Here is a 115,343-nt window from a genome sequence, read left to right on the forward strand (position 1 = left end):
AGAGAATGCGGCAGTATTAGTAAATTAAAGCTCTATGGATTTTTTCTTGATTGGCTTCGCTTAATGCATGCAATGATTTTGGTTGCCGGCTTTGTGAGTCGTATTGATTTCAGGTTTATATATCTTATTTTATATTTACAACGGTCACGAAGAATTCATTAGACCTCTCTTACTTCTTAATATTAATTTTTCTTACATCTTTAGTTAATATATTACGTGGTAAGGTAATAGTTAGTACGCCATTCTTAAAAGTTGCTTCTATGCCATCTGCTTCTGCATCATCTGGTAAAGATAATACACGTTGGAATGAACCATAAGAACGCTCTATGCAATGAAAATTCTTATTTTGTTCAGTTGTTTCTTTTTTCTTATCACCATGAATTGTAAGAGTTCTATTAGCTAATTCCAGATTCACATTTTCTTCCTCTACTCCAGGTACTTCTATGGTAATTGTATATTCTTTATCACTTTCTGTAATATCTATGCTAGGTTTAAAAAATCCACTCATAATATTATGATCACTAGTAGGTTTTAATGAAGGAAAGCCAAAATTATTTAATGTGCTATCGAATAGTCGATCTATTTCTCGATGTAGTTGCAGCATAGGATGTTTAGAAAAATTAGAGAAAGCGGTTGTTTTATGCGTCTCTGAACCAGTGTGATCATGATTTTCTTCGTTGCTTAACCAGTTCCAAGGATTCCATTTTTTTATATCCATGATCATACTCCTTTTATTTAACAATTAATTTGTTTTATCTACGAAAACTCTATAACTATAATAGTATATAATGATTTTTTAAATTTCAAGTAATGAACTTAAAAAACATTATAAATTTTGTACGCAATGCCTATAGTCAATTGAAAATGAACGCCAGATTAGGGACTTAAGAGATGAAACCAATTATTGATGATATTAATAAAATAATCTTAAATATTGTTGGTAAAAAAGACCCATTGCTTGCAGAAATTATGATGAACTGGACAAAAATTGTTGGAGGTGATTTTAGCCAAAAATCTAGCCCTTTTAAGATATCTACTTATCGTGAAAAAGGGATGAAGATAAATGTCTTATATATAAAAACCGATAATGCCGCATTATCGTTAGAAATATCATTTCAACAAGAGCTAATAATTGAGCGTATAGCCGTATATTTAGGATTTAAGGCGATACATAAGTTACGTTTAGTAATATAGGTACTTTAATGCCAAATCACTTTCTACAGATTAATTATAAAAAATTTTAGATGGGAGTGCTCAAGTAGTTTCTACGAACCAAAAGCCTCAGCTCATTTTATTACTCCTTTGAAATTGAATTGGTATAAGTATCGAGTGGTGGCGCTATGTAGTTTTTGTAAGAGTAAGGCGTGTAATATTGAGCTGTTTTTCTAGCAAAAGCAATGTCTTTTAAACGTTCACAAACTTTACCAAATATTACTCTAGGTAAAATTTCTGCTGTTGAAATTTCAATATATTTATCTTTTAAATGTAATGAAAATGACGGAATATGAAATTCCGGCCCATCAACTTCTTTGGTAATTTTAATAAAATTACCAATTATTTGACTATTACAATAATCTTGCTTACTAATCATCCTTTTGGCCAATCTATTAATATAAAGGTCAGATTTTGAATTATATGCACATGCCAGGCTTAAACTCAGCATTATACGCTGGCGGTGACTAAAAGGAATATCAGAAGCTAAAATAAATTCTACTGCAAAATTAGCTCGCAGCGTTTTATCAATATTTTTATTGAAATGTGCAAGCATAATAGCAAGCTTTACTATATCAGATGTAGTGGCATCAGGTTTTATTAAAAGGTCAGCGATAACTGCACTATATTGATCAAGTTTGCAGATATTGTCATCAAGCTTTACTAAAGCTTTCACTCTTTCATAGACTATATCTTTTTCTTGTTCGCCTCTAGGTAATGAAATAAATCTTACTCCTTCTTTAAGGCCATAATTTGAGATTATTACCTTTTCTGAAGAAAAGACATCTAACATAGCCTTGGCTACTAGAATTGCATTAGAATCAATTTTCCGTTGTTCATAAACCGGTTTGATTCTTCGAATATGATCTAATTTTTCTAGATATATTTCAAAATCTGCGCGAGGAATTTCAAGATTATGCAGATTCTTTAATGGATAATGGACAAAATCCATATATAATCTACCGATTAAGCGAAAAGCACCACCAATTAAATATAAATTTGGATAATGAAAAGTGCCAAATTCTGTTCGTATTATATTGGTAATTATCTCCAAATTATCAAGATTGTTGGCACTTATGACTTTGGTACCTAATGGTAAAGATTTTAGGCTGCCTACTTCTTTATTAGCGATTGACGCTAACTCTAAGCTACCACCACCAAGGTCAGCAGCAATACCATGTGCGTCATTTATACCAGATAATAAACCAGCTGCAGTAAGATATGCTTCACGATCACCGGAAATGACATCAATTTCTATATTAAATTTTTGTTTAATGAGTTGTTTAAACTCCGCAGTTCTTGGATGACCTCTTAAGGCTGCAGTAGCAACGCATTTAATCGTTGTCACTGATAATTGGTTGAAGATATGTATTAGATATTTTAATGATAAGTAGGTTTGATGTTTTACATCAATGTCTTCCATCTCAAGTAAGCTCGGAATATCACTTTTAAATTTATCATTAAAAATTTCTGGAGCCCCTAAACTATCTCGTTCATAAACTACAGCTCTTATAGCATTATAGCCAATATCAATAATCGCTGAGCGCATTTATATTCCCTATTGTTACTATAATAAATTAATTACTAAAATGGATTGATAGAGTCTGATAAGACGAACAGAACATTTTATACGGTTAGACTAGTTTTTGCTACAATTTTATCTATTAAATTATAGCTATACCTAGGCTATATAGCTTTTAAATGGGCATTATTACATTAAATCACCAATATTCTCCAGAAATAACCGTGCTCGATGTGATTTTGGTTTAGCAAAGAAATCTACCTTATTTTGATCCGCCAGTACTTGTCCATGATCCATAAAAATGATACGATCAGCTATTGCTGCGGCAAATTTAAGGTGATGAGTAACAACCACCATAGTAATTTGTGATTTTAGTAGCAATATTGCGTCTATTATTTCTTTAATTACTTCTGGATCCAGTGCTGAAGTTGGTTCATCAAATAATATTATTTCTGGCTCCATCATTAGTGCTCGGCAGATAGCAACTCTCTGTTTTTGTCCACCTGATAAATCTATTGGTTTGGATAATAGCTTGGTTGCTAAGCCAAACTTGTTTAATAACTCTATTGCTTTTATAATACTTGCTTCTTTGGTTAAGCCTAAAACATTTATCGGGCCATATATTAAGTTATCACGAACATTCATGTGTGGAAAAAGATTAAAAGCCTGAAACACCATGCCAATTTTTAAGCATAATTTCCTTCTGTTGCTATTGGTCAATTTTTGTCTGCCAATTAGTACATGACCACTAGTAGGTTCTTCTAAATGGTTGATACATCTAAGTAATGTTGATTTACCGCTGCCAGATGGTCCAATAATAGCAACTGTTTCACCATTGCCAAAATTTAAAGTAATATTCTTTATGGCATAATTATCACCATATTTCTTAGAAATTTTTTCAAGGGCAATCATGCTAGTTTTTTCTCTAATATCCTTGATAAATAACTAATCACTAATACCAGAAAATAATAGGTCGTTGCAGCTATACACATAGGTACAAAAAAATTGTATGTTTCTGCGGATACCATTTGTGCACGGCGCATGATATCCATTTCACCGATCATCGAAATAATAGCTGATTCTTTAATTAAATTAATTAATTCATTTATTAATGAAGGTAAAATAGTACGGATAGCCTGAGGCAGGATAATATCCTTCATCATTAAGCTTTGAGGTATACCTAGGGCTCTTGCAGCATCAAATTGCCCCTTATCAACAGCTTCTATTCCGGCTCTGATTATTTCAGATACATAAGCTCCAGAATTTAACGAAAATGTTAATACACCAGCGGTGAATATATTAAGCTTTATATCTATAAAACTCGGCATACCAAAATAAATAATGCTTAACTGAATTAATACCGGCGTACCACGGAATATCGAAGTATAGACATGGGCAAATGTTCGTAAAGCAAAATGTCTGCTCATTTTGAATAAAGCTAAAAATATACCAATAATCAAACCAAAAAAAACTGCTAGTATACTATACTTTAAAGTAACAACCGCTCCTTTGATGATAAAGCTAGCTGATGGCCATGAGGTTATAAATTCAGTGAGCATCAAAAACCTAATTATTTGAGTGAGGTTAAGCTTGGTATAGGGATACTTCAACATTTTTTGAAATTATGGTGGAGCCAGGCGGAATTGAACCGCCGACCTTTTGAATGCCATTCAAACGCTCTACCAACTGAGCTATGACCCCTTGACGAATTTAGATATTTTGATCTTGATAATTACAAAGACTGGAATTATAACGTAATTCTTTTATATTGCAAGATTATGGTTATATGTATATTAAAAATCTTTTATCTATATATATATTAAGAATTAACTTATATGTTACCTAATCGTTCATTTTCACGAAGAGTAGGCAAAGGCCTATCTAAATCACAAAAAAATCTTCTGGGAGATACTTTAGCTCAATATTTATGGAGTAATAATTCGTTAGATACTCACCATGTAGACAGATCTATAATTCTTGAGATCGGCTTTGGTATGGGAGAGCATTTTATTCATCAAGCATGCTGTAGGCCTGATCAACTACTTATCGGGGTTGAAGCATATCTCAATGGTATTGCCCATGTTCTTAAACTTGCTTTGGATGCAAACATTCATAATATTTTGTTGTGGCCTGATGATCTGGATTTGATGATCGAAGATATTCCTCTTGGTTGCTTAAGTGGTATTTATTTATTATTTCCTGACCCATGGCCAAAGCGTAAACATCATAAAAAACGTTTTCTAAATAGCGAACGACTTGATGTATTACAAAGCAAATTAAAACAAGGAGGGTTCTTTGTCTTTGCTTCAGATGTTGATGATTATTTTTTTGCTACTAAAGAGCTAGTGGTTAAGAATAATAGCTTTAAGCCATTAGACGGTGATTTTTTAAATCAACCTAATGATTATATAGTAACAAAATACCATAATAAGGCACAAATCGAAGGGAGAACGGTTAGGTTTTTACATGCTATCAAAGCTTAAATAACGCGAGTTGCCAATTAAAACTGCTAGAAACGAGAGTTTCTAGCAGTTTTAATTGGCAACTCGCGTTAAATAGCAGAATCTGCATCCATCAGTAAGCTTAATATGATTGAATCTGGCAGTACAGCGTCGATAAGATGTACACAGTATATATTATCATTAAGAGCGTTAATTGCTGTTTGTAGTAAATTTCTTATCTCTAACTCATGTGTATCATCCAGTAAAATATTTTGTAATACCTGAGTATCTTTAACTTTTAAGTTTTTATCGCCTAATATTGTTGTGGTTAAAGGTAAAATCAAATGATCTGCGTTTAGGGTAGCAGCAATAGCAGCAGCAGTAAGGTTAACATCAAGTAAAGTAGTGCAACCATTTTGGTCATTAGCTATTGGTGAAATTACCGGAATAATATCACGATCTTCAAAACTAAGGAGCAATTCAGGGTTAATCGTTACTGGTTCGCCAATAAATTCTATATTAATTATATCATTATTGCTTGCGGGTTGTTTGTAAATAAATCTTGATTTTCTAGCTTGAATAAAATTGCAATCTTTGCCGGAAATACCAATAGCGTGACATCCTACTTTACATAATTTAGATACTATTAACTTGTTAATATAACCTGATAAGACCATTTCAATTATTTGAGCACTTTTGTGATCTATTATTTTGAGACTATTAATAAACTTTTCATCAAATTCACAGTTTTTAAGTGTATTCCCGATGAGATCAGCGTGATCATGAACAATGCAAATTCTTGCATTACATAAGTTTATTAATCGTATATTTTCAACAAAGTTGGTTAATAGAAGATCGTTAGTTATGATTATAGAGGGTAGTTTAATGACTATTACCTGATCTTTAATCTCACTACTACGTAAGATAATATCTTTTATCATGTCGCTAGTAGTAAAATTAGCAATGTTCTTAGCTTTTTTTTGTTTATGATCTGATGCGTTCCAAACTAAACTGCAATTCTTTTGCACCTTCTCTACTCCTGCTACTTGTCGTAATTAGATTACATGAGTAACCTAAACTTGCAAGTAGATTTTTACTGGAATTCAATAACTCTGCTTTATCTGAAATTTTATCTATCTTAGTAAATACTATTTGAAAATGTTTATTATATGAGCTTAGTAAGCTCAATATTTCTAAATCATGAGACTTAATGTTACGTCGTGCATCGATTAGTACATTAACTAATTTTAAATTATAACGATTCTTTAAGTAATAAAGAATAAGTTTTTCCCATTCTTGATGCTTATAATTTGGAACATCAGCAAAACCATATCCTGGCAGATCAACTAAAATAATTTTGTTAGCAATAGTAAAAAAATTAATTTGTTGAGTTCGCCCAGGAGTTTTAGATACTTTTGCTAAATTATGATGATTACATACAGTATTAATTAAACTTGATTTACCAACATTAGATTTACCAATAAAAGCTACTTCTGGTAAAAAATATGGAGGAATCCTGTCAATTTCAGCAGCGCCTGCGGTAAACACAGCCTGCCCGTTGAATATAGTCATTAGCCTCTCTCACAAACTCAGCAATGCAGATGATTTTTTTAATCCAAAACAAACCTAAAGTGCGTTCTGTGTCTCCTTCAAATCCTCTCTCATGCTTTAGTTTGTAAGAGAGGCTTATTGAACACCTTCAAATATTCCACTAGTTACTTTTATCCAATTTATTAATATAGTATTGTTGGATAATAGATAAAATATTATTCCATGACCAATAAATTAATAAACCAGCGGGAAAGCTACTAAACATCACTAAAAAAATCAGCGGCATAAACCTCATTACCTGGGCTTGAGTAGGGTCTGCAGGTTCTGGGCTCATTCTTTGTTGTAAGAACATGGTTAACGCCATAAAGATTGGCCAGGCGCCAATTAATAAAAAACTTGGTGGTGTAAAAGATAACAGGCCAAATAAATTAAAAATAGAAGTGGGGTCTGGAGCAGACAAGTCTTTAATCCAGCCAAAGAACGGTGCATGACGCATTTCAATGGTTACATATAATACCTTGTAAATAGAGAAGAATACTGGAATTTGCACAAATAATGGTAAGCACCCTGATAGTGGGCTTGCTTTTTCTCTTTTATATAACTCCATAATTTCTTTATTTAATCGCATCTTATCATCATTATATAAGGCTCTAATGCGTTCAATCTCAGGTTGTAATTTTTTGATCTTTTTCATTGAACGATAAGATTTATTGGCTAAAGAAAACATCAGCAATTTAATAATTACTGTTACTATTAAGATGCTTACTCCAAAATTACCGACATAATTGTAAAAAAAGCTCATAGCATTAAATACTGGCTTGGTTAAGATGTAAAACCAACCAAAATCAATGGCTCGATCAAAAAGCTTGATGTTGTATTGTTGTTCATATTTATCTAGTAAATCAACTTTCTTGGCTCCAGCAAATAATCGATGAGTGACTGTCGATATATTTCCTGGTTCAATAGGCTGTGATGGTGCCATAAAATCTACTTGAAATTTTTCAAATCCAGTTTTTATAGCGTAATTTAAGTTTGAGTTATATTGGTGACCAGCATCTGGAATGAATGCGGTTAGCCAATATTTATCGGTAATACCAAGCCAATTAATTGATGCTGCAGCAAATTTATGGTTTTTCTTATCTTTAATGTCTTCGTAGGAATATTCTTGCAACTCGCTATTGATACTGCCAATGAATCCCTGATGTAAGATGTTTATCGCTTTTTCTTTATTGCTGTAATTACGATTAATTAACCCATAATATTGGATTGCAATTTTTTGCTTGCTGTTATTGGTTGTAGTTTGTTTAATGGTAAATAAGTAATCATTATCCATACTAATATTAACAAGAAATTCAACTCCTTCAGGGTTGGTCCAGGTCAAATTTACAGCTTGTGTTGGTGTTAGTTCCTTGTTATCTGTTTGCCACTGCGTATTACTATTCGGTAAATTAGTAGCATCAGTATTGCTAAACCAGCCTACTTCCACAAAAAAAGCATCTTCTGACCCAGAGGGAGATAATAATTCCACTGGTTTGCTGTTTGGAGTAAGATCATGCTTGTATTTCGACAATGTCAAATCATCAAATCTAAGTCCTTTTAAATTAATAGAACCAGACAATGAAGGGGATGTAATCTGCACCCGAAGATTCTCGGTAGTTGTAATAGCTTCAGCTCTGGTATTAGTTGTTGCAATAGCAGTAGTTTCTTTTTGCAGTTCTAATTGTTGGTTGTAGGCTTTATGCGAAGCGGTCAATTTTTCAAGTTTGGGTTTTTCATAAAAATGTTGCCACCCAAAGATAATCCCCACTGAAAGGACTATGGCAGCAATTAAATTAGTAATATTATGATTCATTTTATGATTATATTTTTTAAGATTCAGTTGAGGTTTTATAGGATTTGGATAAAATAATCAAGAATTACAAATGCTAATTTGGGATATATAATCTGAGAATCTTCAAATCACTATATGGTTCAATCGACATACAATGACGGCTCATCTTAAATTCACCTGCTGTCTGGAGTTTAGCGGTTATCCCCAAATTCAGCCGCTTGTCATTAAATTCAGATGACAAGCGGCTAAAAACTTCAGATAAAGTTGACTTGCCATTATCATTTACTGCTATGTAACATAATCGTTATTTTATAAATTGCATACATAAATAACATAAATAATTTTAATGAACATATACATATGTCTCCAAAAATCAAAATCTGCAGCGGCTCTTCCGTATTTTCTGTGGTTTATGCAGAATGAGGTGGCTTTGCTTATCTATTAGGCATTTTTATTCCTATTCCTTTGACCTTATGTTTAACATATTGTCCGGAATAATATAGCCATATCAAAATGCGATAGAGCCTATGAATACTGGGATTTTGAGGGGTGTTATAAGATTTTAAATGATAACCAAAAAGTTCAAGCCATGCAAACTGGCGGAGAGAGGGGGATTCGAACCCCCGATACGAGTTTCCTCGTATAACGGTTTAGCAAACCGCCGCCTTAAGCCTCTCGGCCATCTCTCCAATTAATTATAATCTGGCTGTGTGATAATTTGTACATAACTTAACCTGGCTTCACTAGGATACGCTCAAAATTACCACATAAGCTTAAAATTAAATATATCTAAGCTGGTGCTATAATTTTGCTATGTATAGCACTGAAATATAATAATTTCTAGTCCTAATTTACAATCTAATAATACGATATTATTATTTATGTTATCTTAGATGGCGTATGTAAACAAAACATTAATTGAATTTTTGCCTATTTTAAATGAAGGACGTTCTGTTTAGAAGCATAATATCTACTAAAATTAAATTTAGTATGAAAAACAACGTACGACAGCAAAATAATATTTTTTTGTACTATCATTTGGATATAAGTTGATATTTATTTTACAAATCAGCAAATTCCCATAGAATTAACCATGATAAAAATTATTACGATAGCACAACAGAAGGGGGGAGTTGGTAAAACTACCATTGCAGCACATTTAGCTGTAGCTTTGAAGCAGAGTGGTGGACGTGTGTTATTGCTGGACATTGATCCACAGGGTAGTTTAACACGTTGGCATAGTTTGAGAGAAAAACGCTTTGGAGCTGGGTATACAGGGATAACATTTAATAATAGCGTTGGCTGGAAGTTAAATATAACAATTGATCAATCCAAGAATAAGTATGATTATCTGGTGATAGATTCCCCTCCGCATACAGAGATCGATTCCAAGGCAGCTATTAGAGTAGCTGATTTAGTATTAGTGCCGATGCAAGCTAGCCCTACCGACGTATGGGCTACTTCTACAACGCTAGATTTTATTGCTAGCGAAAAAAAATTAGCTAAAATTATCTTGAATCGGTATAATCCATCTTCAAAAACGGCTAAGGAAGTTATTGCGAATGTTCCTAATTTATTATCGGCTTATCTTGGTAATAGAGTTGCATTTAGTTCATGTTTTATGCATGGCATTACTGTTGTTGAAGCTGAGCCCAATTCTCAGGCAGCATTTGAAGTTAGACAATTGACTGACGAAGTGTTATTAGTGCTAGGAGATGGCCATTTAAAATAAAGATGTGCCAATCATAGAACATAGAGTTTGTAACAAACTTAAGTGCAGAATCTAAATATTAATTTACATTTAATGAAAGATCTTAGGTGGGTTTAACCCACAAAAATGCTAGGGAGAGATATACACTTTGGAATATAAATATATGCCACAGATACTACAAATTTTAAAACGAATTAGCCAATATAGTGATGTTGCCTTAGCTTGTTGTATAGTGGGCATCTTAATGGTGCTGTTATTTCCTATACCAACTGGTTTTCTTGATTTTCTATTAGCATTTTCTATTGCTTCATCAATCATCATTTTAATGACCACTCTTTTTATATCCAAACCTTTGGAACTAAGCGTTTTTCCGACCATTCTCCTAGTAACTACTTTACTTAGGTTATCGTTAAACATCGCTTCAACCAGGTTGATACTTGCTAATGGTCATCTTGGAGCTGATGCGGCTGGTCATGTTATAGAAGCATTCGGTCATCTTGTGATGCAAGGTAATGTTGTTATTGGGTTAATAGTATTCTTAATTCTAACAATCATCAACTTCATAGTAATTACCAAGGGCTCAGGAAGGATAGCCGAAGTTGCAGCAAGATTTAGTTTAGATGCTATGCCTGGTAAGCAAATGGCTGTTGATGCCGATCTGGCGGCAGGAGTTATTGATGAAGCAGGAGCTAAGGCTAGAAGGCAGAGCCTAGAAGATGAGAGTACTTTTTATGGAGCGATGGATGGGGCTAATAAATTTGTTAGAGGAGATGCAATTGCTGGATTGGTAATTACTTTTATTAATTTAGTTGGCGGAATGATAATTGGTATTTTGCAGCGTGATTTAAACTTTGATACTGCTATGCAAACGTACACTATATTAACTATCGGTGATGGTTTAGTGACTCAAATTCCTTCTTTGATTATTTCTTTGGCTTCTGGTTTATTAGTCACCAAAGCTGGAGTTATAGGTTCAGCTGATAAAGCCATATTTGGCCAGCTAGGTCAATATCCACAACCGCTGCTAATGACAGCCGGCGTTACTACGATGATGGCGTTTGCTCCTGGATTACCATTTTTTCCTTTTTTTATTTTAACGGTAACGGCAGCAGTCACCGGATATTTAATTTATAAAACAAAACAAATATCTAAGGATAATACAACTTCAGGATCATTAGTTGGGCAGAAAAAAGATGGTACTACTAGTATGGGAGTAAGTGATAGTAGTGGTCAGGAAACGATCAGTGATACCTTGCAGCTTGATGCGATAAGGCTTGAAATTGGTTATGGATTATTGTCAATGGTTAACAATGGTAAGGGACAACGTTTAACAGAACAGATAAAAGCTTTGCGTAAGCAAATCGCAAAAGATTATGGCTTTGTCATGCAATCAGTTCGTATCCAAGATAATATTCAATTAGATAGTGAAACTTATGTAATTAAAATTAAAGAATTGGAAGCAGGGCGTGGGATAGTGAGAGTCGGTAAATTGTTAGTTATGGATCCAAAAGCACAATCTATAGAAATGCCTGGCGAACACACTAAAGAGCCGGCTTTCGGGTTAGCGGCTAAATGGATTGATGAAAGTTATAAAGAAGAAGCATTGTTTAATAATTATACGGTGGTTGATGCTTCTACAGTTATTACTACGCATCTTACCGAATTAGTAAAAGAAAATATTACGGAGTTACTATCTTATAGTGAAACCCAAAAGCTTTTAGATGAAATAGGTGAAGAGCATAAAAAATTGGTGAAAGATACGGTGCCAGATTTAGTTTCAATAGCAACTTTACAAAAAATATTACAGAATTTATTGGCTGAAATGATTTCAATTAGAGATTTGCCTAGTATTTTAGAAGCGATAGCTGAAGCTGTGCGTGCTAATAAAAATATGACCGGAATCACAGAGTTTGTACGAGGACGCTTATCAAGGCAAATATGCCATATCAACACTAATAATGAAGGATTTATACCAATAGTTACCGTATCTCCTGAGTGGGAAAGGTTGTTTACACAGAACCTGGTTAATGATGGTGATGATAAACAGTTGGCCATGCCACCGTCCAAATTGCAGGAATTTGTTGCGGCAGTAAAAAAGATATATGATGAGCAAGCGATGAAGGGATATATACCGATTTTACTAACCAGTAGTACTATTCGGCCGTATGTACGTTCTATTATTGAAAGGTTTAGGCCATCAATTGTGGTGATGTCGCAGAATGAAATACATCATAAAGCCAAAATTAGAACATTATCAATGTTATAATAGCAATATCGAGAGTTGTTTCAATGCATTCGTTAGAGTTGCTATTACAGTTCGTACTTTATGAACGCTCTCTTAAATTTATTGTCTTCCCTTGAGTGGTCGTTGCTATACACATAACCTATTCATAAATTATAGATATCTCTTGACCATCAGGAGTTTGAAAATTATCATTACGCTGCAAATAACTTATTAGAGAGAAATAATGAAACAATATAGCGATTTTTCAAAAATTATTCATAAGGAAGGCTATATTTTTATAATTAGTTTTGCAGCAGTAACATTCTTGTTAGCTTCGTTTAGCGCTATACTAGGATGGTTGAGTTTTGTTGCTACTGTATGGTGTATGTATTTTTTTCGTAACCCTGATCGAATAACGCCAGTTGCTCATGAATTGGTAATTAGTCCAGCAGATGGGATTGTTCAAAATATTACTGAAGCAGTGCCACCAGTTGAGTTAGGGCTCAGTGATGAAGAAATGATTAGGGTCAGTATTTTCTTAAACATATTTAATGTACATGTTAACCGTATCCCTGCAAGTGGCAAAATTTTGGCTCTACATTATAACCCTGGTAAATTTTTTAATGCCTCATTGGATAAAGCTAGTATCTATAATGAGCGTCAGTCGGTATTAATGGAAACTAATGATGGACATAAAATAGCTTTTGTACAAATTGCTGGTTTAATTGCTCGTAGAATTGTTTGTGAGTTAGAAGAAGATAGTCAGGTTCAAGCTGGAGAGCGATATGGGATTATTCGTTTTGGTAGTAGAGTAGATTTATATTTACCATTAAAAACAGCTATTCTTGTTAGTAAAGGGCAAACTTGCATAGGAGGAGAAACTGTAATCGCAGATTTCAACCTCAAAAAAACCTCTGAACCAAAATTTGAAAAAAGATAAGATTACTATAGCACTATTAGTGATGCTAAATTGACGATACAGTCTTTATGAACAAAGAGCAGTCATCCTGAAACAAGTTCAGGATGACTGCTCTTTGCTTGAGATGAACGGTTCTTTGTTCGAAATGACTGTGTCGTTAATTCAGAACCTTAATTCTAATTCAATTTAAATAATTACAGCATATTATTATTTGATGTAATGCACAATATTGAAAGAAGTTTAATGAAAAGAGTTAGAATAAACAAACCAATATTATTCACTAAACTAATTCCTAATGTCATTACCTTATTAGGACTGATTGTTGGCGTTAGCTCCATCAGGTTTGCTTTGGATAGTAGATGGGAAATAGCAGTATATTGTATTTTAATTGCTGGAGTTTTAGATGGTATTGATGGTCGAGTTGCTAGGTTACTAAACGCCACCAGTCCTTTTGGTGCAGAGTTAGATTCTTTATGTGATTTCGCTAATTTTGGTGTAGCACCAGCTATTATGATCTATCTGTGGTCTTTCCAGCAATATGAATTTAAGCTATTATCCTGGTTTGCCATGCTGTTATTTGTAGTATGTATGGCAATAAGACTAGCACGATTTAATACTATGATATTTCTTGCTCACGATAAACAAGATAAAAAATCAAAATATTTTTCTGTAGGTGTACCCGCTCCTTCAGGAGCATTACTTGCATTAATACCAATGATACTGGATTTTGAAATTAGCACAGTACTACAGATTAATATTCGTTCTCATACGATACTGATAGATATTTATATTGCAATAGTAGCAGTGCTACTGGCGAGTAGAATACCAACATTTTTACTAAAAAATGTACATATTAAACCGGAATATTTGTCATTATCAATGATTCTATCTGCGATTATCATTATTAATATTATTATATATCCTTGGTATACATTGCCAATAGTAGCAGTAGGTTATCTGTTGTCGATTCCCATTGCTGCGCTTATTGCTAGGAGAATGTAGATAATAATGTCAATTATTCATAAAGCTATAGCAAAATACCAAAATCTCAAATATTGGAAATATTTTACATGCCTTGGGGCAATAATATTATTATATTTATCATACCAATTTTATATTTGGTGTAATACCCAAGCTTCTGATAATGCTTATATTGATGCAGATATATCTAACGTTAGTGCCGAGATCAGTGGTAAAATTAATCAAATACTGGTTTTAGAAAACTCACAAGTTGCTTGCGGCGATCTAATCGCTACCATCGATGATAGAGAATATACAGCTAACTTGGCTAAAGCTGTTGCTGATGTTGAGGCTAGCACTAGGGATGTTAGTATCATAAAACAAAAAATTGTTATAGAACAAATTAATTTAGAAAAAAGTAAAGAAATAGCAAAACATGCCAAAACTAACATGGATATTATAGAAGTTGATTATCAAAGAACTATAGGACTGAATAAAGATAATTTTACCAGTAGAAAATTACTTGATATTGCCAGGATTGCCTTTGAGAAAGCAAAATCTGAATGTATACAAACAACTTTCAACTTACAAACCAGTGAACAAAATCTTATATTATTAAATACTCAGCAAGCAGTTGCGGAAGCTAAGCTTGAGTCGTTAATACAAGAACGTAATATAGCGGCGCTCCACTTAAATAATACCAAAATTATAACTCCCATTGATGGCATAGTTTCAAATAGCGGATTACGGGTAGGTAATTTTATCCAACCTGGCGTACCTTTATTCTCTATTGTGCCAAATAATAAATTGTATATCCGAGTAAATTTTAAGGAAACACAGCTAGCTAAATTGAGAGCTGGAATGCAGGCAGTGATTATTTTTGATGCGTTGCCAAATAAAAAATTTTTTGGGAAGATACGTAGTATTTCACCTGCCACTGGTGCTAAATTTAGTTTATTTCCACCTGATAATGCGACTGGTAATTTTACTAAAATAGTGCAACGAGTTCCAGTGCTAGTGGATTTTACAGAGCCTAAGGTAAAGCAGTTTAATTTAGTTCCAGGGATGTCTGCTGTAGTTAGTATACGCACAGATTAATTGAGCCTGATTAACTCCAATAATTGTAACGTGGCTTAGCCAAACGTCATCAATATGGAGGTAAATTAAGTACAAAAGGGAATTTATGCTCTGTAGTGCGCTTGTCCTGTTTTTGTAATTTAATCAGTTCTCTGTTGATCCAAGATCTCTTGTATAACATAGAATAAGGAGGTAGTTGCGATAGCAATTTAACACATTATTATATTATCATTCTCAATTTTATAAATCTAATTATTAAAGATATGCCACTATTATGAAAACAAAATTAATTATCGATGATATTACAGATACGGAGCTGGTTACACGGATAGAAAAAACAAATATTAATGCAGTAGACGAAAATAATAATGAAGAAGCAATGGATAAAAAAATAATAACAATCGATAATGATTGTACTACTCATACTAATAAAAAATTACCATTTTTCAAATGACATCGACCTCTCTCACAAACTAAAGCATGAGAGAGGTGGTGCACCTCGAACCTACAGCGCATTTAGGTTTGTTTCAAAACCCCGTGCAAAAGTACAAATCTATCCGCTAATAGAGAAGTGGAAAATCGAAGCTTCCATCAAATCTTGACTTCTACCAGTTGTATTGAATCTTATTTTAAACTTACAACAATGCTTATATTGATTAATACGATAAACTAAACTTGAACCTTGCTCCCTTCGTACCATTACTTTCAGCTTGAATAGTGCCACCATGAGCTTTGATAGCTTTTTCGCATAAAGCAAGTCCTATTCCTCGACCGCCAGCCGGAGTGCGAGTTTTAGAGCTAACGGTAAAAGCACTAAATATATGTATAAGTTCATTTTGTGGTATTCCTATACCTTCGTCTTGAATGCTGAATTCTACGTTGGCAGCTATTTTGTACAATTTTACAGTTATTTTACCCGTCATCCCACTATACTGAATTGCATTGATAATTAAATTATCAATAGTAGAGGTGATATAGCGCTGATCACAATTTATTTCGATGTTAGGCTCTATTTCAGTAAAGAATTGCAGTTCTTTGTTATTTAGATATAATTTTTTGCAATGATCCAGACGATCACGTACAAGTTTGCTAAAATTCACATTAGTTTTATGCAGCTCATAGGTTAAAGATGATAATTTTGATAAATCTAATAAGTTATTAGTTAAACTATTTAATCTCTGAGAGCTTTTTGCTATCTCTTCTGCTGCTTGACGTCGTTGTTTATCGTTTAGGTTATCATAACTTTCCCATAAAACTTGCCCCATACTTATTATCCCGGTAATTGGAGTATGAAGCTCATGCTCTAAATTACGCAGAAATTCATTTTTCAAAGCTAATGATTTTGCTAATTCTTCTTCTCGATCAATAATACGATCATCTAGATGATTAACTTTCTCGTCAGTAAGTGCTTGTTGTTCTTGTTTAGGTTTAAGAAAAATAATTATAGCAGTAGCAATTAATAGAAAAGCATATAGAACAAATGAACTAGATTTTATGCCAATATCTACATTTTTTATACTAACTCCTGTGTAATATTGATAAAATTGAGTGCCTAGAGATAATCCTACTATAATCATTCCCACAGCAATCTTCCATCTAATCAAAATTGCTACTACTATCAGATTGACTGTAAATACCACTGTTACTAAAGCAGCAAAATTACTTAACATTACAAAAAAGCTACTACAAACTATCAGTAAATAAAATACACCTATATTCCAGATAACTTGTATAATAATATCTTTCTTTAAAATATTGGGCCAAAGAGGATAAGTTACTATACATACTGAGAGCATAAGCATGCTTTCATAAATATATATCAATGTTTTCTGTTCTTGAAGCCCAGAAACACCAGATATGTAGTACATAGTGCAAATAGTGGATATGATACCAAAGATACCGAGCCCAGTATAAACCAACTCTTCTTGCGGTGAATTGTTTTTACAAAAAGTTAAAAAGCTAAAGCTCTTAATAAATTTAATAACAAAAAGTTTATACTTTTTTAGCAACAAATCCTCCTTGTTGTTTTAACAAGTAGTGGCTTCCAATGCAAAATACAGCATTAGTAATCCATCCTGGTACAAGACTATCAATTCCAGTAGTATCCATAAAAAATTGACGCCAAATTGGTACACAAATAAAATGGGCTACAATCCCTATCAATATCGCTTTTTCTGTGGTGCGAAATCCTAAAATAGCCAGCATTAATGGCATGGCTACCAAATTATAGCTTTGTGTCATAAAAACTAGAGAAAGCAAGTCATAATCCAATGATGCTAAGAATAGCGCAACCATGCCAATTGTTAATGCAATAAGTTTAGATAAAATTAATTCATTTTTAAACTTAAACCCCAAAAGAGTAAGAAAATCATGAGTTAATACCACTGAGGCAGAATTTAAATTAGCATCTGCATTAGACATACACATTGCACCGAGTCCTACTAATATAAATCCTTTAAGTCCGACGTGAGCATAATTATTTATTATATAATGAACCAAGTTATCTGGTTCCAGAGTAGGATCGACATTAAAGAGTAAAAATCCAATCCATGACATTCCAGATAGAATTAATAGCAGCAATATAGAAGAAATAGTAAAGGCCTTGGTAACTTGTGTTGTAGAGCGACCTATACTTACTCTTTGAAAAAGAGTGGCATCAAAACTAGGAAGTGCAAATAGAATAAATAAGAATGTCAATGACCAAAATTTGGGGTTTGAGAAACCTAAGAATTCTTGAGGATTAAATATAGGATTATTCATTGCTTGCTCAAAATCAAAACCGTTAATATTGGTATATTCATGCCAAATAATAATACTAAGCACTGGTATTAAAACGCCAAAAGTAAAGAACTGGATTACATCGGTAAATGCAATCGATCTAATACCACCAAAAGCTGAGTAAGATACTACTATAAAACCAGCCAGATAAATTGCATAGTCACTTGATATCCCTAAGTAAGATTTAAAAATAGTAGCAAAAACCTTAAATTGTAATGCGATAAAGCCTGATGCAACTACTGAACCACAAATTGCTGCAATTAATCTTACACGTTTCCCATATAAATCCCCCAAAGCTTCAGCTATAGAAACTTTTCCTAAAAATTCTCCCATTTTTGGAACAAAAATATGAGCCACCAACAATAAGCCAAATGACATTCCTAAACAGCCAATAGCATAATGTAGGCCTGTAGTATAAACTTGGGCTAAAGTAATAAAGAGATAATCACCACCTAAGTAACCGGCCATTATTGTAGACACAAGCGTTCCAGTGCTAAAATTTCTGCCGCCCAAAGCGTAATCTTGGATAGTTTTATTTTTTCTTCCCCAATATAAACCAAAACCAACGTTTGCAATTAAATAAATAATAAAAATGGTAGTATCAATATCAGTATTCATAAATTAAACCATATTTTAAATTAATGAATTTGTTTAGTCCCATTCAAGTAATTATATGAGTTTGTATAGAAGTCAAGATACAAGATTTTATTAGTTTTTTCAACAGCCAGTTTTTACTATCAACTGATTATAAATTTTAAAATTTACAAAATTCTTAATAAAATCTTGAGTCTTAAGCTTTTGGATGTATGGTGCGTATTAATTATAAATGGTATCAAATAAATGAGAGGAAAAAGGCAGTGCAATAAGATTCCTACGGCTTTAAAAAAAACGAGTTCAATCAACTTTTATCCCCTTCGCTTAATCAAAATGAAATATAGCTTATAGAGTTTTAGTTTTTAATTTTAGCATAGTCAAAAGTTAATTACTCTATCTCTTAAATCTTGGCTGTAGCTGATCATTGATATTTACTAAATTAAAATAATCCTTTCATATTATCAATAATTTAATCTAAATGTAATACGAGTTAGTTATAATGTTAATAGCTGCATAACGTCTAGAATTTCAATTCTTTACTCTCTGCTGAACAGTAATTACAGATGCGACAAAGCTTGCAGAGGTACACTTACACCGCTAATTCGGTGCAACAGAACCAAAGCATCACCTGCGTACAAGCTTGTCTTTTAATAATAAAAATTCTTTTACAAATGACTTGACGTTAAATCACAGTACTATATATATTCAATTAATAAATTGACTTAATTGTTTTGATAATTAATTGTGATTACACTAATAGATATTAATTCATAGTATAGGAATTTCAAAAATTTTACCAAAAATATTTTTTTGAAAATTTTAAAATTTTCTTTAAAAATTTGGTTGTTAAATTGTGATATTAGAAATTATTGACACTTGTATAAAAATCTTCTCTTAAAATCTATCTCAAAATAGGCCAATTTTTTAAAATTATATTAACGTGGCGTGAAGCAACGGTTCACCATATGAATATCACCGAGGCGTTCACAATAATTCATTGATCTTCACTAATAACAAGGGTGGAGATAAACCGTAATAAACCTGTCTCAGGCTCATAAATTGATTACAGTTTGGACAAGATAACGGATCTTTTTTAAAGTTTAACCAAATCATTAATCTCCAGTTCAATGACTTGATTTTCTTAGGTATAATTTGGTTTATCGCCTTATATACAATAGGTAGTTGTATTCCTCTAGTTCTGTTAGATAAAAAGCCGTAGTACCTTATTATTCGAAAATAACGATCGGGTATGTGCATAATCAGGCTAGATATAAACTGCAGTACAGGCATTGTGACGTGATCAATCGTGTTATTGTAGTGGTCAAGAAATCTAAACGTTACTTGCAGTCCATCATATTCCTCTATTCTTGCCTCAGAAATAGGAGGTCGTTTTATATATCGCCCTAAATAGTTTATGTTGCGTTTATGATCGTCTGATGGTTTTTGCAAATAAACATACCAACTGATTTCATATAGGCCGATCATCCAGTTGTTAAAATCGCCATCATTTTGATATTTCGACGGTAATTTCAAATTACTTGAGGCGTATTCTGAGCGAAATAACTCAAGAATTCTATGTCTCCACATTTTTTTAATAGGCTCGGCAGGGAAAAATAATTTACGCCAATTACCCTTGCTATCTATACCGCCGCAAGTAACCGATAAATGGATATGAACATTACGTTTTAAATCTCTACCGAAGGTGTGCAGGGCAGTAAATATAGCGACTACAATCTTTTTCTTTGTTGCTATTTCCTTAATAATTCCGGCGGCAACAGCAGAAATTAATCCAAACAGATTGCGATTAAGCCAAAATATTGGCCATAATGAGTCGGGCATTGTAAATGTAATGTGCTGCCAACGTGTCTTTGGTAGAACATTGGTAGCTTTACTTATCCATTGATCTGTTTGCTTCTTACCGCAACGAGAACAAAATCTACCTTTACAACTAAATACTACTGATTTACCGTGATCACATGTAGGGCAGCTATAACTCTTAAATCCTAAATATTTCGTTCCGCACAATATAACTTTAGTAACGTTAAAGATAATACCATACCTCAGCTCGCTATATTTTTCAGTGAAATCGACGCCAATTACCCCGATCAAGAAAAATATGTTTTATAGAGATTCCTTTACCGATTATTTCCATCTTTTACTCTGATTATTTGTAATGACTTGCATATTACCTTTGATAACAGAAGTTGGCAAGAGATGTAAAAAGCTAAGCTGCCACCGATAGGTGGCTTATCTTGATTACCAGTTTTATCTATTATAATAACAACTTCATTCAAGAAGCCAATGAATACGCTAATCAGCAGCTCGTACTCCATACAATCCATTATAACAATAATTTACCAAAAGTAAGTAGCTTATTAAGATTTATGGGAGAAGATGCAGAGCAAATAGACCATACAAATTTTTGGAAATCTGCGTACAATATTCTTCCTAAAACTCAGTATCTACCAACAGCTGACTATATTGCGGGACAATCCTTTGACTTTGAGTCTGCTAAATGGGAATTCTATGTTAATAAGGCTAAGCGTATCAAGGGCAACCTCCGTATGCTATTCAGATCGATAGAGTTTTGTAGCATTAAAAAGGATGATGATTTAATGCAAGCCATATCATTCTTGAAGGATGTGTTTGATAAAGACTTGCCCTTGAGCAAAGTAGCTACAGATAAATTTCCTGATAAATTTATCCCAAAAAATATCAGAAAGTATCTACATATTGCAAAAAATGATAGTACTGCTAAATCTGAAAGTACAAAGCAAGCAAGAACAAACTCAGACAAAGCTACCAAGATCAATGCTTATCATCCTGATAAATATGAGTTTTATCTATATCAATCTATTGCGAAAGAAATTGATAAAGGAAATATTTTTTGTAACGAAAGTATCAAATACAAAAGCCTGAGTGCAGATCTTGTCTCTGATAAGGTATGGCAAAATAAAGACGAACTCCTACAAAAACTGAACTATCCTAATATCGCAGTCAACATAGAACAAAGACTTAATGAGTTAGAGGTAAAACTTCATACAAAAATTCTAGAAGTGAATAGAAAAATTGCCAGTAAAGAAAACAGTCACATTAAAATAAAAGAGAGCAAGACTAAAGATGACAAAGTTGATAAGGATGGGAAAACACAGCACAAATGGCATTTAATCAACCCTACTATAGAGGAGAAAGATGACAATTTCTTTGCTGGAGTGCCAAATATCAATATCAGCGAATTACTATATTTTATCAACGAACAAACCAACTTCTGTGAAGCTTTTGATCATATTAAACCACGTTATTCTAAGCAAAAAGCTGATTACGAAGGAATCATTGCATGCATTGTAGCAAACGGGTTTAGCTTTGGTACTTATCGCATGTCGCGAAGTTGTGATATAAGCTATAGCACTCTGAGTAATATAGAAAAAAACTTTTTGAGCCTAGAGAATTTACGAGAAGCTAACGATATTATCAGTAACAAAATAGCAAGTCTGAAGGTTTTTAATTCGTGGAACATTTTACCAGATAAGTTACTGGCTGCAGTAGATGGTCAAAAGTTTGAAACAAGGCTAGATACTATGCAAGCTAGATACTCTCCAAAATATTTTGGCTTAAAAAAAGGTATTGTCCCATTTAGTATGGTACTCAACCATGTACCGATCAATTGCAAGATTATTGGCGCCAATGAACATGAGAGCCATTATACCTACGACATTATATATAATAATACTTCTGACGTTGATCCAGACGCTGTATCGGGAGACATGCATTCAATCAACAGAGTCAATTTTGCTGCGCTTGATTCCATAAGCAAATTATTTATGCCAAATTTTTCTGATCCGGAAGAACAAGTCAAAAGTCTCAGGAGCATGAAACCTTTGGTCCTTTATAAAGACTGCTTTATCAAACCTACTAAACTCGCCAATAGAAAACTTATCACAGAGGAATGGGAAAATATTCAAAGAATTTTTGTATCACTCGCTACCCAAGAGTCAACACAAGCTACAATCATAAGTAAGTTGTCATCTCATAAAAGATATAGCAGAATTAAAACAGCTCTTTGGGAATATGATTCAATACTGAAAAGCATCTATTTACTGGATTTCATAGATGATGATATTTTACGTAGTCAAATTCGTAAAGCTTTAAACAGGGTTGAGTCTTACCACCAGCTACGTAGAGCTATAGCAAAAGTGCATAGTGGAAAGTTCAGAGGACAGACCATTTTAGAGAACGAGGTCTGGAATCAATGCTCTAGATTACTAGCAAACTCTATAATATTATACAATGCAATTATACTAGATAAACTACTTGCAGAGTGCATTGCACAAGGAAATATAGAAGGAATAAACTATTTAAACAGCATATCACCAGTAAGGTGGGAACACATAAACTTTATTGGCAAATATGTATTCCTACAAGGAAAAAGTACAATAAATATTGAGGATATAATTGCACAGTTACAAAAGAACCTAAAAACAACCTTATACACCTAGAGATATAAAGTATACAGGGCATTTTGGTTTATTGGCGGGGATTTGTGCTTCGGACGCCATTATTGGATTCATATTATGCAGCATATCTCTTAATTTTTGGATTCATATGAAAATTATAAATTCCAATCCTAGACTCTGTAAACAAATTTTATGGGATTATTTAATTTATCAGATCTACAGGTCTAAATGATTCGCCACTCGATCCACAACACACATTAGCATGTAAGAGGGTGTATGTAAATAAAACGTTAAGATGGTTTTTAGGATATTTTTTAATATTTCAAGCAAAATTTTATGATAATAGTGGTGCTATTATCATAAAATTTGAAGTAGAAAGATAAGAAAATAGACAAAAATTTCAATTAATGTTTTGTTTACATACACCCTCTAAGAATTCAAGGGCAAAAAGGACGCAAGAATCAGTCATTAGAGAGAAATTTTTTACAGAACCTAATAACTATGATCAATCATTTGCTTATGATACTCTTTATTTAAAGCTCTTATGCCATACAACCACAATATAACTATAATCAAGAAAATTCCTGCAAAATAAGGAGTCGCCTCAGCAAAACCCCATGCTGGCAACAATGCAAAGAATGTAGATTGAATAATCCCACCACCAGACTTACCAAACCGTCCTCCCACTACATCGACTGCTGCCTTACCTTTAGTTTTTAATTCATCATCAAGAGGAATATATGCCATTTCTTTAGTAGAATCAAATAATGAGTATTTTGTTGCTTTACTCAGTACATTTTGAATCATACCAATTACCACCGCAACTACTAACGGTCCAGAGGATAGTAGTCCAGTTAGATGCATAGCAATTACATTATCAAAAAATATAAAAGCAAAGAATGCGACTCCGGTGATTAAAATCATTAGAGGAGTTAATATCGCCGCTGTTCCCCATGAAACTCGTCTGAGTATATTACTACCAACAACCATAAAGATAATTGCCGCAAATCCTTGCCAAGCCTGAAATTCTCCCATAAACATAGTATAAGCCTCTTTCGTAGGGTATAATTGTTTAACTTTTGCTTTCCATACTCCTTCCACAAGATTAATTGATACACCATAGGATAAAACTAGTATTGCAATAAGCCCCAAATATTTTGAAGAAAAAATCATTTTTAAACTTTCACCTATAGAAAGCTTTACTTTAGCTTTTTTTACTTTGCCACTAGCTGGAGTATATAAGGTAGGATCCGTCAAAACATTAGCATTAATCCATGCATACAGAAACATTACAGTAGCAGCACTAACTATTACAATCATAAGCACCGGAATAAACCTAAATTTCTCAGCTACTATATGTACATTCTCACTTAAAAAGTAACCAATGACTAGTGAGGCTAACGGTAAAGCAGCATTACCAAGTAAACCAAACATTGAGTAAAAGCGTTTTGCTTCCTCAGTTTTAGTAATCTGATTTGCAAATTGCCAAAATAATAAACTTAACATCAAGCTTCCCCATAGCTCGGAGATAGCATAAAAACTCGCAAAACTCCAATATCCTATAATTCTAATGAACCATTTAAAATTAGGATATTGTTCACTCAAGCGAACAATTGTTTCAGGGTCAAGATTGAATTTGTCAGGTTCAGGGTATAAAATAAAAGCAAAGATTGCGATATATACAATAAAAAATGAAGTAATCACGTAAAAGACTTTTTGCTGACTCATAGCATTACAAAGTTTTGTATAAATTATCATGGCTAGTATTGCTGCTGGCAAAACAATATAAGTTTTGAGGAAACCTATTGCTTCCGGACCTATCGCTGTAACGACAAAACCATCTTTTACTGATCTTAAGATCGCATAATTGAATAAAATGCAAAACATCATCGCTGCCATCGGTAAGAATTTTTTACTCTCATGCCATTCAATAGGCCAGATGATTTTTCTTAGTTCTAAGAGATAATGAGGTGTTTGATTCATAAAATATGCCATAATAATTAACTAAAAATAAAAATAAAGATTTAATAAAAATTTATATTTTTATAAGTAAAATGTATAACTTTTAATGACAAAAGTCAAGCTAGATCAGATTTTTTTTGAAACTCATGCGTAAAAAGCCTTTAGATATCGCTCACAAGCAGTCTTTTATTAGCTGTAGAACGGACGAATTTTGACGACAAAATTACTTCTTAGACGCTTATCTGTTCATGCTCTAAAAAGTATATTGCATCACCAAGATTACCCATGAGTTTTTATAAATAGTAGCGACTGATTTAAAATTCAATTTTTCATAAGTATCAACTATTTCAGATAATTGATGATCAAGAAATCCTGACAATATTAGATAAGCAGCAGGAGCAGATATTTGTTGTATTTGCTCAGATAACATTACTAATGGAGTTGCCAAAATATTAGCAATCATTAAATCATATTTAGGTAATGAAGCTGGCGGAGGGAATAATTCTGTAGGATAATTTTGAAAAAACTGAACATTAAAATCATTAAATTTGGCATTATCTTTAGCAATCTCAATTGCTACCTCATCGGAATCACAGCCATAAATTTCAGCATCTCGCCAAAGATGGCTTGCAACAAAACTCAAAATACCAGTACCAGTACCAATATCTAAAATCTTATGAAATTTTAAGTGCGCCAACTCCTCCATTGCTTCAATACATCCAGCAGTGGTGTTATGCTCTCCTGTACCAAACGCTCTTGCGGCATCAATAAATATGCCGATTTTATCTTGAGGACATAACTCCTTATGTGCTCTGGCACTGATAAAAAAACGATTTATTATTATGGGCTTTAACTGACTGTGATATACCGCAATCCAATCCTGATCATGGATTTTTTGCAGTTTTATTTCATCTAGCACCGCTAAATCATGAAGTTCAGCAAATGCTGTAATTTGCTCTTGAATAATTAATAAATTTGGTTCTTCACTAAGATAAATTTCAAAACACCAGATATCATCTGGCATCGCTTCTACAGTTTTTGAATCAACTTCGTAATAGCTTATATTAATTATGTTTGATATTGGCAATGTATCAAAAGTATCAAGATACCGATATTTTGTTTTAAAAGAAATTTTATAAGTATCTTTTGATTGACTGAAAGGAGTGTTCATGTTTTAATTTTATAATGGGTGAGGCGCCATAATTGGCGTACTTTACAATGAATTAATAAATCAACATTAGGCATTGCGTATAAAAATTCAACATATTTTTTTATATTGACAGGAATATATTTTATGGTAAAAAATTTTATAACTACCTGCTTATTGGTGCTCGGTATAAATACCGTTGCACTAGCAGCCGATACTCAGCAAGAAACTAATCCAAGTTTGACAACTCAACAAGTGCAACAACAAGTCATTGATGAATATAAAGTTATTGTAGCTAAAATTCCTCCAGAAGTACGTGATGAAATCATTGCTTTTAGAAAAAATATAGTTGCCATTAATAAGCAAAAGCGTGATGCCTATCAAAAATTATCCCAAGAAGCACAAAGCTATTTAGCTAAAGAACAAGAATATAAGAAAAAATTACCGATTAAACAAAAACCATTGATTAATATACAAAATCCTGGAGAAAAGCCCAACAAAGATAGTAGCACTGCAAAATAGCTTTTTATTGAGAGTGTTTCAATGCACTTGTATCAATAAAGTAAGACTCGTCTGAGCTAAGACCACGTTAGTGGTCGAAGCAATCGAGTGGGGGTTTTGACGCCGAGTTTTTTCTAGATTGCTTTGCCTTCGGCTCAGCTCAGACGATTTGACACAGTTCATTGAACACTCTCGTATATTCACCACCTTGGTCATTTTTCCCAGGCGCTCATTATGCTAAATTATTGTTTAATATTTTTATCATTAATAGTTTTATTACTCATTATCGGTCTAATAAAAAACAGAAATATTTTTATTAAAATACTGTTCCTTAACACTATTACTAATATTATCGCATTATTTATTTGTTTTTTAGGTACATTTATATTTAATGATACCTATGTGGATATAGCTATTATTTATTTATTATTAAGTTTCATTGCAACGTTAGCTTACCTGAAATATTTTTCACAAAGCATAGCGCCGACCAGTTAAAATTGCCTACTATAGGCACTCCATTCACCAGAGAGTTGACGCTTGCAAGAGGTATGAATGTCTATTACAGCCTATGATTTCGAATTTGAAAATATTTCTGGTGTAGAAAAAATCAGGTTAGATAATTACAGAAACCACCCAATGTTGATTGTCAATACTGCTAGTTTATGTGGGTTCACACCGCAATATACAAATCTTGAAATATTATGGCAAAAATATAAAAAATCAGGACTAATAGTAATAGCCATTCCTAGCAATGATTTTGGTAATCAAGAACCTGGAACGAATAAAGCAATAGCAGAATTTTGTCAAATAAATTTTGATATTTCTTTTTTGATTACAGCAAAGACTAAGGTCATTGGTCATAATGCTCATCCATTTTTTCATTGGAGTAGACAACGGCTCGGATGGCTCTCTGGCCCCAAATGGAATTTTTATAAATATTTAGTCAATAAAAATGGCGAATTAGTAAATTGGTTTGCGCCTTTTACCTCCCCTACTTCTCCAAAATTACAAAATATAATAGAAGTTCAGTTATCATGAGTGTATACTGCATATATTTCAAGAATTGGATTCTAAAATGAGGAGCAAGCACCGGAATGTAGATTACTACTTGAAGAACTCCGCTCGCGAAATTTCAGAAAACCAATTGTTGAAAGATGAGCAGTATAAAAGCTTTTCGGATGCAAAGATAGTAATTCTAGGTAGTGGATTTAGTGGAATGTTGACTTCACTATCATTGGCCAGTGCTGGTTTTTCTACTATTATCCTTGAGAGCATGGCTTGTGATGACAGTAAATTTTTACATGATGTGCGAACTACAGCTTTAACTGCTGAATCTAAACATTTCTTAATAAAATTAGGCTTATGGCCATTGGTAGATAAGATCGCAAGCCCAATCTTAGATGTTTATGTAGTAGACAATAAATCACCAAAAATGCTGCATTTTGCACAAAATTTAATCAATACAGAAGCTCTAGGATATATCGTTAAAAACTCCGAGTTTAAAAAAATATTACTAGAAACAGTACAAAATAATCCTTTAATAACTTTAATTGATAAATGCAGTGATTATAATATTCACAGCCAAGAATCTGGCAATAATATATATTTAGCTGATGGTACTTTTATAAGCTGCCAGCTATTAATATTATGTAATGGCAGAGGATCAACAATACATACTTCTTATTTTTCAGCAGAAATTTCCAAGCATTATTTACAAAATGCTCTTACTTTTAACGTATGGCATCAACAGTCACATGAAGGTACTGCAGTTGAACATTTTTTGCCCTCAGGATCTTTTGCCATACTACCATTGAAAGGAGAAAATCATTCTTCGATAGTATGGACCTTACCTAAAAACTATGCTGATTTATTACAAAATCTTCCTACTGACGAATTTGAATATATGGTACAAAGAAATTTTGGTGATTTTTTGGGAGCATTAAAAATAGATAGTGAAATAGCTAATTTTCCTTTGCGTGCTTATTTGACAAGAAAATATTATCATAATCGTATAGTGCTTATAGCTGATAGTGCTCATATTATTCATCCGTTAGCAGGACAAGGATTGAACCAGGGAATTAAAGATATTCAAGCGTTAACTGATTTAATTAACTCCAGAAATATTGATCAAGAAATGCTGGCTGAATACCAAGAACTAAGACAAACTGATAATAGATTAATGTATTTTATTACTGATAATATTAATCGTATTTTTTCTAATAATTTATCATCTCTTAAATTTTTAAGACGTGCTGCGCTACTGGCAGCAGAACATATATCGTTTGTTAAAGTAGAATTATTAAAATACGCGATGGGTAGAAGATAATGAATTTTTTTAATGCAAAAATAAGGTTTTATATGAGAATATGGTCATTATTATTGTTATTTTCTGGTTATATAATCGGCTCCAGCACTGCTTTAGCTGAGCTCACATTAGATAAAGCACAGTATGATATTCGCATGGCGCTTGATGAAATTTTTACCGATAATGCTAGATATGTTAAAACTAATCCAGATACAGAAATTAAAGCAATATTCAAACAACAAACTCCCCGAGTTACAGTACTAGCTTGCTCAGATTCTCGTTTTCAATCGTCAAAAATTGATGATAATCCTATTAATGACTTGTTTTTTGTCCGCAATATAGGAAATCAAATAAATACTTTGGCAGGATCAATTGAATATGGCATTAAAAAACTACACACCCCTGTGCTGTTGATTATTGGACATACGGATTGTGGAGCCATAAAGGCAGTGCTTGGGGATTACAGCAAAGAGTCAGAAAAAATACGACAAGAGCTTGATAATCTGGTAATAGCAAAAAACCTATCTCCATCTCAAGCGGTTGTTATTAATGTCCATAATCAGGTTGATATTGCTATAAAAAAATTTACAAAAGAATTAGAAAATAAGGAATTGGTTATTGTAGGCACCGTCTATGATTTTCAAAATGAATATAAGCAAGGATATAATCGTCTGATTTTAATTAATCTTAATGGCGAAAGAAACCCAGAAAAAATAAAAAATGCTCCATATCTATATGGTCTAGAGAATAACGTCGCTATAGGTGTTAAAAATTGATTTTTTGAAATGCACTTCTAAAATTATAAAATACTATAATAATATATTAGTTTTTCTTGACTAATTCACTAAAAATATTATAAAGTATTCGAGTAATATTTAGAGCCTCTCTTGTATCTAACTTTCAAGACCGGCTCTTAGAGAACCTAAATTATTGATATGACTCAACTATACTGCTCAGCATTCGGATTTTATCGATTTAGATACCATCGATACGTAAGATTTTTTATTTTTGGGCGCACTACGCTCAAAACTTTACTAAATATATTATCACCGAATAGGAGCATTTTATGGAACAGAATATTAATAATAAAGCAGCAGGTGTCATCGCCCAAATAATTGATCACAAATTACAGTTATTCTCCATTAATATCAATCTACTGTATCTATTACTCACCTCAATAATTTTAGCCTATATCAATCCAGTGTTTGCCAAGCCTCATAAGCCTCAGACGGTAATTGCAATTACTGAAATTGTTCAGCATCCTGCTCTTGAAGAAGCTAAAGTTGGAATCCTAGATATTTTAAAAGAATCTGGATATATTGAGGGAGAAAATTTAAAAATAATTCAGCAAAATGCTCAAGGTAACATTGCTAATGCAAGCTTAATTGCCAAAAATTTTATCCATCTTAATCCAGATGCAATTATTGCTATTTCTACTCCTTCAGCACAGTCTGTACTAAATGTAGCCAAAAATACAAAAATTCCGATTATATTTTCTACAGTTACAGACCCGGTAGCTGCAGGGTTGGTTCATGATCTATCAATAGCAGAAGATCGTATCACCGGATCAATGGATTATCCACCAATCCCAGAAGTCATAGCGCTTATCAAAACGCTAATGCCTAATATCAAAACTCTTGGTATTTTATACAATACTGGAGAAGCTAATTCGGTCAAAACGGTAGGATTAGTAAAAGCTGCTGTAAATAATCAATGGCAAATTATTGAATCGACCACCCCTAATTCTGCTCAAGTAAGTCAGGCCTTATATCGACTTATAGGTAAAGTTGATGCAGTATATCTTCCTTCAGATAATACCGTATTTGCCAGTATGCCCACAATAGTACAAATTGCTCGCAAGCATAAACTGCCGCTTTTTTCCAATGAACCTACTGGAGTTAAGCAAGGAGTATTAGCGTGTATTGGTTATACTCAATATGCTGTCGGCAGAACAGCAGGGAAACTTCTATTAAAAATGCTAAACGGAGAAACTAAGCTTAAGGTCGAAAAGCCTGAGCAAACTGAAATTTTTATTAATAAAACCTCTGCAGAGATTTTAGGTATTGCCATACCTAAAGAGATGTTGGGGCATACGGTACAAATATTCGGTGAAAATTGAGAATTGCATTGTCTCCTTAAAGATCTGCGGTGCGCAACAAACTATAAGTACGATGCGCTCCGCAGACGGAGGTACTCCTAGCACTTCTCAATTTTGACCTTCGTCTATCCAATTTTATACTTTAGAAATATTAATGAGTATTATTATGTTAACTATACTATTTTCGCTTGAGCAGCTAAGGAAGAGCTTTACGCTTTTCCTAACTTGCACAATATTTATAACTTCATTATTTATTCAAACTGCTGTTGCTAGTAAGACTTTGATAAGTATCAACCAATTTGTGAATCATCCTGCGCTCGATGATGCAAGGCATGGTATCGAAGCAGCATTAAAAGATAGATTATTATTACCAGCATACATAGAAATTAAATTCAGTAGCGCTCAAGGAAGTATAGCTAATGCTGTTCAGATTGCTCAATACCATGCCTCGCTGGATCCAGCCTTTATGATCGCCATTGCCACTCCGTCAGCTCAGGCTAATCTTAGGGCACGCAATAATTCTACCTTAGCTTTTTTAGCAGTGACTGACCCGATAGCTGCGGGGTTTGAACATATTAATAATATAATTGGTGTCAGTGATGCTCCTGACATCTCTCGACTTTTAGATATTGCGCAAAAATTATTAAAATTTAAAACTATCGGCATTATTTTTAATCCTGGCGAATCTAATTCTGTTCAAACTGTTGAAATGCTAAAAAAACTTGCAGCCACTCACCGCATTAAAGTACAACAGGTAGCAATCAATTCTTCTGCTGATGTTAAGGTAGCAACGCAAAAACTTATTGGCCAGGTAGAATTGATTTATTTATCAAAAGATAATCTAGTGGTTTCAGCTTTAGATAGTTTGATTCAAGTTACCAGTAAAGCAAAAATTCCAGTGATTGCTAATGATCCAAGTTTAGTAGCCAAAGGCTTATTACTGGCATGGGGTTGTGATTATTTCGAAAGTGGTAAACAGCTAGGTAATATGATTGCTGATCTCATTGAAGGCAAAGAACTTGCTACTAAAATTCAATCAGCAAAAATTAATAAATTACTAATTAATTATAAAGTAGCTGAAACATTAAATATTCATGTTCCCAAAGAATTAGAGTTACAGGAGACACAGTGAATCAACTACAATTTCTGGGAGCATTAGAAATAGGTCTGATCTATGCACTAGTAGCAGTTGCGGTATTTATTACCTTTAGAATCATTGATTTTCCGGATTTAACGGTTGACGGCACTTTTGCTCTAGGCGCTGCTGTATCAGCCGCAATGATTACCGTTGGTTATAACCCTTGGATTGCTACAATAGCTGCTATTCTGGCTGGAGCTATTGCTGGAATTATTACTGGTTACTTACACGTTAAATGGGATATTTTAGGATTACTGGCTGGAATCCTGACAATGACTGCTTTGTATTCAATCAATTTAAGAATAATGCAAAAGCCTAATATTGCTATAATTGATGATCTAACAGTTTTTAGTATAGGTTCGGTAATCGCTACAACTTTTATAATGGTGGTAATCTTAATTTTATTGCTAACAAGATTTTTTGCTACTGAATTTGGTCTTGCAATCAGAGCAGTAGGAATTAATCCTAAAGTAAGTACAGCTTACGGCATTAATGTTGGATTAATGAAAATTATTGCGCTTAGCCTTAGCAATGGTATCGTGGCTCTTGCTGGCAGCCTATTTACTCAATCCCAAGGGTTCGCAGATATATCAATGGGTACAGGAGTAGTAATTGGAGGGCTGGCTTCAGTAATTATTGGCGAAGCGATATTGCATCCTAAAAAAATATGGATAGGATTAATTACATGTGTATTTGGTTCAATAGCATACCGCATTGCCATAGCATTAGCTTTAAATGCCAACGATATTGGTCTTGAGGCCTCAGATTTAAATTTAATTACTGCAGCATTAGTTGCGATTACTATGCGATTACATAAGTTAAAACCTTAAGTTAAACAAATGATAGAATTACAGAACATTAATGTTTGTTTTAATAAAAACACCAAATTAGAAAATCACGTTCTAAAAGCTATTAATCTAAGTGTATTAGACGGTCAATTTGTTACAATTATTGGTGGTAATGGTGCTGGCAAATCTACTATAATGAATATACTATCTGGAGATATAACACCTGATAGTGGCAAGGTTTTAATTGATAAACAGGATGTAACTAAACTATCAACTGAACAACGTTCATGTTTTGTAGCTCGTGTATTTCAAGACCCAATGATCGGAACTTTTACTAATCTGACTATAGAAGAGAATATGAGTATAGCTTCCAGACGTGGTAGCCGCAGAGGATTGGCATTAGGGTTGAATCATAATCTTCGAGAATGGTTTAAAGAATCTCTAGCTGAGCTTGGTATGGATCTGGAAAAAAGATTAAATGATAAAGTCGCTAGCTTGTCTGGAGGACAGCGGCAGGCTTTAAGTTTAATTATGGCAACATTATTAGGTTCAAAGGTTTTATTATTAGATGAACATACAGCAGCATTAGATCCTAAAATTGGTAAAATAATAATGGAACTTACCAATAAAATCATCAAAAAATATAACCTTACAGCACTGATGATCACTCATAGCATGGCTCAGGCTTTGGATTATGGTGATAGAACAATTATGCTCTACCATGGAGAGATAATACGTGATATGCAGGGAGAAAATCGTACAGCTCTTTCTCCAGATGATCTGATCAAATATTTTGACTTATAGGTTAATTGTTTTATTCACATATAGTACATATGAACTGGCTACAAAATAAAATCAGACCTCTTGCATAAGCCATTTCAAGATATTCACCTCCAGCTGTTCTTAGGATTCCGATAGAAATCATTCCGAACTTGTTTCGGAACCTCATCAGGACTTCATAAGATCCCGAAACAAGTTCGAGATGACTGTCGTGTTGTCCGGAAAGACATCAGTTCGGAATGACAGAGACTTTCGTCTATTAGCATAGCGTCTTTATAACTTACAACGCACACATAATTAAACTAAAGAAGCTACATAGTCAGTCAATTCAGGGAAATATTGTTTAAATATATCGCTTTCTTGTAATATTCTAGCCTCTTCTATACACCAAGGAGTAAATATTTCTGGTTTAGTTGTAGTAGAATATAAAAATTCAGTCCATTCTATCCATTTAGTTTCTGAGATTTCCTTAAAATTTGGCAACATTAATTGATCTGAAATTGTAAAGTAGATAGGACATATTTCATTCTCCACAATATTATTATGCATAAATTTATAACGATAATCAGAAATAAACGATAGTTCGCCTAATTTTAGACCTAACTCAAATTGAGCATGACGAAATGCTGCCTGCTCATATGTTTCATCAAACTGCGGATGACCGCAAAAACTATTTGACCAAAAATTAGGCCATGTTTTCTTAGATGGATGTCTTCTTTGCAGCAATAATTGCCGTTTAGTATTAAAAATAAATACTGATACTCCTCTATGTAACGGAGTATCAAGGTCGTGTACTGCGAGTTTGTCTGCAGTACCTAATATTTCGTCTTGGTCATTTACTAATACTACATGTTTAGAATTTAGCATAAGATCTGGTTCTTTAAGAATTTAGACTTTTAAAAATATGACTAATATAAAGCACACAATAGATAGTTGCAATAGGCTTTATTCATGTTAAATCTATTATTTAAGCAGTTGAGGAGCACAAAGTTGGCCGGCAGTATGATATTGAAATACTTTCAATTTAAATTCTGGTAAAATTGAAATTAAATGATCAATAATTTCAGCTTTTATATTTTCATATTTAGACCATTCTACTTCCTTAGTAAAAATATAAATTTCTATAGGTAATCCGGTAGGAGCGGGATCTAATTCACGAACGATAAAATTAAACTCTTTTTGATGTATTTGCTGATGATTTGCCAGGTATTTATATGCATACAAACGGAAAAGAGTAATATTTGTTATCTTACCGTCAGCACCATTCGCTCTAGAGCCATCATCAGAAACAAGACATACTTGCTGCAAGTGAGCTAAAAGCTCTTGTGAACAAAACATTATAGTGTTTATATCAATGTAAATTGAAGTTTGCAGCCTCCTACCGCCTACTTCATATACGTTTCGCCAGTTAATTACATTTGTTGCAAGTAAAGTTGATGTAGGAATAGTTGAAGTTGTTTGATCTGGATTTTTTATTTTGACTACCGTGATAGTAATTTCCAAAACTTCTCCCAAAACATTATATTGTGGCACAGATATCCAATCCCCTACCTGAACTATATCCTGGAATGTTAATTGTAAACTAGCTAATAAACCTAACACCGTATCTTTAAATACAAAGGTCAATAATGCAGTTGTTGCGCCTAAGCTTGTTGCTAGAGAAATTAACGAAATATTGAAAGCGTATGAGATAATAATTACTACTGCACAAATTGAGATAAATATTTTTAATATTTGTGCGTGTAAACGAATAGGAATGCGCTTTACTACTGCATTAGTTGCATATATTCGGCTTGCAATATTGTTTATTGCCATTAATAGCAATGCAATGGCAATGGTCGAATATATGGCAAGGACAATTTTTTGTATATTATAAAAAAATGGAGAGAAAATACCGCTAAGACGAAATAAATTACTCCAGAATAATAAATATAAAGCAAAACAACTGTGTAACAAATAACGGAAAAAATTATATTGCTCTAATATATTGACATAAGTTGGATTAAATTTATGAACAAAATGTTTAATTGTAGAAATCATAAATTTTTGTAGAAACATTACAAAAATTATAGCAAATAGCATCATCAAGCTAAATATGATAATTTCCTGATTCCAATTACTATAATTGTCTAGTATTTTCATACTGTTTACATCACCCTATCTAAGATAAGAAATTTAATTTTAAATTGGCTAAAGTCAAATAATCTATTGGCGTGAGGTTCTCAGCTCTACTCTCCGGGTTTATATTAATACTATATAATATATCTTCAATATTTTTATCTAGAGACTGTAGGGAAGATCTAAGCATTTTACGTCGTTGCGAGAAAGCTGTTCTTGTGATCAATTCTACCCGCTCTATTATAGATATTTCCGGAATTACTGCTAATGGAGATAATCGTACCACGCTTGAGTATACTTTTGGTGGTGGATAAAATGCTTTAGGCGCAACATCAAAACATTTTTGCACATCACAAATTAGTTGGCAGAGTACTGATAATCTACCATAAGTTTTTGTTCCTGGTTTTGCACAGATACGATCAACTACTTCACGTTGTAACATTACCGTGATGCTATTAAGATAATCAGTATTTTTTAGCCATTGAATTAATAGAGTAGTACCTATTTGATAAGGTAGGTTAGAAATTATATCGATCTTATTGTCGTTAGTAGTTAGGTCAGATAATTTCCAGTTCAAAGCATCACCTTGAATGATACATAAATTTGGATATAAATGTTTAATTTCCTCCAGTAAAGCTACACATCGATAATCTGCTTCAATAACAGTCAGCGACTTAGGTGTACTAGCTAAAATAGCTCTAGTTAATCCTGCAGTTCCTGGCCCTACCTCTATTACATTAGCACCAATTTTGAGTTGGCTAACTCGTACTATTTTCTCACATAAAGAAAAATCAAAAAGAAAATTTTGTCCATACCGTTTTAATGGATGAATACCATGTTGATTCGCATGTTGTGCAATGGATGGCAACATTTAATTTATAGACTTTTTAAGATATTTTTAGTAGATAGAATTATTCAGACATTGTATACAAATTTTATGGAATATTTATAGTGATTTTTGAGCAAAAATAATAGAGATTTTGTGAAAATATATCTATTTCAAAAAATTTTTATTCTTTTGTAGCAAAGAACTACCCAAATACTTCATAAAATTCCGCACAATATTAAGCCAATAATAATGTCAATTGGCTTAATATATTATCGAATTACTTTTGCTAAAACTATAGAACTCACTCTACAAATTCTCCTAACAACTCCGGTTGAGTATATGATAACACATCAAGTAAATGTGAATAATGTTTAAAAAACATACCATAAATATTTTTATCAGCTGCATTTAAGTACTCTGATGCATGTGCTTGGATTATACTAAACTCTTTCTTACTACAGCAAACATTATTAGTTAAATCTGCTATCATCTCAATACATTTATTAGAGTCATTATATGCAGCATATGCCTTTTGATATAATTCTTCTGCCGTTGCACATATTGAACTTTTTTTAGGAAATTTTTTAGTTATGACTGCTAATTGATCAATATTTAATTCATTGTCTAGTAAATGACAAGTTGTTGGATTTAATAATAGACCTCTTTCGAAACTGGACTAAATATGTTATAAAGTCGAATTTACTTAATTTAGAACTATATGAGATATAAAAATTTAAGCATTTTATCGGAAGAGCATTTTAGAAGATTAACAGGGGTAAGAAATAGTACATTTGAAAAGATGGTAGGGATTTTAAAGACAGAGAAACAAATAAATAGGAGGTACCAAGGTGGCAGAAGAGCTAGTCTTAGTATGGAAGACAGCCTATTAATGACACTTGAATATTTAAGGGAATACCGTACCTATTTTCATATAGCTAAGAATTATGGAGTTAGCGAAAGCAGTGCATTTAAAACAATTCGTTTTGTTGAAGACACTCTAATAAAACATCCGGATTTTGCTCTTCCAGGTAAGAAGGCTCTAGTTAAAAGCGGTATGGAGTATGAATTAGTTTTAATAGATGCTACAGAAAGCCCTATAGAGCGACCCCAAAAAAACAGAAATACTATTACTCAGGTAAAAAGAAAAGACATACGTTAAAGACTCAAATAGTAGTAGATAAGAAAAGCAAACGAGTCATATGCACTTCTTTTTCCAATGGTAAGCGTCATGATTTTAAATTATTTAAAGAATCAAGAACCCATATACTGCCTGAGGTTAAAGTGATTACTGATACTGGTTATCAAGGCTTACAGAAGATTCATACAAATTCTGAGCTACCAAAGAAAAAGAGTAAAAAGAATGCTTTAACTAAAGAAGATAAGAAAAATAATAGAAGTTTAGCAAGTGACAGAGTATTAAATGAAAATGTTATCGGTATGTTAAAGCGTTTTAAAATAATTGCTGATAAATATCGAAATAGACGCAAAAGATTTGGTCTTAGGTTCAATTTAATTGCTGGTTTATATAATTGGGAGCTTGGTAAATGAGTTTCGAAAGAGGTCTAATGAAATTTGATGATCATAATGAAAAATGTGGCCAATCTTCATCCTTACTACACCAATAAAATTCAACCATTGTTCGCATAAATCGTCAATTTCATTAATATCAATATTTTTGGCTTCACAATAATATTTAAAATATTTTGCAGTAATTTTTTCATGCAGTAGATAATAATTTTCTTTGCCTGTATACCTTGTCGAGATTAACTGAACGATAGTTTCATCTAAAAGAGGAGCAAATTTATCGTAAGTGTTTACTGCTCCTTGTTTAGAAATTATTTGCCGAATTTCTTCTTTTCCAGGACCATGATAAATATAATTTGTAAGCTGATAGTTAATTATGTTAGGAGTGACTATTTCATTCTCGTGATGAGTATTATACAAAGGATCAATAGTTTTAAGTTGGCAAATATTATTTTGAATTTCTTCATCTGTATAACAGTTATTATATGGATATCCAGTAGTGAAAAATTTAAAGAAAGCTCCCTGACCCTTACCTAATAAATATAATAATTGTTGAGCTGCATAATGCTCAAAATCATTAGGATCTTCAAGAATTATAGGCGCAAATCCATGCGATACTAATTCTTTATTTAGCCATAAAGTAATAACACTACGACAATTACCGTCAGAAGCGATATGTATATCTTCCAAAGTTTGTGCCATTGTCACTATATGAAATAGTAAAGCCTCTTGATCATTAGCTAATTTTGTTTTGGTTGAGTTATATTGTGCACTTAGTATTTCGAGATATTTTTGCTTTTCTTCTAACGTCCAAATTGTTTCAATAACTCCTTCGTCATTTGACATAGGAACGTACCGCCATGGAGCATTATCAGCACCAACCTGATTCTTAATTTGTTGAGCACGTGCTGTAAGATATTGTTCAGATGATGCCGGAACGCCAAATGTTTTTTTTGCGCTAGTAATAGTAGACTCCCAACTAAATAATAAATGATCTTCAAAAGGAAAAGCTGATTTATGAATTTTTGTAAACAGTTCATAACTTAATGGTTCATCAATATGTTCTTTACTAAATAACCAAATAGCCGTGTCTTGCATTTTTTTCAGACCATGCGCTTCTCTCATTACCCAATCTAAATGACCAAATGCAGCTTCGTTTATTCCATCTTGTTGTGCTTGTTGTTGTGGCGGCTTTTGTTGCTTCTTGCCATCAACAAATAATCTCCAAAAATTATCCTGGGTTAAGACTTTTTGTAATTGTTGTATATATTCTTCTTTTTTGCCTTTCATTAGTTTAACCATTATTTAAATAACTAACGGTATGTATTAGCATAATTAATATTAAAGGTCAAGTTCCTTAAAAAATACTAAATATGTAAACTAATAATACTTTTAAATTAACTTTAAAATATTGATTTTAAGAAAGAATAAAAATATTACCAAATATACCTAGATGACCGACGCTATAATGAACTTAATAACTGCTTTAAATAAACACAGATTTCTAATTTTTAATTGACTAATACTATAAAAACAGTTAACTCTTGCCTTTGAATTTTTGGTATTGTTATTCAGCATTCAATGCCATTCTCGCTGTCGTTTGGGATGACATTTGACACAGTTGATGGACGTCTATAATTATTACATATTGGGGTCGTAGCTCAGCAGGATAGAGCGAGTGATTCCTAATCACTAGGTCGGAGGTTCGAATCCTCTCGATCCCACCATCTTGACTTTTAAATCTTATATTTCCTGTTATGGCTCATGGTTTATTGAAATTTTTGGGGCTTGCTAATGTGCTTTCCGATGATAGATAGTAAGAAACTATGAAAAGAGAAATTAAAGATCTATGGATCTCACTAATTTATAATCTTTAGTTGTATAAAATTATATTTTTCTGGTATATTTTCTATAAACTATTAAACTTATAGTATATTAAATAAATATAAATTGATTAATACCAATGCCATTTAATATAGATGTAGTAATTATTATTGCGTTTTTAATCATTAATCTAGTAGTAGGTTTATACTCTGGGAGAGGCATAACCACGATTAAGGAATACGCCATTGGTAATAGCAATTTTTCTACCACTACCCTGGTAGCTACTATTGTTGCCACTTGGATCGGTGGTGGTTTTTTTGAAAGCTGCATTTCAGAAACTTATAAACATGGCTTATTACATATCATTATTCGTTTTGGTGATGGGCTTATAGGTTTATTAGTCATTGGCTATATCTTGGTACCAAAGATGCAGATTTTTATGAATAAAAACTCTGTGATTGAAGTAATTGGCGAATTATATACCACTAGAATAAGAATTATTTGCGCTGTATTCTCTATGTTACTTACAATAGCGTTTACTGCCGCGCAAATAAAATTACTTTCTATATTATTTTATAATTTTCTTGATTTACCAAACTTGTATGCGACCTTAATTAGTAGCCTTATAATTATTACATATTCATGCTTTGGCGGGGTCAAATCCGTTACCTTTACTGATATAGTGCAATTTTTTGCTTTTGGCGTCTTTATACCAACTTTTGCTTTACTTATTTTCAGTACAATTGGTGGCTATGAATCAGTGATCAATGTATTAACAACTCATCAGATTTTTGACTACAACAAAGCATTTAATTTAGGAAATCATAACTTTTACAATTCTTTGCTTATGTTATTTCTTTTTACAATAGCCGCTTTTGATCCAGTGATGTTACAAAGAGTAGCTCTGGCATCAAGCATTAACCAAGCACAACAATCCTTTATAAAAGCAGGGATTGTCTGCGCTTTTATAACAATTATCTCAATCTCCATTGGAATTATGGCCTTAGCTTATAATCCTAATTTAAACCCAGATAATATCATGATTGACTTAATCAATCATTTTTCTTATCCAGGGCTTAAAGTGCTGACTTTAATGGGTATAGCTGCTCTGGCCATGTCTACCGCTGATTCATATATAGTGTCTGGTGCCGTTATATTTTCTAATGATTTCTGTAAGCCACTGGGTTTAACTAATATTGTAAAAAATGATTTGTTGCTTGCTAGGTTGTTTGTAGTTTTTGGTGGTGCTTTTGCAATAATCATTGCTTTGTTAATGAATAATTTATTTAGCATGATATTATTAATGGTTGTTATATTTATACCAACAGTTACCCCTCTTTTATTGCTAACTATTTTTGGATTTCGTACCTCAGAAAGAGTTATCTTAATAGGTATGTTATCAGGCATTTCCTCTTTAATTATCTGGAAAATCTATATCCAATCTCAGCTGGATGTAGACGGCACAATAATTGCTGCCATAATTAATATGATCAGTATATTATCTGCTCATTATTTACTTAATGAACCTGGTGGCTGGATTGTTAACAAAAATAGTACTACTACGCAAAAAATTAAAATTAAAAACAGGTCTTTAAATTTTTTAAGAAGAATTAAAAATCTTAGTTCCTTAAGATATTATAAAAATAATCTGCCAAAATACGAAATGGCTTATATTTATTTTGCTTTTGGCGTTTTAATAACGTTAATTATGTCTTTTTCCATAGATAAATCTATGAGTGAAAAACATATTTATTTAATTAATCTTTTACAGGGTACATTATTATTTATATCTACAAGCTTTATTTGTCATGGGTTGTGGGCAAAAAATCTTAAAGAAAAATATATCGGAATTATATGGTATATAGCCATATTTATTGGGTTAGCTTTCATAAATTGCCTTCTAGTATTATTAAGTAAATTTTCACAGATATCCTTAGTAATTTTTATATTAAATTTAGCCACAATAGGAATATTAATAAATTGGCAGATCGCACTAGTAATGATTATTCTTGCACTAACATCATCATTATTTGTATATCAGCAATTTATAGATACTCTTATTTCACACGAAACCTATGATTTAAAATCCAAAATTATCTTTCTTATACTTATATTCATTAGTTTTTTAATAGCTTTTTTAAAACCCAAGCAAGAACAGGTGAAGCTTACAGAGGAAAAAGTTGAACATCTTGGTATTCAAATAAATGACCGAGAAGAAGAGCTAGAAAAATTATTAGAATTAAAAGACGAATTTTTGTGTAACATTCAACACGAAGTTAATACCCCAATCACCGGGATAATAAGTCTTGCTCAAGCTCTTGATCAGAGTTATGACAAATTTAATGCAAAACAACGTCGTATGGCAATAAAATCGATTGCTGCAAGTTCTGAAAGATTCAATAGTTTAATTAGTAATCTCCTAGATTTATCAAAACTATCCTCTTTGACCTATGAATTGCATAAAACAGAGGTAAATTTAAGCGAGCTAGTATATCAACGCTTGGACTACTGCAAAAAGTTATATCTAAACAATGAAGAGCGAGAATTTTTAACTAATGTAGAACCTGATCTTATAGTCAATTGTGATGCACATTATATCACTTCAACTATTGATAATTTGATCATTAATGCCATTAAGTACAGCAGTAAGGGTAGTATTATTATTGCATTGAAGCAAAGTAACTCAACTGTTGAATTCAGTATTACTGATGAAGGAGTGGGGATTCCTCAACATGAGCTACATAATATTTTTGGTGCTTTTGTCGTTGGCTCCAGAACGCGTACTAAATCCGGTGGCATTCCCAATGGTCAACGAGGTGTAGGTCTTGCATTATGTGAGAAGGTCATAAAAGCTCACGGTGGTACTATCCGAGCTGAAAGTAGCGATAAGAAGGGAACGAGTTTTAAATTTACACTTTCTCTTCATACTACAAATTAATCATAGCTAATAACAAACTTACAGCTAGAGTCAGTTAGTAACCGACACACTAGACCCTCTTCGGAAACTGTATCTAAGGGGTAATTTTGTTGCCAAAACTTGTCTCCGCTCCGAAACAAACAAGAGTACGCTGCGGTGCTCGCCTTCGTTCTTCCTAAAAATTCCTCTCTTACATGCAGTTTCCGAAGAGGTCTATTATACCGCTAATTTTTTAGGACGAGACTTAAGAATACGTGGTCTTACTGTAGGCTCAGCCTTTCCCTCGATTACCTCTTTTGAGATATAAACCTGCATCTTTTTTAGATCAGTCACATTATACATGCTTTCTAATAATAGGCTCTCAATAATTGATCGTAAACCACGAGCGCCAGTTTTTCTCTCTAAAGCCTTCTCAGCTATTGCTCCTAGAGCATCATCATCAATCACAAGCTCTATATCATCAAGTTCAAATAATTTTTGATACTGCTTAATTATTGCATTCTTTGGTGAGGTAAGGATAGTAATTAAAGCTGATTTATCTAAATCATCTAAAGTTGCAACTACTGGCAATCTACCAATAAATTCTGGAATCATTCCAAATTTAATTAGATCCTCAATTTCAAGCAATTTTAATACGTCACCATGTCTCAGCTCTTGCTTAGATTTTACATCTGCAGCAAACCCTATGGCACTTTGTGCTGTACGGTTAGCTATTATGGTCTCTATACCCATAAAAGCACCACCACAAATAAACAATATGTTAGTGGTATCTATTTGCAGAAATTCTTGCTGAGGATGTTTTCGTCCACCTTGAGGTGGCACAGACGCAACCGTTCCTTCCATAATCTTAAGTAATGCCTGCTGCACCCCTTCACCAGAAACATCTCTGGTGATTGAAGGATTTTCAGACTTACGTGCAATCTTATCTACTTCATCAATATATACTATTCCACGCTGTGCTTTAGTAACATTAAAATCAGCAGCCTGAAGTAACCGCAATAATATATTTTCAACATCTTCACCAACGTAACCCGCTTCAGTAAGCGAGGTGGCATCAGCCATAGTAAAAGGCACATCTAAAATCTTTGCCAAAGTTTGTGCCAGCAAAGTCTTGCCAGATCCAGTAGAACCAATAAGCATAATGTTTGATTTATTAAGCTCTACGTCAATATTACCTTTTTCAAGATATTCTAACCTCTTATAATGGTTATATACCGCAACAGCCAATACTTTCTTGGCACGATCCTGTCCCACTACATAATCGTCAAGAATCTGACGAATTTTCTTTGGCACTGGTATAGAAGAAGTAGTTTTTTTAAGACCTATCTTATTCTCTTCTTTGATAATATCCACACATAACGCTATACATTCATCACAAATAAATACCGTAGGACCTGCTATTAGTTTCTTTACCTCATATTGATTCTTTCCACAAAAAGAACAATGTAAAGTTTTTTTCTCGATTTCGCTTACCATATTTGTTTAAACTAATTTATTTATTGAAACTTGTAGCCACTTATTTTGTAGATGTAAATCAATTTTTTAATGCACTTGTACTATTTCTTTCCAGAAATCAACTCTCTATTAGTAATAATCTGGTCAATAAGCCCAAACTCCTTTGCTGACTCAGGATCCATAAAATTATCACGTTCCATATTTTTCTCAATATGCGCCAATTTTTGGCCAGAATGTTTTACATATAAATTATTAAGCAAAGCTTTAATCTTAAGAGTCTCTCTAGCATGTATTTCTATATCCGTAGCTTGTCCCTGATAGCCACCAGATGGCTGATGGATCATGATCCGACTATGTGGTAATGCGTACCTCATCCCTGAAGTCCCAGCACTTAATAATAATGAACCCATTGAACAAGCTTGTCCAATACATAAAGTTGCGATCTTGGGTTTTATATATTGCATAGTATCATAAACGGCTAAACCAGCAGTTACTACCCCTCCAGGGGAGTTAATATACATATAGATATCTTTTTCTGGATTATCAGCCTCTAAAAACAATAATTGTGCAACTATCAAATTTGCCATATAATCTTCTACCTGACCACAAACAAATACTATACGCTCCTTTAATAATCTTGAATAAATATCATACGATCTTTCGCCTTTAGCTGTTTGTTCTACTACTATTGGTACATAACTCATGTTTTTTCCTTATTAAGTTTATCTTAAAATTCATTAGAATGTTCGCCGAACCATACGCGTCAAGTTAAGGAAAAAGAGACGATATAACTCGTCATTGCGAGCCGAAGGCGAAGCAATCCAGAAAGTGAAACGAACTATTTAACTGGATTGCCACGACCACTATCGTGGTCTCGCAATGACCAATGACGGCTCGTGTTGTCTCTTTTTCCTTAACTTGACGTGTATGATCTCATTGAACACTCCTTAGAAGATGAAATAGACGAAGGTCAAAATTGAAAAATGCTAGGAATTGTCAAAGTCGAGCACCGCAAGCAGTTACTTAAATACGCGAGGAGCGCAGATCTTTAGACATGACGACGCAATTCTCAATTTTCACCGAGTATATTATTAATGTTTGGTTGCTATATTACCATCATCACCCAAGTAAGTAGCAAAAGACCATTCATAGCCATCTATATCAAGTAATGTACAAAAACGATCGCCCCAAAATCCTATACTAGGAATCATTTTGGAAATAGCTCCTACTTTGATTGCTTGTTGGTATAATTTATCAACATCTACACAATAAATATATATACTTAATGGCATAATAATATTTTGTGTTATTGGGGCTTTATTGATATTACCAAAAGCTCCTTCAGGACAAAACATTATTATTACTTCTGCCTTACGCATTTCTACATGAGTGATTTCATTACCCTCACCATGCCCTAGTTGGATTACTTCAAAGCCAAAAGCTTCTTTATAAAATTTTATCGATTGTTCTGCATTTTGTACCGTAAGATATGGAATTAAATCTGGTACTCCTTGTGGCTTATAGCTATTTACCATATATTCAATATTCTTAAGAATTAATGTTGCGTGTTAAATTTTTATAATCATTGTATTTTAATAAGTCAATCTGAGAGGAAAATTTTTTACAAGAACTATATTTATTTAACAAATGTTGTAAACCTATACCATGCTCTTCCAGTTCTAGAGAGGTTAGCTGTATTTCTGTAGTTTTAATATATGGTTTAGAACTGGCAATTTTTACATATATGATACGTGGTGCATTGAGTTTCGCAAAAGGTCTATTAGCTATATTAAAACCACCATCTAACGCTATTAAAGATTCTACTATCAATTGTGAAGATAATCCGGATAACACATCTCTCCTGGTTGGTACTACACCAGTTTTATAATCTATAATAGTCAGTTGACCTTGAGTATCAACTTCAATTCTATCAGCAATTGTGGTTATCTTTATTTTTTGCTTGCTAGTTTGTATAAACATCTCTCCAGCAATTTCAGCATAGATTTCTTTGAGGTCACTACGACGATTTAGATCAAATTCAATAAATTCTTCAGCAAATGCTGCAAATTTATTTCGCCAAATTAATTTGGTAGCCCTTGGTAAAATACTATCTGCTAATATATTAGCACTAATATCTAATATATAGGATAACGCATCCTGAGTTCTCAAACTATGATTATAAGTTTTTGTATATTGTTCGATAATCTTATGTATAAAACTACCAAATTCTGCCAGATTTGGACCATTAGCCAGGCTCTCCTGTTTCCTTAATCTTAGTATCTTTTTAGCATAAAAGCTATAAGGGCTACGAATTAATATTTCAATATCCGTAGCTGATAGCCTATCTGGAAAAAAATCGCTTGTAGCTAGAAGCGCATTTGACGGGTTATCAACGTCACTTACCGGCGTCCTCTCAACCACTTGTGCAAGAGTAACCCCATTCACAGTATTATCTACAGAAGTAGAATTTTGGAAGAGGTCTAATAGAATCTGTAGTCTTTTTATATAGCTGGAAGGTAAAAGTTCGCTTTTACCTTCCTGTTTCTTAAATCTAGTGATTACTACATGCGAATTATGTAACAACAAATAAAAATTATATAAAGATAATCCCCATCGTATTTGTTGTGAATATAATTTTAACTCATCCTGCATCTGCTTATTAAACCACGGATTACTGGTAGGTGAAGTCGGCCATTCTCCTTCACTAAAATTGGTTAGAATTACTAAATCAAATTTTAATAATGCAGCATCCTCAGGCCTACAAATTATCAAATTAGCATTATTATTATTCTCTGCAAAAGATCTTGCCCCCATTATTAAAGATCTCAAAATCTCTGGAAACTCTACCAAACTAGGCAAGACAAAATGCCAGTTCAAATTTATCAATTCAGAGAAGAATTCATAAATATCAAGTTTAGACCAAAGTTGTGGGTAAAGTTTTTCAGCAATAATAATAATTGATTGTAAAATATTACTAAAATTATAACTCTGTATATGCAGATCACTTTCCAACAAATGCTGTAAATTTTCATACCATTCTATTAATTTCTGATTTTTTGTAGCAGCAACCAATTCTTCCAGCTGTTGCCAATTTGAAATAAAACGATTTTTACTGGCTAATAATTGTTCAAATTGTACAACTGAGTGAGAATATATAAGAGGATTTTTTAAGAAAATAAGTAATTTTTTTAAATCAAAAATATTACATACTAATTCACTTAAGGAAAATATTAAATGAACCTCCTGAGTTTTACTCAAAGAAGAGCCAAATAAATCATCAAAAGTTAAAGCAGCTGCAAACAATCCATGACAATATAATTCTTTGGTTTTCTCATTATTAACAATGATAGCTATCTTTTTATTACTGACATGTTTTAAACAAATTAGACTTATTGCTTCAGCCTCATCAAAAATACTATCATACTCAAAATATTTTATATTATTTATATTATTTATATTAGCTTTATTAGCTTTATTAGCTTTATTAGATACTGATTCTATTAGACCTTGCTTACAAATCGCGTCAAAGAGAGGATTTGAAGGAGACACGGAACCTCGACCCGGAGCACACTTTAGGTTTGTTTCGAATTCGAGTACCGCACCAAAGTCCAAATCATCCGCAGAAGTAGGTTTGTGAGCAAGGTCTATTGTTGGCATTATTAATTTATCCAGCGTGCTTGCTACTGTAATATCACCTAAATGTTGAAAATCTGATAAATTCTTATTTAAGATAGTAAGTAATCTTTGTAAACAATATAATACATCTTCTCTAGGTTGCACAGAGAAGTTAATTTTTTGGTCATCAAAATTAACAATTGGCGGTAAAATTATATATCCTGTCGGCAATTCAGCTATTTGTTTTAAAAAATCCCATACTAAATTAGTATGACCAAATATACCGGCTACTATTATTACTGCTTGATCATTTCGTAAACGTTCCATTTCAACTTTGATGTTACTAATCTGATAATGTGCTTTATCAAGCTTTTTTAAATTAGCTATTTTTTGTTGCCATTGTTCATATGCATATTCTAAAAATTTATATATTGTTTGCCAATGTTCTGCTTGTTCAATAGTTGGTAAATTTTTTATACTTTCAATAGGAATATCATTGATGATCAATTCATAAAATAGCTGAGCTAATTTTGAACTAAAACTTAATGATGAGCTGATGTTAAGTTGTAATTCCTTATAATTAAAAATAATTTCTGCCAATATTATTTTTTCTTCTAGGTAAGTGGAAACACTAATGCTTTCCGTAGGAATAGTAAATATTTCTGCGCCTTCGGCGATGAGGTTATCTAAAGGGATAATATTCGGTAAGATACTGATTTTTTGTTTTTCTATTAGAATTTTTTGTAGATTTAAGCATGCACTGCCATTTGGCAAAACAACTTTTAACTGATTAATATTATTTGATGATTTAGCAATTATAAAATCAGCAATAACATGTAAAAATGAGTTATGCGGCGCAATTGTATATAGATTCATTAATACTATTCTTAAATGTTTGAGATAAAGATATAAAAATACTAATTAATTCTTAAAAAAATCTTAGCTTTAAATAAATTAATTCAAAAATTAAACTATACAACAAATATCCTTCTCATAACACAAAGCACTTATTCACTATCTACGTATACCAGGTCAACTTCAAAAATTGCTGTTGTCGTCATCAAATATCTGCGCTCCCTGAATCTGTGACTCCTCTAGTTCTTTTTGAAATTGACCTTCGCCTACCAACTCTTCAAATGCATGCAGTATATATTAGCAATAATCACGAGGGTGGTGTATAATGTTTACCTACCCATATTTCTCTTCTTACTTCTTTTTTAGAATTTATATCCTCTAAATTCAACCTACTAATTGCTAATAATTTTCTGGATTGTATCAATTTTGATATAGTGGCCACAGATAATATTTGAGGATCATTATCACTAAATTCTTTGATATTATTGAATTTATTTTCAAACTGTAAATCATTTTTTTTAAATATAGAATCTTGTTGTTGTAAATGATTTACATTCATCATATTCATGATAACCTCCAATTATTGCAAGGTACAAAGTATAACAAATTATTTTATTATACATTATATCATAGTAAAACAACCAACGATTATGTCAAATAAAATTTTGACGTTTTTACAATAAATTTATTCAATCTCTAACTTGTTTATATATTTTTTATGATCATAAAAGTTTTTCATGATAATTGCTGCTGTTTCTTCAATTGATCTTCGTGAAACATCGATAACTGGCCATCCTTTTTGCTGGCACATACGTTTTACCTGAGTACATTCTTCCTGAACTATTTTTAAATCAGTATAATCGGTTACTTCAGTAATTTGCAATAAATTCATTCTCGCTTCCCTAATTTCAATAAGTCTTGCTGGATTAATAACTAAACCAACTATTAATCTTTGATTCAATTGATATAAATATTCTGGGAATGGAGAATTATAGATATATGGTACGTTAGCAGTTTTAAAACCATTATAGGCTAAATAGACTGCCGTTGGCGTTTTCGATGTTCTTGAAGGACCTATTAATATTATGTCAGCTTCATTTAACCCAATAATATTTTGACCATCATCATGTCTAAGGGTGTAATCTATCGCATTAACTTTATCAAAATAACTTGCATCAAGCTTAGTACGATTTTGCATTGAAATATCTTCTGCTCCTATTCCTAACAGAGTTGATATTTCTTTTACGATCTTGCCAACAATCGAAATACATGGGATTCTTAGTTTATGACAAAATTTTTTTAAAATATCTCTTAATTCCGGATTAGAAATAGTATACAACACTATCCCTGGTTTTTGTTGAATTTTTCTTAATACTTCATTAAGCAATTCCTTATTCCTGACTAATGGCCAATTATACTCTTTTGCTTTTATGTCTGAAAATTGTGATATTGCTGATTTGGCTGCATATTTCACGGTTTGACCGGAAGATTCTGATATTAAATGAATTATTATTTTCTTCATTAATTTTCACATTTCTTTGTGGATAATTTTATTAAAAATAAATTATATTAAAGTTTGTTTTATTCAAAAAACCACTACATATAGTGGTAATTTACAGTATAAATACTATAAAATTAGTCTATTTTCTTATGTGAATAAAATTGTGTATAACTGTTAGCTTAGTAAAGCAGACAAGGCTTATCTACATATATTCAAGCCTTATACACTAATTTATCCACTGTATAAATTAATAATTAAATAATGTGAAAAATGCTTGAAATTACCGACAGCTACAACAATTCCTGATGTAAAAATATGTTGATAAAGCTGTTGATAAGTTTTAACCTCCCTTTTCCACTACCTATACTACAACAAAATTTTAACTATATAAATATTATATAATTGAGTAAGCAATGAATTCCATTATACAAAAACTTGTTACTGACAATCAAAATACTCCTATTTGGCTAATGCGCCAGGCCGGCAGATATTTACCGGAATATCTAAAAATCAGAAATACAGTTAATAGTTTTCTCGATCTTTGTTATGACCAAAACAAGGTAGTAGAAATAACATTACAACCAATAAAAAGATTTAACCTTTCAGCTGCAATTATTTTCTCCGATATTTTAATTTTACCGCATGCTTTGGGGTGGCAAGTAGAATTTGTAGAAAATATTGGACCAGTTTTAGCACAATTTAAATCAGCAACAGATCTTAAATATCTAGATAATAATGATGGTAAAAAATTGCAAATAGTATATGATGCAATTGCTAAAACTAAAGCAAATTTACCAAATAATATTCCATTAATAGGTTTTGCTGGAAGCCCATGGACAGTAGTAAGCTACCTGTTAGAAGGTAGGGGTCAAAGAGATTTTTTATCAAGTAAAAAATTTATTTATCAAAATCGAAAACTGGCTAAACAACTTACAAATTTAATTACCGAAAAAACCATTCAACATTTGGTAGAGCAGATAAAAGCTGGCGTTGATTTAATTCAACTATTTGATTCTTGGGCCGGAATCTTAAATGATACTGAGTATAATGAATTTGTTATCGAGCCAACAGTACAAATTGTAACAGCAATTAAAAACATATTTCCTGATATACCAGTAATAGGTTTTCCTAAAGGATCTGGTTTTTTATATGAGAAATATATTACTGATGTTGCTGTGGATGTAATTGGAGTAGATCAGTCGGTGCCAGTAAGTTGCATGAGAAAATGGCAGGATAAAATTATAGTACAAGGAAACCTTGACCCAGTAATATTGTTAACTACCAAAGAGCTCATAGCACAAAAGGCTGATGAAATTTTGTCGAATTTATCAAAAGGAAATTTTATATTTAATTTAGGACATGGAATTTTGCCGCAGACTAAGCTTGAAAATGTTGAATTTTTAGTTAATTATGTCAGAGAATACCGATATTAAAAAAATAGCGATAGTTTTATTCAATCTAGGCGGTCCAGATAGTTTAAATTCTGTACAATCTTTTCTATTCAATTTATTTTATGATCCAGCAATCATTAAACTGCCTAATCCATTACGCTTTTTAATTGCTAAATTAATTTCGTTTATTAGAGCTGAAAAAGCTAAAGCAATATATGCGTTAATCGGTAATAAATCGCCTATTTTAGCAGAAACAATTTTACAAAAAAAAGCATTAACCGATTTATTACAGCAAAAAATAACTACAAAGTTCGAGATTTTTATCTGTATGCGTCATTGGCATCCAAGAGCTCACACAGTAATAGATCAAATAAAACAATATCAGCCGCAGGAAATAATATTATTACCATTATATCCACAATTTTCTACTACCACCACTGGTTCTGCAATCAACGAATTTCGTAGTCTAATCGATAATAGTGAAATTAATAAAATTCCAATAAAAACGATTTGTTGCTACAGCAACGAAAGCGATTATATAAAAGCTCATCTTGTATTAATTAAGCAAGCAATAGCAGCAATAAAAGATGACGCAAAATTTCGCATATTATTTTCTGCTCATTCATTACCAGTAAAAATTATTAATGAAGGGGATCCATATCAATGGCAAATCGAGCAAACGGTAAAGCAGATAATAGCTGAGATAAATATTAAAGATCTTGATTATCAAATCAGCTATCAAAGTAAAGTTGGACCGGTAGAGTGGTTAAAGCCAACTACCGAAGGTGAGATTAAAAATGCGGGAATCGAAAATAAATCTTTAATTGTAGTACCAATAGCCTTTGTATCTGAACATGTAGAAACTTTGGTAGAACTTGATATAGAATATGGCAATATCGCAAATCTTTATCAAATACAGTATATTAGGGTAGCAACTTTGAGAATAAGCGAATTATTTATTAATAGTCTTGCGAATATTATTCAGAGATTTATAAATAATAATGCAAATGATATTTGTTCTAGCAGTAGTTTAACAAGAATATGCCCAGACAAATTCATAAAATGCCCATGTAATGTTCAAACTTAAATTAATAGGAAATAATTAATGGATAATTATTATTCATGGTTCAAAGTATTACATATTTTTGCAGTAATTTCATGGATGGTAGGTTTATTATATTTACCAAGAATCTACGCATATCACACTAGAGTATCTAGAGATTCTGAGGCAGACAAAATTTTTCAGCTAATGGAATATCGTTTGTTAAAAATCATTATGAACCCGGCAATGATCATGACTTTTATTTTTGGTTTAATCAATGCTCATATATACGGTTTTGTTGCTTTAGGTGTGTGGTTTCATATAAAAATAACAGCAGTATTAGGGCTTGCTTGTATTCATGGATTATTGGCAAAATGGAGAAAAGATTTTGCCAACGGCACAAACAAACATTCAGAAAAATTTTATCGTATCATTAACGAAGTACCAGCAATATTAATGTTGGTCGCTATTATCATGGTGATCATAAAACCATTTGAGTAGAGAGTGTTCAATAAATCATACGCGTCAAGTTGGATAGGTTGACAATACAAACTGTGTCTTACTCACTCACACCGTCATTGCGAGCGCAAGCGAAGCAATCCAGTTAATTTCACTAGATTGCTTCGCTTGCGCTTGCAATGACGGATACAGTGGTCATCCCAGACACATAAGTCACTTCGAATACCTAACATCATCTCAAACATAGTATAAAGTTGAAAGGGTTGTAACGCGAATTTATGAAGTCCTGATGAAATCCCGAAACAAGTTCGGGATGACATTGTGTGTCGTTCAAAAATGACGGTTGGAACTGGCTTCTGTGATTAATAAAATATTTTAATTGCAACTGAGTTTATTTAATATTTTTACGTCAAAGCACTTAGTGCATATTTCTTAAATGATATACTACCAGACTCATTTAAGATAGTATGTTTTGTGCAACGTAGAAATCTTTACATAGAAAAACACTATAATCCAGCCTATCATAAAGCCTTTATAGCCTATTTACGATACGGCACAGCAATCACAGTACCATATTATGTAATTAAGGCGGCGTCACCAGAACATTACATATGGCGTACTCAAGAAGATAATAAAGTCCGATTAACGCACGCTGCTAATAATGGCAAAGTTTTTGCTTGGGATGAACCACCTGCTACGGGTCATCCAGGACAAGAACGTAACTGTCGATGTTGGGCTGAACCGGTAATGGTAATCATTGAAGATTTGAGTAAAGTCGAAGCATTGATAAAAATGACCGATAGTAAAACATGGCCAGAACCGCCTATTAATGGTATATTAACAGAAGGTTTAGCTTCAAAAATAAAGCCTCGTAATAGAAAAGAAAAAAGCTTATATGATCAATATGGAGGCGAGTGGCGCCCGCATATAGACAGACGACACAATACTCATTGGGATTATAAAGCTTCTGGAAGATGTTCTGAGTGGTTAAACATTCCGATAAATAATTTACCAATTTTAAAAGAAGGATGGCAATATGTTAAAAATGAAATGTTTTCCAGAGTTCAAAGGAGCAACTATGCTAGTAATAGCTGGAGGTGATGAAGATTATGCGCATGCTAGTAAAATTTTAACTAAAAAATTAGCTAATAAAGAAGCTATATTCTTAAACAACCATGAATTTGTTATCTACTACCCTACTCCATTAATTACAGAGGATATACAAGACTTGCCTCTAACTAAAGAAGAATGTGAGGGATTACTTGCTATTTTTGAGCGCTATGGCTCAAGAGGTGGTGGTGCATGCCATAACTACTTTGATATAGAAGTACTGCCAGAAATAGAAATATTAATCTCGTACTTGGAGTATAATGATAAGCTATTTACTAATGATTGGTGATATCACAAATTTAATGGAACTAATTGAATATTCTTCTGTAATCTATTTTTAAAGTTATAATAAATAATATAAGTATCTATGTCTGCTGTACGTGAATATTATAGATATACTCCAACCCAAAAAAACAGCAATATGTTGAAGATGAAATGTCTTACAGAGTTTAAAGGAGCAACCATGCTAGTAATAGCTGGAGATGATAAAGGTTATGCGTATGCCAGTAAAATTTTAACTAAAAAATTAGCTGACAAAGAAACTATATTCTTAAATGATCCTGAGTTTGTCATTTATTACCATAGCCCTCTAATTACAAAAGATATACAAAACTTGCCTATAACAAAAGAAGAGAGTGAGGGATTACTTGCTATTTTTGAGGATTTTAGTACAAGACATGGTGGTGCATGTCATGATTATTTTGATATAGAAGTACTTCCGGAAATAGAACTACTAATTTCATACTTAGAGTATAATGATAAAATATTTACTGATGATGATTGATTATTTAAATGAATTTAAATTGACCTATTTAATAAAAGATGGTGTAATAATATGACTATAATTAGCACACAAATACCAGAAAAACTATATTCTTCCTTATCTCAGGTTGCAAAACAACTGGATCGATCAAAATCCTACCTTATCAGAGAAGCACTTGAAACTTATTTACAGGTAATGCAAGAAGATATAGAAGCTTACAATGGAAGCAAGAAGCAAAAAATTAAAGCAAGATATAGTAAAATAACGAGAGTTGCCAATTAAAATTGCCAGAGACTCTTGTTCCAGCGTCATTGCGAGGAGTAGCCTTTAGGTTACGACGAAGCAATCCAGAAAGATTAACACAGTAAAAGCTGTATCACTGTTATGATTTTTTCTGGATTGCTTCGTCATGTGCTTACGCACATTCCTCGCAATGACGGGCTTTTGGAGTGTTTTTTAGCCACTTCAAATTCGTGGGGATATATCAGCTCGCAATGACAGCTGGACGCCCTATGGTGTTTAATAAAATATTTTAATTGGCAACTTGCGTTAAAATAGAGCCAAATTAATAAACAAAATTATGACTATACTTAATATAATAACGGCACCAGACTCGATTTTAAAAGAAAAATCCGTTGCTGTAGAGCTGGTAGATGACAAAGTCAGAAAATTAATGGATGATATGTTAGTAACAATGTATCACGACCATGGTGTTGGTCTTTCTGCAGTACAGGTTGGGATATTGCAAAGAATTTTGGTAATTGATTTGCAGGATGACAATGATCAGGGTGAAAGAGACCAAGATTTTTTTCCACTTTTTATGGCTAATCCTGAAATTATTGAGCAATCTGCAGAATTAGTGCTAGCAACAGAAGGATGCCTATCTTTGCCTGAACAAAGAATTGAAGTAGTAAGACCGGATAGTATCAAGACTAAATTTCTGGATTATAATAACAAATCACAAGAAATTACGGTTAATGGTTGGTTGGCCAGAGCAATTCAACATGAGATAGATCACTTAAATGGTAGGTTATTAGTGGATTACTTGAGTAATATAAGGCGAGATGTAGCTTTACGCAAACTTAAGAAATTAAAGAAGAATTGTTTGTGAAAGTAATTTTTATGGGTACGCCGGAGTTTGCGGTACCAGCATTGAGTGAACTCATTAATTCGAAAACAAATCAAGTAGTGGCAGTCTTTACTGCTGCACCAAAGCCTCAAAATCGTGGGTTAAAGCAAATTTATTCGCCGGTGCATAGATTAGCAGAAAATCATCATATAGCTGTTTATACTCCAAATAGTTTAAAAAAAATTGAAGTAATTGAACTAATAACATCTATAGAAGCAGACATTATAGTGGTAGCCGCTTACGGATTTTTAATACCTAAAGAGATTTTATATGCTAAAAAATATGGATCTATTAACATTCATCCTTCTGCTTTACCAAAATATCGTGGAGCTGCTCCTTTGCAGCGAACTATAATAAACGGTGAACAAGAAACCGCAGTTTGTATAATGCAGATGGATGAAGGATTGGATACTGGTGATATAATTTTACAGGAAAAACTAGTGCTTGATCCAAGGATAACTTTTCCGGAGTTACATGATCAATGTGCTGCTATTGGCGCTAGGCTGCTGATTAAAACTCTAGCGGAATATACAACTTTAGCTAAAATTCCTCAAGATAACAGTCAAATTATTTATGCTCATAAGTTAAAGAAAGAAGAAAGCAGGATTAATTGGCAAGAAGAAGCAGCTAAAATAGATTGCAAAATTCGTGGTATGAACCCATGGCCTGGAGTATATTTTGAATATAAAGAAAAGATTATTAAAATCCTGGAAGCTGATTTTGACGATCAGCAACATGATTTTATGCCAGGAACAGTAGTTAATAATGATTTAAAAATTGCTTGTGGTCAGGGGTTCTTGATAATAAAAAAATTACAGCAAGCTGGTAAAAAAGTACTGATGGTCAAAGATTTTTTACGGGGAGAGCAAATTCTAGCAGGGACAAAGTTGATAAAAGATGAACAATAGACCTCTTACGAAACTCGTACCTTCGGTGCAAGTGCTAGAAGCATTTGGTGCTTCGACCCCCAGCGTACATAAAGTTTGTTCGGATTCGAGCCTAGGCGCGACGACGCAATTGTCCACAGGAGTAGAGTTTCAACAGAGGTCTATTGCAATTAACGGGCTTGGCCGTATTGGTAGATTAGTATTTAGATCAGCAATCGCTAGAGGCGATCATCAAATTGTTGCTCTAAATACCCCTAGCGATATCTCAACAATCTGCCACTTAATAAATTATGATTCCATCCATGGTAGATCAGATATAATTGCCAAAGCGGGGGATAGACATTTAATTATTCAAGATCAACAAATTCCAGTTTTTCATCACAAGAACCCAGCAGATATTCCATGGAAAGATTTTGACGTTGATATAGTACTTGAATGTTCTGGTAAGTTTACGAAAAAGGATCAAGCTGCTCTCCATCTAGCTAGTGGAGCTAAGAAAGTAATAATTTCTGCTCCAGCTTTTGATGCTGATAAAACTATTATTATCGGTATAAATCATCAGGATATAACAAAAAATGACGAAATTATTTCTATAGGCTCATGCACTACTAATGCTTTAGCACCAGTGGCTAAAGTTTTACATGATCATTTTAATATAGAAGCTGGATATGCTACTACTATTCATGCTTATACTGGTGATCAGAACATAGTTGATGCTAGTCATAAGGATTTACAGCGTGCACGAGCAGCACTGACTTCAATGATCCCAACAAAGACCGGAGCCGCCACCACCATTGGATTAGTGTTACCTTCCTTAAAAGGAAAACTTGATGGCTCTGCGGTGAGAGTGCCGGTGGCTAATGTTTCTTTAATTGACTTTACTTTTACTGCTAGTAAAAAATTGGAAATATCCTCTATAAATGAGGCAATGATTAATGCTAGTAATGGTTATTTAAAAGGAATATTAGGGATAGCTGCGGCTAATTTAGTTTCCGTCGATTTTAATCATACTAGTTATAGTTCAATTTTTGATCCTTTTGAAACAAAAATAGTTACTCCATATTTTGCTCGAGTATTAAGTTGGTATGATAATGAATGGGCGTTTGCTCAAAGAATGCTGGATTGTTGTGATATTTTAAAAAGATTCCTATAATAAATATGCTAAAGCAATTACATGATTTAGAGATAAAAAATAAAAGAGTACTTTTAAGGTTAGACCTTAATTTACCAATCAAAGATGGTAAATTAGCAGATGATACTAGGATCATTAGGTCAATTCCTACTATTAACTACTTAGTGAATGCTGGAGCAAAGATCGTAATAATTTCTCATTTTGGTAGGCCACATGAATTTGAGCAACAATTTTCACTTGAACAAATAGCTGGACAACTTAAGCAGTACTATAACCAACCAGTAAAATTTTTCAGAGAATGCATCGGTAGTAAAGCACTAGCAGCAGTTGATAGTTTGGCCGTAGGTGAAATTATGGTATTAGAAAATTTACGTTTTCATCCTGAAGAAGAAAAATGCGATGAGGCTTTTACAAAAGAATTAGCTGTTCTTGGCGATATATATATTAATGATGCATTTTCCTGTTCGCATAGAGCACACTCATCTATTGTAGGATTACCGAAATTATTGCCTGCAGCTGCGGGTCTCGGATTATTGCAAGAATTAAAAAACATTGACGTAATTTTACAAACTCCATCTTCGATAACTGCTATTATAGGAGGTGCTAAAGTTTCAACAAAAATTCCATTATTAAATAATTTGATCAAAAAGATTGATAATTTAATAATTGTTGGGAAAATGGCCAATACATTTTTAGCAGCTTCAGGACATAAAATTGGCAAATCCTCTAATGAACCCGACTATTTTCAGGAAGCAAAGAATATTTTAAATACAGCGAAATCTTTAGGAAAAAATATCTTACTGCCAATTGATGTAGTGGTTGCCAGCAAGCTTGCGGATGAGCAATATAGTAATTGTAAAATAGTTTATCACGACCAAATCGATGAAGATGAGGTAATGCTCGATATAGGTACTGAAACTACAGAAAAAATATCTGATCTTATTAAAAAGAGCCATATGTTAGTTTGGAATGGTCCCGTTGGGTTATTTGAAAATCCATATTTTAATTGTAGCACAAATTATATCGCAAGACTAATCTGGCAACAAACCAAGTATCATAATTTAAGTAGTATAATAGCAGGTGGGGATACTGTTGCTGCTATTAGAGCAACAGGATTAGCACCAGAAGGTTTTAGTTATATATCAACTGGTGGTGGCGCATTCCTGGAATATTTAGAAGGTAAGGAACTTCCCGGCCTCTCTGTTTTATCTTTAGTCAATTGATTAGAACTTGGTGCGTTGTTGAACGTCCTCGCTTAGGTGCACTCTACTCGCTAAAATTACTTTTATGAATAGATCGTACACAACGTAAAATGCCAATTTTAAGTTATTCTTACAATAGAACATAGGGACAAAAAATTGAAACAATGTCTATGAATCTCACAATTACCTCTTATATCTACTGATCTGACAGGTTCTTAGAAAAAGTCATCATTTCTTCCTTACACGAGCTGATTTCTGGATCAGCTCGTGATAACGCCTTGTATGTGGTATACTAACGTTCAAACTTCAAAACTCGTGAACACTCACAAACTAAGGTTATATAGGAAGATTTTTTAGTCTTTAAGTAAAATCTGCATGCGTTGTTTCATTTGCACCACTAAGATTGGAGGTTATATCTTGGTAAAAAAGAGATAAAAGACAATCATTAGCTAAAGCAATATGCTCTTTCACATATTGATTAAATTCTACCTCTTCTATTTGATCCTTAAATAATTTAAAAGTAGAATTTAGTGGTTCACCCTCATCGTCAGATAAATCATGATCCATTTTATTTTTATTACGCTGATTAGGCGGATTTGATATTGCGCTAGTTTTCACTATTTGCTTTACTCTCTCTATTACATTAACATCAATATTTGGGAGTGTTTTATTTTCGACATATTTTAGCAACGTATCAACATATCCACTATCTTTTTTAGTCAATATAGCCATTTCCATGTTAAGGATCTTATTAATAATTGCACTAGAATTATCATTAATTTTATTTATAATACCAGGAATTTTATTGAGCAAATTTGGGGTAAGATTCCAACCATTTTCAAATAATACACCATGTTTGCCACGATGTGCTACATGACCTTCTTCTAGAACAAATTCACATAATGCACAGCATAATTTTGATATGCCGGTATATTCATCTACGGCAAGTTTTTTCGTAATTTTATATTCTAGCAGATTAATTTCAGCATGTAGTTCTTGTGGATTTTCTAAAAGATCTACAATAATCTTACCAACATTCTGTTCATTAAAAGCTGCTAGTAATTTTTTTGCATCTTGTACTGGTCTAATAAATTTATCAAGAGCTTCTCCAATTATACCGTGAGATTGCATATCCACAATAAATTCAGCGTACTTCTCATTATTTAGTTGGTGCGTTGAATAATATTCTTTAAACTTTTTAAAGCTTACTACGCATTTTTGTATATTCTCACCTGGTACAGTAAGTACATTTTGTTCAAAAGCTTTGATTTGTTGTAATAAATTGCGATCTGAGTGAACAATATGGTAAATATTACTATCTTGTAATGTTGTATTAATTGCAGATAATATTTCATTCAGAAATAGCTGATGATTATAATCTAATGTTGAGTTGAATGACATTATAAACTTATTTGCACTCTCGGAATGAGCAATTGCTGCACATGTGTCAATATTAAGTACTCGTGCTAATGTATCTAATATTCGTTCACTGTTATAGTCATGCCGCTTATGTTGATCTTCTCTTTGATCAATATGCTCTAATTGAGTTATAGCAATCATTGTATTCTTAAGATTCAACATGTCTATTTTTTGCTGCTGATTTAATTCTTGTGGAGCAATTTCTATAAATTTGAAATAGTTCGAGTTAAGTTTCTTTGGTGCTGGTACTTTTTGCTTTGCTTTCATAGCGCTATTATATTAATTAATTTATATTAACCTTATAGCAATAATCGTGCCAAATAATTGACAATTTCCCAATAAAATTATTGATGAGCTATTAATTAAGTTAACTATTATGTTTATATGTTGATTTTATATTTAGATACGAGTAGTATTAGAATGAGTCATGATCAATTAAGTTTAGGAGCAATAGTATGAAATATACTAATATTGATGATTATCAAGGTTTTAAAGATGTAGCTAACACCGGGGGAGAAGAAGTTTTTGTTGAGAATTTAGCTAGTAAATATGGTTTGCAGGCTAAAAAAGATGTCTACTCACTGTTAATGCAAAATGCGATATTAAAAAATGAAATAGAATGGGTGCAGAACATATTGGTATATAAACCAGACCTAACTATATTAAATATATTTAATAATAACTCACTTACTTATGCTCTGGATCAAGGTAACGATGGTATTTTAAAATTATTCGAACAATATTATCAAAACAACCATCTGCAACAAGAAATTGATAGTAATATTGTTGGAATAATAACAAAATATATTTTACCAGATACTAGTTTAGGTATTGCGAAGGCGCTAGATTATTTAAGCATTTTTTATTCAGGAGTTACTGAGCAATTCTCGGACTTGTTGGAATATAATGTTGAAGTTACAGGGGCTGGAGTGGAGGTAGAATAGAATATTTAACCACCCTATCATAATGTTCCAATTAAAATTATCAGAAGCTCCCGTTTCTACGTCTGAGCTGAGGGGAGCGCAGCTCAGACGACTGGAACTGGCTTCTGTGGTGTTAATAAAATATTTTAATTAGCAACTCGTGTTAAATAATAATATAAGAGAAGAATATAGCTATTCTCTATTGGCCAGAATAAAATTATTCAAGTTATAGCGCCGCCAGTTGGAGTGGCTTGGTGCAACTTGATTATTTAAACTGGCCAAAGCTCTACGACCGAGTAAATAAGTATAGCATAAAAAGTAAGCACACCGCCATTCCTTGCAGCGCTACTCTCAAAAACATCAGTTTAGTCCTTAGTTTATTATTTAAATTGCCGCCTATAGCCATTAAAACTACTCCTGCAACTAAAACTAACATTGTTAAACAAATTAATATTAAAACAACAATCATCTAAACACCCTTCACCTATCTTTATTATTGACAATCAAAGATAATTTGAGTAGAAATGGTAGTTCATTTAAAATGAAAATACAAGTAGTGTTATGAAACGTACATTCCAACCAAGTAATTTAGTAAGAAAAAGAAGACACGGTTTTAGAGCGCGTATGGCCACTGTCGGTGGTAGAGAGATATTAAGAAGACGCAGAGCTAAAGGCCGAACAAAATTATCGGCTTAACTTGGCTATCTCTTCTTTAAAAAACCAAGCTGCTTTTGATAAAATAAATCAGAAAGGCCAGCGGCTACATTCTCCTTACTGTACTATAGTAATATTAGAAAATGTTTCTGCATCTCTTCCTAAATATACTGACCATATTTCCTTAGGAATGAAAGTAAGTAAAAAACTAGGTAATGCAGTAATACGTAACAAAATAAAACGGCGTATTAGACATTTAATAAGAATTATTCCGTGCTATAATTCTTTAAATATCAATCTTGCTCTCATTTTTATTCCTAAGAAAAATTTTGACAAAGTAGAATTTGCTACACTAGTTAATACAGTGTCACATATGTTAAACACCAAATCGTCATTGCGAGACCGTTAAGTCAGAAACAATTTAGCCGCTAGCGTCAGTTATTTTGAATATTAAAATTTCCGCGCAAGAGCCTAGCTATATTGTTGACAATTATCGCATTATAGTCGATAATCTATACCGCAGGCACTGTGCTGCTGATAGTGCCTGCAACGAAACATTGACCTCTTGGAAGATAGAGTGGTGGTTTATTGGCGCCTACCTCTCCATAATTTTTCTTATTCTTTGCCCCTCAACATTTCAACTAAAATCTTTTGAAGAAAAAAGTCTATATTGAGGCTTAAGTTAAGTAGAAAAAGAGTTAAAATTAATTTTGTTCACAGACCTAGTATGAAAAAAACAATTTTATTTTTAAGCATCGAATTATTGCTTAGCACCTCAGTGCTTGCAGATAAAAAGTGCTTTTTAGTTACAGAAAATAACAAAATCATGCAGCAAGAAGGTGATTGTAAATCTCGCCATTCGCCTTGCTCGACGTTCAAAATTGCTATTAGTCTGATAGGATTTGATTCTGCAATCCTGGTTGATGAAGAAAATCCAACTTGGGAGTTTAAGGAAGGCTATGTTGATTACCGTGACAACTGGAAACAGCCTCATAATCCTCGTCTTTGGATGCAACATAGTTGCGTTTGGTACTCGCAAGTTTTAACGCAAAAACTTGGTATGGATCAATTTAGAAATTACATCGCAAAATTTAATTATGGTAATCAAGATATTTCTGGAGATAAAGGTAAGGACAATGGCCTTACCAATTCATGGCTTTCCAGCTCTTTGGAGATTTCACCAGAAGAGCAAGTGCAATTTTTGCAACAGCTGGTTGACAATAAATTACCAGTAAGCCTTAAATCTCATTCCATGACAAAAAATATCTTATTTATAGAGAATTTACCAGATGGCTGGAAGCTTTATGGAAAAACTGGTAGCGGTTCTCGGCTTAATCAAGATAGAACGCAGAAGTTAGATTATAAAATTGGCTGGTTTGTTGGATGGATACAAAAAGATGAGCGCACTATTATCTTTGCTCATTATATTGAAGATAAAGACAAACAAGACAGCTATGCAGACCCACGAGCTAAAGCAGCTGCAAAAGAAAAATTGCTGGAATTGATAAAGAACTTCTCTGAGAAGGTAGAAAAGTAGAGTTTGTGAGCGAGGTCTATTGCTGTAATACAATATGCTTTTCTAATACATCTTTAGTCATTCTATCGGGCTGGCCAAAGATGTCTGGGTTTTTAAATTCGAATAATTCCTCAGCAAAAGTTGATACTTTATACATTTGATCAAATTTTAAAGTAATTATATTATCATCTTCAAATATCTCAATTTTCTGCAATTGCCGAGTATCTTTGTTAAAGGTAATATTGCTGTAACGATCAGAAATTACATGATAAAGTTTCACAGTTAATGTGTGACCTTGTTCAGTCACTGATGACACTTGAAAATGCTGCTCAAAATCTGTATCATCGGTCAGTAAAAAATTAAAAATATTATCCTTGGGCTTAATACGGCTCGCAGTTTCCATGTCATAATCATAAACTGAAACATAGTTTTTATTGCCTATTATCAATATTGGAAATGGTGGATAATAATTGCAACGAAACTTATAAGGTTTGCTAATTAGTAATTTTCCTTTGCTACTAACGCCATTCGAATCGGTTTGATCAAAATCAACTGCTATTGATTTTAGTGTCTGTAAGTAAGACTTGAATTGATTGATTGTGGATTGTTCTTTGCTGCCGGCATAAGCTATACCAAAATACCAAAAAATCAGCTGAAATAAAACTAGTTTAGGCATTGATTATATTTTTTGTTTTACATACTAGCGGCAGAAAATTATAATTTCAATCGACTTCTTTTCAAATAGACCTCATAATTTGTCGTTAGATAAAGCTTTGTAAAATAATATATAGACCTCTTGCATAACCTAGAAATGGTTGGAGAATTTTTGTTCGATGCGCAGACGAGGATCGCATGAGAGCCGGAGTCAAATTTTGATGACAAAATTATAAACCAGAAGTTACGCAAGAGGTCTAATATGAAAATTGTAGCATTAAAAGAACGCGCTAAGTTAGAAGCGCGTACAGCTATCACGCCTGAAGTAGCGAAATTATACATCAAGAAAGGGCATGTAATTTTAGTAGAGAAAGATATTGGAGACAGAGCTGGTTTTGCTGATCAATTATATATTGATGCCGGAGCTCAAATATCAGCAGTAGCGCTTGAGATTTTAGCTGATGCCGATATTATTCTCAAAGTACAACCGTCACCACTATCAGCTGAAATTAACGAAATAGATTACGCAAGATCTGGAGCAATCATTTTAGGAATGTTATCACCTCACGCTAACTTTGATTATTTGAAAAAAATGACCGCTAAAGGGGCGTGTGGAATTGCCATGGAATTAGTGCCGCGTATTACCAGGGCTCAGAATATGGATGTACTATCTTCGCAAAGCAATCTTGCTGGTTATAGAGCAGTATTAGAAGCGGCGTATAATTTTGATCGAATATTTCCGATGATGATGACCGCGGCAGGTACTATATCGCCGGCAAAGGTTTTGATTTTAGGAGTTGGTGTTGCTGGCCTACAAGCTATAGCAACAGCAAAGAGGCTAGGCGCTGCGGTATTTGCTTATGACGTTAGAAGCATAACTCGTGAGCAGGTAGAAAGCTTAGGCGCCAAATTTATAGCTCCGGAGATTGTGGTCTCTGATATGGAAGATAAATCTGGTTATGCCAAAGAAAGGTCAGAAGCAGATAAAGTCGGTCAGGAACAATTTTTAGCTAGCGTCATTAGAAATTACGATATTATTATTACTACTGCCCAAATACCAGGAAAACCAGCGCCACGTCTTATTACCTCAGAGATGCTTGATTTGATAAAACCAGGGTCAGTTATTGTCGATATGGCGACTGCCAGCGGAGGCAATGTTGAGGGATCGAAGCTGGATGAGGTCATGATTCGTAAAGGAGTAAAAATTATCGGTTGGTCTAATTTGGCTGGCAAAATTGCAGCTGACAGCTCAAAATTATATGCTAAAAATCTTTATAATTTTCTTGAACATGCAATAAAAGATGGAAAATTTGATTTTGATGATGAAATAGTAAAGCAAATGTTGGTGCGGGGTTAGTTACAATCTCGAACACCGAGGTCATCCCGAACTTGTTTTATAACTGTCCGAAGTTGGATTAAAAACACCGGTGTCATCCCTGCATAAGCAGGGATCCAGCTTTTTTACTTAGCTGAGGAGCAAAATGTAGTGGATTGTCTGGATTCCTGCTTAGCTGGGAATGACTTCGTGTGTTCAGGATGACATCGAGATGCATAATGTTTGTTATTTCGTACAGTTATAAATTTATTGCATGGGAACTGCATTATATAACACAATGCTTTTAAAATATTTTTTAAAAATACTTTTAGTCACTTAACTGGAGTAAAACCCACAATGACCCAATTGCCTATAGCTGTAAAACAAGCTTCATCTATTGCTGAGCAAGCGCAAAATCTATCTGATACATTAAAAGATATTGCGTTACAAGGTAGTGAGAAAATCAACGTCGGAGTTGATCCATTTATTTTTGCGATTACAATATTCATATTAGCGTGTTTTGTTGGTTATTATGTAGTTTGGAAAGTAACCCCGGCATTACATACTCCTTTAATGTCAATTACTAATGCTATTTCAGGTATTATCATTATCGGTGGAATGATTGCTGCCAGTCCAGAGGGTTTTAGTTTGTCCAGTGTGTGCGGGTATTTTGCAGCTTTTTTGGCAGCAATAAATATTTTTGGCGGCTTTATTGTTACTGAAAGAATGCTTGGAATGTTTAAGAAGAAATAATTTTTGAAATAGATGGAATAATATGTCGTTACAATTCATTCAATTATCATATTTAGCAGCAGCGATCTGCTTTATCCTAGCACTTAAAGGTTTGTCTTCGCCTAAAGCTGCTCGTAAAGGTAGTATGATCGGCATCATCGGGATGGCAGTTTCTTTGTTAGTCACTTTTTATTTACCGAATTTTATCCACAAGGTTCCTTTGCTTGTGATAATTGTAGCTGGTGGTGTAATCGGAGGATATATGGCTAAAAAGATTGCCATGACTGCAATGCCACAATTAGTTGCTGGATTTCATTCTTTGGTAGGATTGGCAGCAGTATTGGTTGCTTATGCTGCAATGCTCTCTCCTGAAAATTTCGGAGTAGGCATTAGTGGTGAAGTGGCAGCAGCTGCGTTAATAGAAATGTCACTAGGAGCAGCAATTGGCGCGGTAACGTTTAGTGGTTCGATAGTAGCATTTGCAAAATTACAGGGTTTGATGGCATCCGCGCCAATGAAATTTAAAGGACAACATTATGTTTGTATGATCCTTGCTCTAATATTGCTGATATTAATAATGTTTTTCGTAAAAACAGAGAGTGTTTTATACTTCAATTTATTGGTGTTCTTGTCGCTGTTGCTTGGAGTATTATTGATTATACCGGTTGGTGGAGCTGATATGCCGGTTGTGGTCTCAATGTTAAATTCCTATTCTGGCTTTGCTGCAGCAGGTATTGGTTTTACTCTGGGTAATAGTTTATTAATTATCACTGGAGCTCTGGTTGGCAGTAGTGGTGCTATACTTAGCTATATAATGTGCAAGGCGATGAATCGTTCGTTGATTAAAGTGATTTTTGGAGCATTTTTACAAGCGCAAGGAAATAGTAATGTCACGCAAGAGCATGATAAAGTAGCAAAAAGCAGCAGTCCTGAAGATGCTGCTTATATGCTGCAAAACGCAAATTCAGTAATAATCGTTCCTGGTTATGGAATGGCTGTTGCGCAGTCTCAACATGCAATTAAAGAGATGGTTGATATATTGGAGCGCCGGAATATAGAAGTGAGATTCGCAATACATCCGGTAGCTGGGAGAATGCCTGGTCATATGAATGTTTTGCTTGCTGAAGCAAATATTGATTATGAAAAAGTTTTAGAGCTTGAAGAGATAAATCGTGATTTTATTAATACTGATATAGTGTTAGTGATCGGAGCAAATGATGTTACTAATCCAGCAGCCAAGAATGATCCTAATAGTCCAATTTACGGTATGCCAATACTGGATGTAGAAAAAGCAAAAACTATTTTGTTTATTAAAAGATCAATGGCTGCTGGTTATGCAGGTATAGAAAATGAATTATTTTATCACGATAATACGTTAATGTTATTTGGTGATGCCAAGAAGGTGGTAGAAGAGATTGTCAAGCAACTACACGAAGATTAGAGGTCTATTGACTTTTGTCTGGAAACTGATTATCGTTACTTAAAGTTTTAAATATTCAAAGTTAAAGTTATGCATCAAAATTCTAAAGTACCAATATTACCAAAAGCAACTGCTATATGGCTTGTTGAGCATACAACTCTTACTTTTAAGCAGATAGCTGATTTTTGTGGAGTCCATGAACTTGAAGTAAAAGGCATAGCTGATGGAGATGTAGCTGGAGGAATTATGGGAGTTGATCCGGTATCTGTCAGCAATCAATTAACTAGAGCGGAAATCGAGCGTTGTAGCAAAGACCCAAATGCGAGATTGCAGATCTCTTCGAGCGTAGCGTATGAGTTGGTAACCAAAAAGAAAAAACAATCCAAATATACTCCAATAGCCAGACGACAAGATAAACCGGATGCTATTTACTGGCTATTAAAAAACTGTTCAGATATTCAAGATAATCAGATTATAAAATTACTTGGTACTACTAAATCTACTATTGCGGCTATTCGTGATCGTAGCCACTGGAATATCAAAAATATTCGGCCACGCGATCCAGTATTATTAGGCATCTGTAGTCAGATAGAGCTAGATCGCCTCATGGAACAAATTAAAGTTATTTCGCCAAAACCAGGCTCTAAATTATAAAATCGCACAACTATTTAGTGTAGTTCAGTTGAATTAACATAATATCATCAAGGTCATCCCGAACTTGTTTCGGGATACAGCTGTGTTGTTCGGAATCTAGTGAAATGAATTCAGCATGACTGCTATAAAGTTATGCTAATTCAACCTAAACAACTATATATTGGTTATTATGAGTGAGGTGCTTATGCATCAGCTCTAACGAAACAATATTCAATAGTTTAGTAAGTATTTTATAAATATACAATTTTATATAATATTAAACAGCTAATTAAGTCAGATTTTTGTTAGGAGAATATAGTTGTGACTAAAGATTTTGCGCAAACAAGTCTATTATTTTCTGGTAATGCAGTATTCATAGAAGAGCTGTATCGGATTTATTTGACTAACCCTACTGCAGTTGATAGTAATTGGCATAGTTTTTTTCAGAGTTTTCAAGAATCAAATCTACAATCATCAGTTAAGACTACCGCAAAAGTTATTTTACCAGAAGAAAAAAAGCAAGATTGTCAAAGCGCCAAGAAGGTAGCTGAAGCAAAAAGTGATAATCATTTCAAGATAGCTGCTATGGTTTATGCGTATCGTGGTCGAGGGCACTATCTTGCTAAACTTGATCCGCTAGGGATGGAAAAGGCTCGTACTAAAGCTGAGCTGAGCTTAAACATTGAATATTTTGGTTTCACCGCTGAAGAGTTAGGAGATAATCTTAAGATCGATAAAAATGTTATTGATTTCCCTGATTGTACTTTAAAAGAATTTGTTGATGCGCTAGATAAAATTTATTGTAGTACTATTGCTATTGAGGTAGCACGCATACAGAATCTATCAGAATTACAGTGGTTATTTACAACTATAGAAAACAGTCAGTTAAAGTCTACTCTAACTGCGCAAGATAAACGATCAATTTTAAATGAGTTGATAGAAGTAGAAGGTTTTGAACATTATTTACATACTAAATTTCCAGGAGCTAAAAGATTTTCCATTGAAGGCGGCGACAGCTCAGTAGTGGCCTTGAATCAGATGATAAATATTGCGGCAAGTTGCGGGGTGAGAGAAGTGGTAATTGGCATGGCTCATCGTGGTAGGCTAAGTACTTTAACCAAAGTGATGCATAAGCCTTACCGAGCTGTGTTTTCAGAATTTATGGGCAATAGCGCTTTTACCACGGAGCTGGATGTTTCAGGGGATGTTAAATACCATATGGGTTATTCGTCTGATACAGATATTAATGGCCATAAGATACATTTATCTTTAACTCCCAACCCTTCTCATTTAGAAGCAGTGAATCCGGTAGTAGCAGGCAAAGTTAGAGCAAAGCAGGATTTAACAAATGATTTTGAACGCAAGAAAGTATTAGGAGTTTTGATTCATGGTGATGCTGCCTTTTGTGGACAAGGAATAGTTGCAGAATGTTTGGTGATGTCAAGCTTGCGTCCTTATACAATTGGTGGAATTATCCATTTTGTTATTAATAATCAGGTAGGGTTTACGGCAAATGCTGATGATACACGCGCTGGTCGATATTCTACTGAAATAGCAAAATTAATAGATGCACCAATATTGCATGTTAATGGTGATGATATTGAAGCTGTGTTACGTGCGACTTATATTGCTACACATTATCAACGAACTTTTGGCAAAGATGTGGTGATTGAGATAATATGTTACCGCAAATATGGGCATAATGAAGGCGATGAGCCAATGTATACTCAAAGTGCCATGTATAATATTATAAAAAACAAACAATCGCCGGCAAGTTGTTACGCGCAACTTTTAATAGATCAAGGAGTTATTGATCTAAGTTATGCAGATAAGTTACGAGCTGAATTTAAAACCAAACTTGATCTTGAATATTCATTGGTAAAGGACTATCGCCCAGAAAATAAGTGGGTACAAGGGTTATGGGCTGGCTATGTTAGAACTGATGCTGCTCCAGTAGTTACAGGAGTAGCGATTAAGCAGTTACAGGAGTTGGGTTTAAAATTATGTAATACACCAACTGATTTTGCCTTAAATCCAAAATTAGAGAAATTGTTTGAAGCGCGTGTTGTTCATTTAAATAATGGTACTAATATAGATTGGGCGACTGCAGAACAACTTGCTTTTGCCAGCTTGCTAGTTGATGGTATCCCGATACGCCTAACTGGTCAGGATAGTGGACGAGGAACGTTTTCTCATCGTCATTCAGTATTACATAGCCAGGTTGATGACACTAAATATATACCATTAAACAATTTGACTGCAACTCAGGGCAAATATTTTGTCGCTGATAGTAATTTGTCAGAATATGGAGTGCTAGGTTTTGAATATGGTTATTCTTTAGTCAATCCAAAGCATTTAGTATTATGGGAAGCTCAATTTGGCGATTTTTGTAATGGCGCTCAAATTATTTTTGATCAGTTCATTGCTAGTAGTGAAACTAAATGGTTGCAGTTTAGTGGTTTAGTGGTGTTGCTGCCGCATGGTTTTGAAGGTCAAGGACCAGAACATAGCTCAGCTAGGCTAGAAAGATTTTTAACGCTTGCAGCTGAAGAAAATATGATCATAGCATACCCTACTACCCCAGCTTCGTTTTTCCATTTGTTGCGTCGGCAAATAGTAAGGAATATCCGTAAACCATTGATAGTGATGACGCCAAAATCTTTATTAAGACACAAGTTGGCGGTATCAAAGCTTGTAGATATGGATACTGGCACCAAGTTTTTACCGGTTCTAGACGAGGTTGATGAGACTATACAGAATGGTCAAATTAAGCGGCTGATATTTTGTAGTGGTAAAGTATATTATGATTTACTGGAAAAGCGTAGCGCAAAAAATATTAGAGATATAGCAATTATTAGATTGGAGCAATTATATCCATTTGCGGAAGAAGATGTAGTGACGATTTTAAGCAGGCATACTAATGTGTCAGAATTTATATGGTGTCAGGAAGAGCCTCAAAATATGGGAGCCTGGAATTATGTTCAGGAATATTTGAACAATAGTTTGCGCAAAGCGAAAATCGCGCAGCAGTTTAAGTATATTGGACGCAAACCAGCTGCTTCACCTGCGGTCGGTTATTTATCAGTGCATAATCAGGAGCAGGAAGAATTATTAAGTATACTCGGTGAAAATTGAGAATTGCGTTGTCGTTCTTGAAGAATCTGCGATGCTCACGTACTCAAGTGTACGCTGCGCTTCTCAGACGGAGGAACTCCTAGCACTTCTTCAATTTTGACCTTCGTCTACATCGTTAATTTATATGTAAGTAGGAGGAAATTATAGAGTTGTCAATTAAAACGGCCAGAATCCAGTTCCGACCGTCATTGCGAAGAGCTTTAGCTCTGAAGCAATCCAGATCATTTGCATTTAAAGTAAAAAACTGGATTGCTACGAGAGCCAAGCTCCCTAAGTTCAGACGTCTGGAACTGGCCTCTGTGGTGTTAATAAAATATTTTAATTAGGCAACTCACGTTAAATTAAGACATGCATGATAGTAGAGGCATCAGGTTATCTGATCGAGATTTGGAGATCATAAAACAATCTTTCATTAAACATTTTCTTGATAAAGATCATTTATGGATTTTTGGTTCACGAGTTGATCCTAGTAAACGTGGCGGTGATATTGATCTCTATATTGAAACAACTTATGAGGATGTATCTATAGCTGTTGATAGCAAAATCGCATTTTACTCAGAGCTTCAGGAATTATTAGGTGAGCAAAAAATAGATATTATATTAAATATACTTAAGTTGGATTATAATTTGCCAATATATGAAGTTGCCAAGGTAGGTATAAAACTAGTATGAAGATTTTGACTGAGTGTATTAAAATTGCCCAAATTCATGTAGTTAGAATAAACTATGCCAGATTAAAGTTGGTTTCATATTTTCCTATATCTGTAAAGCTGTTAAAACATATCACTGAAGAAGAATTGCCGATTTTAGAGTTATACACTAGTCGTTTTGCAAAGCTACAGGATTTACTTGGCAATAAGATTTTTACATTATTTTTAGAGCAAATGGGAAAAAATGTTGAACAAATGAGCCTTATCGATAAGATAAATGAGTTAGAAAAACTAGCGATTATAGATAATGCTTATGATTGGCAATCGATGAGAGAGATCAGAAATCATTTAACACATGAATATCCTGACCAGCCAGAAATTACAGCTAAATATTTGAATATAATGCATGCACTAACTCCTGCTTTAGTGCAATGTTTAGAAAAAATCAAGAAAAGAATAAGGAGTTAATGTTTATGAGTATTAATATTATTGTACCAAGCCTAGGAGAGTCTGTAACAGAAGCAACGATTGCTAAATGGCATAAACAGCCAGGAGAGTCAATTGCTGTTGATGAGTTATTGCTAGAACTTGAAACAGAAAAAGTAACATTGGAAGTTAGTAGTCCGGCATCTGGAGTATTATCTAAAATTGTCAAAAACCAGGGTGATGTGGTAGCGATGGGAGAAATTGTTGGACATATTACAGAAGGTGTAGCGGGAACAGCTACCACTAAAAATGTAACAACTCAGAATGTCGATAATAAAATAGCTGAAGTTAATACGCAAAAAATAAATCATGTAAATACCTTACCTCCATCTGTACAAAAAATAGTTACAGAAAATAACCTTGATCCAGCAAATATAAGTGGATCTGGTAAAGGCGGAAGAATTACCAAAGGAGATGCCATTGAAGCCCTATCTGCTGCGCCTACACCTCTAGTTCCATCTATACCATCAGTAGGCGCTAATGATAGAGCTGTTGAACGAATTAAAATGTCAAGGTTACGTAAAACTATAGCACAACGTTTAAAAGACTCACAAAATACCGCTGCAATTCTAACTACCTTCAATGAAATTGACATGACCAATGTCATCACGCTTCGACAAAAATACCGAGAAGAGTTTGAAAAAAAACATGGGATAAAGCTAGGCTTTATGTCTTTCTTTGTTAAGGCTACTGTTGAGGCGCTAAAAGCTATTCCTTCGGTAAATGCAGAAATTGATGGGGATGATATAGTTTATAAGAATTATTATGATATAGGAGTAGCTGTCGGTACAGAACAGGGATTAGTGGTTCCGGTAGTACGTAACGCTAATAATTTAAGCTTTGCTGGAGTAGAAACCGAAATAGTGAATTTAAGTAAAAAAGCCAAAGCTGGTAAATTATCAATGGCTGATTTATCTGGAGGTACTTTTACTATATCTAATGGTGGAGTGTATGGTTCATTATTATCTACACCTATTATTAATCCACCGCAATCAGGTATTTTAGGGTTGCATAAAACCCAGGAAAGGCCTGTAGCAATAGGTGGTAAAGTAGAAATAAGACAAATGATGTATATTGCGCTATCATATGATCATAGAATAATTGATGGTAAAGAGGCAGTAACTTTTTTAATTAAAGTGAAGGAAGCGATAGAGAATCCGGAGCGGTTACTACTAAATTTATAATATTCTCTCTCTATACTCAGTGAAAATTGAGAATTTATTGTCGTATCCAAAGATCTGCGGTGCTCACGTATCTTATGTGTGCTGTGCTCCGCAGACTTCGATGTTCCTAGCACGTCTCAATTTTGACCTTCATCCATCTATAGTCAGATGAATTGAATTAGGGGATAAAAAAGAAAGCAGCAATAGAGTCAAAGTATGAAATTCATAGACATTGTTTCAATTTTTTGTCTCTATGTTCTATTGTAAGAATAACTTAAAATTGGCATTTTACGTTGTGTACGGATCTATTGCATAAAAGTAATTTTAGCGAGTGAGTGCACCTAAAACACGTTAGCGAGCTCGTTAAAATTACTTTTAATTTGTATGCTTATAGTGTATTTCAATATTTTTGTTGCTAAATTCTTATTATAGCCATGGATCAAAATATGCTCTTTGGAAGGATCATATTTTTCATTCACTTCTTCATGAAGTGGGGTTTGATAAATTAATTCCACATACTTTCCATTAAGGTGTGGAGAAGCTGGCTTAATTGGCCTGAATTTAATCCCATACTCCATTAATCTTTCTTGGACTTCATAAACAAAGGACTCCTGTCCCCTATCTGTCTGAATGCGTTGTATTCGGAAGGGCATACGTTCCATAACCTGTTCTAAAAATCAAATGTATTTATCGCAGTTCGTCGTTTATATAAAGCTAGAACTTTGTATCTAGTGCCATCATCTATAGCGGTATATTGATATAAGCTACTTCAATTTTACAAACGTCCATCTGCACTCGTTCCACTGGAAGCTTGCAATTATACCTTTTGGCTTGTTTACGATATAGTTGTGACCTTTTTTTATAGCAATTTCATCTCCCAATCCACGACCATATTAACACTCTTGTTAAGAGCGGACTCTACGATTTTTAGAGCTAATCTGTTCTTTTTTACCGACATCCTGGATAGTACTATGAATTAGTTGGCGGTTTATATATTTATCAAGACCTTTGATTGTTTTAGATTTTCTTTCACACCAATCATACTGTTCCGATGTAGTCAGATGATCATCACAATGTTGGCATTCATAACGAGCAACGTGTATACGCAAGTATACCGGTGTGCCTAGAATAGACAGATAACGAACTGTTATTGTTTCATCAAAACCATACCGTTTATTTGTTAATTGTCCGCACTTATGGCAGACTGTTTCTGTCTTCGTGCTTTCTACGTCAAAGATGATATTCCCTTGCGTATCAATGGTTTAAGCTATTATTTTTAGAGAATTTATGCCTAGAGAGAGTATGAAATTGGACATTTTGACGGCTATTATTGAGGATTATATATTTATCCATACCACTATAAACCCATATTCTCATTGATTGCTATCCCACAGGGGAAGTACGGAAGAGCCAGAGTTGTGTCTAAATTCCAATAATTTGTAATATTTCAACCTAAATTCAACACAATATATACGCAAAACTTTATTTTTGTGCAATCTTAATTAACGAAATTTGAAAACAAACTCGTAATGAGTTATCATTTAACTCTTATCGAGAACTAATATTAATAATTATAAAGTAGACAATACGATGATTACCACGCTCACGGATGAATATTTACAATACCAGCAAACAGTTGATCAGAAACGGTATTCTTCCAGTATAGACTTCCCATGTCATATACATCTTGAAACATTTGCAAAATGTAATGCGGCTTGTAATTTCTGTCCTTATCCTACTATTGAGCGACAGGGTACTCGTATGAGCGATGAGTTAATCGAAAAGATCATTCATGATATGGAAGACATTCCTAGATTACACAAATTTCAACTTAGTCCATTCAAAGTTAACGAACCGTTTCTTGACAACCGTTTATTAGGATTATTAGAAAAGTTTGAGAGTAGACTTCCTAATGCAGCAATTACTCTTACATCTAATGCAAGCCCAATAACAAAAAGTATTTTGTCGCAGCTAAGTTCTCTTAGAAATATCATAAATTTATGGATTTCATTTAATGATCATCGTCAAGAGCATTATGAAGCAACAATGCAACTGCCATACAAGAGAACCATTGAACGATTGGATATGATACATAATGCAAAAGTCGCTGGATCTTTCTTAACAATAGTCGTACTATCGCGAGTTGGTGATAATTCACCAGCTGATACAGAATTTAGGCAGTGGGTTAAAGCAAAATATCCATTATTTAAATCACAAGTCGTTGTAAGGAGTGAGTGGCTGGGACAAGTTACAACGACTCCTACCTCAATCCCGCCAAATGTAGGCTGCAACCGCTGGTTTGAGATTTCAATCACATCAACTGGTATTGTTGCACATTGTTGTATGGACGGAAAAGTAGAATATCCAATAGGAGATATCAATAAAACTCATTTGCTTGAAATTTACAATTCTCCACATTACAAGCAATTACGGGCGAATACCAAGTCAAGATTAGAGGTTGATCCCTGTAATCGTTGTAATTTTTTATGAGAGTATAATGAAGATTACGGTTATCGAATATAACTTGATACTATTTTTGCGAGAGCAGCAACATATAATTTCATTAAATGCTGATATCCTAAACTGCTGTGAGGCTAAGTGGCATGGTGATATTCCTATAGATATTCTGGCACAAGATATTTATCGTTTTGCAGCAGAAGATACCAAACAATCTTTGTTCAAAAAACTAGATGAAATAGCAAAAGAGCAGCGCCAAAGTATGTCAGTTGAGATCGCAAAAATATGGTGGGATACCTTTTGGCACCCAAAATCAATGACGTCTATTGATTTTAATGACGCAAAAGATGCGTTAAAACAAAATATACCTATAATAGATGTGTCAAAAAAATATGGAGTAGTAGTGAATTTAGCTACTACTAAGCAGGTTTCTGATATTTGGCAAATGTTTAAAACAATGCATGACTATACTTTGCCAAAGGGTTTAATGATTCATGGTATGTCATGTTCTAACTTATCTGAACACTGGTTCGATTTTCATTGGGATTTGGTTAATTCTAATCGCTATATATTTATGATCATTTATGTTGAACCTAATCCGCTCAAGTTCACGCTGCTTGATAGCAGAGAATCTGCAATTGAATTAGCAAAGAATGATCAAATCAGAGATTCATTAGTCTACACTATCATGCGTAAGCCTGTTGAAGAAGATGAATTTCAGATTCCTAATGGAGAGGTGTAATAAATTGTTTCGAGCTAACCATAAGCTAAGCCAACGTCATTGCGAGCCGTTCGGCGAAGCAATCTTAGGAGAGAGATTGCCACACCCAGCTTTTTGCGCTCTCATCGCAATGGCTACTGGATTTGCTCTATGCTGAAGTTCGCAATGACGTATTAACTAGATTGCTATGCCACCACGATGGCTTACTAATAGCGACAAGAGACAAAAATAATATGAATGAAAAGCTACGTGTCTATTTTATTGGAGTTGGATGGTTTATTTTAAGTTTAGCTAGTAGCACTTTTAAATGATATAATTTCAAAATATGCTGGTCTTCGTTTGCACAGCTTTGAAATTGCATTTTTCCGATTCTTTTTCAGTGCTATTACTCTCTTACCATTTATTTGGTATTATGGCAGGGATACGTTAAAGACAAGTAACCCTTTTATTCATATAATACGCGGAATTTTATTATTTTTTGGTATGGCTTCATGGACCTATGGGTTAACTATAGCACCAATTACAACTGGTACGGTAATTAGCTTTACTATACCTCTTTTTACCTTAGTTTTAGCGCTCTTTTTCCTTAATGAAAATATAATTTGGCAGCGATGGGTAGTTAATATTATTGGATTCTTAGGGTTAGTAGTTGCTCTAAAACCACATGCAGTCGACTTCAACCCCGAAGTACTGATATTTGTATCCGCTGCTCTTGCATTTGCGATGTTGGATATTATCAACAAGAAATTTGTAATTAAAGAATCAATGATTAGTATGTTATTCTACTCTGCATTAATTACAACTATACTATCAGCTCCTATGGCAGCTGTATATTGGCAAACTCCAAATATGCTAGAGTTATCTTTACTTTTTATATTAGGTATGAGCGCAAATTTAATTTTATTCCTCTTATTAAAAGCCTTTAGGTTAATTGAAGCTACTGCAAGTGCACCTTATAGGTACTTTGAACTAATATTTTCTGCAATTGCAGCATTTCTAATCTTTGAGGAGGTACCAGAACAAAGCACTATTTATGGAGCTCTAATTATTCTCCCTTCAACATTGTTTATAGTTTATTCGGAGAAAAAAATAATAATTAATAATATAGAAGGTGACAAGGCGCCGTCAAGTTAAGTAAGGAATAATTTATGAGATTGCGAGAACAGAAAAGCAATCTATATAATGGTTGATCTTGTATGATAGTTAAATGAGTTGTATTAGGTGATATAACAAGGTATAATCTAGCAAAAAATGACAACAAGTCCATATAGTACAGATTTAAGAAAAAAAGTAATATTGTACCTCAATAATAATCACAGCCAATTAGAGGCATCGAAATTATTTAATATCCACAAGAACACAATTAATCGTTGGTACATTCGCTATAAGAAAGAAGGGCATGTAGAACCAAGAGTTAGGCGTGGTTTTCAAAGTAAAGTTGATAAGTCAAATTTAGAAAGATATGTTCTAGCAAATCCAGAAATTAAATTATCTGAAATAGGCGTTAGATACGGAATCACAGCTTCTCAAGCTGGAAGAATTTTACGTCAATTAGGATTTAGCTATAAAAAAAAGCCTTTACCTATGTGGAAGCTAATGAAGAGAAACGAAATAAATGCATAAAAGTATAAAAAACATAGCTGCTCAACATCTTGTATAACCCCAGTTGTGTATGATTCATAGAGATTGTTTCAATTTTTAGATGTGCTAAAATCCATGAATGGATAAATTACAAAAAACGCGTTTAGATTGGATTAAATTATATCAAGAAGTAAAAGACGCAGGGATTGTATGTAGCAGATGTGGTATTTCTCGACCTACTTTACGCAAATGGTTAAAACGTTATGCAGAAGAAGGTATAACAGGCAGGACTTCCGCAAGACTAATGAAATTAGATAAGAATCGAGATATTATGGGAGTATAATGTAATTTAGATTGTGAGTATAAGATGACTACAAGAATAGATTATTGTCAGTATTTATTATCGAGCCAGACAAATTATACTATTACAAATTTTGCTGATCATGTAGAAGGTTTAAGCGACGACAGGGTCAGAAGATATCTAGCGAATGCTAAATTATCACCAAGATTAATATGGGAACACGGTAAAGAAGAGATTATCTTCAGCGCTAACGGCAAGTTGCTATTTGACGATAGCGTATTAGATAAAAGTTACTCGAATAATATAGATGAAGTCAGGTATCAATATAGCGGCAATGCCAAGGAAGTAATAAAAGGCATAGGTATTGTGACCTGTGTTTATGTTAATCCTGAAGAGAATAAGTTTTGGATAATAGATTATAGGATATTCAATCCCGATAAAGACGGTTTAACTAAAATAGATCACGTTAAAGAAATGCTGCGTAATGCTCATTATAGCAAAAAGGTTGCATTTAACACAGTACTTATGGATAGTTGGTATGCGACAACCTCGATTCTACTTCAAATAGAAACTATCGGTAAATATTACTATTGTCCTATCAAAAGTAATCGTTTAGTAGACGATAGCAACGGTAATAAGGCTTACTGTAGAGTTGATTCTTTGGATTGGAGTACTGATGATATTAGCAACGGTAAGATTATCAAGATTCATAAATTTCCTAAAGATCATAAAGTGAAATTATTCAGAGTAACTGTTTCTACCAACAGAACTGACTATGTCGTCACAAACGACATGGCTCAAAATTCGCTTGATGCTGTACAACAAGAGTATGGCTTCAGGTGGAAGATTGAGGAATTTCATCGTGAAGTCAAGCAAGTCACCGGTATTGAAAAGTGCCAATGTAGAATAGGAAGAATACAGAGAAATCATATAGCTTGCGCTATCATGGTCTGGAATTGTTTGAAAAAAGCTGCAAATGCTGCTTCTAGCACCGTATATCAGCTAAAGAGCGGGTTATTAAGGAACTATTTAATCCAGGAATTAAAGAGCCCTGTCGTGCGATTTGCGTAAGTCCTGACAGGATTAAAAGAGCTTAGTCGCAAGCCTCATTCTTCTCCTAAGAAAAGTATCAGATCAACAAGAAAAACTTTTGTCATCTATACGTAATGAATGTAAATTATGGGTTAGAAGGGTACAAAGTGAGATTAAGAGATTGCATGATATTTCTCTATCACTAGCAACCATTCATAAAGTCTTTAAGAAGAATAATATACCGTACTTAACAAAAGAAAAGGCATTATCGTAAACAAGCCAAAAGGTATAATTGCAAGCTTCCAGTGGAACGAGTGCAGATGGACGTTTGTAAAATTGTAAGTAGCTTATATCAATATACCGCTATAGATGATGGCACTAGATACAAAGTTCTAGCTTTATATAAACGACGAACTGCGATAAATACACTTGATTTTTAGAACAGGTTATGGAACGTATGCCCTTCCCAATACAGTGCATTCAGACAGATAGGGGACAGGAGTTCTTTGCTTATGAAGTCCAAGAAAGATTAATGGAGTATGGGATTAAATTCAGGCCAATTAAGCCAGCTTCTCCACACCTTAATGGAAAGTATGTGGAATTAATTTATCAAACCCCACTTCATGAAGAAGTGAATGAAAAATATGATCCTTCCAAAGAGCATATTTTGATCCATGGCTATAATAAGAATTTAGCAACAAAAATATTGAAATACACTATAAGCATACAAATTAAAAGTAATTTTAACGAGCTCGCTAACGTGTTTTAGGTGCACTCACTCGCTAAAATTACTTTTATGCAATAGATCTGTACACAATGACTATGCTTAGTTAAATTTACATCTAACTTTAGCTACTAGCTTCATTCGCTGAGCTACTATATATATGATGCTTCTCTTGATTGAAACATTTTGTAATATTAAGTTTAATTATTTTAACTAGCTTTTAATTTATTATTTTTGTAATGTACTTGTTGGACGATTAATAATCAGTCTTCCTAACTTCGTGTGCCAGTTTTTGAGTGTTGAACACTAGTATGAACGACTTATAACAAAATTTCAATCTAGCAAGACCTTATGCAGAATACAGATTCTATTCTTCAACCTATACAACCTTCCCCTATAGATACGATAAAGAAAAGACCGCCATATGCTAGAAGATATAATCGTTGGCGTATTCGAATTTTATATTCGATTATTATTGGCTATGCTACTTTTTATTTTTGTCGTCAGAACTTTAATATCGCCATGCCGGTATTAATGGATCATTTTCATGTCACTAAAACTCAGCTTGGATGGATATTGACAGCTGCTTCCATAGTATATGGTGTCGGAAAGTTTGTTAATGGATTTATTAGCGATAAATCCAACGCTCGTATATTTATGGCATGTGGCCTTGGTTTAGTTGGGATAGTAACCTTTTTTTCAGGGTTTGCTTCTAGTATTACAAGTTTAGGAATTTTGTGGATTTTAAACAATTGGTTTCAATCTATGGGATGGCCGCCAATAGCGCGGATGTTAACACACTGGTTTGCGCCAAAAGAATTAGGCACTAAGTGGGCGATAGGAGCTACCTCGCATCAAATTGGTGGCGCTATAACTATGGTCTTGTGTGGATATTTAGTAGATAGCTATGGTTGGCAAATGGCTTTCTTCGTCCCAGGAGTCGTAGGTATATTAATCGCCATTTTTTTATTTGATCGATTGAGAAACTCACCAGATGAAGTTGATTTACCAGTAGTAGAAGAATACAAAGAAGATAGTATTCCTTTTGGTAATAAGCTTGCGCTGACAACACGTCAATTATTAGAAATGGTGTTTATAAATAGATTAATGTGGTACGTTTGTATGGCAAATATGTGTTTATATGTGGTACGTTTAGGTATTATATTTTGGGCACCAATGTTTTTACGCGAATTAAAAGGTATGAGTTTATCTCAGGCGGGATGGCAAGTCGCAGCATATGAGATTTTAGGGTTGTTGGGTGGTCTTTGTGCAGGTTGGATGTCGGATAAAATTTTCTTAGGGAGACGTGGACCAGTAGGGTCAATTTTTATGATTGCACTGGCAATCATGCTGATTTTATTTTGGCAAATACCAGCAGGTTATGAATTACTTAGTATGTGTGCTATGACTTTAGCTGGTTTTTTTGTATATGGACCGCAAGTGCTAATAGGTGTTGCTTCTGCTGATTTTACCAGCAAACAGGCTATTGGTACTGCTAATGGTTTGGCCAGCGTATTTGCTTATCTTGGTTCGGCATTATCAGGAGTATGCGTGGGTTGGATAGTTGATTCTTCGGGCTGGGATGGGGTATTTTTATTTTTTATTCTCTCAGCAATATTAGGTGCAATATTTTTTGCTTTAACTTGGAATGCTAGTGCTAAGTCGACCGCTTAACGCAATTTGATCTTGCCCTAATTTTCCTGACACAAAGTCTATCAAGGGAAAGGAGTGGCAAAGATGCCAAAATGAATATACGATGAATTTAAAAGAGAAGCAGTGAAATTAGTGCAAGGAAGTGATAAATCAGCAGAGCTATGGTTCTACTAGAATTTATCATGAATTAAAGTATCTAGGCATAGGCGCGTACATACAATTGCGAGGCTTTGCTGAAACAATATTATAATTCAACAAAACAAGAAGCCAAAATCAACTCCTTCCAGGGGGAGGCCTATGAAAATAATTAATGTTACTTTTACGACTCGTATTGGAGGTTTGGAACAGGTGTTCCTAGATTATAACGAATGTATAAAATCTACAAACAATCAAATTATTTCCTTAGTACATAAAAAATCGCCATTAATACCATTAATCACTTCTCCTTATTATGCAGTAAATAATTTTTCAAAATACGATATCATAACACTAATTAAGATATATAATATTATCAATAAAGAAAACCCAGATTTAATCATCACTCATGGAAATCGGGCGCATTATATGTTGACCCAAGTTATTCGCCATAGATTATTAATACATAATTTATTAAATAGATTATTAAATAGACCTCCTAGCGCTAATAAGATTAAAGCAGCTATTCCTATTATCGGTATATGTCATGATTATAGCTTCGCTCATATTATTCGTTGCAATTATATTATATCTGTTAGCAATGATATGCGCCAACAGTTAATATCTAAAGGATATCCTATGGATCAAATATTTCATATCCCTAATATGATAAAAATACCAGTTGATCTCACTTATTCTCCTCCGCAACCTAAAGCTATCCCAGTAATTGGTATACTCGCACGTTTAGAAAAAATAAAAGGAGTGGATATTTTTATCAAAGCTTTAGCCTCATTAAAACGACAAAATGTAGCTTTTAAAGCAAAAATTGCTGGAAATGGTGTTGAGTATAATAATATAAAAGATCTTATATATAAATATAATTTACATAATGAAATTAACATGGTAGGCTGGATAGACAATAAAAGAGATTTTTTCAATAGCATAGATATATTATGTGTACCATCTCGCTATGAACCTTTTGGTTTAGTGATCCTGGAAGGTTTTTTACATTCAATTCCGGTAATCGTGAGTAATGTTCCTGGGCCTATGGAAATTGTACAGCATGGCGTAAATGGTCTGATTTTTGAGTCTGAAAATCACGATAATTTAAGCGCTGCAATTAAACGCATCATAGGTGAGCAAGAATTAGTAAAATATCTTACTTTGTCAGCTTTTGAGCGAATAAAGACATATGATATGGTTGAGATTAGTCCAAAGATTAGTCAAGTTTTTTCAAAATGTATGTTTAATTAATGCAGTAAGTCAATGAATCATTTAATTGTTAGTGTCACCTTTTTATTGTTTATTATGTTAAATTATGCGCAAGCAGAAGTAATTCAGACCAGTAGCTTACTTCCTATCGAAACGGCAGTTAATAACTCCAATGAACATACTTTGTTAATATTTGATGTACAGGAAGTACTGATGATTGCACGAGATCAGGTGCTAACTCCTGCCTATAAAGTTGAAAGAAAAAAAATTAAGCAACAACTCCTCTCGCATTTGCCAACAAAAGATACTGAAACTATAGAAAGTATAATCTTGATGGATTATAAACCAGTCCTAGTTGATCCTGATATAGTAAACTTAATAGCCAATGCAAAATCAAAGCACATCAAGACACTAGCTTTAACTAGTGGATATACCGGTAAATTTGGTAAAATTGATAATCGAGAAAATTTGCGTATCGAAAAATTAAAAGCTTTAGGTATTGATTTTAGCTCCAGCTTTTCACAGATACCAACATTATCTTTCTCACATTTACAAGACCTACATAATACGAAATACACTCCAATGTTTAAACAAGGTATAATTTTTACCTGTAGATTACCAAAAGGTGAAGTGCTGGAAGCATTTCTTGTTCATGTAAAATCTCCAGTAAAAAAAATTATCTTTGTTGACAATAGGATTAAAAACGTAATGTCTGTAGAATCATTCTGCAAAAGCAAGGGTATAGAGTTTCAAGGATTTGTATATGCAGCCGTGAAAAATAGACCTAAATTACCATTAAATCAACAATTAGCTACTTATCAATTTAATGCCTTAGTAAAACAGCAACATTGGTTGAGTGAACTAGAAATACAAACTCAGTTAAAGCAACCAAATACAAAAGATTAGCTTATTAAAGCAACTATCCTCCTATTGATTTTTGTCTAAATTTTCTGCGAATGTTTGATGAACCATGTCAAGTCGTCATTGCGAGGGCTTTGCCTGAAGCAATCCAGAAAAACTCGGCGGTCAAAATTGACTGGATTGCTTCGACCATAAATGGTCTCGCAATGACGAGCTTTATCTTTAATTGACACAGCTCATTAAACACTCTCGAATTTCTCAGTAGTTAAATTATCAAAAAAACTAAAAATTACTACGCTTACAAAGCTATTTTACCATATATCACAAAATTTATTATAATAGACCTCTTTCGAAACTGGACTAAATATGTTATAAAGTCGAATTTACTTAATTTAGAACTATATGAGATATAAAAATTTAAGCATTTTATCGGAAGAGCATTTTAGAAGATTAACAGGGGTAAGAAATAGTACATTTGAAAAGATGGTAGGGATTTTAAAGACAGAGAAACAAATAAATAGGAGGTACCAAGGTGGCAGAAGAGCTAGTCTTAGTATGGAAGACAGCCTATTAATGACACTTGAATATTTAAGGGAATACCGTACCTATTTTCATATAGCTAAGAATTATGGAGTTAGCGAAAGCAGTGCATTTAAAACAATTCGTTTTGTTGAAGACACTCTAATAAAACATCCGGATTTTGCTCTTCCAGGTAAGAAGGCTCTAGTTAAAAGCGGTATGGAGTATGAATTAGTTTTAATAGATGCTACAGAAAGCCCTATAGAGCGACCCCAAAAAAACAGAAATACTATTACTCAGGTAAAAAGAAAAGACATACGTTAAAGACTCAAATAGTAGTAGATAAGAAAAGCAAACGAGTCATATGCACTTCTTTTTCCAATGGTAAGCGTCATGATTTTAAATTATTTAAAGAATCAAGAACCCATATACTGCCTGAGGTTAAAGTGATTACTGATACTGGTTATCAAGGCTTACAGAAGATTCATACAAATTCTGAGCTACCAAAGAAAAAGAGTAAAAAGAATGCTTTAACTAAAGAAGATAAGAAAAATAATAGAAGTTTAGCAAGTGACAGAGTATTAAATGAAAATGTTATCGGTATGTTAAAGCGTTTTAAAATAATTGCTGATAAATATCGAAATAGACGCAAAAGATTTGGTCTTAGGTTCAATTTAATTGCTGGTTTATATAATTGGGAGCTTGGTAAATGAGTTTCGAAAGAGGTCTAATGTTTCATTAACCAAAATTGTGATTTGTCTTGCAATCAAGTACCATTTTGATTTGGATATTATCAACTTAATATAGAAAGTAAAATATGGCTAAATCTGATGAGTCACTGAAACTTGATTTAAACGTTAAAATAAAGGCGTATGAACCAACTTTGGATGAGATCAAGAATTATGTTCAAGCACAACAGCAAGCATTGAAAGAAAATTCTAATATAACTTTAAATGATTATCTAAAGGAAAATAGTGCTCACAAGGGCTCAAATACTGTAGTAGTAGCAGATCTATCTGGTATGGAATTTGATAGGGAATACAAGAATGGAACAGCAGTAAGTTCTTTGCTTGACCTAAAAGGAGTGGATTTTAGTGGTAGTATTATCAAAAATACCAGCTTTACTAACTGTGATCTGACAGATGCTGTATTTTGTGACACTGATTTAACTAATGCTAATTTTAAGGGAAATAATACCATAAAAAATATAGATTTCCGTGGCGCTGATTTAGCGACATGTCAATTTGACAATATGATGACGGGTGATCAAGTTGCAGGTATCAAATTTAGCACCACTTCTGCTTTAGGCAGACAATATGCTGATATTAAGGGTGATATATTTCGTACAATAGAACGTCAGGAATTAGTAAAGGAAAAAGAACAAGCAGTGAATGCAGCATATAAAAATCTAGGGGTTACAGAAAAATTATATGTCACAATAGGGGTGGATAAAGGAAACAAAAAATATGATGATTTAGTGACTGAGTTAGACCAAGCAAAAGCTGGGGGTTTTCCTAATAAAGATTATACAGAATCATTAAATAAGAAAAAACAAGAGGTTAAGGAAGCGTATAGCAAACTTGGTGTTACTAGATTTACTACCAATGCAGAAGACCAGAAACACTATGACACGTTAAGTGCAGAACTAAAGGAAATGAGAGCTAAGCCTCCAGAAAAAGACTACATAATGCATAAAAGCTTTCAGAATGTATTTAGTAGTCAATCAGATACTTTTGATCCTGCTTATACCAGAGGTTCAAGTAAAGCAGAGCGAGATCAGCCAAAAGGATATGTTGAATTATCCAGAGAAAATGTTGTCACTTATTTAGATCGTATTAAAACTGAGACAAAATTATCTTTAAATGACTTTGCCAAAGAGATTAAAAAAGAGGAGCTGGCAAAAGAGGGAAAAAAATTAGATCCTAATACGAAGTATATCGCTGATTGTTCTGCTAAAGGTAATACAGATAGCACAAATTCATTAAGAAAAGTGGATTTATCCGGCCTTGATTTTACTAATGCTAAAATAGATGGTGTAAGCTTTGCTGGCTCTGATTTACGTGGGTGTAATTTTACCGGCGCTGATATTAGTCGCTCAAGTTTTGAAGGAGCTGATCTTGGTCTTAAAAGAATAGAAATCGATGGTTCAACACGTACGCAAGGAGTAATATTTGACAATACTACTGCTAGAGATGCTAACTTTTTTAATACTAACTTTAACGCTGCAAGCATCAAAGACAGTGATTTTAAACGAGCTTACATGCCACGTTCCGATGGATCATTTGCGCAAATTGAAAGTACCAATTTTGATTATGCTAATATTAAAAATGGTAAATGGGATCAAACTACAATTAAAGAAGCTACTTTTAATTTTGCGAATATGGAAGGTATCTCTCTTGCTGGTGCTGATATGAGGAAAGTACAAGCTCAGCATGCAATCTTAAATGGGGCAATTTTAACTAATTGTAATGCTATTGAGAGTGATTTTACTAAAGCACATATGAATAACGTTACTGCTACCAAAGCAAATTTACAAGATACGATATTAAAAGGTATAGAAGCCAAAGGCATTAATTTATCAGACGCTGAATTAAACGAATTTACCAAACTTGATGGTGCAAATTTAGAAGGTGCAATCCTAAAGAGAATTAATGCCGAGAGAGTGAGTTTTGTCGGCGCTAATATGGATAAAGTTGATGCAGAATTTGCTAAGCTTAGTGGAGCAGATCTTGAAGGCGTTAAAGCCAGGTTCGCTAAGTTAGATGGAGCAATATTAGATGAAGTAAAAGCATCTGGTGTAGATTTGACTGGTGCTAAGTTGAATAATATTAAAGCTAGAAGTGCAGATTTTACTAAAGCTGTTATGGAAGGCGTTGAAGCGAAAAAAGCTGATTTTACTAAAACTGATTTTACAGAGGCTGATTTACAAAATGCTAACTTAAAAGAAGCTATATTAAAAGAAGTTAACCTGGCGAAAGCCAAAGTTAATACTAATACTAACCTCGCTGGAGCTGATATCAAAGGTGCGGTAGGAAAACTACAGGATTATGGTAGTGATGGAAAAAACAAGGGAGAAAAATCCATTGAAGAACAAAAAGTTCAAAGTGAGAAAATAGAAGCGGCTAAGAATATGCCCTGGTATAAAAAGGCTGCTGGGACAGTTTTGGACTGGTGTGGAAAAGGGCTTAACAAAGCAAAAGAACTTGCTGGACAAGCTAAAGACGCAATAGGCGGTTTTATTTCTAAATATGGTAAAGTTGTCGGGGCGGTAGTAGGCGTAGGGATTGCAATAACAGTTGCTGCTGGAATTGTTGCTACTGGTGGTTTAGGGTTGGCAGCAGCAGCAGCAGTATATGGTGGATGTGCTCTAGCTGGAGCAGCTATTGGAGCTGTAGGTGCGCATTATGGGATCAAACATGCTGGTGTTGGTGCTGTAGTTGGCGGATTATTTGCTGCTAGCGTAACTGGTAGTCCTACTGCAATAATAGCGGGAGCAGGACTTGGCGAAGTAGCAAATAAGGTGCTAAAGAAAACTACTGGCGTTGAAATGGGAGCTGGAACAGCTCTGGGAGTAACATTAGCTCTGGCCACAGGTGGACTGGCAATTGGGCCAATACTTGCTGGGTCTCTTGTTGGTGTTAGTACAGATGTGATTGTCGAGAAAGCAACTGGAAAATCTTTGGCAGAGTGGGGGAAGGATGGTTATAAAGGGTTAACAGAACTCTGTGAAAAAGGAGCGGAAAAATATGGTAGTAGTCCTGAGCTCAAGGCCTTAATAGCAGAACAAACTAAGTGCCAGGCTATTTTTGATGAGAAAGCTAAAGAACTCAAAAATTCTATGGGCTCACCAGATACAACATTAGAGAATAAGTTAAAAAATGATCTAGCAAGGCAGCAAGATCAAAAAACTCCACCATTGGATCAGGTGTTGAGCACAGAGAAACAAGCTACCTTAGAAAAGCAGCAGCAAACTGTTAATAAAACTGTCGAAAAAGAGAAGTTACAGGATAATGTTTCACAGAAATTGCAAGAAACAGCTTCTAAAATCGGTGATTTAAAATCACAACAACCAACAAAACAGGAAGATAAATCAAAAGATCAATCTACTACAGTTATCAATAAAAAAGCACCACAACAGGTAGGTGGTCGTGGTGGTAATTCAAATGCAATATAAACAAGAAAAGTGATTTATTTAGAGACATTTATAAAAAGTAGTACATAAGTAATATGAGTAAAATAGAAGATCAACATATAGAACCAATAAAACAAACCACTGAACTTAACAAAGAAGAAGCGCAGTTATCGGTTAAGGAAGAGACAGTAGTTCAAGTTAAAGACAAAGAAGTTGAATCTGGACTACAGACAAAACTAGAGCAAGAACAGCAAATTCAACCGCAAAAAACTGCTCAGGACAGTGTTGGCTTTGAAGATAAAGAATTTGACACTATTACTAAAGAAATTCGTGACCAAGTTATTTCCAAACAACTTGGGTTACTACAAAACGCTTTAAGCGATCAAGCTGAAAACGAAGAACAAAAAGCTCAAATCAAAAAACTTAGTCAATTAGAATTAAATCAGTTTTTACAAGACGAAAAGAATAAAGATTCAATCAATAAGGCTCTTGCTGATCCAAAGCTTAATGCGGCATTGAATAATGCTGAGGTAGAGGGTTATGGTCAATTTCACAATAAATTTAAAGATAAATTTGAGGATTTACAATGGGAGCCTGGATCAAACGAATCCACTCGGTCTAAGGAAGTAAAAAATAAAGACGGTCAGTCATTATGTACTTTAACTGAAACTATGGTTAAGGAACCAACCACAGTAACGTTGGCTGATGGTTCAACAAAGGAAGTGTCTGGTTACCGTAAAGTTGATTTTCCAAAAGAGCTAACGGGCGAAGGCCCACTACATCTATCGATGGCCGTCAAGGGTGCAGACGGTAAAAATATTGCTGAAGATAAAGCTGTTTATTTTAGTGCACATTATGATAAACAAGGCAAACTTACTGAAGTTAGTACACCAGTACCGGTAAAATTTATGGGAAAAGGTGATGATGCTATAGGTTATATAGAACGGGACGGCAATGTTTATACTTTACCAGTAACTCAAGGTAAGTATAAGGAAATGATGAAAGAAGTGGCTAAAAATCAAGGTATGGGGATGGATTTATCTCAAAGTCTTGATGTTCCTGCCAAAACTAATGAACTTGCTGAAAAATTAGGTGCTGATACAGTATCACAAGTTAAACCTAAAGAAGATTTGGCAATTGAAGCTACTAATCAAAAATTATCTTTAGAAAATCAATCACTTGCTAACACTTTAGGCCTTGAAGCAGTGTTACAGGAGAAAAGTGATAAAGAAATCAAGAATCCAGAACTAGAACAAGGCAAAGAGAGTAAAAATCTAGAACTTACTGCTGAAGAAAAATTAAAAGAAAAAGCTGCTCTTGCACAAAAATTAGGTATGGACAAGGTACTACAAGTTGAATCTACAGATTTAACAGTAGAAGCTAAGCAAAAATTGGACTTAGATGGTAAAAAACAAGAATCAGCTTTAGAAGGGCAAGAAAAAGACAAAGAAAAAGCTAATCAAGATAAACTCAAAGTAGATGATCCAACAAAAGAAGAAAAAGCCGGATTCCAAGGATTACAAAGTAAAAAAGAAGCTATAGAATCATTAAGCAAAACTGATGTTAATAATGAGGTGGTGCAAGCAACTACAAAATCTGAAATTAAGTCAATAGATTCTAAAGATAAAGAGCCTAAAAAAGAAGAGCCGGTAGTAGAGTCACAACAAAATGTTGAGAAAAAGTTAGAAGAAGTTGATCAAAGAAAACAGCAAGAGAAAAAAGAAATTGAGAAAAGCAAAGAAGGCGTAGTAGTAAATAATCCTGGGAAACAAACTGATAACATAGACACAGCAAAGCAATTGGATGAGACGCAAAAACGATTAATGATAGATAAACACTCTCATCAGACCAAAGCACAGATTGATCTCGAAATGTCAAAGGATGCTAAAGCAATTGCAACTGTAGCTAAAACAAATTTAGAAGCTCAACAACAAGGACCAATCAAAGAATCAATTGGATCAATAAAACCAAGTCAAACACCTAATATAGAGCAAGGATCTCAAAGTAAAGGTAAAGATGCCCTTTCAAAATAAAAATACGCAGAAGAAGCCAAATGATGATCAAGCTTTCGTCATCAATGAAATTAACAAGATTAAAGCAGAAATTAGTAGCTTAAGATTAGCTGATTTTGACAGATTGCATAACATTATTACCAATCTATTGGCCATGCCTAATATTCCACCGGCATTGCGTAATATCGTTAGTGATCTTAGCTTTAAAATTGCCGCACAAGAACAGCAAATAAAAGATACCGCCATCAACCAATCTGGATCAACAGAGATGCAAAGGGATGCTAATGCGGATTTAAATAAGCATTTCGATGAGGCATTCGTTCACGAGACGCAAGAACAAAAGATACAATCTTTAAAAAAAGAATATAATTCATATAGCACAAACATGCTACAAGAATTGGAACATGATAATAAGCTTTTAGAAAAAGCATTGTCAGGTAAAGAGCTAAGTAAAAGTGAACAAGCAAAATTGACTGGTCAACATGATAATGCTGACGAAAAAGTAAAAGCTGAAGAGAAATTAGCAACAAAGGCTAAAAAATGGGCGCAAATATATGAATTAGAGGAAAAGCTTACTAATTCTCTTAAATATAAACAAGAAAAAATAACACAGTTTGATAAAATGCTAGCAACTACCGACTTGCCGCATGAAAAACGAAAAGAGCTAATAGGATTAAAAGTTAAACATCAACAAAAAATTGATAAACATAGCAAAACCTTGAATGCTATAAAGACAAAATGCGCTAAAAGAGATAAGGAGTTAGAATTATTAGCTGATCCAAAGTTAGATAAAAATATAGCGCATCATCTCGTAAAAAAACATCACCATATTCATGGTAAACGATATGAGCAAGAGGAGTCGACCAATCCCGATCATCGTGGATTAAAAACGCTAAAACGTTTAGTAAAAGAAATAGGTGTTCCTGATAATTTAAGCAAAGACCAGCAATCTGAAGAATCACATGCATCAAAATTAAAATCAAAAGCACAAAATATAACTAAAACTGTAAAGCACATGCATTCTCTTAAGTTAGAGGATAATGAGCGTGTGTCACAACCAAGTCATACCCCTAAAATTTCTAAACCTATTACAAAAGGTCGTCATAATATTTAATGCAAAAGAGAATAGACCTCTTTCGAAACTCATTTACCAAGATCCCAATTATATAAACCAGCAATTAAATTGAACCTAAGACCAAATCTTTTGCGTCTATTTCGATATTTATCAGCAATTAGGGAGTGTTCGGTGAACTGTGTCATTTTAAAAATCATCTCCTAAATTTTAGTCTGTCTGGGAAATAAATATCCAGCTGAGAAATTGCCAAAGCCCAATTTGGTACCGGCATATTCCATTTAGCTGTAATTTGTTTTATAGCGCAAAACATCAATTTAAACAAGGCGTTTTCTGATGTGAATGAGCCTTTAGTTTTGGTATATTTTCTGACTTGACGATGAAAACCCTCTATAGGGTTGGTAGTATAAATCAGCCTCCTTACCTCGTTCGAGTACTTAAAATAAGTGGTTAAATTATCCCAATTTTGTTGCCAGGATTTTATAACCATTGGATATTTTTTACCCCATTTTTCGTCAAGTTGTAATAGATTATACTCAGCAGAATCCTTACTTGCTGCCTGATAGACAGTTTTTAAATCTACCATGAATTCTTTTTGGTTCTTACTGGCAACATTTTTTAATGAATTACGAATTTGGTGTACTATGCAAAGCTGTACTTCAGTTCTAGGAAATGCCGTACTGATCGCTTCCGGAAAACCTTTGAGACCATCTATGCAGGCAATCAATATATCTTCAATTCCTCGTGCTTTTAAATCATTTAATACTGAAAGCCAGAAATGCGCTCCTTCTGATTCAGCGGGATAAAATCCCAGTATCTCTTTATATCCTGAACTGTTGATGCCCATAATATTATAGAGTACTTTAGTGATGACTTTATTATCCTGCTTTACTTTAAAAAACATTGCATCTAAAAACATCACTGCATATACCGATTCAAGCGGTCTTGCTCGCCATTCATTTAGCATTGGCACTAGTTTATCAGTTACACTAGAGATAGTAGCTGCCGATACTTCTACCCCATAAATTTCTTGTAAGTGATTAGCTATCCCATCATAGGATGTCCCAAGACCGTAAAGGGCTAGTATTTTATTATCAAGTTCCTCATTTAATATTGTTTGGCGTTTTTTAATTAATTGTGGTTCAAAACTACCGTTGCGATCTCTGGGTACTTCAAGTTCAAAGGCACCACTACCGGTTCTCATAGTTTTAGTAGCAACGCCATTTCTGCGGTTGCCGCCTTGCTCAAGCGTCTCTTCTTCTAAATGAGAATCCATCTCACCTTGCAAAGCTATTTGTGTTAAGTCTTTAACTAAATTTGTTAACAGCCCACCTTTACCAAGTAATGGTTTGCCTTGATAGAGACCCCTAACAATCTCGGCTAACGCCTCATTTTGTGTCGAAGGTAAATTTGTTACTTGCTGCGCTAAACTAACTTCAGTTAAATTATTACTGTTTATATTCTTCTTCATGTCAAACTCTCTGCTTTCTGTACAGTTTATAAAGATAAATTACTTATTAATTTATCTTTATCCTGAATCGGTTGCAAAGATAATTTTTTATCATTAAAAAATTATCTTTCTAGGTTTGACACAGTTTGTTGAACGTCCTCAGCAATTATTTTAAAACGCTTTAACATACCTATAACATTTTCATTTAATACTCTGTCACTTGCTAAACTTCTATTATTTTTCTTATCTTCTTTGGTTAAAGCATTCTTTTTACTCTTTTTCTTTGGTAGCTCAGAATTTGTATGAATCTTCTGTAAGCCTTGATAACCAGTATCAGTAATCACTTTAACCTCAGGCAGTATATGGGTTCTTGATTCTTTAAATAATTTAAAATCATGACGCTTACCATTGGAAAAAGAAGTGCATATGACTCGTTTGCTTTTCTTATCTACTACTATTTGAGTCTTTAACGTATGTCTTTTCTTTTTACCTGAGTAATAGTATTTCTGTTTTTTTGGGGTCGCTCTATAGGGCTTTCTGTAGCATCTATTAAAACTAATTCATACTCCATACCGCTTTTAACTAGAGCCTTCTTACCTGGAAGAGCAAAATCCGGATGTTTTATTAGAGTGTCTTCAACAAAACGAATTGTTTTAAATGCACTGCTTTCGCTAACCCCATAATTCTTAGCTATATGAAAATAGGTACGGTATTCCCTTAAATATTCAAGTGTCATTAATAGGCTGTCTTCCATACTAAGACTAGCTCTTCTGCCACCTTGGTACCTCCTATTTATTTGTTTCTCTGTCTTTAAAATCCCTACCATCTTTTCGAATGTACTATTTCTTACCCCAGTTAATCTTCTAAAATGCTCTTCCGATAAAATGCTTAAATTTTTATATCTCATATAGTTCTAAATTAAGTAAATTCGACTTTATAGCATATTTAGTCCAGTTTCGAAAGAGGTCTAATGTTTAACAACCATAGGCGTCAAGTTAAGGAAATAAAGTAAAACCCGTTATTGCGAGGAGCTTTAGAGCATGTCTTCAAACAAGTAGCTACAACTGGATTGCTTCACTAATGGTTTCAGCTCACTCAGACTGGTTATATTACTTTATTTCCTTAACTTGATGCCTAATACCGATTGCAATAATTAACACGGTGTATTTATCCAGTCTCTATACATAATTGATTTTACTAAATCTACATTCTGAGCAAGTTGATTCCAAGCGTAACAAGCCATAGTGACAATATCTTCATATGCACCGTAACATTGGTTAGACAAGAAATGATTTTTGATCCACTCCCAAACTTGTTCCATTGCATTAAGTTCTGGTGCATAAGGCGGAAGCGGTATCAAAGTGATATTGCTTGGAACAGTTAGTTTTTTGGCTGTGTGCCAACCTGCATTATCCATTAGTAAAGCTATATGTCGGTTGCTTTGAGTAGTGAGAGAAAGGTCTTCTAAGAATTTATTCATTGCCCGTGTGTTGGCATATGGTAAAATTAATGCAAAAGATTCTCCCGTATCATGGCAAGCAGCTCCGTAAATGTATGTTGAAATGAATTGCTGTTGCCGAACTTTACGGGGTCTAGTGCCGCGTTTAGCCCATATACGAGTTAAGCTACCTTGTTGCCCAACTCGAGTTTCATCCTGAGACCATATATCAACGTTACATCTATCGATATTTTTTGGTAATAATTCTGTTAACATGTCTGGGAAGTTTTTTTATATGTATTTTGAGTCTCTTGATTTGACTTTGGATGCATTGAACGAGAAGTAATCCAGCTAAAACCAAGGCGATGCATAGTATTGTAGACTGTTTTTAAAGCGCATTTAGCGCCATATTCCTCAAGCAACATGTTATGTAGCTCCTTTGCGGTTATATACCCGCCAGTTTCACTTTCACTGAGCATATTGATTTTATCAAAAAGAGCAGATTCTTGTAGAGTGTTAATCTTCCTAGGAGCGCCGCTTCTTTGTGATTCAAATAAACCTTCAAAACCATGATTTCTAAATCTTCTGAGCCATGATTGCACGGTTTTCCAGTGCAACTTCACTATTGCAGATATGGCTTTAAAAGATTTGCCTAATTGAAGGTGATACATCGCCAATAAACGTATGCGATTCCGACCATGCGGCTCATGTTTCATCATTTTTATAAAATCATGATCATGAAAACCTAGCGGCAATATTAACTTAGCTATTTGAGTACCTTTTATCCGTTAAAAATCCATTTTAGGCCACCGCGTTAATTATTGCAATTGGTATAAGTTTCCGCGAACACTATCATGTAATAACTTACCTTATAATTAAATTTTATGAAATATAAAATATTGTCGCATGTCGAGTCTTTTTCGTTGTTATTAGCTACTTTAGAGTCTACTGCTGATGGTATATTGGTTGTAGACAATACCGGTAAAATTCTTGGCTATAATAAACGTTTTATAGATTTATGGCATATTCCTCCTGAAATTGAGCAACAAGAAAATGACGAGCCGGCTTTGAACTATGTGCTTAGCCAGCTTGTAGATCCTGTATCATTCGTAGAGAAGGTAAAAGAGCTATATCAAGATCTTACACAAGAAAGTTTTGATACTTTGTTATTTAAAGATGGTAGAATATTTGAACGCTACTCTATTCCACAGCAAATAGAAGGCAAGATTGTAGGTAGAGTGTGGAGCTTTCGTGATGTTACCGAAAAAGTTAAAGCCATAAGGCAATTAGAGCAATATAAAGAAAATCTCGAACATTTGGTTAATGAGCGCACACAAGAACTAGTGACAGCGTTAGATACTTTGAAACAAAATCAGTTGCAACTAATTCAATCTGAGAAAATGGCATCTTTAGGTCAGCTTATTACAGGAATTGCGCATGAGGTTAATACTCCGCTAGGAGCAATTATTGCTGGTATTGGAGAGATAGAAAAATATTGCAGTAGTTCTACGCAAGTTGATGTTGAGTTCCTAAACTTAGCTGAATCACAAAAAACTATTTACCGTGACTTATGCACGCAAATTTTATCATTTAATTATGTTGGTCAGTCTACTAAAGAGCGCCGCAGTGCTGCTAAACTAATTAGTGAAAAACTGGTTGCTAATGGTCTAGATCTGTCATCTACCTTAAGCAAAGATCTAGCAAGCATGGGTTTTACTGATCAGAATATGGATGGAGTGCTGTCACTCTTGAAGAATCCAAATGGTAATTATGTTATTGAGCTTTTGAAACAGTTTGGCATAAATTACTTGCATATTAAGAATATAAAAGTAGCTGGTAGTCGAATTTCTTCACTAGTCACTGCCCTACGCTCTTATTCTAGAGCAGATGCTGGAACGATCACCGAAACAGATATATGTAGTGATATAGATACTACCATTACTATCCTGCATAACAAATTAAAATATGGCATTAATGTTATTACTAATTATCAGCCACTGCCTAAATTTCTATGTAGAGCTGAACAATTAATTCAAGTTTGGACGAATATATTAAATAATGCTATTTATTCGATGAAAGGTAATGGTCAAATCATTATCACCACCTCGCTACAAGAAAATAACATTATTGTCGAATTTGAGGATGATGGCCCTGGTATCTCGCCTGAACTTATCTCAAGAATTTTCGAACCATATTTTACTACTAAGCCTAGAGGCGAAGGAATCGGTATAGGACTAACGATCTGTCAGAAAATTATTAAGACTCATAACGGCCAAATCACATTTACTAGTAGACCAGGCTCTACATGTTTTAAAATAATATTACCAGTTATAGCGTCGGTTACCACATAACTGACTCTAGCTATACACAACCAGACGAAACAGGATTTTGCAATGCAAGCTGATTATAAAAAATCTCAAAAAAAAGCCTATATTATCTGTGTAGATGATGAAAAGTTTGTTTTAGATAGTTTATTATCGCAGTTACAGAATAAATTTAAAGATAGTTATGAATATGAAATAGCTGAAAGCGGAGAAGAAGCATTAGAAATTATTAAAGACATTTATGAGGAAGGAAATATAGTAGCACTAATTATTACTGACCAATTAATGCCAAGAATGACTGGTGACGAGGTATTAATTAAAATTCATTCATTATATCCAAAACCAATAAAATTACTACTTACAGGACAAGCTACATTGGAATCGGCAATAAATGCTATTAACAATGCTAATCTATTCAGCTACTTACGCAAGCCTTGGGATGAAGAAGGTTTATTATTAGCTGTAGAAAAAGGGTTAACACAACATAGACTATTAGAAAATTTAGAGAATCAAGTAGCAACTTTTCGTAAATTTGTCCCTCGTCAATTTTTGGAAATGTTGTTAATTAAAGAATTTGACAATATTGAGCCTGAAATAGTGAAAAATCTTGAGCTCTCTATATTATTTTGTGATATTATTGGCTATTCGACATTATCAGAACTGTTAACTCCTGAGCAGATATTTAACCTTCTGAATCGTTATTTCAATAAGATTAACCCTATTATTGAGCACAATCAAGGATTTATAGATAAATTTCTTGGTGATGGCATAATAGCTTTATTTAAAGAACTACCTCAATATGCAGTGCAAGCAGGTATTGAAATACTTAAAATATTGGATGAATTTAATGAAGTTATAATTAAAGAGGGGTTGCAGCCAATAGTGGTAGGAATTGGGATCAATACTGGTCAAGTAGTATTGGGCACTTTAGGAACAAAAGATCGAATTGACGATACTGCGATAGGCGATGCGGTTAACGTAGCATCGCGCATTGAATCACTAAACCGTATTTATAATACTAAATTATTAATTACTGGTGATGTGCTTAGTAAATTACCAAGTACTGAGCAATTTAAAATACGTTTTATTGATAAAGTTAAAGTCATAGGTAAATCTAAAATCACTGAATTATACGAGGTCTTTGATGCAGATAGCTTAGATCAACAGTCATATAAGCTATCTATTCAGGTTCATATGGAAAAAGCTTGTCAATTATATCAAAGCAAAGATTTTTTTGCGGCACAAAAATTATTTGTCCAATGTCTGGAGCAAAAACCAAGTGACCAATTATTGCTCTTATATATCGAACGCTGTAAAAATTTTATAGCAAATGGCTGTCCGGAAGCGTGGGATGGAGCCACCATTTGTATGGTTAAATAAAATATAGCGTCGGTCAGTTAGGTGGTAACAGTCAAATTTGTCAAGATTGGGTTGTCGAAACAAAGTAATCTATGCGGAGTTTCATCACCTTAAAATTCAACTGTTACCACCTAACTGACTCTAGCTATATTAGAGTAGTAACCAATGATTGAATCAATAATATTATTTAAATGAAAATGACCTTCATTGGTAGTGGAGCTGCTTTTACCAGTAATAATTATCATTCTAATATACTTATTGAGTCTAATGATAAAAAGTTACTTATTGATTGTGGATCTGATGCTAGGTTTGCTTTGCGCGATTTAGGATATTCCTATAAAGATATTGATTCCATATATATAAGTCATATTCATGCTGATCATAGTGGTGGACTTGAATGGCTTGGTTTTTCTCGTAAATTTGATACCTCTTGTACTAAGCCTTATCTTATAGCTCATAAAAATATATTAAATAATCTATGGGAGCATTCCTTATCAGCAGGTATGAAAACTTTAGATACCGAAAGCGCCACTCTTGAAACATATTTTATTCCCCAATATTTAGATCACACAAGATGTTTTCAGTGGGAAAATATTAATTTTGAACTAGTTAAAACCGTGCATGTAAAAAATAATCATCATCTAGTAGATTCTTATGGTTTATTCTTTAAAGCTAATGATCAAAGAATATTCCTTACTACAGATACCAGGATGGCATTCGATCAATTCCTGACATACTATGAACAAAGTAATATTATTTTTCATGATTGTGAGACTCAAAATACTCCGAGCGCTGTGCATGCTCATTATGATGAATTGATTAAATTACCATTAAATATCAAAAGTAAAATGTGGCTATACCATTATAACTCAGGAACATTGCCAAATGCTCAAGATGATGGTTTTTTAGGATTTGTACAGAAAGGGCAAGCATTCCTATTTTAATTATACGTTATTCCTAGACTTCTTAGATGCACGTGTCAGACAGGCTCTAAGGACACATAGAAATGGATGCCGGGTAACTAAAGAATATAAAATGACATAAATTCAGCATAAAATGTACTAGTATTGCTGCAAAAATTCTACCAGTGCTATGATAAGTATAGCCGTAAAATATACCACAAACTGTAGCAAAAATTGCGTATAATGCCCCTCCTTTAATATGTGCCATCCCAAAAAATAATGAAGTTATGATAATTGGTACTATTGCTGGTAAGCGGTACTTGGCCAATAAAGATATAAAGTGGGTTTGAATTATACCACGAAAAAATACTTCTTCTGCAAAACAGACAAAAAATAAATTATTAATAGCCCAGATAATGAGGTACTTCGAGATCTTGAGGTCAATGGTTAAATAATTACCAAACATTGCTGGAGGAATAATTATTAGCAGACAAATACTTAATGGTTTAAAAGATTGCTTAATTGCAATTAGATCCAAAAATTTTTCCTGAAGTAATAATGGACTGGATATATATAAAATCAATGCCATTACTACCTTGTCAAAGTTTAGATACATCGAAAATGGACAAGATATTAAAGAAACACGTATTTTATTTAAAATTAAGAAATTATTAAATCCAGGTAACAAATGCTGAGAAAATAATACGCCATAGCTTATCATCATGGCCAATAGACCCCATTTTATTAACCTTATCTTGTCATGATGATGAAAATACAACCATGTAATAGTAGAGAAACTCATAACCATCATTAATCCAGTAAGAGTAACTATATGAGCATAGAACGCTACGGTATGAGCAACTATAATAAGAAACAATAATATTTTTACGTTTTTGCCGAATAATGATAAAATCACCGCTATTAATAAACAAGCATATGCAACTACCATTATAGCTTCCCCAGTTGAATTATGATACATCAATTTTGCAAGTCTCGGCTGTGCTCACGTAGTAATCTACGCTGCGCAGCCTCGCTTTGAAATTAACGTATCATAATTCAACTGGCTTTGCTATACTATTACCTTTTTATAAGTTCAGCTGCTGTGCCGAAAGAATCAGCAATATGACGAAAACGCGGAATATTAGATAGTTCTACTATGGATAAAAACATATTTATTAATTAATAAATCGATGACAAATACGAATTACTTTTTCGGTATGAGTATCTTCGACTAACACCAGCATTTTAATTTCAGAGATTTGTACTGCAAATATTGCTATTGATTCTTTGCTAATCGCTTCTAACATTGTTTGGATAAATAAATTATCATTTTTAATACCGAATCCTACTATTGATACAGTTGCGATATTTACATCAACAGCAAAATCAATAGTCAGCTTGTGTAATAACAGCTCTAATTTATTCTTATCACTTAATTGTATAATAAAACTATAATTTTCTCCGGCAGTTATATTTATCATTAATTCAATATGAATATTATTTTGTGCCAACTGCGCACAGATTACGCCGAAATCAACTTTAGGGCGGTATATAGTGAGTTTTAATAAATTCTTATTTGAAGTAATGCCGGTGATAGCTTTATGTTCCATTATTTTATCTCTTGCCGTAACTAAGGTGCCGCTAACATTATTAGCAAATGAAGATACTACTCTAATAGGTATATTGTATCTCATTGCTGTTTCGACACAACGAGGATGCAGTACTTTTGCTCCAGATGAAGATAATTCCAGCATAGCTTCAAAAGATATTTCTTTAAGCTTTTTGGCAGCAGGTACAATTCGCGGGTCTGCAGTAAATACTCCTTCAACATCTGTATAAATATCACAACGGTTGGCTTCCATACTTGCAGCAATTAAGCTAGCAGTTGTATCTGATCCTCCCCTACCTAAAGTAGTACATTTAAGCTCGGAGGTCATTCCCTGAAAGCCTGCAACCACCGGAACAATTCCATGTTGTAAGCACTGTTTTAATATATTATTATCGATTAATTCAACTGCAGCATGACCATAATTGTCGTTAGTCAAAATAGGCAATTGCCAAGCCAACACTGATCTTGACTTAATACCTGTAGTCTGTAAACATAATGCTAGTAATGCGGCCGTGACCATTTCACCACTACATAAAGCTGCGTCATATTCAGCCCAGTTAGCTGATGTGTCAAGAGCTGATACTTCACTACATAATGTAATTAATTGATTGGTGACTCCTGCCATTGCCGATACTACCACAATGAGTTGATTACCTTCAGTTAAAGCAGTATGAATTAACTGCGCCACTTTTTTAATTCTGTTAGTATCAGCAACTGATGTTCCTCCAAATTTTTGAACTATTAATTCCATAAAATTTTGTACGCAATGCCTACTATTCTGTTTCAAAATCGCTTAGTTCCAACATAAAATATTCATCAGCTGGCAATTGTTCTTTAGGAAAAAGTACGCTAACTCCAGCACCTAGAGCTTTATAATTTCTGCCTTTAGCAATTACTGTTCTAGTTCCTATAGGAATTTTACCATATAGAGCATGAGAAAAAATCATTGGATAATTAATATCACCAATTCTCATTTGAATTTTCTGTGATTTTGCAACAGTATCATATATCACCTTACCATTTGTCAATTTAGTAATTTTGGCATTAAATATTGCTCTATCACCGCAAATTAATGGTACTCGATAAGCAATTTCATCATCGAAAATTTTAACCTCACCAATTTTGGCAAAGTTATGTGGAAGAATCTCTTTTAGCGCCACGTTAATCTTATAAGTAGCATCCTGCTCTATACCGAGATTCTTGTATCGATCAGCCTGATAGGCGTATTTTGCTGGTATAATTGCATGACGAGTTTGGCCAACCATCATCCCAACTATAACATTATCAAGCCCAGCTATGACTGGTTGAGATCCCAAGGTAAGGGTTTTGGTTTGTTGGTCAATCATGTTATTGCTTAGATCTAGAATCTGATAGTTTACAGTAACAACATGTCCACAAGAAGCTGGACCTATTGTACCTTCACCGAAATCATTGATCTTAAACATTGATTTAATTAAATCAGCATTATTAACTTTAAATCCTTCGATCCCTGCTATTGGTTTGTTAACAGGTTGTAAAATATTTTCAAAAAACAACTTACCTTCTTCGGTTTTTAAAACATTAATTAGCACATTAGATACGGTTTTTTCAAGAAAATTTCCTGTTAGATTCTGGTTCTCTGTTGTTGATGCTGTGGTACTCTGTTGCTGAGTTTTTTCAGCATCCTGACTATCTGACTTATTATTAACTTTCATTTGAAAAATCATATATAAGACAGCGGCGGTAATTATTAAACTTAAAAACTTTTGCATGACTTAAGCCTCTTTGATTCACAGATATTTTGTAACCAGTATATAAAAATATGTACAAAAATATAGATAAAATAGCATGGGTCTAAATAGATCATTAGTTTTTTGGGCATTATTAGAGTCTTTGCTTTCTTTGCTTCTTCATATTTCTAAAATCATCAAATTTCATTAATTATTCTGTTAATATCATTAATAACAATAAGATATCTCTTGTAATTTAATGTATAATATGTTATTGAATATAATAATTAATCGTAAATATTTCTCAATTATTCTATCCGAGGCACTGTATGAGATCGAGCAACAAATTAAAATTCTTAAAGTATTTATTGGTAGCTACTTCTAGCTTAGCAAATTTAAGCGGAGAAGCTTATGCAGCAAATGGAGTTAGCGGAGGTAATTCGTTCCTAGGTAATAATGATTGGGGCTTAGGGCGTGGTTTACAAAATGGCGATAATGTGCGAATAGGTCAACATAATTCTACCCTAAGATACGATGGTGATACCAGAGACTTTACTTCTCAACTTTTTGTAGACGCTCCTAATAATAGAGCTATTCTTAACGTAAAAAACCAAGCTGTAGACTTAGGAAACTTAGATATTAATGGAAAAAATCAAACAACTATCAGATTGCATGCAATAGATCTATCGCATCAAGACATTATTGATAGCTCCGGACAAAATAAAAAAGTTGATATCAATTTTGTGAAGTTTAATTTTTTTGAAAACGACGGCTCTTTTACTGACGCTGCATCTAAATTTACAATTAATGGTAATGATATATCGGCTTTAGGTAATATATACTTTGGTAATGGAGCTAATACAGCCAATGGAATAATCAGATTTAATTCTGCTGTTACATATGAGGGGAGAATTTATAGCAACGCTACTCAAGGTTCTATACAAATTAATAATAATGTAGTTTTTAATAACAAAATTGGCTTTCAACCAAATGACATTAGAGGTACTATTGGTAGTCTATACGTAGAAGATAATAAACGTTTGACTATAAAATCAGATGTTGCAACTGCAGAAATATCTCTCGCTGGTGCTAATGCTCGATTAATTGTTGATTCTACTAATAACAATATAAATATATATGCTGGTATTAATAAAATAATCTATGCAGGAGATAATGAAGGTATTATAGAATTTATGGGCAATAGGAATATTGAGATTACAGATATTATTGGCGATCAAGATAATCGTTTGGCGCAAATTAGTACCGTAGGTAACACTAATATTACTTTTAAAGATGCAGTATTTGCTAAAAATATTGAAGTAAATGATGGAAATGTAATTTTTGAGAAAAACTTGGATATGTTTAGCCGCAATATGCAAAATATCATTATTGATAGAGGAACTTTAAATTTTGCTGGTGATGGTAGTATATCTCTAGGCAGTAGATTTGATGGCGACATTACTACTGCAGTAAATAATACAGGAACTATTAATATAGTCAAGAACACAGATTTTGTTGGTAATATAGGGGTTAATCTACAGAATTTAAAAGATATAGTTTTTAGAGGTGATCATAATTTATCACTAAGCAACAATGATTTATATGTCAATCGTATTAGAACCAAGAATAATAATCAAGGTACATTACAGTTAGCAGGTAATAGACATCTACAAAATCAGATAGCAAAACCTCTGAAACAGTTAAAATACATTCAATTTTCTACTGCAGATGCTAATATTCAATTATCAACTAGTAATATTCATGCTATTAACTTAAGCTTATTAGATGCTGGGCAAACCTTGACAGTTGATGATAATATCAATTTTGCGGGTAAGATAACAGGTCTTGGTACAGTAGATTTTGCTGGTAGAAGTACAGTAGCGCAGATTGGAGAAATAAACGCAAGAGTTGCACGAGTACGTGCAGGTACTGGCAATGTTATCTTTAATCAGCCAATTTATGCAAACATAGTTGAAATTAATGGTAATTCACCAGTACAAATTATTGATCGTACTTTATCAACTAATCATATTTTATTGAATCATCAGAACGCACAAGTTACTGTTGTTAACGGTTTTGCCGCTCCTGTAGCTATTCTAGCAGCTGCACCTGGTCATGGACGCGTAATTTTTGCAGCTAACGGTAATGTTGGTGCTATTGGCCAAAATGGTACTCCTGTAGGAATAGTGGAATTCCAAAATAATGCACAACATACTTTAAATAGTGATATTTATAGTAATAACATCATTTTTGATAATGGTGTTTTTGCTCCACAAAATCAGAATATTCAAATTGTGGTACCCCAAGGAAATATAATCAATATTCCAGCAGGATGGCAATATGTGCAAAATGCTTTGATTACAAACGCCAAAGCCCAACAATTAGCGCAACCACCAGTAAATCACAACCAACAACCAGAAGTAGTTGTTAATCTACTTCAGGAGCTAAGACAAAACGAGCAGAATGAACCGCAGCGGCTAGAGCTAGGAGTCAACAACAATCGGTCAGTACAGCAGCAAGAGCTAGAAGTAGTCGCTAATCAGCCTCAGGAGTTGGTTGTTAATGAGCAAAATCAACGAGAAAACAGGATAATAGATATAGAGCAACCAGTACCACAAATACGTTATACTCAAGTAGATGCGGAAGTACAACAGCAGCGTGTAGTGCAAATTAAAGAATCATTGATTCAAGCAACAAGTACTATAATAGACACAAGTTCTAATGTAGTAGTACACCAGGATACAGCTACCAAAACCTTGGTATCGCAGCTTACAGCACCAGTAATCCAAAATCATAAAAATGTTGAAGATACAATCAGGCAGCTAAATAGTATGGGAGTTACATTTAGTAAAGCAGAAGCAGAGATCGCAAAGCTAGATGCGCCAATAGGCACCAAAACTTCAGAACAACAGGCGCTATTATACGTAGTTGGTATGACAGCACTTTCACCAGACGAGCGTAAGACTACTATGAATAGAATGGAGGAAGCAGTACAGGCACAGATTAAGGTTGCTGAACAAGTTACAGAAACTATCCATCATACTATCGATAATAGGATGAATGAGTTAAATTTTAATCAACCTGAAATTATGGTTTCCAGTGGCGTTGGTGTTGCAGCTGGTGATGAGGCTAAACGCAAATTACAAGGTGTGTGGGCTAGAGGTATATATGGCGTAAGCAAACAGAGACCAGATAAAGGATCTGCTGGTTATAACGGCAATAGTGCTGGTGGTACTATCGGTGGTGATTTTGAATTAAACGAAAAAAATATAGTTGGTATTGCTTATAGTAATATTCGTTCTGGATTCAAGTATAAACAAAGTCGAGCTGGTGATAAAACTACTGGTAACAGCCATATTTTATCGCTATATGGTGCACATCAGTTAAATGATAATTTCTCACTAAAAACTATGTTAGCAGCAGGTATGAGTAAAATTACTACCAAGCGATTTATCATGGATAAAATAGCCACTGGCAAAGTTAAAAATAAAAGCTATAGCGCTGAAGCCTCACTCAATTATAAGATTATAGCGAATGAGAATTTGTATTTTATGCCTAATGTTGGTCTTAGATATGCTCATTACAGGGATGGTGCTTACTCTGAGCGTGGTGTTGGAGTATATAATGTCTCAGTCGCTGCAAAATCAAATAATACCTTAACTGCCATAACCGGTATTAACATGATGATGCCACAAAAACTATCGGAAGCTTTAGTAGTTGTACCATCGGTACATGTTGCGGTAGAAAGTTACTTACTCAATAAAAAACAGAAGGTAAAAGCAAAGCTAGCGTGGATGGACAGTTATTTTGAAAATAACGCAAGCCTTGGAGCTAAGTCAGCAAAGTTTAGTTATAATCTTGGTGGCGGAATAGTTGCTAAATATAATAATATAGAGGTTTCAGCAAATTATAATTGCAACCTTCGTAAAAAATACCAAAATCATCAAGGTACGGTTAAGCTAAAAATATTGTTCTAAACAGACTCTTATCTTTACCAGGCTCTACTTTAATAGAGCCTGGTATTACTTTTTAGCGCAAGATCAATTCCAGTGCTACTGACATAACTATTGTTCCCCAAAAAATTAGCTTTACCGGTATGAAATCCATATATTGTTTAAGGATTGAGGACACACTGAGAGCAATTAAAGCGGGATAAATATACTCTAATATCGTACCAAGTACTTGTGAAATAGCAGTAAAACCAATTAGTGACAGTAAAAAACTGATGATAATGGTGATAATAATTGATATTGGCCAGGAAATACGTTCCCTAACTAGATCGTGATATAAAAATTCAGCGAATAGTTTTGATAAGGTAGCTGCAGTAGTAAGACAAGCTAAAAACATAGTCACTGCTACTATAATCGCAGCATTATTGCCGAGGGTTAGAGTAGCTATCACAGCCAGGTATTGTTCCGGGCTTTTATCCACCAGATATGAAGCATAATAAGCGCCAAGAGCTACAAATCCAAGATAAACTATTGAGATCAATGAAGCTCCAACGAAGCTAGCAGCAAGACTGGTTTTTAATACTTCTTCTCTATTAGGATTGATACTACGTAAATATTCCATAATCGTAATTGAAAAGAAACAGGCTGCCAGTAAATCCATAGTCTGATATCCTTGAAACAACCCTGTCAATAAAGGATTCTCTGCGGTGGTTGTATCAGCAAGATGCGGAGACTGGCTGACAGCAGCAATAATAATTATAATTATTCCAGCAATCTTAAAAGGACCTAATATTTTACCAATTATTGGTACTAGTCTACTCTTATGCCAAATGATTAATATAATAGTTGCTGAGAAAACAGCGCTAAACAATATTAAGGGGATCTCAGGCCAGATCAAACTAATACCACCATACGCAACAATTATACAGCGTGGAACTACACCAAAAGGCCCAAGTAATGATAATATTAATAAGCTGAGAGTGAAAGGAGCCCATCTCCCGAGTAAACCAAAGTAACGATCACGGTCGCCTTGATAAAATATCATACTTATTAACCCAAGAAAAGGCACTACCACTCCTGTAAGAATAAGTCCTAAACTGGCAATTGGGTATTGGCTGCCAGAATCAATGCCCAGCTTTATTGGAAATACTAAATTGCCCGAACCAAAAAACATGGCAAACATGGCAAGGCCGGTGGTTAATATAATTTTAAATTTATACATATTTTTACTCTTTGCTTATGCATATTAATTTTTATGATGTTATCATTAACTATAACAAACTATCGGATTTAGGATGGAAACTGTGTTTGGAATGTTTAATAGAGGCGGCAGGCGCCCACCACCATAATTGATGAAACGCTAAGAATAGAAATATGTATTAATTTATAAAATATGCTGTCCATAAGGGTGGGATTATAGCATTCATCTAAATTAGCTGCAAGTAAATTGTTTATCTTTCATAATACTATAATATGTTTTTTAACTACCTTCAACTGCTGTTAATACAGCTTCTCTAAAGTAGATAATATCTAATTGGTTTTCAGGTTTGTTTAAATCAATCGTGTTACTTATTTTTTCTCGTGATTCCATGGATACATTACCAAGAATTGCAAAATAAAGATTTTGCTCTGGAATAAATCCAGCTTCACTAATACCACTTTTGCTACCTGAATGGTGAATCAGAGTATCGCCATTGGTAAATTCAGAAATAAACACTCCATAGCCAGTGTAATTTTTACGTCCTGATCTGCTTGGTACAGGAAGATATTTTGTGATCATCATCTTATATGATTGATTTGATAACACTTTTCCTTGATGCAGAGCTTTATACCATGTAATAATATCACGGGTATTAGAAAACACTCCTCCATCAGCATATGGAACAAACATATATTCAAATTTAGCTAGTTCCAATTTCGGCCTACCACCTGTAGGAATTGCAACATAACGCACAGGATATAAAGAGCGATTATGATTACTTTGCTGAATAAGTATAGATTCTTCTAGTGATGGTAAGTAAGAAGCTTTCATTTTAAGAGGCTTAAAAAATTCATCATAAAAAAATTGTGCCAACTGTTTTTCACTTATTTTTTCAATGATCATTCCTAAAATAATGTAATTAGTATTACTATATAGATATTGATCCCCAGGATTAAAGGCCAAAGGTTTAGAAGCTGCAAAATTAATAATAGACTTATTGATATCTTGTAAGGACATATTTACATTTATAGGCGCATTCATGTAATATTCAGCAATTCCGCTAGTGTGTGTAAGTAGATGATGTATAGACACATTATCAGCCCAATCTGGTATTTTAGTTATCCACACAGCTGATTCTTGATCTAAATATTTACTAATCGGGTCTTGGACATCTAGTTTACCTTGATCATATAACCTTAATATTGCAGCTGCAGTAATCGGTTTAGTGCCGGAAGCGATAGGCATTCTCTCATTGGCTTTTAACTGTGTGCCATTTAGATCAAAAATTCCTTTAGCTCCAATATCTAGCACGCCATCATTATTGGCAAACATAAAGGTAGCATTAAGGAAACGAGTAGCAAGATAATTTTTTGTGGTGAGTTTAATTGTAGTTTGTATATTACTCGCTAGTGCAAGTGTGATATTAAGTGCAATGATAATTGGAATTAATATCGACCTCTTTCCAAAGTCGAGCATGTGAATAAATTTAAAAGAGAGAGGATGAGCAAAACCTGCGCGTATCATAATATAGGTAAGAATTTGAGCACAGCGGTGACGCACAAACTGACCACAGAAGTGGAGTTTCAAATAAGGTCTACTGAAGCAGACGGACATGGCTATATCTCTTTCTTAATTTTAAGCTGTACTGATGGCGATAGCATTATATTCAACTCTCTTAGCTGTTTATTATCAACATAATTAGGTGCATCCATCAATAAATCTTCAGCTTGTTGATTTAAAGGAAAAGCAATGACTTCTCTGATATTTGCGGTACCAGCTAGTAACATTACCATTCGGTCAATTCCTGGGGCAATGCCACCATGTGGTGGTGCCCCAAACTTAAAAGCTTTAATCATTCCGCCAAATTTTTGATCCACCGAGTCATGATCATAGCCAACAATCTCAAAGGCTTTATACATAATTTCAGGTTTATGATTCCTAATGGCACCACTGGATAATTCTATCCCATTACATACAATGTCATACTGGTATGCAGTGATTGCCAATAACTCTTCTTCAGTGGTGGCTGCTTCTAAAGCTTCCAGCCCTCCTTGCGGCATTGAGAAAGGGTTGTGGCTAAAATCAATTTTACCAGTCTCTTCATTTAATTCATAAAATGGAAAATCTGTGATCCAACAAAATTTAAAACTATCAGTTGCCAGTAAGTTTAATTCATCTGCGAGTTTGATTCGTACTTTACCGGCAATTTTAGCAGCTTTAGGCTCAAGATCACTGGCAAAAAATACAGCATCACCATCATTTAAATTGGCTAGTGTTTTTAGTTGATTTAGTTGCTCTTTAGTTAAGAATTTTGCAATCGGTCCTTTTGCTTCTCCATCAAAAGTAAATTGAATATAACCTAACCCGCCAGCACCTTCAGCAATTGCAAATTCAATCATTTTATCAAAAAAGCTTCTAGGAAAACCCGCAGCCTTTGGCGCTGGAATTGCGCGAACGATGAAACCTTTTTTGATATTCTCACGGAAAATAGAAAATTCTGAGTTGCTAAATATTTCCGTAACATCAGCAATGACAATCGGATTACGCAGATCAGGCTTATCTGAGCCGTATTTAAGCATCGCCTGCTTATAGCTTATTCTTGGAAATGGGCTGTTGATTATTTTATTATCAGAAAATTTAGAAAACAGCTGAAACATTACCGGTTCGATAGTATTAAATACATCTTCCTGGGTTACAAATGACATTTCAATATCTAGCTGGTAAAATTCTCCTGGCGAACGATCACTTCTGGCATCTTCGTCACGGAAACAAGGTGCAATCTGAAAATAACGATCAAATCCTGAAATCATCAGTAATTGCTTAAATTGTTGTGGCGCTTGTGGTAGTGCATAAAACTTACCTGGATGCAGACGACTTGGCACTAGAAAATCTCGTGCTCCTTCTGGTGAGCTGGCGGTAAGAATAGGAGTTTGGAATTCTGTAAATCCTTTCCCTAACATTAAAGTACGTATTTCCGTAATAATTTGTGATCTTAAAATAATGTTTTGATGTAGTTTTTCTCTGCGTAAATCTAGAAAACGATATTTCAATCTAGTCTCTTCAGGGGCTTCTTGGTCATTATTAACTGTGATCGGTAGCATCTCTGCTGCTGATTCAACAATCAACTCATTAACTACTACCTCAATATCACCGGTTGCAAGCGAGTTATTAATAGTTTCAGCTGTTCTAGCAGTGACATTACCAATAACGGTGATTACACTTTCATATCGCAATCTGCTACTCAGATCCATTAACTGGGCGTTGCCATCGGTAAATACTAATTGCGTAAGACCAAAATGATCTCTAAGATCTACAAATACCAGATTACCATGATCGCGCCTACGATGTACCCAACCTGATAATTTAACAATCTGATTTTCGTTGTTTAATCGCAACTCATTACAGTTATGTGTTCTATATTTATGCATATTCATCATGGGATATTTTGTGCGCAATGCCTAGGAGAATAGTTAGTTAATCTCGTTAAATTAGTTTATATAACAAATACTGTTTAAGGCAATTAAAAACTGTTTAGAGAGTATAAAATCTAGGAATTATTTAAAAGAGCTTAAGAAGATTAAGCGCCATAGAAGCCAATTTCAGCCGTCTGAGCTAGGGAGCTTTGCTCCCTAGAAAAGGACACGTGGAAGCCAGCATCCATGAGGTCTAATGAAGTTTATTGGCAACGTTACATTATTAACTATCTAGAAGAGCGTCTAATATGCTTTGGCTATTAGCATTCCACTCACCAAGTAACCCCCGAGCTTCGGGATCAGAAGAATCCTTCCATAGTCCTTGATCGTATACCTCTCGAAGTGATGAATTAATAATTTCCTTTCCAAGATGATGCAGGTTAAAACCCAGCATTGCAGATAAAGTATTGGAACCTAAATGCCCTTCATAATCTTTCTGATTTGGTATTCCTACTATGCCTAGGCCGTTTGTTAATTGGAAATCAATATCTTTAATTCTTATAATAGAAAATTCTTCTTTAAAGCTCTTTGAGGTTTGACAATATTGTTTTACTATTTCTGATAAATGACCAGTAGAATATTTGTGTGATAATTCTTGCAAAGCTTGCTGTATATGTTCTACTTCTTCAGAAATAGGTTTTTGTTTGTAAGATACTATCACCTCAGGGTCTTTTTTACGTTCAATATCCGCCCATAATCCTATGTCATTTTTAGCAAAATCTTCCCAAGGAAAATATGGACCTGGCGCAATGTGGCGGCCTGCAGCCCAATCTGCAAGCGCTATCACTTGCCCAGGATCAATATGGTGAGTTTTAACTAAATGACTGGTTAATTGTAGATTAGACTCATATTGTTTCTGGGTTAAAGGACTTTTACCATCATTAATTGACATAATAGCTATGCAAAAATTATTCATATCATTTTTCATAATGTCAGCTGGAATCTTGTGGTTTAGTTTACTATCATTTTTTAAGTCACCAACTCCAGTAGCCCATGGTTTTTTATTGTCTGGCACTAGCTGATATATAGTACCATCCACATCAATAACATAATGCACTGATACTCCTGAGCCTCTTGTTTGAGTAATATTTTGATCCTCAGTCAGCACCATTTTAGCTAATGTCTTTTCTAAAGTGCCAACGGAATATGTTTGGACTATATACTGTGCCGAAGTATCGGTTTTTCGGTCAGTATAATAATTACATTTTTTGAATTCTATGTCTTGTTCCTGTCCTTTTGAAGCAAGTGAGAAACCTACTGCATTTTCTCTTAAATAAGTTGTGTTTATTTTTAGCTCTGCAACCTTAGATATTGTCTTGCAATTTCATAAAATCCTCCTGTTGTTGTATTTATAGTTATTTAATGAGTTATTTAATGATGTGTGCGTTTTTGAGCACGTGCGTTCGCGAGCTCTTTTTAAGTTATAAAAGCAAAATTTTTGAAAGTAAATAAGATGTATAGTAAATTCTTGACAAAATCCTGTCCTATTCATAGATTCTAATGTAATAATTCACTTGTTCCTACGCTTAGACACAGAGAAACTACTATTATAATTAAGCCGGTATAGCTCAATCCAGCAGAGCACACATTCGTAATGGTAGAGATGGGGCGAGAATCTTCTTACTAATCATATTTTTTAAGCAAGAGGTTTTTATGAAATCACATAGTTTTACCACAGAAGACGCAGCAAAACAGGAAGATGAAGTTTTAAAGAAGCTTACTGATTTTGCTCCTGAATATGATCCAAGTTGTAAATTACCCAATGGGGTAATACAAATGAATACCGATAAAGTTCAGGAGAATTTTAATAAAGACATAAACCGCACTCCTAATTTTTGTATTGAGACTACTGAAGGAATAGTAGATTTAGCTGCTACGTATAAAAAAGAAAAGGGAGGTGATTATAAGGTAACTTATAAAGATATGTATGACACGTTAACCAATGATAAGTATAAATTATCGCAAAATCAAGCGGAATATGTTCTGGCAACTGCTTACCAAGGTGGAATAGCTGGAGGACTTGCTGGATTTGGTGAGGTGATAGTATCAAATGTTACTAACCCTATGAATTGGATGAATAGAGATGGTAATGTGTCTAAAATTGTCATAGATAAGGATAATAACCTGTCGTATGTTGGTGGACAAAAAATGACATTTGATTGCAATAGGCAAACTTATGATGGTATCATTCATAATACTGTACATACTGAGTTTCGATCTGAGGATTATGTTGCTGCAACCATTACTGCAAAAATAGGAAAAATTAATGAAGCAGAGTTTAAGCCGCAGGTTGTAATTGATGTTGCGGGTGTTGGTGAAGTAGGCCTAAAAATTGTTGAACAATTGCAAAATATTAAATCTGAGTTACCGTCTAAAACTCCTCAATCAATTGTAGAAAATTACCATAGTTTCTCAAATAGTATATTACAGAACAATGGTCATGATAAATTATACAAACAGGAAGTGATAGGAGAGGTTAAAAAGATACTATCTTCTAAACCAGAGGATATAGATCATGAAAAGGTAGAGAATCTAAAAAAACTAGAATTTACTAAAGAAGCGTTAGCTGAAACAGTTATGAATCAAATTGATATACGAATTGGTGAATTTAAAAAAGATGGTTCGAAAACAAAAATAACCTCAAAAGATATTGATTCGGTGGCGTTGGAAGCGGCTAGTAGTTTACAGAAATTTGTCGGTAAATCTCAAGGATATTTAGAAAGATTTACCAAAGATTTAGTTCAACAACGAGCAGAATCAAATGAAGTTGAAGTGCCAAAGAAAAATTTTGTACAAAAGATAGTGTCTTACCTAAAAGATTTATGGCATGGCTATTCAAAAGAAAGTCCAGAGAAGAATAAAGATACTCTACTTGAACAAGTTAAGCTGCAAGCAAAAGAGATAAGCAAAGGAGTGAATGTATTGCCAGAAAGCAAGAGTGCTGCTAGTCCTGCTCAAAGCAAAACTAGCAATGTTAGTAAGGGAGGTAGCGGTAGCAGGGATATTTAGGCTTTTACGCGTGGTTTGTTAGAGTGCCTTAAGTTGTAACAAGTAAGACGTGTCCGAAAAG

The 115,343-nt window shown here is 33.7% G+C and carries 95 protein-coding genes, 3 tRNA genes and 6 pseudogenes; 63 read left to right on the top strand and 41 right to left on the bottom strand.

What is annotated here, in order from left to right:
- Positions 1-169: 169 nt before the first annotated feature.
- Positions 170-718, bottom strand: a complete 549-nt coding sequence (locus R2I74_RS05495; RefSeq protein WP_316354398.1) for an Hsp20/alpha crystallin family protein — start codon at positions 716-718, stop codon at positions 170-172.
- 173 nt (positions 719-891) lie between these two features.
- Here R2I74_RS05495 and R2I74_RS05500 point away from each other — a divergent pair, with 173 nt between their 5' ends.
- Positions 892-1,194 carry a DUF721 domain-containing protein gene (locus tag R2I74_RS05500; RefSeq protein ID WP_316354399.1) on the top strand — a complete coding sequence of 101 codons (303 nt, stop codon included), beginning with the start codon at positions 892-894 and terminating at the stop codon, positions 1,192-1,194.
- Between the two features lie 175 nt (positions 1,195-1,369).
- Here the strand turns inward: R2I74_RS05500 and R2I74_RS05505 are convergent.
- The 4 genes and pseudogenes from R2I74_RS05505 to R2I74_RS05520 all read right to left on the bottom strand — a co-directional run.
- Positions 1,370-2,761: pseudogene (locus tag R2I74_RS05505) on the bottom strand (Ppx/GppA phosphatase family protein); the annotation flags it as partial.
- Between the two features lie 162 nt (positions 2,762-2,923).
- Positions 2,924-3,646, bottom strand: a complete 723-nt coding sequence (locus R2I74_RS05510; RefSeq protein ID WP_316354401.1) for an amino acid ABC transporter ATP-binding protein — start codon at positions 3,644-3,646, stop codon at positions 2,924-2,926.
- Positions 3,643-4,293, bottom strand: coding sequence for an amino acid ABC transporter permease (locus R2I74_RS05515; RefSeq protein ID WP_316354404.1), 651 nt, complete (start codon positions 4,291-4,293; stop codon positions 3,643-3,645). The genes R2I74_RS05510 and R2I74_RS05515 overlap by 4 nt, the downstream gene beginning before the upstream one ends.
- A gap of 66 nt (positions 4,294-4,359) precedes the next feature.
- Positions 4,360-4,435 (bottom strand) — tRNA-Ala (locus R2I74_RS05520).
- 134 nt (positions 4,436-4,569) lie between these two features.
- On the opposite strand from R2I74_RS05520, the gene R2I74_RS05525 reads away from it, so the two are divergent.
- The gene (locus R2I74_RS05525) at positions 4,570-5,217 is read left to right on the top strand and encodes a hypothetical protein (protein ID WP_316354406.1); all 648 of its coding nucleotides are present in this window, start codon (positions 4,570-4,572) and stop codon (positions 5,215-5,217) included.
- Positions 5,218-5,285: 68 nt separating this feature from the next.
- Here the strand turns inward: R2I74_RS05525 and R2I74_RS05530 are convergent, their stop codons facing one another.
- The 4 genes from R2I74_RS05530 to R2I74_RS05545 form a co-directional block, all read right to left on the bottom strand.
- Entirely contained in the window at positions 5,286-6,203 is a 918-nt protein-coding gene (locus R2I74_RS05530; protein WP_316354409.1) for an amino acid kinase family protein, read from the bottom strand.
- Positions 6,160-6,747, bottom strand: coding sequence for a ribosome biogenesis GTP-binding protein YihA/YsxC (yihA, locus tag R2I74_RS05535; protein ID WP_316354410.1), 588 nt, complete (start codon positions 6,745-6,747; stop codon positions 6,160-6,162). The genes R2I74_RS05530 and yihA overlap by 44 nt, the downstream gene beginning before the upstream one ends.
- Before the next feature lie 139 nt (positions 6,748-6,886).
- Positions 6,887-8,578: a membrane protein insertase YidC gene (gene yidC / locus R2I74_RS05540; RefSeq protein WP_316354413.1), complete on the bottom strand. Its 1,692-nt coding sequence runs from the start codon at positions 8,576-8,578 to the stop codon at positions 6,887-6,889.
- Between the two features lie 576 nt (positions 8,579-9,154).
- Positions 9,155-9,246 (bottom strand) — tRNA-Ser (locus R2I74_RS05545).
- A 404-nt stretch (positions 9,247-9,650) separates the two neighbouring features.
- Between R2I74_RS05545 and parA the strand changes: the two genes are divergently transcribed.
- From parA to R2I74_RS05575, 6 genes are all read left to right on the top strand, one after another.
- The gene (gene parA, locus R2I74_RS05550) at positions 9,651-10,289 is read left to right on the top strand and encodes a ParA family partition ATPase (RefSeq protein WP_316354415.1); all 639 of its coding nucleotides are present in this window, start codon (positions 9,651-9,653) and stop codon (positions 10,287-10,289) included.
- A gap of 142 nt (positions 10,290-10,431) precedes the next feature.
- A complete protein-coding gene (gene flhA / locus R2I74_RS05555; protein ID WP_316354417.1) occupies positions 10,432-12,534 on the top strand; it encodes a flagellar biosynthesis protein FlhA in 2,103 nt (700 codons plus the stop codon).
- Between the two features lie 202 nt (positions 12,535-12,736).
- Positions 12,737-13,432: a phosphatidylserine decarboxylase gene (locus R2I74_RS05560; RefSeq protein WP_316354419.1), complete on the top strand. Its 696-nt coding sequence runs from the start codon at positions 12,737-12,739 to the stop codon at positions 13,430-13,432.
- 198 nt (positions 13,433-13,630) lie between these two features.
- A complete protein-coding gene (locus R2I74_RS05565) occupies positions 13,631-14,413 on the top strand; it encodes a CDP-alcohol phosphatidyltransferase family protein (protein WP_394355828.1) in 783 nt (260 codons plus the stop codon).
- A 3-nt stretch (positions 14,414-14,416) separates the two neighbouring features.
- Positions 14,417-15,469 carry an HlyD family secretion protein gene (locus R2I74_RS05570; RefSeq protein WP_316355321.1) on the top strand — a complete coding sequence of 351 codons (1,053 nt, stop codon included), beginning with the start codon at positions 14,417-14,419 and terminating at the stop codon, positions 15,467-15,469.
- Positions 15,470-15,722: 253 nt separating this feature from the next.
- Entirely contained in the window at positions 15,723-15,902 is a 180-nt protein-coding gene (locus R2I74_RS05575; protein ID WP_316354420.1) for a hypothetical protein, read from the top strand.
- Positions 15,903-16,104: 202 nt separating this feature from the next.
- Here the strand turns inward: R2I74_RS05575 and R2I74_RS05580 are convergent, their stop codons facing one another.
- The 3 genes from R2I74_RS05580 to R2I74_RS05590 form a co-directional block, all read right to left on the bottom strand.
- Positions 16,105-17,457, bottom strand: a complete 1,353-nt coding sequence (locus tag R2I74_RS05580) for a sensor histidine kinase (RefSeq protein ID WP_316354421.1) — start codon at positions 17,455-17,457, stop codon at positions 16,105-16,107.
- The gene (locus tag R2I74_RS05585; RefSeq protein WP_316354422.1) at positions 17,441-18,844 is read right to left on the bottom strand and encodes a sodium:solute symporter family protein; all 1,404 of its coding nucleotides are present in this window, start codon (positions 18,842-18,844) and stop codon (positions 17,441-17,443) included. Before R2I74_RS05585 ends, R2I74_RS05580 begins: the two co-directional genes overlap by 17 nt.
- A 960-nt stretch (positions 18,845-19,804) precedes the next feature.
- The gene (locus tag R2I74_RS05590) at positions 19,805-20,929 is read right to left on the bottom strand and encodes an IS91 family transposase (RefSeq protein ID WP_316352999.1); all 1,125 of its coding nucleotides are present in this window, start codon (positions 20,927-20,929) and stop codon (positions 19,805-19,807) included.
- 143 nt (positions 20,930-21,072) lie between these two features.
- Between R2I74_RS05590 and R2I74_RS05595 the strand changes: the two genes are divergently transcribed.
- The gene (locus R2I74_RS05595; protein WP_316354424.1) at positions 21,073-23,316 is read left to right on the top strand and encodes a Tn3 family transposase; all 2,244 of its coding nucleotides are present in this window, start codon (positions 21,073-21,075) and stop codon (positions 23,314-23,316) included.
- A 450-nt stretch (positions 23,317-23,766) separates the two neighbouring features.
- Here the strand turns inward: R2I74_RS05595 and R2I74_RS05600 are convergent, their stop codons facing one another.
- On the bottom strand, positions 23,767-25,257 hold the full coding sequence (locus tag R2I74_RS05600) for an Npt1/Npt2 family nucleotide transporter (protein ID WP_316354425.1): 1,491 nt from the start codon (positions 25,255-25,257) through the stop codon (positions 23,767-23,769).
- A 232-nt stretch (positions 25,258-25,489) separates the two neighbouring features.
- Positions 25,490-26,407: a 50S ribosomal protein L11 methyltransferase gene (locus R2I74_RS05605; RefSeq protein ID WP_316354426.1), complete on the bottom strand. Its 918-nt coding sequence runs from the start codon at positions 26,405-26,407 to the stop codon at positions 25,490-25,492.
- A 156-nt stretch (positions 26,408-26,563) separates the two neighbouring features.
- Here R2I74_RS05605 and R2I74_RS05610 point away from each other — a divergent pair, with 156 nt between their 5' ends.
- The 9 genes from R2I74_RS05610 (at position 26,564) to R2I74_RS05650 (ending at position 34,017) form a co-directional block, all read left to right on the top strand.
- A complete protein-coding gene (locus R2I74_RS05610) occupies positions 26,564-26,905 on the top strand; it encodes a hypothetical protein (RefSeq protein WP_316354427.1) in 342 nt (113 codons plus the stop codon).
- A gap of 213 nt (positions 26,906-27,118) precedes the next feature.
- Positions 27,119-27,379, top strand: a complete 261-nt coding sequence (locus R2I74_RS05615; protein WP_316354428.1) for a monovalent cation/H+ antiporter complex subunit F — start codon at positions 27,119-27,121, stop codon at positions 27,377-27,379.
- Between the two features lie 57 nt (positions 27,380-27,436).
- Positions 27,437-27,922 (top strand): glutathione peroxidase, encoded by a 486-nt coding sequence (locus R2I74_RS05620; protein WP_316354430.1) that lies wholly within the window; start codon positions 27,437-27,439, stop codon positions 27,920-27,922.
- 106 nt (positions 27,923-28,028) lie between these two features.
- On the top strand, positions 28,029-29,210 hold the full coding sequence (locus R2I74_RS05625; RefSeq protein ID WP_316354432.1) for an FAD-dependent monooxygenase: 1,182 nt from the start codon (positions 28,029-28,031) through the stop codon (positions 29,208-29,210).
- Positions 29,210-29,965 carry a carbonic anhydrase gene (locus R2I74_RS05630; RefSeq protein WP_316354434.1) on the top strand — a complete coding sequence of 252 codons (756 nt, stop codon included), beginning with the start codon at positions 29,210-29,212 and terminating at the stop codon, positions 29,963-29,965. The genes R2I74_RS05625 and R2I74_RS05630 overlap by 1 nt, the downstream gene beginning before the upstream one ends.
- 290 nt (positions 29,966-30,255) lie before the next feature.
- Entirely contained in the window at positions 30,256-31,308 is a 1,053-nt protein-coding gene (locus tag R2I74_RS05635; RefSeq protein ID WP_316354436.1) for an ABC transporter substrate-binding protein, read from the top strand.
- A 145-nt stretch (positions 31,309-31,453) separates the two neighbouring features.
- Positions 31,454-32,419: an ABC transporter substrate-binding protein gene (locus tag R2I74_RS05640; protein WP_316354438.1), complete on the top strand. Its 966-nt coding sequence runs from the start codon at positions 31,454-31,456 to the stop codon at positions 32,417-32,419.
- Positions 32,416-33,255 (top strand): ABC transporter permease, encoded by an 840-nt coding sequence (locus R2I74_RS05645; protein ID WP_316354439.1) that lies wholly within the window; start codon positions 32,416-32,418, stop codon positions 33,253-33,255. The genes R2I74_RS05640 and R2I74_RS05645 overlap by 4 nt, the downstream gene beginning before the upstream one ends.
- A gap of 9 nt (positions 33,256-33,264) precedes the next feature.
- Positions 33,265-34,017 carry an ABC transporter ATP-binding protein gene (locus R2I74_RS05650; protein WP_316354441.1) on the top strand — a complete coding sequence of 251 codons (753 nt, stop codon included), beginning with the start codon at positions 33,265-33,267 and terminating at the stop codon, positions 34,015-34,017.
- Between the two features lie 273 nt (positions 34,018-34,290).
- Here the strand turns inward: R2I74_RS05650 and idi are convergent, their stop codons facing one another.
- The 4 genes from idi to R2I74_RS05670 all read right to left on the bottom strand — a co-directional run bounded on the left by idi (position 34,291) and on the right by R2I74_RS05670 (position 37,430).
- Complete coding sequence (gene idi, locus R2I74_RS05655; protein WP_316354443.1) at positions 34,291-34,860, bottom strand: isopentenyl-diphosphate Delta-isomerase; 570 nt, start codon at positions 34,858-34,860, stop codon at positions 34,291-34,293.
- Between the two features lie 96 nt (positions 34,861-34,956).
- Positions 34,957-36,135 (bottom strand): mechanosensitive ion channel family protein, encoded by a 1,179-nt coding sequence (locus tag R2I74_RS05660; protein ID WP_316354445.1) that lies wholly within the window; start codon positions 36,133-36,135, stop codon positions 34,957-34,959.
- Positions 36,136-36,154: 19 nt separating this feature from the next.
- Positions 36,155-36,982, bottom strand: coding sequence for a 16S rRNA (adenine(1518)-N(6)/adenine(1519)-N(6))-dimethyltransferase RsmA (gene rsmA, locus R2I74_RS05665; RefSeq protein ID WP_316354447.1), 828 nt, complete (start codon positions 36,980-36,982; stop codon positions 36,155-36,157).
- Positions 36,983-37,241: 259 nt separating this feature from the next.
- A complete protein-coding gene (locus tag R2I74_RS05670; RefSeq protein ID WP_316354449.1) occupies positions 37,242-37,430 on the bottom strand; it encodes a hypothetical protein in 189 nt (62 codons plus the stop codon).
- A 228-nt stretch (positions 37,431-37,658) separates the two neighbouring features.
- On the opposite strand from R2I74_RS05670, the gene R2I74_RS05675 reads away from it, so the two are divergent.
- Positions 37,659-38,488, top strand: a protein-coding gene (locus R2I74_RS05675) for an IS5 family transposase (protein ID WP_316353063.1) whose coding sequence is annotated in 2 segments (ribosomal slippage) — positions 37,659-38,049 and positions 38,049-38,488 — 831 coding nt in all. Because the reading frame shifts where the segments join, the coding sequence is not laid out codon by codon here.
- Here the strand turns inward: R2I74_RS05675 and R2I74_RS05680 are convergent.
- Positions 38,462-39,754, bottom strand: a complete 1,293-nt coding sequence (locus tag R2I74_RS05680) for a hypothetical protein (protein ID WP_316354451.1) — start codon at positions 39,752-39,754, stop codon at positions 38,462-38,464. The genes R2I74_RS05675 and R2I74_RS05680 overlap by 27 nt on opposite strands.
- 360 nt (positions 39,755-40,114) lie before the next feature.
- Between R2I74_RS05680 and R2I74_RS05685 the strand changes: the two genes are divergently transcribed.
- Together R2I74_RS05685 and R2I74_RS05690 are read left to right on the top strand one after the other, a co-directional pair.
- Positions 40,115-40,191 (top strand) — tRNA-Arg (locus R2I74_RS05685).
- A gap of 236 nt (positions 40,192-40,427) precedes the next feature.
- On the top strand, positions 40,428-43,226 hold the full coding sequence (locus R2I74_RS05690; RefSeq protein ID WP_316354453.1) for a sodium:solute symporter family transporter: 2,799 nt from the start codon (positions 40,428-40,430) through the stop codon (positions 43,224-43,226).
- Positions 43,227-43,421: 195 nt separating this feature from the next.
- Here R2I74_RS05690 and clpX read toward each other — a convergent pair whose 3' ends face one another.
- From clpX to R2I74_RS05720, 6 genes are all read right to left on the bottom strand, one after another.
- Positions 43,422-44,681: an ATP-dependent Clp protease ATP-binding subunit ClpX gene (gene clpX, locus R2I74_RS05695; RefSeq protein WP_316354455.1), complete on the bottom strand. Its 1,260-nt coding sequence runs from the start codon at positions 44,679-44,681 to the stop codon at positions 43,422-43,424.
- Positions 44,682-44,761: 80 nt separating this feature from the next.
- Positions 44,762-45,364, bottom strand: a complete 603-nt coding sequence (gene clpP, locus R2I74_RS05700; RefSeq protein WP_316354458.1) for an ATP-dependent Clp endopeptidase proteolytic subunit ClpP — start codon at positions 45,362-45,364, stop codon at positions 44,762-44,764.
- Between the two features lie 387 nt (positions 45,365-45,751).
- Complete coding sequence (locus tag R2I74_RS05705; RefSeq protein WP_316354459.1) at positions 45,752-46,195, bottom strand: VOC family protein; 444 nt, start codon at positions 46,193-46,195, stop codon at positions 45,752-45,754.
- Positions 46,196-46,208: 13 nt separating this feature from the next.
- Positions 46,209-49,151, bottom strand: a complete 2,943-nt coding sequence (locus R2I74_RS05710) for a PD-(D/E)XK nuclease family protein (protein ID WP_316354460.1) — start codon at positions 49,149-49,151, stop codon at positions 46,209-46,211.
- A 286-nt stretch (positions 49,152-49,437) separates the two neighbouring features.
- Positions 49,438-49,692, bottom strand: a complete 255-nt coding sequence (locus R2I74_RS05715) for a hypothetical protein (protein WP_316354462.1) — start codon at positions 49,690-49,692, stop codon at positions 49,438-49,440.
- A gap of 123 nt (positions 49,693-49,815) precedes the next feature.
- Positions 49,816-50,652, bottom strand: coding sequence for a pyruvate, water dikinase regulatory protein (locus tag R2I74_RS05720; protein WP_316354464.1), 837 nt, complete (start codon positions 50,650-50,652; stop codon positions 49,816-49,818).
- 392 nt (positions 50,653-51,044) lie between these two features.
- On the opposite strand from R2I74_RS05720, the gene hemE reads away from it, so the two are divergent.
- The 11 genes from hemE to R2I74_RS05775 all read left to right on the top strand — a co-directional run bounded on the left by hemE (position 51,045) and on the right by R2I74_RS05775 (position 59,767).
- Positions 51,045-52,064, top strand: coding sequence for a uroporphyrinogen decarboxylase (gene hemE / locus R2I74_RS05725; protein ID WP_316354466.1), 1,020 nt, complete (start codon positions 51,045-51,047; stop codon positions 52,062-52,064).
- Positions 52,042-53,109 carry a ferrochelatase gene (gene hemH / locus R2I74_RS05730; RefSeq protein ID WP_316354468.1) on the top strand — a complete coding sequence of 356 codons (1,068 nt, stop codon included), beginning with the start codon at positions 52,042-52,044 and terminating at the stop codon, positions 53,107-53,109. The genes hemE and hemH overlap by 23 nt, the downstream gene beginning before the upstream one ends.
- Before the next feature lie 18 nt (positions 53,110-53,127).
- Positions 53,128-53,565 (top strand): protoporphyrinogen oxidase HemJ, encoded by a 438-nt coding sequence (hemJ, locus tag R2I74_RS05735; protein ID WP_316354471.1) that lies wholly within the window; start codon positions 53,128-53,130, stop codon positions 53,563-53,565.
- A 432-nt stretch (positions 53,566-53,997) separates the two neighbouring features.
- Positions 53,998-54,624 carry a phage minor head protein gene (locus R2I74_RS05740; protein ID WP_316354472.1) on the top strand — a complete coding sequence of 209 codons (627 nt, stop codon included), beginning with the start codon at positions 53,998-54,000 and terminating at the stop codon, positions 54,622-54,624.
- Positions 54,602-54,922 carry a hypothetical protein gene (locus R2I74_RS05745; RefSeq protein WP_316354474.1) on the top strand — a complete coding sequence of 107 codons (321 nt, stop codon included), beginning with the start codon at positions 54,602-54,604 and terminating at the stop codon, positions 54,920-54,922. The genes R2I74_RS05740 and R2I74_RS05745 overlap by 23 nt, the downstream gene beginning before the upstream one ends.
- 78 nt (positions 54,923-55,000) lie before the next feature.
- Entirely contained in the window at positions 55,001-55,417 is a 417-nt protein-coding gene (locus tag R2I74_RS05750) for a hypothetical protein (RefSeq protein WP_316354475.1), read from the top strand.
- 51 nt (positions 55,418-55,468) lie between these two features.
- Positions 55,469-55,678: a ribbon-helix-helix protein, CopG family gene (locus R2I74_RS05755; protein ID WP_316354477.1), complete on the top strand. Its 210-nt coding sequence runs from the start codon at positions 55,469-55,471 to the stop codon at positions 55,676-55,678.
- A gap of 298 nt (positions 55,679-55,976) precedes the next feature.
- Entirely contained in the window at positions 55,977-56,507 is a 531-nt protein-coding gene (gene def / locus R2I74_RS05760; RefSeq protein ID WP_316354479.1) for a peptide deformylase, read from the top strand.
- Positions 56,504-57,433: a methionyl-tRNA formyltransferase gene (gene fmt, locus R2I74_RS05765; protein ID WP_316354481.1), complete on the top strand. Its 930-nt coding sequence runs from the start codon at positions 56,504-56,506 to the stop codon at positions 57,431-57,433. Before def ends, fmt begins: the two co-directional genes overlap by 4 nt.
- Entirely contained in the window at positions 57,423-58,565 is a 1,143-nt protein-coding gene (gene gap / locus R2I74_RS05770; RefSeq protein ID WP_316354483.1) for a type I glyceraldehyde-3-phosphate dehydrogenase, read from the top strand. The genes fmt and gap overlap by 11 nt, the downstream gene beginning before the upstream one ends.
- Before the next feature lie 5 nt (positions 58,566-58,570).
- The gene (locus R2I74_RS05775; RefSeq protein WP_316354485.1) at positions 58,571-59,767 is read left to right on the top strand and encodes a phosphoglycerate kinase; all 1,197 of its coding nucleotides are present in this window, start codon (positions 58,571-58,573) and stop codon (positions 59,765-59,767) included.
- A 339-nt stretch (positions 59,768-60,106) separates the two neighbouring features.
- Here R2I74_RS05775 and R2I74_RS05780 read toward each other — a convergent pair whose 3' ends face one another.
- The gene (locus R2I74_RS05780; protein ID WP_316354487.1) at positions 60,107-61,432 is read right to left on the bottom strand and encodes a nucleic acid/nucleotide deaminase domain-containing protein; all 1,326 of its coding nucleotides are present in this window, start codon (positions 61,430-61,432) and stop codon (positions 60,107-60,109) included.
- 188 nt (positions 61,433-61,620) lie between these two features.
- Between R2I74_RS05780 and R2I74_RS05785 the strand changes: the two genes are divergently transcribed.
- The 4 genes from R2I74_RS05785 to blaOXA all read left to right on the top strand — a co-directional run bounded on the left by R2I74_RS05785 (position 61,621) and on the right by blaOXA (position 64,279).
- The gene (locus R2I74_RS05785) at positions 61,621-62,109 is read left to right on the top strand and encodes a hypothetical protein (RefSeq protein WP_316354489.1); all 489 of its coding nucleotides are present in this window, start codon (positions 61,621-61,623) and stop codon (positions 62,107-62,109) included.
- A gap of 540 nt (positions 62,110-62,649) precedes the next feature.
- The gene (gene rpmH / locus R2I74_RS05790; protein WP_316354491.1) at positions 62,650-62,784 is read left to right on the top strand and encodes a 50S ribosomal protein L34; all 135 of its coding nucleotides are present in this window, start codon (positions 62,650-62,652) and stop codon (positions 62,782-62,784) included.
- A 1-nt stretch (position 62,785) separates the two neighbouring features.
- Positions 62,786-63,151, top strand: coding sequence for a ribonuclease P protein component (gene rnpA / locus R2I74_RS05795; RefSeq protein ID WP_316354493.1), 366 nt, complete (start codon positions 62,786-62,788; stop codon positions 63,149-63,151).
- Positions 63,152-63,469: 318 nt separating this feature from the next.
- On the top strand, positions 63,470-64,279 hold the full coding sequence (blaOXA, locus tag R2I74_RS05800) for a class D beta-lactamase (RefSeq protein WP_316354495.1): 810 nt from the start codon (positions 63,470-63,472) through the stop codon (positions 64,277-64,279).
- A 16-nt stretch (positions 64,280-64,295) separates the two neighbouring features.
- Here the strand turns inward: blaOXA and R2I74_RS05805 are convergent, their stop codons facing one another.
- Positions 64,296-64,934 carry an outer-membrane lipoprotein carrier protein LolA gene (locus R2I74_RS05805; RefSeq protein ID WP_316354497.1) on the bottom strand — a complete coding sequence of 213 codons (639 nt, stop codon included), beginning with the start codon at positions 64,932-64,934 and terminating at the stop codon, positions 64,296-64,298.
- A gap of 240 nt (positions 64,935-65,174) precedes the next feature.
- Between R2I74_RS05805 and R2I74_RS05810 the strand changes: the two genes are divergently transcribed.
- The 8 genes from R2I74_RS05810 to odhB all read left to right on the top strand — a co-directional run bounded on the left by R2I74_RS05810 (position 65,175) and on the right by odhB (position 74,467).
- Complete coding sequence (locus R2I74_RS05810; RefSeq protein WP_316354499.1) at positions 65,175-66,269, top strand: NAD(P) transhydrogenase subunit alpha; 1,095 nt, start codon at positions 65,175-65,177, stop codon at positions 66,267-66,269.
- 315 nt (positions 66,270-66,584) lie between these two features.
- Entirely contained in the window at positions 66,585-66,980 is a 396-nt protein-coding gene (locus R2I74_RS05815) for an NAD(P) transhydrogenase subunit alpha part 2 (RefSeq protein ID WP_316354501.1), read from the top strand.
- Between the two features lie 22 nt (positions 66,981-67,002).
- Positions 67,003-68,400 carry an NAD(P)(+) transhydrogenase (Re/Si-specific) subunit beta gene (locus R2I74_RS05820; protein ID WP_316354503.1) on the top strand — a complete coding sequence of 466 codons (1,398 nt, stop codon included), beginning with the start codon at positions 67,003-67,005 and terminating at the stop codon, positions 68,398-68,400.
- Between the two features lie 69 nt (positions 68,401-68,469).
- Positions 68,470-69,033, top strand: coding sequence for a cell cycle transcriptional regulator TrcR (locus R2I74_RS05825; protein ID WP_316354504.1), 564 nt, complete (start codon positions 68,470-68,472; stop codon positions 69,031-69,033).
- Between the two features lie 300 nt (positions 69,034-69,333).
- Positions 69,334-72,147, top strand: a complete 2,814-nt coding sequence (locus R2I74_RS05830) for a 2-oxoglutarate dehydrogenase E1 component (RefSeq protein ID WP_316354506.1) — start codon at positions 69,334-69,336, stop codon at positions 72,145-72,147.
- Positions 72,148-72,495: 348 nt separating this feature from the next.
- On the top strand, positions 72,496-72,819 hold the full coding sequence (locus R2I74_RS05835) for a hypothetical protein (protein WP_316354508.1): 324 nt from the start codon (positions 72,496-72,498) through the stop codon (positions 72,817-72,819).
- On the top strand, positions 72,816-73,265 hold the full coding sequence (locus R2I74_RS05840; RefSeq protein WP_316354510.1) for a hypothetical protein: 450 nt from the start codon (positions 72,816-72,818) through the stop codon (positions 73,263-73,265). Before R2I74_RS05835 ends, R2I74_RS05840 begins: the two co-directional genes overlap by 4 nt.
- Positions 73,266-73,270: 5 nt before the next feature.
- The gene (odhB, locus tag R2I74_RS05845) at positions 73,271-74,467 is read left to right on the top strand and encodes a 2-oxoglutarate dehydrogenase complex dihydrolipoyllysine-residue succinyltransferase (RefSeq protein ID WP_316354512.1); all 1,197 of its coding nucleotides are present in this window, start codon (positions 73,271-73,273) and stop codon (positions 74,465-74,467) included.
- Between the two features lie 461 nt (positions 74,468-74,928).
- Here the strand turns inward: odhB and R2I74_RS05850 are convergent.
- A pseudogene (locus R2I74_RS05850) lies at positions 74,929-75,280 on the bottom strand (DDE-type integrase/transposase/recombinase); the annotation flags it as partial.
- A gap of 71 nt (positions 75,281-75,351) precedes the next feature.
- A complete protein-coding gene (locus tag R2I74_RS08225; RefSeq protein WP_394355860.1) occupies positions 75,352-75,705 on the bottom strand; it encodes a transposase family protein in 354 nt (117 codons plus the stop codon).
- A 331-nt stretch (positions 75,706-76,036) separates the two neighbouring features.
- Here R2I74_RS08225 and R2I74_RS05855 point away from each other — a divergent pair, with 331 nt between their 5' ends.
- From R2I74_RS05855 to R2I74_RS05920, 14 genes and pseudogenes are all read left to right on the top strand, one after another.
- Positions 76,037-76,936, top strand: coding sequence for a radical SAM/SPASM domain-containing protein (locus R2I74_RS05855; protein ID WP_316354514.1), 900 nt, complete (start codon positions 76,037-76,039; stop codon positions 76,934-76,936).
- A gap of 7 nt (positions 76,937-76,943) precedes the next feature.
- Positions 76,944-77,645: a hypothetical protein gene (locus R2I74_RS05860; protein WP_316354516.1), complete on the top strand. Its 702-nt coding sequence runs from the start codon at positions 76,944-76,946 to the stop codon at positions 77,643-77,645.
- Positions 77,646-77,857: 212 nt separating this feature from the next.
- Positions 77,858-78,758 (top strand): annotated as a pseudogene (locus R2I74_RS05865) (DMT family transporter).
- A 117-nt stretch (positions 78,759-78,875) separates the two neighbouring features.
- Positions 78,876-79,247, top strand: coding sequence for an IS630 transposase-related protein (locus R2I74_RS05870; protein ID WP_316354518.1), 372 nt, complete (start codon positions 78,876-78,878; stop codon positions 79,245-79,247).
- 97 nt (positions 79,248-79,344) lie between these two features.
- Positions 79,345-79,500 (top strand): annotated as a pseudogene (locus R2I74_RS05875) (helix-turn-helix domain-containing protein); the annotation flags it as partial.
- A 72-nt stretch (positions 79,501-79,572) separates the two neighbouring features.
- On the top strand, positions 79,573-80,577 hold the full coding sequence (locus tag R2I74_RS05880; protein ID WP_316353273.1) for an IS701 family transposase: 1,005 nt from the start codon (positions 79,573-79,575) through the stop codon (positions 80,575-80,577).
- 409 nt (positions 80,578-80,986) lie between these two features.
- Complete coding sequence (locus tag R2I74_RS05885) at positions 80,987-81,307, top strand: hypothetical protein (protein WP_316354519.1); 321 nt, start codon at positions 80,987-80,989, stop codon at positions 81,305-81,307.
- A 306-nt stretch (positions 81,308-81,613) separates the two neighbouring features.
- A complete protein-coding gene (locus R2I74_RS05890) occupies positions 81,614-82,936 on the top strand; it encodes an MFS transporter (protein WP_316354521.1) in 1,323 nt (440 codons plus the stop codon).
- Between the two features lie 276 nt (positions 82,937-83,212).
- A complete protein-coding gene (locus tag R2I74_RS05895; RefSeq protein WP_316354523.1) occupies positions 83,213-84,304 on the top strand; it encodes a glycosyltransferase family 4 protein in 1,092 nt (363 codons plus the stop codon).
- Between the two features lie 12 nt (positions 84,305-84,316).
- Complete coding sequence (locus R2I74_RS05900) at positions 84,317-85,168, top strand: DUF2608 domain-containing protein (RefSeq protein ID WP_316354525.1); 852 nt, start codon at positions 84,317-84,319, stop codon at positions 85,166-85,168.
- 357 nt (positions 85,169-85,525) lie between these two features.
- Positions 85,526-86,355, top strand: a protein-coding gene (locus tag R2I74_RS05905; RefSeq protein WP_316353063.1) for an IS5 family transposase whose coding sequence is annotated in 2 segments (ribosomal slippage) — positions 85,526-85,916 and positions 85,916-86,355 — 831 coding nt in all. Because the reading frame shifts where the segments join, the coding sequence is not laid out codon by codon here.
- A gap of 104 nt (positions 86,356-86,459) precedes the next feature.
- A complete protein-coding gene (locus R2I74_RS05910; protein ID WP_316354527.1) occupies positions 86,460-89,816 on the top strand; it encodes a pentapeptide repeat-containing protein in 3,357 nt (1,118 codons plus the stop codon).
- Between the two features lie 53 nt (positions 89,817-89,869).
- The gene (locus R2I74_RS05915) at positions 89,870-91,807 is read left to right on the top strand and encodes a Sca4 family protein (RefSeq protein ID WP_316354529.1); all 1,938 of its coding nucleotides are present in this window, start codon (positions 89,870-89,872) and stop codon (positions 91,805-91,807) included.
- Positions 91,791-92,900, top strand: a complete 1,110-nt coding sequence (locus tag R2I74_RS05920) for an AAA family ATPase (RefSeq protein ID WP_316354531.1) — start codon at positions 91,791-91,793, stop codon at positions 92,898-92,900. The genes R2I74_RS05915 and R2I74_RS05920 overlap by 17 nt, the downstream gene beginning before the upstream one ends.
- A gap of 29 nt (positions 92,901-92,929) precedes the next feature.
- On the opposite strand, the pseudogene R2I74_RS05925 reads toward R2I74_RS05920, so the two are convergent.
- From R2I74_RS05925 to R2I74_RS05945, 5 genes and pseudogenes are all read right to left on the bottom strand, one after another.
- A pseudogene (locus R2I74_RS05925) lies at positions 92,930-93,022 on the bottom strand (IS5/IS1182 family transposase); the annotation flags it as partial.
- 32 nt (positions 93,023-93,054) lie between these two features.
- Positions 93,055-94,329, bottom strand: a complete 1,275-nt coding sequence (locus tag R2I74_RS05930; protein WP_316354189.1) for an IS256 family transposase — start codon at positions 94,327-94,329, stop codon at positions 93,055-93,057.
- 137 nt (positions 94,330-94,466) lie between these two features.
- Positions 94,467-95,215: pseudogene (locus tag R2I74_RS05935) on the bottom strand (IS5 family transposase); the annotation flags it as partial.
- A gap of 246 nt (positions 95,216-95,461) precedes the next feature.
- Positions 95,462-96,022, bottom strand: coding sequence for an IS630 family transposase (locus tag R2I74_RS05940; protein WP_316353004.1), 561 nt, complete (start codon positions 96,020-96,022; stop codon positions 95,462-95,464).
- On the bottom strand, positions 96,016-96,501 hold the full coding sequence (locus R2I74_RS05945; RefSeq protein ID WP_316353080.1) for a helix-turn-helix domain-containing protein: 486 nt from the start codon (positions 96,499-96,501) through the stop codon (positions 96,016-96,018). Before R2I74_RS05945 ends, R2I74_RS05940 begins: the two co-directional genes overlap by 7 nt.
- Positions 96,502-96,630: 129 nt before the next feature.
- On the opposite strand from R2I74_RS05945, the gene R2I74_RS05950 reads away from it, so the two are divergent.
- The 3 genes from R2I74_RS05950 (at position 96,631) to R2I74_RS05960 (ending at position 100,373) form a co-directional block, all read left to right on the top strand.
- The gene (locus tag R2I74_RS05950) at positions 96,631-98,097 is read left to right on the top strand and encodes a PAS domain-containing sensor histidine kinase (protein ID WP_316354533.1); all 1,467 of its coding nucleotides are present in this window, start codon (positions 96,631-96,633) and stop codon (positions 98,095-98,097) included.
- Positions 98,098-98,139: 42 nt separating this feature from the next.
- On the top strand, positions 98,140-99,450 hold the full coding sequence (locus tag R2I74_RS05955) for an adenylate/guanylate cyclase domain-containing protein (RefSeq protein WP_316354535.1): 1,311 nt from the start codon (positions 98,140-98,142) through the stop codon (positions 99,448-99,450).
- Positions 99,451-99,626: 176 nt separating this feature from the next.
- Positions 99,627-100,373 (top strand): MBL fold metallo-hydrolase, encoded by a 747-nt coding sequence (locus R2I74_RS05960; protein ID WP_316354537.1) that lies wholly within the window; start codon positions 99,627-99,629, stop codon positions 100,371-100,373.
- 46 nt (positions 100,374-100,419) lie between these two features.
- On the opposite strand, the gene R2I74_RS05965 is transcribed toward R2I74_RS05960, so the two are convergent.
- From R2I74_RS05965 to R2I74_RS05975, 3 genes are all read right to left on the bottom strand, one after another.
- Positions 100,420-101,310 (bottom strand): CPBP family intramembrane glutamic endopeptidase, encoded by an 891-nt coding sequence (locus tag R2I74_RS05965; protein WP_316354539.1) that lies wholly within the window; start codon positions 101,308-101,310, stop codon positions 100,420-100,422.
- A 196-nt stretch (positions 101,311-101,506) separates the two neighbouring features.
- The gene (locus R2I74_RS05970; RefSeq protein WP_316355324.1) at positions 101,507-102,691 is read right to left on the bottom strand and encodes an aspartate kinase; all 1,185 of its coding nucleotides are present in this window, start codon (positions 102,689-102,691) and stop codon (positions 101,507-101,509) included.
- Between the two features lie 22 nt (positions 102,692-102,713).
- Positions 102,714-103,691 (bottom strand): FKBP-type peptidyl-prolyl cis-trans isomerase, encoded by a 978-nt coding sequence (locus R2I74_RS05975; protein WP_316354540.1) that lies wholly within the window; start codon positions 103,689-103,691, stop codon positions 102,714-102,716.
- Between the two features lie 287 nt (positions 103,692-103,978).
- Between R2I74_RS05975 and R2I74_RS05980 the strand changes: the two genes are divergently transcribed.
- The gene (locus tag R2I74_RS05980; RefSeq protein ID WP_316354542.1) at positions 103,979-107,626 is read left to right on the top strand and encodes an autotransporter outer membrane beta-barrel domain-containing protein; all 3,648 of its coding nucleotides are present in this window, start codon (positions 103,979-103,981) and stop codon (positions 107,624-107,626) included.
- Positions 107,627-107,678: 52 nt separating this feature from the next.
- Here the strand turns inward: R2I74_RS05980 and R2I74_RS05985 are convergent, their stop codons facing one another.
- From R2I74_RS05985 to R2I74_RS06000, 4 genes are all read right to left on the bottom strand, one after another.
- Positions 107,679-108,821 (bottom strand): branched-chain amino acid transport system II carrier protein, encoded by a 1,143-nt coding sequence (locus R2I74_RS05985; protein WP_316354544.1) that lies wholly within the window; start codon positions 108,819-108,821, stop codon positions 107,679-107,681.
- A gap of 258 nt (positions 108,822-109,079) precedes the next feature.
- Positions 109,080-110,276: a serine hydrolase domain-containing protein gene (locus tag R2I74_RS05990; RefSeq protein ID WP_316354546.1), complete on the bottom strand. Its 1,197-nt coding sequence runs from the start codon at positions 110,274-110,276 to the stop codon at positions 109,080-109,082.
- Positions 110,277-110,416: 140 nt separating this feature from the next.
- Positions 110,417-112,228 (bottom strand): aspartate--tRNA ligase, encoded by a 1,812-nt coding sequence (aspS, locus tag R2I74_RS05995; RefSeq protein ID WP_316354548.1) that lies wholly within the window; start codon positions 112,226-112,228, stop codon positions 110,417-110,419.
- A 268-nt stretch (positions 112,229-112,496) separates the two neighbouring features.
- Positions 112,497-113,585 carry an N-acetylmuramoyl-L-alanine amidase gene (locus tag R2I74_RS06000; RefSeq protein ID WP_316355326.1) on the bottom strand — a complete coding sequence of 363 codons (1,089 nt, stop codon included), beginning with the start codon at positions 113,583-113,585 and terminating at the stop codon, positions 112,497-112,499.
- Between the two features lie 341 nt (positions 113,586-113,926).
- Between R2I74_RS06000 and R2I74_RS06005 the strand changes: the two genes are divergently transcribed.
- Positions 113,927-115,282: a hypothetical protein gene (locus tag R2I74_RS06005; protein ID WP_316354550.1), complete on the top strand. Its 1,356-nt coding sequence runs from the start codon at positions 113,927-113,929 to the stop codon at positions 115,280-115,282.
- Positions 115,283-115,343: the final 61 nt, after the last annotated feature.

The sequence above is a fragment of the Candidatus Trichorickettsia mobilis genome (assembly GCF_963422225.1).
In the GTDB taxonomy this organism is placed as follows: domain Bacteria; phylum Pseudomonadota; class Alphaproteobacteria; order Rickettsiales; family Rickettsiaceae; genus Trichorickettsia; species Trichorickettsia mobilis_B.

Bases quoted from the DNA above. Each gene is read 5' to 3' on its own strand.
- R2I74_RS05715 (WP_316354462.1), bottom strand. From the start codon at position 49,692: ATGATGAATGTAAATCATTTACAACAACAAGATTCTATATTTAAAAAA.
- gap (WP_316354483.1), top strand. From the start codon at position 57,423: ATGAACAATAGACCTCTTACGAAACTCGTACCTTCGGTGCAAGTGCTA.
- R2I74_RS05980 (WP_316354542.1), top strand. From the start codon at position 103,979: ATGAGATCGAGCAACAAATTAAAATTCTTAAAGTATTTATTGGTAGCT.
- R2I74_RS06005 (WP_316354550.1), top strand. From the start codon at position 113,927: ATGAAATCACATAGTTTTACCACAGAAGACGCAGCAAAACAGGAAGAT.
- R2I74_RS05670 (WP_316354449.1), bottom strand. From the start codon at position 37,430: ATGATAGCAGATTTAACTAATAATGTTTGCTGTAGTAAGAAAGAGTTT.
- yidC (WP_316354413.1), bottom strand. From the start codon at position 8,578: ATGAATCATAATATTACTAATTTAATTGCTGCCATAGTCCTTTCAGTG.
- R2I74_RS05620 (WP_316354430.1), top strand. From the start codon at position 27,437: ATGTCTATTACAGCCTATGATTTCGAATTTGAAAATATTTCTGGTGTA.
- blaOXA (WP_316354495.1), top strand. From the start codon at position 63,470: ATGAAAAAAACAATTTTATTTTTAAGCATCGAATTATTGCTTAGCACC.
- R2I74_RS05500 (WP_316354399.1), top strand. From the start codon at position 892: ATGAAACCAATTATTGATGATATTAATAAAATAATCTTAAATATTGTT.
- R2I74_RS05605 (WP_316354426.1), bottom strand. From the start codon at position 26,407: ATGAACACTCCTTTCAGTCAATCAAAAGATACTTATAAAATTTCTTTT.
- R2I74_RS05750 (WP_316354475.1), top strand. From the start codon at position 55,001: ATGTCTGCTGTACGTGAATATTATAGATATACTCCAACCCAAAAAAAC.
- R2I74_RS05820 (WP_316354503.1), top strand. From the start codon at position 67,003: ATGTCGTTACAATTCATTCAATTATCATATTTAGCAGCAGCGATCTGC.
- flhA (WP_316354417.1), top strand. From the start codon at position 10,432: ATGCCACAGATACTACAAATTTTAAAACGAATTAGCCAATATAGTGAT.
- R2I74_RS05885 (WP_316354519.1), top strand. From the start codon at position 80,987: ATGGAACGTATGCCCTTCCCAATACAGTGCATTCAGACAGATAGGGGA.
- R2I74_RS05910 (WP_316354527.1), top strand. From the start codon at position 86,460: ATGGCTAAATCTGATGAGTCACTGAAACTTGATTTAAACGTTAAAATA.
- R2I74_RS05915 (WP_316354529.1), top strand. From the start codon at position 89,870: ATGAGTAAAATAGAAGATCAACATATAGAACCAATAAAACAAACCACT.
- R2I74_RS05855 (WP_316354514.1), top strand. From the start codon at position 76,037: ATGATTACCACGCTCACGGATGAATATTTACAATACCAGCAAACAGTT.
- R2I74_RS05815 (WP_316354501.1), top strand. From the start codon at position 66,585: ATGACCCAATTGCCTATAGCTGTAAAACAAGCTTCATCTATTGCTGAG.
- R2I74_RS05835 (WP_316354508.1), top strand. From the start codon at position 72,496: ATGCATGATAGTAGAGGCATCAGGTTATCTGATCGAGATTTGGAGATC.
- def (WP_316354479.1), top strand. From the start codon at position 55,977: ATGACTATACTTAATATAATAACGGCACCAGACTCGATTTTAAAAGAA.
- R2I74_RS05680 (WP_316354451.1), bottom strand. From the start codon at position 39,754: ATGAAAGGCAAAAAAGAAGAATATATACAACAATTACAAAAAGTCTTA.
- R2I74_RS05920 (WP_316354531.1), top strand. From the start codon at position 91,791: ATGCCCTTTCAAAATAAAAATACGCAGAAGAAGCCAAATGATGATCAA.
- hemJ (WP_316354471.1), top strand. From the start codon at position 53,128: ATGGATAATTATTATTCATGGTTCAAAGTATTACATATTTTTGCAGTA.
- R2I74_RS05860 (WP_316354516.1), top strand. From the start codon at position 76,944: ATGAAGATTACGGTTATCGAATATAACTTGATACTATTTTTGCGAGAG.
- R2I74_RS05615 (WP_316354428.1), top strand. From the start codon at position 27,119: ATGCTAAATTATTGTTTAATATTTTTATCATTAATAGTTTTATTACTC.
- R2I74_RS05525 (WP_316354406.1), top strand. From the start codon at position 4,570: ATGTTACCTAATCGTTCATTTTCACGAAGAGTAGGCAAAGGCCTATCT.
- rpmH (WP_316354491.1), top strand. From the start codon at position 62,650: ATGAAACGTACATTCCAACCAAGTAATTTAGTAAGAAAAAGAAGACAC.
- yihA (WP_316354410.1), bottom strand. From the start codon at position 6,747: ATGACTATATTCAACGGGCAGGCTGTGTTTACCGCAGGCGCTGCTGAA.
- rsmA (WP_316354447.1), bottom strand. From the start codon at position 36,982: ATGTTGCCATCCATTGCACAACATGCGAATCAACATGGTATTCATCCA.
- R2I74_RS05495 (WP_316354398.1), bottom strand. From the start codon at position 718: ATGGATATAAAAAAATGGAATCCTTGGAACTGGTTAAGCAACGAAGAA.
- R2I74_RS05635 (WP_316354436.1), top strand. From the start codon at position 30,256: ATGGAACAGAATATTAATAATAAAGCAGCAGGTGTCATCGCCCAAATA.
- R2I74_RS05775 (WP_316354485.1), top strand. From the start codon at position 58,571: ATGCTAAAGCAATTACATGATTTAGAGATAAAAAATAAAAGAGTACTT.
- R2I74_RS05825 (WP_316354504.1), top strand. From the start codon at position 68,470: ATGCATCAAAATTCTAAAGTACCAATATTACCAAAAGCAACTGCTATA.
- R2I74_RS05955 (WP_316354535.1), top strand. From the start codon at position 98,140: ATGCAAGCTGATTATAAAAAATCTCAAAAAAAAGCCTATATTATCTGT.
- R2I74_RS05890 (WP_316354521.1), top strand. From the start codon at position 81,614: ATGCAGAATACAGATTCTATTCTTCAACCTATACAACCTTCCCCTATA.
- R2I74_RS05960 (WP_316354537.1), top strand. From the start codon at position 99,627: ATGACCTTCATTGGTAGTGGAGCTGCTTTTACCAGTAATAATTATCAT.
- R2I74_RS05515 (WP_316354404.1), bottom strand. From the start codon at position 4,293: ATGCTCACTGAATTTATAACCTCATGGCCATCAGCTAGCTTTATCATC.
- clpX (WP_316354455.1), bottom strand. From the start codon at position 44,681: ATGGTAAGCGAAATCGAGAAAAAAACTTTACATTGTTCTTTTTGTGGA.
- R2I74_RS05510 (WP_316354401.1), bottom strand. From the start codon at position 3,646: ATGATTGCCCTTGAAAAAATTTCTAAGAAATATGGTGATAATTATGCC.
- R2I74_RS05710 (WP_316354460.1), bottom strand. From the start codon at position 49,151: ATGAATCTATATACAATTGCGCCGCATAACTCATTTTTACATGTTATT.
- R2I74_RS05575 (WP_316354420.1), top strand. From the start codon at position 15,723: ATGAAAACAAAATTAATTATCGATGATATTACAGATACGGAGCTGGTT.
- R2I74_RS05880 (WP_316353273.1), top strand. From the start codon at position 79,573: ATGACTACAAGAATAGATTATTGTCAGTATTTATTATCGAGCCAGACA.
- R2I74_RS05785 (WP_316354489.1), top strand. From the start codon at position 61,621: ATGAAATATACTAATATTGATGATTATCAAGGTTTTAAAGATGTAGCT.
- R2I74_RS05755 (WP_316354477.1), top strand. From the start codon at position 55,469: ATGACTATAATTAGCACACAAATACCAGAAAAACTATATTCTTCCTTA.
- idi (WP_316354443.1), bottom strand. From the start codon at position 34,860: ATGCTAAATTCTAAACATGTAGTATTAGTAAATGACCAAGACGAAATA.
- R2I74_RS05930 (WP_316354189.1), bottom strand. From the start codon at position 94,329: ATGAAGAAGAATATAAACAGTAATAATTTAACTGAAGTTAGTTTAGCG.
- R2I74_RS05690 (WP_316354453.1), top strand. From the start codon at position 40,428: ATGCCATTTAATATAGATGTAGTAATTATTATTGCGTTTTTAATCATT.
- R2I74_RS05585 (WP_316354422.1), bottom strand. From the start codon at position 18,844: ATGAATACTGATATTGATACTACCATTTTTATTATTTATTTAATTGCA.
- R2I74_RS05805 (WP_316354497.1), bottom strand. From the start codon at position 64,934: ATGCCTAAACTAGTTTTATTTCAGCTGATTTTTTGGTATTTTGGTATA.
- R2I74_RS05705 (WP_316354459.1), bottom strand. From the start codon at position 46,195: ATGGTAAATAGCTATAAGCCACAAGGAGTACCAGATTTAATTCCATAT.
- R2I74_RS05810 (WP_316354499.1), top strand. From the start codon at position 65,175: ATGAAAATTGTAGCATTAAAAGAACGCGCTAAGTTAGAAGCGCGTACA.
- R2I74_RS05895 (WP_316354523.1), top strand. From the start codon at position 83,213: ATGAAAATAATTAATGTTACTTTTACGACTCGTATTGGAGGTTTGGAA.
- R2I74_RS05660 (WP_316354445.1), bottom strand. From the start codon at position 36,135: ATGAAAATACTAGACAATTATAGTAATTGGAATCAGGAAATTATCATA.
- hemH (WP_316354468.1), top strand. From the start codon at position 52,042: ATGTCAGAGAATACCGATATTAAAAAAATAGCGATAGTTTTATTCAAT.
- R2I74_RS05840 (WP_316354510.1), top strand. From the start codon at position 72,816: ATGAAGATTTTGACTGAGTGTATTAAAATTGCCCAAATTCATGTAGTT.
- R2I74_RS05640 (WP_316354438.1), top strand. From the start codon at position 31,454: ATGTTAACTATACTATTTTCGCTTGAGCAGCTAAGGAAGAGCTTTACG.
- R2I74_RS05650 (WP_316354441.1), top strand. From the start codon at position 33,265: ATGATAGAATTACAGAACATTAATGTTTGTTTTAATAAAAACACCAAA.
- parA (WP_316354415.1), top strand. From the start codon at position 9,651: ATGATAAAAATTATTACGATAGCACAACAGAAGGGGGGAGTTGGTAAA.
- odhB (WP_316354512.1), top strand. From the start codon at position 73,271: ATGAGTATTAATATTATTGTACCAAGCCTAGGAGAGTCTGTAACAGAA.
- R2I74_RS05970 (WP_316355324.1), bottom strand. From the start codon at position 102,691: ATGGAATTAATAGTTCAAAAATTTGGAGGAACATCAGTTGCTGATACT.
- R2I74_RS05780 (WP_316354487.1), bottom strand. From the start codon at position 61,432: ATGAAAGCAAAGCAAAAAGTACCAGCACCAAAGAAACTTAACTCGAAC.
- aspS (WP_316354548.1), bottom strand. From the start codon at position 112,228: ATGCATAAATATAGAACACATAACTGTAATGAGTTGCGATTAAACAAC.
- R2I74_RS05745 (WP_316354474.1), top strand. From the start codon at position 54,602: ATGCTAGTAATAGCTGGAGGTGATGAAGATTATGCGCATGCTAGTAAA.
- R2I74_RS05870 (WP_316354518.1), top strand. From the start codon at position 78,876: ATGACAACAAGTCCATATAGTACAGATTTAAGAAAAAAAGTAATATTG.
- R2I74_RS05985 (WP_316354544.1), bottom strand. From the start codon at position 108,821: ATGTATAAATTTAAAATTATATTAACCACCGGCCTTGCCATGTTTGCC.
- R2I74_RS05720 (WP_316354464.1), bottom strand. From the start codon at position 50,652: ATGAAGAAAATAATAATTCATTTAATATCAGAATCTTCCGGTCAAACC.
- R2I74_RS05900 (WP_316354525.1), top strand. From the start codon at position 84,317: ATGAATCATTTAATTGTTAGTGTCACCTTTTTATTGTTTATTATGTTA.
- R2I74_RS05630 (WP_316354434.1), top strand. From the start codon at position 29,210: ATGAATTTTTTTAATGCAAAAATAAGGTTTTATATGAGAATATGGTCA.
- R2I74_RS05940 (WP_316353004.1), bottom strand. From the start codon at position 96,022: ATGTTAACAGAATTATTACCAAAAAATATCGATAGATGTAACGTTGAT.
- R2I74_RS05975 (WP_316354540.1), bottom strand. From the start codon at position 103,691: ATGCAAAAGTTTTTAAGTTTAATAATTACCGCCGCTGTCTTATATATG.
- R2I74_RS05990 (WP_316354546.1), bottom strand. From the start codon at position 110,276: ATGCTCGACTTTGGAAAGAGGTCGATATTAATTCCAATTATCATTGCA.
- clpP (WP_316354458.1), bottom strand. From the start codon at position 45,364: ATGAGTTATGTACCAATAGTAGTAGAACAAACAGCTAAAGGCGAAAGA.
- R2I74_RS05965 (WP_316354539.1), bottom strand. From the start codon at position 101,310: ATGTATCATAATTCAACTGGGGAAGCTATAATGGTAGTTGCATATGCT.
- R2I74_RS05600 (WP_316354425.1), bottom strand. From the start codon at position 25,257: ATGAATCAAACACCTCATTATCTCTTAGAACTAAGAAAAATCATCTGG.
- hemE (WP_316354466.1), top strand. From the start codon at position 51,045: ATGAATTCCATTATACAAAAACTTGTTACTGACAATCAAAATACTCCT.
- R2I74_RS05950 (WP_316354533.1), top strand. From the start codon at position 96,631: ATGAAATATAAAATATTGTCGCATGTCGAGTCTTTTTCGTTGTTATTA.
- R2I74_RS05560 (WP_316354419.1), top strand. From the start codon at position 12,737: ATGAAACAATATAGCGATTTTTCAAAAATTATTCATAAGGAAGGCTAT.
- R2I74_RS05565 (WP_394355828.1), top strand. From the start codon at position 13,631: ATGCACAATATTGAAAGAAGTTTAATGAAAAGAGTTAGAATAAACAAA.